At 72.5% G+C, this 111422-nt stretch carries 110 protein-coding genes, 3 tRNA genes and 1 rRNA gene (1 of these 114 running past the window's edge); 38 read left to right on the top strand and 76 right to left on the bottom strand.

The window, feature by feature from the left end:
• Both AC4H2S_RS15880 and tyrS read right to left on the bottom strand, forming a co-directional pair.
• Nucleotides 1-73 (bottom strand): 16S ribosomal RNA (locus tag AC4H2S_RS15880); the annotation flags it as partial.
• Nucleotides 74-682: 609 nt separating this feature from the next.
• Nucleotides 683-1948 (bottom strand): tyrosine--tRNA ligase, encoded by a 1266-nt coding sequence (gene tyrS / locus AC4H2S_RS15885; RefSeq protein WP_491497948.1) that lies wholly within the window; start codon nucleotides 1946-1948, stop codon nucleotides 683-685.
• Between the two features lie 73 nt (nucleotides 1949-2021).
• Between tyrS and AC4H2S_RS15890 the strand changes: the two genes are divergently transcribed.
• Nucleotides 2022-3407 (top strand): serine/threonine-protein kinase, encoded by a 1386-nt coding sequence (locus tag AC4H2S_RS15890; RefSeq protein ID WP_491497949.1) that lies wholly within the window; start codon nucleotides 2022-2024, stop codon nucleotides 3405-3407.
• On the opposite strand, the gene AC4H2S_RS15895 is transcribed toward AC4H2S_RS15890, so the two are convergent.
• The 3 genes from AC4H2S_RS15895 to AC4H2S_RS15905 are packed head-to-tail and all read right to left on the bottom strand — an operon-like array spanning nucleotide 3404 to nucleotide 5967.
• Nucleotides 3404-4078, bottom strand: coding sequence for a response regulator (locus tag AC4H2S_RS15895; RefSeq protein ID WP_491497950.1), 675 nt, complete (start codon nucleotides 4076-4078; stop codon nucleotides 3404-3406). The two genes, AC4H2S_RS15890 and AC4H2S_RS15895, sit on opposite strands and share 4 nt — an antisense overlap.
• Nucleotides 4075-5352, bottom strand: coding sequence for a sensor histidine kinase (locus AC4H2S_RS15900; protein ID WP_491497951.1), 1278 nt, complete (start codon nucleotides 5350-5352; stop codon nucleotides 4075-4077). Before AC4H2S_RS15900 ends, AC4H2S_RS15895 begins: the two co-directional genes overlap by 4 nt.
• A 21-nt stretch (nucleotides 5353-5373) precedes the next feature.
• Nucleotides 5374-5967 carry a hypothetical protein gene (locus AC4H2S_RS15905; RefSeq protein WP_491497952.1) on the bottom strand — a complete coding sequence of 198 codons (594 nt, stop codon included), beginning with the start codon at nucleotides 5965-5967 and terminating at the stop codon, nucleotides 5374-5376.
• Nucleotides 5968-6119: 152 nt separating this feature from the next.
• On the opposite strand from AC4H2S_RS15905, the gene AC4H2S_RS15910 reads away from it, so the two are divergent.
• Nucleotides 6120-7733: a serine/threonine-protein kinase gene (locus tag AC4H2S_RS15910; protein ID WP_491497953.1), complete on the top strand. Its 1614-nt coding sequence runs from the start codon at nucleotides 6120-6122 to the stop codon at nucleotides 7731-7733.
• 69 nt (nucleotides 7734-7802) lie between these two features.
• On the opposite strand, the gene AC4H2S_RS15915 is transcribed toward AC4H2S_RS15910, so the two are convergent.
• The 6 genes from AC4H2S_RS15915 to AC4H2S_RS15940 form a co-directional block, all read right to left on the bottom strand.
• On the bottom strand, nucleotides 7803-8555 hold the full coding sequence (locus AC4H2S_RS15915; RefSeq protein WP_491497954.1) for a Dph6-related ATP pyrophosphatase: 753 nt from the start codon (nucleotides 8553-8555) through the stop codon (nucleotides 7803-7805).
• 238 nt (nucleotides 8556-8793) lie between these two features.
• Nucleotides 8794-8867, bottom strand: a tRNA-Ile gene (locus AC4H2S_RS15920).
• A gap of 351 nt (nucleotides 8868-9218) precedes the next feature.
• A complete protein-coding gene (locus AC4H2S_RS15925) occupies nucleotides 9219-9437 on the bottom strand; it encodes a hypothetical protein (RefSeq protein ID WP_491497955.1) in 219 nt (72 codons plus the stop codon).
• Between the two features lie 239 nt (nucleotides 9438-9676).
• Nucleotides 9677-10801: a GmrSD restriction endonuclease domain-containing protein gene (locus AC4H2S_RS15930; RefSeq protein WP_491497956.1), complete on the bottom strand. Its 1125-nt coding sequence runs from the start codon at nucleotides 10799-10801 to the stop codon at nucleotides 9677-9679.
• Nucleotides 10802-10803: 2 nt separating this feature from the next.
• Nucleotides 10804-11613 (bottom strand): FRG domain-containing protein, encoded by an 810-nt coding sequence (locus AC4H2S_RS15935; RefSeq protein WP_491497957.1) that lies wholly within the window; start codon nucleotides 11611-11613, stop codon nucleotides 10804-10806.
• A gap of 246 nt (nucleotides 11614-11859) precedes the next feature.
• Complete coding sequence (locus AC4H2S_RS15940) at nucleotides 11860-12816, bottom strand: GNAT family N-acetyltransferase (RefSeq protein WP_491497958.1); 957 nt, start codon at nucleotides 12814-12816, stop codon at nucleotides 11860-11862.
• A 123-nt stretch (nucleotides 12817-12939) separates the two neighbouring features.
• On the opposite strand from AC4H2S_RS15940, the gene AC4H2S_RS15945 reads away from it, so the two are divergent.
• Together AC4H2S_RS15945 and AC4H2S_RS15950 are read left to right on the top strand one after the other, a co-directional pair.
• Nucleotides 12940-14388, top strand: a complete 1449-nt coding sequence (locus AC4H2S_RS15945) for a DUF1800 domain-containing protein (protein ID WP_491497959.1) — start codon at nucleotides 12940-12942, stop codon at nucleotides 14386-14388.
• A 1-nt stretch (nucleotide 14389) separates the two neighbouring features.
• Entirely contained in the window at nucleotides 14390-15700 is a 1311-nt protein-coding gene (locus AC4H2S_RS15950; protein ID WP_491497960.1) for a DUF1501 domain-containing protein, read from the top strand.
• 16 nt (nucleotides 15701-15716) lie between these two features.
• On the opposite strand, the gene AC4H2S_RS15955 is transcribed toward AC4H2S_RS15950, so the two are convergent.
• Entirely contained in the window at nucleotides 15717-16919 is a 1203-nt protein-coding gene (locus AC4H2S_RS15955) for a sulfite oxidase (protein ID WP_491497961.1), read from the bottom strand.
• 67 nt (nucleotides 16920-16986) lie between these two features.
• On the opposite strand from AC4H2S_RS15955, the gene AC4H2S_RS15960 reads away from it, so the two are divergent.
• The gene (locus AC4H2S_RS15960; RefSeq protein WP_491497962.1) at nucleotides 16987-17739 is read left to right on the top strand and encodes a PIG-L deacetylase family protein; all 753 of its coding nucleotides are present in this window, start codon (nucleotides 16987-16989) and stop codon (nucleotides 17737-17739) included.
• Here AC4H2S_RS15960 and AC4H2S_RS15965 read toward each other — a convergent pair.
• The 5 genes from AC4H2S_RS15965 to dnaG all read right to left on the bottom strand — a co-directional run bounded on the left by AC4H2S_RS15965 (nucleotide 17693) and on the right by dnaG (nucleotide 22007).
• The gene (locus AC4H2S_RS15965) at nucleotides 17693-18550 is read right to left on the bottom strand and encodes a hypothetical protein (RefSeq protein ID WP_491497963.1); all 858 of its coding nucleotides are present in this window, start codon (nucleotides 18548-18550) and stop codon (nucleotides 17693-17695) included. The genes AC4H2S_RS15960 and AC4H2S_RS15965 overlap by 47 nt on opposite strands.
• A 94-nt stretch (nucleotides 18551-18644) precedes the next feature.
• Nucleotides 18645-19337, bottom strand: coding sequence for a GAF and ANTAR domain-containing protein (locus AC4H2S_RS15970; RefSeq protein ID WP_491497964.1), 693 nt, complete (start codon nucleotides 19335-19337; stop codon nucleotides 18645-18647).
• Nucleotides 19338-19480: 143 nt separating this feature from the next.
• Nucleotides 19481-19553 (bottom strand) — tRNA-Asn (locus tag AC4H2S_RS15975).
• 52 nt (nucleotides 19554-19605) lie between these two features.
• Nucleotides 19606-20115 (bottom strand): hypothetical protein, encoded by a 510-nt coding sequence (locus AC4H2S_RS15980; RefSeq protein WP_491497965.1) that lies wholly within the window; start codon nucleotides 20113-20115, stop codon nucleotides 19606-19608.
• Nucleotides 20112-22007 (bottom strand): DNA primase, encoded by a 1896-nt coding sequence (gene dnaG, locus AC4H2S_RS15985; RefSeq protein WP_491497966.1) that lies wholly within the window; start codon nucleotides 22005-22007, stop codon nucleotides 20112-20114. The genes AC4H2S_RS15980 and dnaG overlap by 4 nt, the downstream gene beginning before the upstream one ends.
• Nucleotides 22008-22146: 139 nt before the next feature.
• Here dnaG and AC4H2S_RS15990 point away from each other — a divergent pair, with 139 nt between their 5' ends.
• The 3 genes from AC4H2S_RS15990 to AC4H2S_RS16000 are packed head-to-tail and all read left to right on the top strand — an operon-like array spanning nucleotide 22147 to nucleotide 23161.
• The gene (locus AC4H2S_RS15990) at nucleotides 22147-22554 is read left to right on the top strand and encodes a phage holin family protein (RefSeq protein ID WP_491497967.1); all 408 of its coding nucleotides are present in this window, start codon (nucleotides 22147-22149) and stop codon (nucleotides 22552-22554) included.
• Nucleotides 22547-22801: a DUF3618 domain-containing protein gene (locus AC4H2S_RS15995; protein ID WP_491497968.1), complete on the top strand. Its 255-nt coding sequence runs from the start codon at nucleotides 22547-22549 to the stop codon at nucleotides 22799-22801. The genes AC4H2S_RS15990 and AC4H2S_RS15995 overlap by 8 nt, the downstream gene beginning before the upstream one ends.
• 21 nt (nucleotides 22802-22822) lie before the next feature.
• Nucleotides 22823-23161: a YtxH domain-containing protein gene (locus tag AC4H2S_RS16000; RefSeq protein ID WP_491497969.1), complete on the top strand. Its 339-nt coding sequence runs from the start codon at nucleotides 22823-22825 to the stop codon at nucleotides 23159-23161.
• Between the two features lie 29 nt (nucleotides 23162-23190).
• Here AC4H2S_RS16000 and AC4H2S_RS16005 read toward each other — a convergent pair whose 3' ends face one another.
• A complete protein-coding gene (locus tag AC4H2S_RS16005) occupies nucleotides 23191-24459 on the bottom strand; it encodes a deoxyguanosinetriphosphate triphosphohydrolase (RefSeq protein WP_491497970.1) in 1269 nt (422 codons plus the stop codon).
• 129 nt (nucleotides 24460-24588) lie between these two features.
• On the opposite strand from AC4H2S_RS16005, the gene AC4H2S_RS16010 reads away from it, so the two are divergent.
• Complete coding sequence (locus AC4H2S_RS16010; protein WP_491497971.1) at nucleotides 24589-25086, top strand: DUF5994 family protein; 498 nt, start codon at nucleotides 24589-24591, stop codon at nucleotides 25084-25086.
• A 58-nt stretch (nucleotides 25087-25144) separates the two neighbouring features.
• Here AC4H2S_RS16010 and AC4H2S_RS16015 read toward each other — a convergent pair whose 3' ends face one another.
• From AC4H2S_RS16015 to AC4H2S_RS16035, 5 genes are all read right to left on the bottom strand, one after another.
• On the bottom strand, nucleotides 25145-26023 hold the full coding sequence (locus AC4H2S_RS16015) for a VldE C-terminal domain-containing protein (protein WP_491497972.1): 879 nt from the start codon (nucleotides 26021-26023) through the stop codon (nucleotides 25145-25147).
• A gap of 304 nt (nucleotides 26024-26327) precedes the next feature.
• Nucleotides 26328-27470 (bottom strand): tRNA dihydrouridine synthase DusB, encoded by a 1143-nt coding sequence (dusB, locus tag AC4H2S_RS16020; protein WP_491497973.1) that lies wholly within the window; start codon nucleotides 27468-27470, stop codon nucleotides 26328-26330.
• A gap of 55 nt (nucleotides 27471-27525) precedes the next feature.
• Entirely contained in the window at nucleotides 27526-28632 is a 1107-nt protein-coding gene (locus AC4H2S_RS16025) for a hypothetical protein (protein WP_491497974.1), read from the bottom strand.
• A 64-nt stretch (nucleotides 28633-28696) separates the two neighbouring features.
• Nucleotides 28697-30097, bottom strand: a complete 1401-nt coding sequence (locus AC4H2S_RS16030; RefSeq protein ID WP_491497975.1) for a glycine--tRNA ligase — start codon at nucleotides 30095-30097, stop codon at nucleotides 28697-28699.
• A gap of 64 nt (nucleotides 30098-30161) precedes the next feature.
• On the bottom strand, nucleotides 30162-30491 hold the full coding sequence (locus tag AC4H2S_RS16035) for an antibiotic biosynthesis monooxygenase family protein (protein WP_491497976.1): 330 nt from the start codon (nucleotides 30489-30491) through the stop codon (nucleotides 30162-30164).
• 62 nt (nucleotides 30492-30553) lie between these two features.
• Between AC4H2S_RS16035 and AC4H2S_RS16040 the strand changes: the two genes are divergently transcribed.
• Genes AC4H2S_RS16040 through AC4H2S_RS16055 form a run of 4 tightly spaced genes read left to right on the top strand, consistent with a single transcriptional unit; the run spans nucleotide 30554 to nucleotide 33708 of the window.
• Nucleotides 30554-31480: a metal ABC transporter solute-binding protein, Zn/Mn family gene (locus tag AC4H2S_RS16040; RefSeq protein WP_491497977.1), complete on the top strand. Its 927-nt coding sequence runs from the start codon at nucleotides 30554-30556 to the stop codon at nucleotides 31478-31480.
• Nucleotides 31471-32259, top strand: a complete 789-nt coding sequence (locus tag AC4H2S_RS16045; RefSeq protein ID WP_491497978.1) for a metal ABC transporter ATP-binding protein — start codon at nucleotides 31471-31473, stop codon at nucleotides 32257-32259. The genes AC4H2S_RS16040 and AC4H2S_RS16045 overlap by 10 nt, the downstream gene beginning before the upstream one ends.
• Nucleotides 32256-33263, top strand: coding sequence for a metal ABC transporter permease (locus AC4H2S_RS16050; protein ID WP_491497979.1), 1008 nt, complete (start codon nucleotides 32256-32258; stop codon nucleotides 33261-33263). Before AC4H2S_RS16045 ends, AC4H2S_RS16050 begins: the two co-directional genes overlap by 4 nt.
• Nucleotides 33250-33708, top strand: a complete 459-nt coding sequence (locus AC4H2S_RS16055; protein WP_491497980.1) for a Fur family transcriptional regulator — start codon at nucleotides 33250-33252, stop codon at nucleotides 33706-33708. The genes AC4H2S_RS16050 and AC4H2S_RS16055 overlap by 14 nt, the downstream gene beginning before the upstream one ends.
• Here the strand turns inward: AC4H2S_RS16055 and AC4H2S_RS16060 are convergent.
• The 5 genes from AC4H2S_RS16060 to AC4H2S_RS16080 all read right to left on the bottom strand — a co-directional run bounded on the left by AC4H2S_RS16060 (nucleotide 33705) and on the right by AC4H2S_RS16080 (nucleotide 39026).
• Nucleotides 33705-34490: an isoprenyl transferase gene (locus AC4H2S_RS16060; protein WP_491497981.1), complete on the bottom strand. Its 786-nt coding sequence runs from the start codon at nucleotides 34488-34490 to the stop codon at nucleotides 33705-33707. The genes AC4H2S_RS16055 and AC4H2S_RS16060 overlap by 4 nt on opposite strands.
• Before the next feature lie 159 nt (nucleotides 34491-34649).
• A complete protein-coding gene (gene recO / locus AC4H2S_RS16065; RefSeq protein ID WP_491497982.1) occupies nucleotides 34650-35378 on the bottom strand; it encodes a DNA repair protein RecO in 729 nt (242 codons plus the stop codon).
• A 54-nt stretch (nucleotides 35379-35432) separates the two neighbouring features.
• Nucleotides 35433-36299, bottom strand: a complete 867-nt coding sequence (locus AC4H2S_RS16070; protein ID WP_491497983.1) for an alpha/beta fold hydrolase — start codon at nucleotides 36297-36299, stop codon at nucleotides 35433-35435.
• 25 nt (nucleotides 36300-36324) lie between these two features.
• Nucleotides 36325-38091, bottom strand: coding sequence for a 2-isopropylmalate synthase (leuA, locus tag AC4H2S_RS16075; RefSeq protein ID WP_491497984.1), 1767 nt, complete (start codon nucleotides 38089-38091; stop codon nucleotides 36325-36327).
• A 176-nt stretch (nucleotides 38092-38267) separates the two neighbouring features.
• The gene (locus tag AC4H2S_RS16080) at nucleotides 38268-39026 is read right to left on the bottom strand and encodes a class I SAM-dependent methyltransferase (RefSeq protein WP_491497985.1); all 759 of its coding nucleotides are present in this window, start codon (nucleotides 39024-39026) and stop codon (nucleotides 38268-38270) included.
• A gap of 48 nt (nucleotides 39027-39074) precedes the next feature.
• Here AC4H2S_RS16080 and AC4H2S_RS16085 point away from each other — a divergent pair, with 48 nt between their 5' ends.
• Together AC4H2S_RS16085 and AC4H2S_RS16090 are read left to right on the top strand one after the other, a co-directional pair.
• Entirely contained in the window at nucleotides 39075-39560 is a 486-nt protein-coding gene (locus tag AC4H2S_RS16085) for an NAD(P)H-dependent oxidoreductase (protein WP_491497986.1), read from the top strand.
• Nucleotides 39557-40366, top strand: coding sequence for a septum formation family protein (locus AC4H2S_RS16090; RefSeq protein WP_491497987.1), 810 nt, complete (start codon nucleotides 39557-39559; stop codon nucleotides 40364-40366). The genes AC4H2S_RS16085 and AC4H2S_RS16090 overlap by 4 nt, the downstream gene beginning before the upstream one ends.
• 15 nt (nucleotides 40367-40381) lie before the next feature.
• On the opposite strand, the gene era is transcribed toward AC4H2S_RS16090, so the two are convergent.
• The 9 genes from era to AC4H2S_RS16135 form a co-directional block, all read right to left on the bottom strand.
• Nucleotides 40382-41371 (bottom strand): GTPase Era, encoded by a 990-nt coding sequence (gene era, locus AC4H2S_RS16095; RefSeq protein ID WP_491498226.1) that lies wholly within the window; start codon nucleotides 41369-41371, stop codon nucleotides 40382-40384.
• 58 nt (nucleotides 41372-41429) lie between these two features.
• The gene (locus AC4H2S_RS16100) at nucleotides 41430-42206 is read right to left on the bottom strand and encodes a siderophore-interacting protein (RefSeq protein WP_491497988.1); all 777 of its coding nucleotides are present in this window, start codon (nucleotides 42204-42206) and stop codon (nucleotides 41430-41432) included.
• Nucleotides 42207-42226: 20 nt separating this feature from the next.
• Nucleotides 42227-43528 carry a class I SAM-dependent methyltransferase gene (locus AC4H2S_RS16105; protein ID WP_491497989.1) on the bottom strand — a complete coding sequence of 434 codons (1302 nt, stop codon included), beginning with the start codon at nucleotides 43526-43528 and terminating at the stop codon, nucleotides 42227-42229.
• On the bottom strand, nucleotides 43525-44898 hold the full coding sequence (locus AC4H2S_RS16110) for an FAD-binding oxidoreductase (RefSeq protein WP_491497990.1): 1374 nt from the start codon (nucleotides 44896-44898) through the stop codon (nucleotides 43525-43527). The genes AC4H2S_RS16105 and AC4H2S_RS16110 overlap by 4 nt, the downstream gene beginning before the upstream one ends.
• A 62-nt stretch (nucleotides 44899-44960) precedes the next feature.
• Complete coding sequence (locus AC4H2S_RS16115) at nucleotides 44961-45317, bottom strand: cytidine deaminase (protein WP_491497991.1); 357 nt, start codon at nucleotides 45315-45317, stop codon at nucleotides 44961-44963.
• A gap of 9 nt (nucleotides 45318-45326) precedes the next feature.
• Nucleotides 45327-46655, bottom strand: a complete 1329-nt coding sequence (locus AC4H2S_RS16120) for a hemolysin family protein (protein ID WP_491497992.1) — start codon at nucleotides 46653-46655, stop codon at nucleotides 45327-45329.
• 1 nt (nucleotide 46656) lies between these two features.
• Complete coding sequence (gene ybeY / locus AC4H2S_RS16125; protein ID WP_491497993.1) at nucleotides 46657-47118, bottom strand: rRNA maturation RNase YbeY; 462 nt, start codon at nucleotides 47116-47118, stop codon at nucleotides 46657-46659.
• A complete protein-coding gene (locus tag AC4H2S_RS16130) occupies nucleotides 47115-48161 on the bottom strand; it encodes a PhoH family protein (RefSeq protein WP_491497994.1) in 1047 nt (348 codons plus the stop codon). The genes ybeY and AC4H2S_RS16130 overlap by 4 nt, the downstream gene beginning before the upstream one ends.
• Nucleotides 48162-48302: 141 nt before the next feature.
• Entirely contained in the window at nucleotides 48303-48656 is a 354-nt protein-coding gene (locus AC4H2S_RS16135) for an HIT domain-containing protein (protein WP_491497995.1), read from the bottom strand.
• A gap of 83 nt (nucleotides 48657-48739) precedes the next feature.
• Here AC4H2S_RS16135 and AC4H2S_RS16140 point away from each other — a divergent pair, with 83 nt between their 5' ends.
• Nucleotides 48740-49696, top strand: a complete 957-nt coding sequence (locus AC4H2S_RS16140) for a Gmad2 immunoglobulin-like domain-containing protein (RefSeq protein ID WP_491497996.1) — start codon at nucleotides 48740-48742, stop codon at nucleotides 49694-49696.
• Nucleotides 49697-49922: 226 nt separating this feature from the next.
• On the opposite strand, the gene AC4H2S_RS16145 is transcribed toward AC4H2S_RS16140, so the two are convergent.
• Genes AC4H2S_RS16145 through hrcA form a run of 3 tightly spaced genes read right to left on the bottom strand, consistent with a single transcriptional unit; the run spans nucleotide 49923 to nucleotide 52864 of the window.
• A complete protein-coding gene (locus AC4H2S_RS16145) occupies nucleotides 49923-50663 on the bottom strand; it encodes a 16S rRNA (uracil(1498)-N(3))-methyltransferase (protein ID WP_491497997.1) in 741 nt (246 codons plus the stop codon).
• 3 nt (nucleotides 50664-50666) lie between these two features.
• On the bottom strand, nucleotides 50667-51845 hold the full coding sequence (dnaJ, locus tag AC4H2S_RS16150) for a molecular chaperone DnaJ (RefSeq protein WP_491497998.1): 1179 nt from the start codon (nucleotides 51843-51845) through the stop codon (nucleotides 50667-50669).
• The gene (hrcA, locus tag AC4H2S_RS16155) at nucleotides 51842-52864 is read right to left on the bottom strand and encodes a heat-inducible transcriptional repressor HrcA (protein ID WP_491497999.1); all 1023 of its coding nucleotides are present in this window, start codon (nucleotides 52862-52864) and stop codon (nucleotides 51842-51844) included. Before hrcA ends, dnaJ begins: the two co-directional genes overlap by 4 nt.
• An 85-nt stretch (nucleotides 52865-52949) precedes the next feature.
• Here hrcA and AC4H2S_RS16160 point away from each other — a divergent pair, with 85 nt between their 5' ends.
• From AC4H2S_RS16160 to AC4H2S_RS16170, 3 genes are all read left to right on the top strand, one after another.
• A complete protein-coding gene (locus tag AC4H2S_RS16160) occupies nucleotides 52950-53813 on the top strand; it encodes an MBL fold metallo-hydrolase (protein WP_491498000.1) in 864 nt (287 codons plus the stop codon).
• 54 nt (nucleotides 53814-53867) lie between these two features.
• Entirely contained in the window at nucleotides 53868-54224 is a 357-nt protein-coding gene (locus tag AC4H2S_RS16165) for a hypothetical protein (RefSeq protein ID WP_491498001.1), read from the top strand.
• A gap of 185 nt (nucleotides 54225-54409) precedes the next feature.
• The gene (locus AC4H2S_RS16170) at nucleotides 54410-55258 is read left to right on the top strand and encodes a DUF3097 domain-containing protein (protein WP_491498002.1); all 849 of its coding nucleotides are present in this window, start codon (nucleotides 54410-54412) and stop codon (nucleotides 55256-55258) included.
• A 144-nt stretch (nucleotides 55259-55402) separates the two neighbouring features.
• On the opposite strand, the gene hemW is transcribed toward AC4H2S_RS16170, so the two are convergent.
• The 3 genes from hemW to AC4H2S_RS16185 form a co-directional block, all read right to left on the bottom strand.
• Nucleotides 55403-56620, bottom strand: a complete 1218-nt coding sequence (hemW, locus tag AC4H2S_RS16175) for a radical SAM family heme chaperone HemW (protein WP_491498003.1) — start codon at nucleotides 56618-56620, stop codon at nucleotides 55403-55405.
• Between the two features lie 107 nt (nucleotides 56621-56727).
• Nucleotides 56728-58548 (bottom strand): AMP-dependent synthetase/ligase, encoded by a 1821-nt coding sequence (locus AC4H2S_RS16180; protein WP_491498004.1) that lies wholly within the window; start codon nucleotides 58546-58548, stop codon nucleotides 56728-56730.
• Between the two features lie 260 nt (nucleotides 58549-58808).
• On the bottom strand, nucleotides 58809-59741 hold the full coding sequence (locus AC4H2S_RS16185) for an aminoglycoside phosphotransferase family protein (RefSeq protein ID WP_491498005.1): 933 nt from the start codon (nucleotides 59739-59741) through the stop codon (nucleotides 58809-58811).
• Between the two features lie 24 nt (nucleotides 59742-59765).
• Here AC4H2S_RS16185 and AC4H2S_RS16190 point away from each other — a divergent pair, with 24 nt between their 5' ends.
• A complete protein-coding gene (locus tag AC4H2S_RS16190) occupies nucleotides 59766-60218 on the top strand; it encodes an XdhC family protein (protein ID WP_491498006.1) in 453 nt (150 codons plus the stop codon).
• Nucleotide 60219: 1 nt separating this feature from the next.
• Nucleotides 60220-61311, top strand: a complete 1092-nt coding sequence (locus tag AC4H2S_RS16195; protein ID WP_491498007.1) for a winged helix DNA-binding domain-containing protein — start codon at nucleotides 60220-60222, stop codon at nucleotides 61309-61311.
• 30 nt (nucleotides 61312-61341) lie between these two features.
• On the opposite strand, the gene AC4H2S_RS16200 is transcribed toward AC4H2S_RS16195, so the two are convergent.
• A complete protein-coding gene (locus AC4H2S_RS16200) occupies nucleotides 61342-62034 on the bottom strand; it encodes a GntR family transcriptional regulator (RefSeq protein WP_491498008.1) in 693 nt (230 codons plus the stop codon).
• 153 nt (nucleotides 62035-62187) lie between these two features.
• On the opposite strand from AC4H2S_RS16200, the gene AC4H2S_RS16205 reads away from it, so the two are divergent.
• Genes AC4H2S_RS16205 through AC4H2S_RS16225 form a run of 5 tightly spaced genes read left to right on the top strand, consistent with a single transcriptional unit; the run spans nucleotide 62188 to nucleotide 68949 of the window.
• Nucleotides 62188-63393 carry a CaiB/BaiF CoA transferase family protein gene (locus tag AC4H2S_RS16205; protein WP_491498009.1) on the top strand — a complete coding sequence of 402 codons (1206 nt, stop codon included), beginning with the start codon at nucleotides 62188-62190 and terminating at the stop codon, nucleotides 63391-63393.
• A gap of 40 nt (nucleotides 63394-63433) precedes the next feature.
• The gene (locus AC4H2S_RS16210) at nucleotides 63434-65509 is read left to right on the top strand and encodes a hydantoinase/oxoprolinase family protein (RefSeq protein WP_491498010.1); all 2076 of its coding nucleotides are present in this window, start codon (nucleotides 63434-63436) and stop codon (nucleotides 65507-65509) included.
• A 3-nt stretch (nucleotides 65510-65512) separates the two neighbouring features.
• A complete protein-coding gene (locus AC4H2S_RS16215) occupies nucleotides 65513-67384 on the top strand; it encodes a hydantoinase B/oxoprolinase family protein (protein WP_491498011.1) in 1872 nt (623 codons plus the stop codon).
• A gap of 6 nt (nucleotides 67385-67390) precedes the next feature.
• On the top strand, nucleotides 67391-68038 hold the full coding sequence (locus AC4H2S_RS16220; RefSeq protein ID WP_491498012.1) for an isochorismatase family protein: 648 nt from the start codon (nucleotides 67391-67393) through the stop codon (nucleotides 68036-68038).
• The gene (locus AC4H2S_RS16225) at nucleotides 68035-68949 is read left to right on the top strand and encodes a hydroxymethylglutaryl-CoA lyase (RefSeq protein WP_491498013.1); all 915 of its coding nucleotides are present in this window, start codon (nucleotides 68035-68037) and stop codon (nucleotides 68947-68949) included. The genes AC4H2S_RS16220 and AC4H2S_RS16225 overlap by 4 nt, the downstream gene beginning before the upstream one ends.
• Nucleotides 68950-68963: 14 nt before the next feature.
• Here the strand turns inward: AC4H2S_RS16225 and AC4H2S_RS16230 are convergent, their stop codons facing one another.
• Genes AC4H2S_RS16230 through AC4H2S_RS16240 form a run of 3 tightly spaced genes read right to left on the bottom strand, consistent with a single transcriptional unit; the run spans nucleotide 68964 to nucleotide 70795 of the window.
• On the bottom strand, nucleotides 68964-69542 hold the full coding sequence (locus AC4H2S_RS16230) for a hypothetical protein (RefSeq protein WP_491498014.1): 579 nt from the start codon (nucleotides 69540-69542) through the stop codon (nucleotides 68964-68966).
• The gene (locus AC4H2S_RS16235; protein ID WP_491498015.1) at nucleotides 69535-69906 is read right to left on the bottom strand and encodes a hypothetical protein; all 372 of its coding nucleotides are present in this window, start codon (nucleotides 69904-69906) and stop codon (nucleotides 69535-69537) included. Before AC4H2S_RS16235 ends, AC4H2S_RS16230 begins: the two co-directional genes overlap by 8 nt.
• A gap of 31 nt (nucleotides 69907-69937) precedes the next feature.
• Nucleotides 69938-70795, bottom strand: coding sequence for a helix-turn-helix domain-containing protein (locus tag AC4H2S_RS16240; RefSeq protein WP_491498016.1), 858 nt, complete (start codon nucleotides 70793-70795; stop codon nucleotides 69938-69940).
• 51 nt (nucleotides 70796-70846) lie between these two features.
• Here AC4H2S_RS16240 and AC4H2S_RS16245 point away from each other — a divergent pair, with 51 nt between their 5' ends.
• Entirely contained in the window at nucleotides 70847-71455 is a 609-nt protein-coding gene (locus AC4H2S_RS16245) for a TIGR03086 family metal-binding protein (protein WP_491498017.1), read from the top strand.
• Here the strand turns inward: AC4H2S_RS16245 and AC4H2S_RS16250 are convergent.
• From AC4H2S_RS16250 to AC4H2S_RS16260, 3 genes are all read right to left on the bottom strand, one after another.
• Entirely contained in the window at nucleotides 71448-71954 is a 507-nt protein-coding gene (locus AC4H2S_RS16250) for a HutD/Ves family protein (RefSeq protein ID WP_491498018.1), read from the bottom strand. The two genes, AC4H2S_RS16245 and AC4H2S_RS16250, sit on opposite strands and share 8 nt — an antisense overlap.
• A 2-nt stretch (nucleotides 71955-71956) precedes the next feature.
• Nucleotides 71957-73831 carry a translation elongation factor 4 gene (lepA, locus tag AC4H2S_RS16255; protein WP_491498019.1) on the bottom strand — a complete coding sequence of 625 codons (1875 nt, stop codon included), beginning with the start codon at nucleotides 73829-73831 and terminating at the stop codon, nucleotides 71957-71959.
• A 104-nt stretch (nucleotides 73832-73935) separates the two neighbouring features.
• The gene (locus tag AC4H2S_RS16260; protein ID WP_491498020.1) at nucleotides 73936-74469 is read right to left on the bottom strand and encodes a GNAT family N-acetyltransferase; all 534 of its coding nucleotides are present in this window, start codon (nucleotides 74467-74469) and stop codon (nucleotides 73936-73938) included.
• Between the two features lie 83 nt (nucleotides 74470-74552).
• Here AC4H2S_RS16260 and AC4H2S_RS16265 point away from each other — a divergent pair, with 83 nt between their 5' ends.
• The 3 genes from AC4H2S_RS16265 to rpsT all read left to right on the top strand — a co-directional run bounded on the left by AC4H2S_RS16265 (nucleotide 74553) and on the right by rpsT (nucleotide 76874).
• Complete coding sequence (locus AC4H2S_RS16265) at nucleotides 74553-75515, top strand: phosphotransferase family protein (protein ID WP_491498021.1); 963 nt, start codon at nucleotides 74553-74555, stop codon at nucleotides 75513-75515.
• Nucleotides 75512-76456, top strand: coding sequence for an aminoglycoside phosphotransferase/kinase family protein (locus AC4H2S_RS16270; RefSeq protein ID WP_491498022.1), 945 nt, complete (start codon nucleotides 75512-75514; stop codon nucleotides 76454-76456). Before AC4H2S_RS16265 ends, AC4H2S_RS16270 begins: the two co-directional genes overlap by 4 nt.
• Nucleotides 76457-76613: 157 nt before the next feature.
• On the top strand, nucleotides 76614-76874 hold the full coding sequence (rpsT, locus tag AC4H2S_RS16275; protein WP_491498023.1) for a 30S ribosomal protein S20: 261 nt from the start codon (nucleotides 76614-76616) through the stop codon (nucleotides 76872-76874).
• Between the two features lie 73 nt (nucleotides 76875-76947).
• On the opposite strand, the gene holA is transcribed toward rpsT, so the two are convergent.
• The 4 genes from holA to AC4H2S_RS16295 form a co-directional block, all read right to left on the bottom strand.
• The gene (holA, locus tag AC4H2S_RS16280) at nucleotides 76948-77934 is read right to left on the bottom strand and encodes a DNA polymerase III subunit delta (RefSeq protein ID WP_491498024.1); all 987 of its coding nucleotides are present in this window, start codon (nucleotides 77932-77934) and stop codon (nucleotides 76948-76950) included.
• A gap of 12 nt (nucleotides 77935-77946) precedes the next feature.
• On the bottom strand, nucleotides 77947-80214 hold the full coding sequence (locus AC4H2S_RS16285; protein ID WP_491498025.1) for a ComEC/Rec2 family competence protein: 2268 nt from the start codon (nucleotides 80212-80214) through the stop codon (nucleotides 77947-77949).
• Between the two features lie 10 nt (nucleotides 80215-80224).
• Entirely contained in the window at nucleotides 80225-81130 is a 906-nt protein-coding gene (locus AC4H2S_RS16290) for a ComEA family DNA-binding protein (protein ID WP_491498026.1), read from the bottom strand.
• A gap of 108 nt (nucleotides 81131-81238) precedes the next feature.
• Nucleotides 81239-82102, bottom strand: a complete 864-nt coding sequence (locus tag AC4H2S_RS16295) for a DegV family protein (RefSeq protein ID WP_491498027.1) — start codon at nucleotides 82100-82102, stop codon at nucleotides 81239-81241.
• Nucleotides 82103-82222: 120 nt separating this feature from the next.
• Between AC4H2S_RS16295 and AC4H2S_RS16300 the strand changes: the two genes are divergently transcribed.
• Both AC4H2S_RS16300 and AC4H2S_RS16305 read left to right on the top strand, forming a co-directional pair.
• On the top strand, nucleotides 82223-83299 hold the full coding sequence (locus tag AC4H2S_RS16300; RefSeq protein ID WP_491498028.1) for a PIG-L deacetylase family protein: 1077 nt from the start codon (nucleotides 82223-82225) through the stop codon (nucleotides 83297-83299).
• Nucleotides 83299-84951 carry a sensor histidine kinase gene (locus tag AC4H2S_RS16305; protein ID WP_491498029.1) on the top strand — a complete coding sequence of 551 codons (1653 nt, stop codon included), beginning with the start codon at nucleotides 83299-83301 and terminating at the stop codon, nucleotides 84949-84951. Before AC4H2S_RS16300 ends, AC4H2S_RS16305 begins: the two co-directional genes overlap by 1 nt.
• On the opposite strand, the gene AC4H2S_RS16310 is transcribed toward AC4H2S_RS16305, so the two are convergent.
• Genes AC4H2S_RS16310 through leuS form a run of 4 tightly spaced genes read right to left on the bottom strand, consistent with a single transcriptional unit; the run spans nucleotide 84948 to nucleotide 90849 of the window.
• A complete protein-coding gene (locus AC4H2S_RS16310) occupies nucleotides 84948-86114 on the bottom strand; it encodes a hypothetical protein (RefSeq protein ID WP_491498030.1) in 1167 nt (388 codons plus the stop codon). The genes AC4H2S_RS16305 and AC4H2S_RS16310 overlap by 4 nt on opposite strands.
• A gap of 2 nt (nucleotides 86115-86116) precedes the next feature.
• On the bottom strand, nucleotides 86117-87394 hold the full coding sequence (locus tag AC4H2S_RS16315; RefSeq protein ID WP_491498031.1) for a glycosyltransferase family 2 protein: 1278 nt from the start codon (nucleotides 87392-87394) through the stop codon (nucleotides 86117-86119).
• 3 nt (nucleotides 87395-87397) lie between these two features.
• The gene (locus tag AC4H2S_RS16320; protein ID WP_491498032.1) at nucleotides 87398-88306 is read right to left on the bottom strand and encodes an ATP-grasp domain-containing protein; all 909 of its coding nucleotides are present in this window, start codon (nucleotides 88304-88306) and stop codon (nucleotides 87398-87400) included.
• A gap of 44 nt (nucleotides 88307-88350) precedes the next feature.
• The gene (gene leuS, locus AC4H2S_RS16325; RefSeq protein WP_491498033.1) at nucleotides 88351-90849 is read right to left on the bottom strand and encodes a leucine--tRNA ligase; all 2499 of its coding nucleotides are present in this window, start codon (nucleotides 90847-90849) and stop codon (nucleotides 88351-88353) included.
• Nucleotides 90850-90918: 69 nt separating this feature from the next.
• Here leuS and AC4H2S_RS16330 point away from each other — a divergent pair, with 69 nt between their 5' ends.
• Nucleotides 90919-91197 (top strand): hypothetical protein, encoded by a 279-nt coding sequence (locus AC4H2S_RS16330; RefSeq protein WP_491498034.1) that lies wholly within the window; start codon nucleotides 90919-90921, stop codon nucleotides 91195-91197.
• Here AC4H2S_RS16330 and AC4H2S_RS16335 read toward each other — a convergent pair.
• Complete coding sequence (locus AC4H2S_RS16335) at nucleotides 91175-91645, bottom strand: DUF4870 domain-containing protein (RefSeq protein ID WP_491498035.1); 471 nt, start codon at nucleotides 91643-91645, stop codon at nucleotides 91175-91177. The two genes, AC4H2S_RS16330 and AC4H2S_RS16335, sit on opposite strands and share 23 nt — an antisense overlap.
• A gap of 202 nt (nucleotides 91646-91847) precedes the next feature.
• Between AC4H2S_RS16335 and AC4H2S_RS16340 the strand changes: the two genes are divergently transcribed.
• Genes AC4H2S_RS16340 through AC4H2S_RS16350 form a run of 3 tightly spaced genes read left to right on the top strand, consistent with a single transcriptional unit; the run spans nucleotide 91848 to nucleotide 94414 of the window.
• Entirely contained in the window at nucleotides 91848-92399 is a 552-nt protein-coding gene (locus AC4H2S_RS16340) for an ArsR/SmtB family transcription factor (protein WP_491498036.1), read from the top strand.
• The gene (locus AC4H2S_RS16345; protein ID WP_491498037.1) at nucleotides 92396-93643 is read left to right on the top strand and encodes an MFS transporter; all 1248 of its coding nucleotides are present in this window, start codon (nucleotides 92396-92398) and stop codon (nucleotides 93641-93643) included. Before AC4H2S_RS16340 ends, AC4H2S_RS16345 begins: the two co-directional genes overlap by 4 nt.
• Nucleotides 93644-93652: 9 nt before the next feature.
• On the top strand, nucleotides 93653-94414 hold the full coding sequence (locus AC4H2S_RS16350; protein WP_491498038.1) for an SDR family NAD(P)-dependent oxidoreductase: 762 nt from the start codon (nucleotides 93653-93655) through the stop codon (nucleotides 94412-94414).
• A gap of 24 nt (nucleotides 94415-94438) precedes the next feature.
• Here AC4H2S_RS16350 and rocD read toward each other — a convergent pair whose 3' ends face one another.
• The 14 genes from rocD to AC4H2S_RS16420 all read right to left on the bottom strand — a co-directional run bounded on the left by rocD (nucleotide 94439) and on the right by AC4H2S_RS16420 (nucleotide 105693).
• On the bottom strand, nucleotides 94439-95692 hold the full coding sequence (gene rocD, locus AC4H2S_RS16355) for an ornithine--oxo-acid transaminase (protein ID WP_491498039.1): 1254 nt from the start codon (nucleotides 95690-95692) through the stop codon (nucleotides 94439-94441).
• Nucleotides 95693-95716: 24 nt separating this feature from the next.
• Nucleotides 95717-97369: an MFS transporter gene (locus AC4H2S_RS16360; protein ID WP_491498040.1), complete on the bottom strand. Its 1653-nt coding sequence runs from the start codon at nucleotides 97367-97369 to the stop codon at nucleotides 95717-95719.
• A 126-nt stretch (nucleotides 97370-97495) separates the two neighbouring features.
• Nucleotides 97496-97571, bottom strand: a tRNA-Ala gene (locus tag AC4H2S_RS16365).
• A gap of 55 nt (nucleotides 97572-97626) precedes the next feature.
• Nucleotides 97627-98097: a DUF4112 domain-containing protein gene (locus tag AC4H2S_RS16370; RefSeq protein ID WP_491498041.1), complete on the bottom strand. Its 471-nt coding sequence runs from the start codon at nucleotides 98095-98097 to the stop codon at nucleotides 97627-97629.
• Complete coding sequence (locus tag AC4H2S_RS16375) at nucleotides 98094-98720, bottom strand: histidine phosphatase family protein (RefSeq protein WP_491498042.1); 627 nt, start codon at nucleotides 98718-98720, stop codon at nucleotides 98094-98096. The genes AC4H2S_RS16370 and AC4H2S_RS16375 overlap by 4 nt, the downstream gene beginning before the upstream one ends.
• Nucleotides 98717-99076: a ribosome silencing factor gene (gene rsfS / locus AC4H2S_RS16380; RefSeq protein WP_491498043.1), complete on the bottom strand. Its 360-nt coding sequence runs from the start codon at nucleotides 99074-99076 to the stop codon at nucleotides 98717-98719. The genes AC4H2S_RS16375 and rsfS overlap by 4 nt, the downstream gene beginning before the upstream one ends.
• Complete coding sequence (gene nadD / locus AC4H2S_RS16385; protein WP_491498044.1) at nucleotides 99073-99762, bottom strand: nicotinate-nucleotide adenylyltransferase; 690 nt, start codon at nucleotides 99760-99762, stop codon at nucleotides 99073-99075. The genes rsfS and nadD overlap by 4 nt, the downstream gene beginning before the upstream one ends.
• A gap of 4 nt (nucleotides 99763-99766) precedes the next feature.
• Nucleotides 99767-99916: a hypothetical protein gene (locus tag AC4H2S_RS16390; protein ID WP_491498045.1), complete on the bottom strand. Its 150-nt coding sequence runs from the start codon at nucleotides 99914-99916 to the stop codon at nucleotides 99767-99769.
• 18 nt (nucleotides 99917-99934) lie between these two features.
• Nucleotides 99935-101185, bottom strand: coding sequence for a glutamate-5-semialdehyde dehydrogenase (locus AC4H2S_RS16395; protein ID WP_491498046.1), 1251 nt, complete (start codon nucleotides 101183-101185; stop codon nucleotides 99935-99937).
• Nucleotides 101186-101321: 136 nt separating this feature from the next.
• A complete protein-coding gene (locus AC4H2S_RS16400) occupies nucleotides 101322-102275 on the bottom strand; it encodes an electron transfer flavoprotein subunit alpha/FixB family protein (RefSeq protein WP_491498047.1) in 954 nt (317 codons plus the stop codon).
• Nucleotides 102276-102306: 31 nt separating this feature from the next.
• Complete coding sequence (locus tag AC4H2S_RS16405; protein ID WP_491498048.1) at nucleotides 102307-103089, bottom strand: electron transfer flavoprotein subunit beta/FixA family protein; 783 nt, start codon at nucleotides 103087-103089, stop codon at nucleotides 102307-102309.
• A 138-nt stretch (nucleotides 103090-103227) separates the two neighbouring features.
• Entirely contained in the window at nucleotides 103228-104328 is a 1101-nt protein-coding gene (locus AC4H2S_RS16410; protein ID WP_491498049.1) for a hypothetical protein, read from the bottom strand.
• A 239-nt stretch (nucleotides 104329-104567) separates the two neighbouring features.
• Nucleotides 104568-104870, bottom strand: coding sequence for a hypothetical protein (locus tag AC4H2S_RS16415; RefSeq protein WP_491498050.1), 303 nt, complete (start codon nucleotides 104868-104870; stop codon nucleotides 104568-104570).
• A gap of 46 nt (nucleotides 104871-104916) precedes the next feature.
• On the bottom strand, nucleotides 104917-105693 hold the full coding sequence (locus tag AC4H2S_RS16420; protein ID WP_491498051.1) for an enoyl-CoA hydratase/isomerase family protein: 777 nt from the start codon (nucleotides 105691-105693) through the stop codon (nucleotides 104917-104919).
• A gap of 82 nt (nucleotides 105694-105775) precedes the next feature.
• On the opposite strand from AC4H2S_RS16420, the gene glgX reads away from it, so the two are divergent.
• Nucleotides 105776-107953 (top strand): glycogen debranching protein GlgX, encoded by a 2178-nt coding sequence (glgX, locus tag AC4H2S_RS16425; protein ID WP_491498052.1) that lies wholly within the window; start codon nucleotides 105776-105778, stop codon nucleotides 107951-107953.
• Nucleotides 107954-108077: 124 nt separating this feature from the next.
• Here glgX and AC4H2S_RS16430 read toward each other — a convergent pair whose 3' ends face one another.
• Both AC4H2S_RS16430 and AC4H2S_RS16435 read right to left on the bottom strand, forming a co-directional pair.
• On the bottom strand, nucleotides 108078-108986 hold the full coding sequence (locus AC4H2S_RS16430) for a helix-turn-helix domain-containing protein (protein ID WP_491498053.1): 909 nt from the start codon (nucleotides 108984-108986) through the stop codon (nucleotides 108078-108080).
• A gap of 64 nt (nucleotides 108987-109050) precedes the next feature.
• Complete coding sequence (locus AC4H2S_RS16435) at nucleotides 109051-109518, bottom strand: MarR family winged helix-turn-helix transcriptional regulator (protein ID WP_491498054.1); 468 nt, start codon at nucleotides 109516-109518, stop codon at nucleotides 109051-109053.
• Between the two features lie 56 nt (nucleotides 109519-109574).
• On the opposite strand from AC4H2S_RS16435, the gene AC4H2S_RS16440 reads away from it, so the two are divergent.
• Nucleotides 109575-109943, top strand: coding sequence for a hypothetical protein (locus tag AC4H2S_RS16440; protein ID WP_491498055.1), 369 nt, complete (start codon nucleotides 109575-109577; stop codon nucleotides 109941-109943).
• Nucleotides 109944-109983: 40 nt separating this feature from the next.
• Here the strand turns inward: AC4H2S_RS16440 and glgP are convergent, their stop codons facing one another.
• Nucleotides 109984-111422, bottom strand: partial view of an alpha-glucan family phosphorylase gene (gene glgP, locus AC4H2S_RS16445; protein WP_491498056.1) — the 3' portion only. 1144 nt of this gene lie beyond the right edge of the window; the window shows 1439 of its 2583 coding nt (coding positions 1145-2583); its start codon lies beyond the right edge, outside the window — the gene reads right to left on this strand; its stop codon occupies nucleotides 109984-109986.

The raw sequence follows: 111422 nt of genomic DNA on the forward strand, positions 1-111422 counted from the left end.
CTTTCCGCTCGACTTGCATGTGTTAAGCACGCCGCCAGCGTTCGTCCTGAGCCAGGATCAAACTCTCCATCGAAAAACACGCACCCACACCCACCACCCAAAGGCAGCAGACACAGACACGACAATCAATAAGAGCCACATCCATGACAAAAAACGAAACTGACATGTTGTCAGAATCATCGTCAAAGAAACCGCGACACCACACCCAACCCACACCCCAAAGGAGCGCAAGCCAGAACATGACGTCAACGGGGCAAAACAAACTAATTCGTCGACTAATCAAACACACTGTTGAGTTCTCAAAAATCAGACGCACCCACATCGCGATCCGGTGAGGATCTCGGTTGCGTGAGGCAACTGGTCAAACTTAGCGAGCGACAATCTGTCGAAGCAAATCCTCGACTGTTTCGCTCTGACCCGGTGGTGTCACCGTGACCGATGACCGCTTCAGGTTGTCCTGCCCGGGGCCGGGAGCCCGACCTGACCGGTCTTGCTCCCCGCCGCTCCCTGGCGACAAAGAGAACATTATTCATTCCGCCCGGATCGCGCAAATCGAAACGGTGTGACCGCGCGCACACCTGCGTTTGTGCAGGTCAGAGGCCTGTTGGGGCCACTGGGGCGGGTGGGAGCGGCGTTCCGGGGCCGGTGGGACGGGCCCCGCGAGCACCCGCCCACCGCGTCCTCAGGACACCTCGACGCCGGCGAACTTCTTCTTGCCGCGCCTGAGCACCAGCCAGGATCCGGCGACCAGGTCGTCCTTCGTCGGCCGGAGCTCGGGGTCCTCCACGCGGACGTTGTTGAGGTAGGCGCCGCCCTCGGCGACGGTGCGACGGGCCTCCCCCTTGCTCTTGGCGAGGCCGGCGGCCACGAGCAGGTCGAGGATGCCGAGCAGGTCGCCGGCCGGGATCCGCGTGCCACCTGCCTCGCGCAGCGCGGCCGCGAGGGTGTCGGGCTTGATGCCGGCGAGGTCTCCCCCGCCGAACAGCGCCGCGGCGGCCGCCTTGGCGTGCTCGACCTCCTCCTCGGAGTGCACCAGCGCGGTGACCTCGTCGGCGAGCCGCTTCTGGCCCGCGCGCAGGAACGGCTTGTCGGCCGTCTGCTGCTCGAGGTCCTCGATCTCCTCGCGGGAGAGGAAGGTGAAGATGCGCAGCAGCTCACCGACCTTCTCGTCCTCGACGTTGAGCCAGAACTGGTGGAAGGCGTAGGGGGAGAGCATCTCGGGGTCGAGCCACAGGGCACCGCCCTCGGTCTTGCCGTACTTGGTGCCGTCGGTCTTGGTGATGAGCGGCGTCGCGAAGCCGTACGCGTTCTCCCCCGTGACCCGGCGGACCAGGTCGGCTCCCCCGGTGATGTTGCCCCACTGGTCCGAGCCCCCGAACTGCAGGCGCACACCGTGCTCGCGGAAGAGGTTGAGGTAGTCCATCGACTGGAGCAGGACGTAGGAGAACTCGGTGTAGCTGATGCCCGACTCGAGCCGGCGCCGCACGGTGTCACGGGCGAGCATCCGGTTGACCGGGAAGTGCTTGCCGATGTCGCGCAGGAAGTCGATGGTCGACAGAGACGCGGTCCAGTCGTAGTTGTTGACCGTGGTGGCGGCGTTGTCGCCCTCGAAGCTGACGAAGCGCGAGACCTGCCGGCGCACCCGCTCCGTCCACTCCTTCACCGTGTCGAGGGAGTTGAGGGTGCGCTCGCCGGAGTCGCGCGGGTCACCGATCATCCCGGTGGCCCCGCCGACCAGGATGTAGGGCGTGTGGCCGGCGTCCTGGAGGCGCCGCGCGGTGACCAGCTGGACCAGGTTGCCCATGTGGAGGCTGGGGGCTGTGGGGTCGAAGCCCACGTAGAACCTGATGCTCCCCTCGCCCAGCGCGGCGCGGAGCGCGTCGCGGTCGGTGGAGTGGGCGACGAGGCCGCGCCACTCCAGCTCGTCGAGGACATTGGGGGTCGTCACGGGGGATTCCTTCTGCTCGGGCGGACTCGGGTGCGGGCACTAGCCTAGGGCGACGACGCAGGAGGGACGGCACGTGATCGCAGGCAGGTACAGGCTCGACAGGCAGATCGGCCGCGGCGGCTCCGGCACGGTGCACCTGGCCCGCGACGAGGTGCTGGGCCGGCTGGTGGCGATCAAGCGGATCGGTGTGATCCCGGGCTCCGACAGCGCCGGGCTCGAGCGTGCCGAGCGCGAGGCGCGCCTCGCCGCGGCGCTCAACCACCCGCACGTCGTCTCGGTCTTCGACCTCGTCGACGACCAGGACGTGCGCTGGCTGGTCATGGAGTACGTCGACGGCGAGACGCTGAGCGAGCGCGTGGCGACGTCCGGACCGCTGGCCGCCGAGGAGGCCGCCGCCCTGCTCGCGCAGACCGCCGACGCGCTCGTCGAGGCCCACGCGCACGGCATCGTCCACCGCGACGTCAAGCCGAGCAACATCATGATCTCCGGCGGGTCGGCCAAGCTCAACGACTTCGGGATCGCGAGGTCGGAGGACGACCACTCGCTCACCCAGACCGGGCTGGTCACCGGCTCCCCCGCCTACCTGGCTCCCGAGGTGGCCTCCGGGGCGTCGGCCACCCCCGCGAGCGACGTGTGGTCGCTGGGCGCGACGCTCTACCACGCCGTGACCGGCACGCCTCCCTACGACGTCGGCGACAACCTCATCGGCGCGCTCTACAAGATCGTGCACGAGGACCCGCCGCGGCTGCCCGATGACCACCCGCTGGCCGGCCTGCTCACGGTGATGATGAACCGGGACCCCGACGCCCGCTGGCCGATGCCGCGGGTGCGTGACGAGCTGGCCCGCGTCGCGCGCGGACAGGCCTCCACCGTCGTCCCGGTGCCGGTCGCGACGACCACGGCGGGCCCCGAGCGCACCGGCGAGCTGCCGACCCTGCGCGAGCCGGCCACCGCCGCCGGTGCGCCACCGCGCCGGCGCGCCGGCCGCTGGGGGTGGCCGGTGGCCGCGGCCGTCCTGGCGGTCGCCGCGATCGCGGCGGCGTACGTCTGGGCCGGACGCGGCACGCCCGAGGCACTCCCCGAGGAGCGGCAGCCCACCTCGGCGGAGGCCTCGCAGACCCCGGCCAGCAGCGCTCCCCCGGCCACCGCGGAGGACACCCGCGAGCAGATGGACGCCTTCATCGGCTCCTACCTCTCCACCGTGACCAGCGACCCCCGGGCGGCCTTCGACCAGCTCACGCCGGAGTTCCAGGACACCAGCGGCGGCTTCAAGGGCTACATGGGGTGGTGGGGCCAGGTGCGCTCCACCTCGCTGGTCGAGGTCACCAGTGACCCCTCCGACCTCACGGTCGGCTACACCGTCGACTACGTGATGAAGTCCGGCGAGCGCAGCACCCAGCGCGTACGGCTCCAGCTCGAGCGGCGCGACGACCGCCTGCTCATCGCCGGCGAGGGCTAGGGGGCCGAGGGGACGGTCGGGGTCGACGGCCCGCCGAGGTCGTGGCGCTGCGCCCACAGGGCTGCCTGGGTCCGGTCGGCCACCCCGATGCGCTGGTAGGCCGAGGTGAGGTGGGCCTTGACCGTGCGCTCGGTGATGCCGAGGCGTTGGGCGATCTGCTTGTTGAGCAGCCCCTCGACCACGAGGCGCAGCACCTCCGACTCGCGCGGGGAGAGCCCCGCCCCGGCGCCGCCCTGGCCACCAGCACCGCCGGCCGCCGCGTGGCGCGACAGCACGCGCCTCGCGGCGCGAGGGTCGAGCGGGGACTCCCCGCGGGCCACCGCTCGGATGCCGTCGAGGAGGACGTCCGGCTCGGTGTCCTTGAGCAGGTAGCCCACGGCACCGGCCCCGATCGCCGCGTCGATGCGGGCGTGGTCGGAGAACGACGTCAGCACCAGGACCTCGGTGCCCCCGCCCCCGCCGACGATGGCGCGGGTCGCCTCGACACCGTCGAGGACGGGCATCTGCAGGTCCATCACCACCACGTCCGGGCCGTGCGCGCGCACCTGCTCGATCGCCTCGTGGCCGTCCCTGGCCACGCCGACGACCTCGAGGTCGTCGCACGACTCGATCAGGCCGGCCAGGCCGCGGCGCACGACGGCGTGGTCGTCGGCCACCACCACACGGATCATCCGACCGGCACCTCCACGCGCACCATCGTCCCCGAGCCGGGAGCCGACTCCACCTCCCAGGCGCCGCCGTGCTCGCGCACGAGGCTCTCGGCCGCCCGCAGGCCGAAGCGGTCGCCGTCGCCGCCGGCGCCCGGGTCGAACCCGACGCCGTCGTCGAGCACCTCCAGGACCAGGTGGTCGTCCTCCCTGCGCACGGTGAGCGACATCCGACCGGCGTGGGCGTGCCTGGCGACGTTGCGCACGCACTCCTGCGCCACCCGCCACACCAGGGCGAGCGCCGAGCGCGGTGCGCCGTCGGTGCCGCTCACGTCGACGTCCACCCGGGTGCCGGACGCGGCGAGCGGGGCGACCAGGTCGTCGATCGACGCGGCCAGGCCCGCGGTGTGCAGGTCGGGCGGGTAGATGTCGACCAACAGGGAGCGCAGCGAGCGCATGCTGACCCGCAGCGACCGGCCGACGTCCTCGAGCTCGCGCCGGTGCGGCTCGTCGGATCGCGCGGCCAGCGCCGAGAGCGCCATCGACGACCCGGAGAGGTCCTGGACGACGCCGTCGTGCAGGTCGCGGGCGATGCGCAGCCGCTCGGCGTCGGAGGCGCGTACGGCCGCCTCGAGGAGGCGCTCGCGCTCGCGCGCCGCGCGCGAGAGGCGCCGCGACAGCAGCAGGACCAGCGGGGTGCCGAGCGCCACCAGGGCGACGAGTGCGCCGATGGTGATCGGCAGGAAGCGGTCGAGGATCTGCGCGCGGCTGGCCCGGATGTCGTCGACGCCGAGGTAGGCCTCGAAGAGCAGCGGGTCGCCCTCGGGCGACCGGACGCGGGTGTAGACCTCGAGCAGGTCGCCGCCGAGGTCGCGCTCGTAGCGGTTCTCGGGGCGGGAGAGGTCGGAGAGCTCGGCATCGGTGCCGCCCTCGCGCAGCACCTCGAGCTCGTCGTCGCCGAGCGGGTAGACCGTGCCGATCAGCTCGGTGCGGTCGCTGTAGACCACCCTCCCGTCGGCGTCCCACAGCTTGATCCGCAGCACGTCGTCGACGAGCAGCCGGTCCAGCGCCGTGCGGTCCATCCGGTCGATGGCGGCGGCGTCGCCGTCGCGCAGCCCCGGCGGGATCGCCGGCTCGGCCACGGACGCGGCGAGCACGCGGGTCAGCGACCGGGCGTCGGCGACGGCCTCCTCGTCGGCGGCCGAGCGGCTCAGGGCGCTGGTCGCGACGACGACGACCACGAGCGTGGCGAATCCCGCGGCCAGGAACTGCACCACGGGACTCGTCAACCAGCGCATGCGGGCGTACCTCCGATGAGGTCAGTAGTTGACCACACCTCGGCACACCTGGCCGTCACGGACGGCTTCGAACACGAAGGTGTCGGTGCCGGCGAGGTCGACGACCTTGCGCTCGACCTCGAACGAGCCGCTGCGGGCGGTGGTGATGCCCACACCGCTGTCGGTGACCGAGCCGTTGTGGCTCAGCGTCCAGTCCCAGCGCTGGGCACCGACGTTGCTGTCGATCTCGCCCTCGACCTCGAGCCGGCCGTCGTCGGTCTTGACCTTCAGCTTCCAGTCGGCGCCGCCGCTGCACCGACCGGTGCGGATCACCCGGTCGTCGTCGCGGCCGCCGCTGTGGCCGCTCCCGCTGCCGCTGCCGTCGTGGTCGTCGTTGTCGCCGGAGCCGTGACCGCTGTGGCCGTCGTCGCCCGGTCCGTCGCCGCCCCCGCTGCGCGACGACGCGGGCTGGTCGGCCTGGGCAGCGTTGGCCCCGATCGCTCCGAAGGCGCCGAGCGACAGGCCGGCCAGGGCGACGACCACGGCGAGCGAGCGGGCGAGGTGGCTGATCGAGGTGGCGATGACGGAACGGGTGGAAGCAGTGCTGTTGGTGCCGGTGGTCGGGATGTGGGTCATGGGGTCCTCCTCAGTAGGTGGGACCCAGCCTTCGCGACCGTCAGGCTGCCGGCGAGATGGCCGATGGTGCTAGTACCCCGACTGGTCCCCACGGGTGAGGACGTGCGCGGCCTGCTCGTTAGCCTTGGACGTCAGCCACGGAAGGGGTTGACGTGATCGCAGGCAGGTATCGCCTGGAGAGGGAGATCGGCCGCGGTGGCGCGGGTGTGGTCCACCTCGCGCACGACGAGCTGCTCGACCGCCCGGTCGCGGTGAAGCGCATCGGCCTGCTGCCCGGCACGACCGACGACGATGTCGTGCGTGCCCAGCGCGAGGCGCGCCTGGCAGCCGGGATCAACCATCCCCACGTCGTGTCGATCTTCGACCTGGTCAAGGACGAGGACTGCTACTGGCTGGTGATGGAGCACGTCGACGGACGCACGCTGTCGGAGCTGGTCGCCAGCGAGGGCCCGCTCCCGGACCGCCGCGCCGCCGCGATCCTCGCCCAGGCCGCCGATGCGCTCCTGGAGGCCGGGTCCGCCGGGATCGTGCACCGCGACGTCAAGCCGAGCAACATCATCGTCAACGGCGCCGACCAGGCGAAGCTCGGTGACTTCGGCATCGCACGGTCCTCGAGCGACACCGCGCTGACGCAGACCGGGCTGATCACGGGATCGCCCGCCTACATCGCCCCCGAGGTCGCGTCGGGGCAGCCGGCCAGCGAGGCCAGCGACGTCTGGTCGCTCGGCGCGACGCTCTACCACGCCGTCGTCGGGAGGCCGCCCTACGACGTGGGCGACAACGTCCTCGGTGGCCTCTACCGGATCGTGAACGACGACCCGCCGCGGCTGCCCGCCGACCACCCCGTCGCGGGACTGCTCTCGGTGATGATGGTCAAGGACCCCGCGCAGCGCTGGCCCGTGGCGCGGGTGCGCGACGACCTGCGACGGATCGCGCGTGGCGAGGCGAGCACCGCCCCGCTGCCCGCGGTGCCGGTCCCCGCCGCCGAGCAGCCCGACCCGGAGGCGACCGTCGCGATGGCGGCTGCGACAGGGCCATCGGGCCCGGGATCCCCCCGGGACGCCACCACGTCGGCCTCCGCGACCACCCGGGCCACGCCGGCGCCTGCGGCCGCCGCATCGGCACCGCCCCAGCGGTCGACGCCCGACTCCCCGCGCACCCCCGCACCGACGCCCGCGCCTGCTCCGGCCCCGGCCTCCGCCGGCTCGCGGGGGCGGCCGGCCGGCTGGCTGGCGGCGGCACTCGCCCTGGTGCTGGTGGCGGGCCTCGGCGCGTGGCTGCTGTGGCCGCGCGACGACGAGCCGTCCGGAGCCACCGGCAGCGACGACGGGCCGAGCGCCTCGGCCGACCCGACCTCGGAGGAGCCGTCGGGCTCGGCGTCCGAGCCCACCTCCGAGCCCACCTCCGAGCCGACCGAGAGCCCGTCCGAGGAGACGACCACCGACCCCGGCGCGTCCGGGTCGACGCCGGCCGCCGCGCGGGCGTTCGTCCGCGACTACTTCTCGCGCGTCACCTCCGACCCCGAGTCGACGTTCGAGCTGCTGACGCCGCAGTTCCAGGCCGCGAGCGACGGCCTCGGGAGCTACACGGGGTTCTGGAGCACGATCGAGTCGGCGACTCCTCGCGCGATCCGCGTGGATCCGCAGACCCTCACGGCGTCCTACACGATCGACTTCGTCACCACCGACGGCCGCGAGACGACCGAGCAGGGCCGGTTGCAGCTCGAGCGGCAGGGCGACGGGTTCCTCATCGCCGGGGAGGGCTGAGCGCGTCCACTCGGCCGCGGGGCTTCTCGTGCGTCGGAAACGGGCGCGTCCACGACCGCCGGATGCTTCTCACGCGATGCCGTCGGACGCCCCGGACCGAGGCTGCGGGGTCGAGACCCAGTAGGCGAAGTCGGCGATCCCCTGTGTGGTGCCGATCGAGCGCTGCACGGAGCGCACCGGCGACAACGTGAAGCTGACAGGCGACGAGAACAGCGGCCCGTCGTGGACGAAGGAGTGGTACTCCCCGAGCTCCCCACACGGGTCGGGGCCTTCCGGCAGGCGATCGACGAAATCCCGGTCCAGAGGGACGCCGACATGGGAGGGACCGAGGACGCTGGCATCGACGACCACCGTCACCGCTCGGTGACCGGAGTCGAGGAACGCGTCCACGCACTCGCGTGAGCTCATCCCCTCCAGCGGCTCCACCACGTCCATGCCCAGGGGCCCGAACAGCTCCTCACGGTGGGCACGGCCTCCGGAGCAGTCGAGGTCACCGAACGCCATCGCGTCGACGCCCTCTCCTCGCATGGTCGCCACAGCGGCGCGCATCACCCCGGCGTACCCGTCCAGGTCCTCCCCCGGCATGGGGATGGTCTGCAGCGGCAGCCCCACGCACCGAGCCTGGGCGGCAAGCAGCTCGACAGGGATCTCATGCACAGTCGACTCGGAGTCCCTGGTGTCCGTCGTGGTCACCAGTCGATCCACCCGGAGGTCCCCGCGGCCGAGCAACCTGCTCAGGCCGAGCACAGAGTCCTTGCCGCCGCTCCACTGGAAGGCAACCGTCCTCACGGGCCGACAACCTAGTGGCTGACCCGACACCACAGCATGCTTCGCCGTAGGGCGGGTGGGGCTGCTGGGCGGCCGCGGTCAAGATCTTCTCACCGTTACGGACCACCGCCACCCCGGCCTGATACCGCTGCTCGATCACCTTCAACGCCCTCATCAAAGGGGGTGTCGTCATCACACCGGCGTAGCCCTCACCCATCACCCGATGATGTGTAACGCATCAGCCGAAGACCCGGAGCGTCACCCATCAGGCGAGGCACTACACATTTCGCCGTAGGGCGGGTGGGGCTCGAACCCACGACCCAAGGATTATGAGTCCTCTGCTCTGACCGACTGAGCTACCGCCCCCGCATGTCTGTTCTTGCAGGTCAGAGGCATTATTCGCCCGCCACAGGGGTCGTTCGACCACTCTCGCGGAGCTCACAGACCGCAACCAGACCGCACGAGACTGTAGCGCCCCCTCTCCGAGCCGATCGACGTAGGTGTGAGCGTCTCCCGGATAGAGGTGCCCGTAGCGTCCGAGGTGATGCTCACCGAGGCGTGACCAAGCATGTCGCTCAGCGCCTTCGCGGCGTCCCCTAATTGGTGAAGAGACGCGCATATGTGCCGCAGATCGTGACGCCGCACCATGTCGCCCGCAGCCTGCGTAGCGACTCCAGCAGCCCTCTCTGAACCGCGCTGGCGCGTCCGGAGACATTTCTAGTTTGAGACCCCGGCGATTGCTGGGGTTTGGTGGTGAGCGTCGTGAGCCCGTTCGGCATCGACGGGTGTGAGGTCGTCGCAGTGCTCGACCGGTCGGCGGGGATTGAACCAGTCGATCCGCTCGGCGGTGGCGATCTCGAGGTCGTCGAAGCCCTCCCCCGGCCGACGTGGCTTGACCAGCTCGGTCTTGTAGAGCCCGATCACCGACGCGGGCATGGCGTTGTCGTACGACGAACCTCACGGCACCGGTCGGGGGCTTGATCCCGGCGGCGGCCAGGTGCTTCGCCGCGTCCACAGTCGAGCGACTCGACTGCTCCTCAACCAGCGTCGCGTCCTCGGCCGCACGGCATCTTCCAGGCTAGCTCGGGCCTATCCCCGCACGATTACCGCTCGGCCGAACTTCTTCGTGGACAAGCCGAAGCCGGTACGCCGAAAAACGCCGCTCCATCGCTGCGTCACGGCTTGGCCAGAAGCTCGCGGCCCTTAGGCAGCATTAAGGCTAGGCGTTGCTCCGTAGCCTTGCCCGTAGCGAAACGAGTTGTCATGTCGGGCTGCGTCCACAGCTCTTGGGCAGCAACGAGCAAGTCGTCTCGAGCGGCCGATCCGTTCGCGATGTGGTAGCCCAACCCCATTGCGAGCACCTCGTATGCAGTGTTGAGGAACCCACCGAAGAACTTCTCTTTTGCTCCGTTCCACTTCCTGAAGATCCGGTCACTACCGGCATCCGCGAGTCGATCGAACGACTCGCAAAACACCCGCTCTAGCTCGTCCTTCCCCGCTTCGTGGTTCGTGGCCATCTCAAGGGCGTGTGTCTCGAGCTTCGACTGGAACTGGCTGAGTGAGGAGGTCGACACGACTTCCTTGTTGTGTAGCCAGAGGAATCGGAGCACAAGGTCTTCGTCGTACTTGGCCGCGACGTCCTTGTCAGGGAGGCTGGTGGTCTCGACGAACGAGTCGCGCTTAGCCAAGCCTTGAAGCCACTCGACGAAGTTGGGGTTGACGCCTACAAGCACGGCGTTCCGGATCTCCTGCGCCGAGAGCGGAGAGCCGAAGCTGTTGAGACGCTGGAACAGGTCGTACTTCGTCTCCTCGCTCGACTCTCGCTTGACGATCTTGACGTCGATCTTCGCGCGCTTGATGTCAAGTTTCTGCGCAGCGGTCAGCGCCGCGGCCTCCTCGCCGTCCCAAGTCTTTCCTTCCAAGTGCTTCAGGTACTTTGTCGCGTTTAGCTGCAACGCTGGGAACTCAGCTGCGTCGAGCAGACCTTGCAGTTGCAAGATGGTCGAGATGCGTTGCAGTCCATCGATCAGCTCCCACTTCCCATCTTGGTCTTGAGAGACAAAGATTGAAGGGAGAGGAATCCCAAGCAGAATGCTCTCGATCAGGAGTGACTTCTGGTCGTCCTCCCAGCGGAACAGCCGCTGGAAGGCGGGCCGGATTACTAGCTCCCCGTCCCGGTAGAGGTTTGTGAGCTCTCCAATACTCATCGGGTAGCTGTCGGTCGAGATTGTTCGGCGAACGGCTACGAGCTCCGACTCCAAGGTCGGCTTGACCACGCCAGACGTCTCGGTGTTGTTCATGTTCACAGGAGTCCTTCCAGGGCGGCGATCTCGCGACTGACTCCGACAAGATCGGGGAAAATCATGCTTTCGGCGAACCCCAAGGCCGCCAAGTCTCGGCGAAGTTGGACTCGATCAAAGTCGAGGACATACTTCCAGAGCGTGGTCGCAGCGTGCCCGCTCGCGAACGCCTCCATGTCATCAGTGCTATCGCCAGTCACCGTGAACGCCCCACGTTGGGCTGTGATGCGCGCGGAGTTGTAGGTGCCATAGATGGCGAGTGGCTGGGGATACCTCCGCGCCAGGTCACCCTCCTTGGAGAGCGGCGCGTAGGACTTCAAATCCTCGGAGTCGGTGGTGAGGACTGACACGTCAGGGAAGCCCTCGAGCTGCTTGGCTTGACGGTTCCATCCGATCGGATCGAACACCCAGAGGTTAGAAGCGCACGCCACCTCTTCGCTGGACTCGTCGGAGTGCTTGTGTTCCATCGAGGCGAAGTACAGGCCAACGAACAGGTTCTCGCTCCAATCGAGCAGACGCGTAGGCAGACCGTGATGTTGCATCGCGAAGAGCTGCTCCCAGTCGTTCTGCGGGAACCCGGAGGGCCAGTACGGCAAGCTGCGTTGCCTAAACCGCGTGATGAGACGCTTCTCTAGCTCCAACAGCTTCGCGCTGTCTGCGACCTTCCGTGGTAGCGAAGCGATCAGCTGGTGACCGTTGCAGGTGTGACCCCGATGCCAGAGCGGACGCCCTCCTTCAAGCGATGCGCCGATAGCGAGCACCGCTGCGACGAGTTGAGTCGTGGACTCAACATGAACCTCTTCGACTGCCATTCGTTCCCCCTAGATTGTGCGGCGGACGATATCTCAGGCCCGATTCAGACTGCGCGAGAGCGCGAAAAAGGTCCGAAACATCGGACAACACGATTACCTGCGAGGGACCGCTCCTGACCCAAGGTTTGGGCAGGTCAGAGCCTCTTCGCAGGTCAGGGGTTGAGTCGCAGAGGGCCTGAAACGCGGTCGAACGGATTATGAGTCCTCTGCTCTGACCGACTGAGCTACCGCCCCTCGGGGCGCACCCTAGGCGATGCGCGCCTCGACCTCGTACATGTGCTCCACCACCCGGAAGCCGAGGGCGGTGTTGGTGCGGTGCATCGCGGTGTTCGACGGGGCTGTCCAGGTGTGCACGAGCCGCACGTGCTCCGGCAGGGCGGCGTAGTTGGCGGCCTTGAGGGCCGCGCCGAGCCGGCGGCCGCGGTGCTCCGGCATCACCAGGGTGTCGTCCTGCCACCCGTAGTCGGTGCCGTGCGGGACGAAGAGCAACGAGTAGCCACCGAACGTGCCGTCCGATCGGCGGCGGGCCGCGGCCACGCGGACGTCGTACGCCCGCATGAGCCGCTCCTCCGACAACGCCAGCCGTTCGTCGTCGATGACCTCGGGGTCGAGCTCGAGCTCCCCGGTGGGAACGTCGGCGTTCATCTGGTTGCGCATGGCGAGGTAGGCCGCCCGGTGCTCGTCGGGGCACCGGCCGCTCCAGGTGACGAGGTCGTAGGCCGGGTCGACCGGCGACGCGGCCACGGGGAGGTCGGCGACGAGGTGGTCCTCGCGGTGCTTGTCGACCGCTCCCACGGCGGCGGCGAACGCGTGGGCCGCACCGGGTGCGGTGACGTCCAGCGTGGCCTCTCCCCCGAGCCGCGTACGACCGGCCGCCGTGGCCCGCTCCACCAGCGCCTCCCAGAGCGCGCGCCCGGTGCCGGCGCGGCGGTGCTCGGGGAGCACCTGCACCTCTCCCCAGGCGACGTCGGTGTTCTCCGTCAGCGGCAGCTCGAGCTCGGCGACGCCGATCACCTCGGAGCCCTCCACCGCTTGGAGCCAGGTGCGCGCGTGGTGGACGGTGGGCGAGGTGGCGCTCACCTCGAACGCCGCCAGCGTCGTGGTCAGCGCGTGCGGGCGGTCGGCCCGGACCGCGCGCTCCATGACGTCGTGCCACGCAGCCCTGGCCGCCGGGTCGGTCGGGTCGAGCTCGACGATCTCCATGGCCGCATCGGACCGCACCGGCCTGTCGTGACGCAAACGGGAATGCGGTTTCGGCTTCGCACGGGGCCCTCCGCATGGGACAGTGATCCGTCTCGGAAGCGGCTCCGGCACGGGAGGACCTCGGTGGCCAAGGATCGATCTGCACTGCTGCCACCGTCGCAGCGCCACCTCGTGACGCGCTTCGGCTACGGCGTCGACGCCACCCTCGCGCGCGACGTCCAGCGCGCAGGAGGGGCGTCGGCCTGGTTCGAGCAGCAGCTCACCCGGCCCGGCTCCTTCCCCGACGGGTCGGCCGACGCCGTGCGCCGATGGTGGCCCGACCTCGACCGCCCGCCCGCCGACCTGTGGAAGCGCCAGGTCCAGGAGGTCCGCGGCGGCTGGCAGGTGATGGAGGACTACGGGCGCTGGCTGCTGCTCAGGCGCATCCGCACGCGGCGCCCGGTGCTGGAGAAGATGACCGAGTTCTGGGAGGCGATGCTCCACGTCCCGGTGAGCGGTGACGCCCACTTCACGTGGCGCGTCGACTACGGCGACACGATCCGGCGCAACGCCCTCGGCCGCTTCGACCAGATGCTGCTCGAGACCACGACGCATCCGGCGATGCTGATCTTCCTCTCCGCCGCGACCTCCACCAAGCGCGCCCCCAACGAGAACCTCGGGCGCGAGCTGCTCGAGCTGCACACCCTCGGCGCGGGCAACTACGACGAGGACGACGTCAAGGCCTCCGCGCGGATCCTCACCGGCTGGCACGTGGACCTCTGGAAGACGTGGAAGCGGTCCTACGTCAAGGAGGACCACTGGACCGGGCGGGTCAAGGTGCGCGGCTTCCGCCACGACAACCGCAAGGCCGACGGCCGCGAGGTCACCCGCGAGTACCTCCGCTACCTCGCCCACCACCCGTCGACCGCCCAGCACGTCGCGACGCGGCTGGCGACCAAGTTCGTGCGCGACGACCCGCCGCCGGCGCTGGTCCGGCGGCTCGCGAAGGTCTACCTGCGCAACGACACCGCGATCGTCCCGGTGCTCCGCGCCCTCGTGGCGAGCAAGGAGTTCCGCAAGGCGGCCGGCGACAAGCTCCGCGACCCCGGCGAGGACGTCGTCGCGACCTACCGGGCCCTCGGCGTCGAGGTCGGGCGTCCGCGCCGCAACGACTCCGCCGCCAACGCGATCCTCTGGCAGGCCGGGAGCCTCGGGCTCACGCCCCACGCCTGGCCCCGGCCCGACGGCACCCCGGTCACCGACACGACCTGGGCGTCCCCGTCCCGTGCGCTCGGCTCGATGAGCATGCACTGGTCGATGGCGGGCGGCTGGTGGCCGTCCGAGGGCCTGCGCCACCGCACGCCGAAGGCCTGGGTGCCGGCGAAGAAGCCGATCCGGTTCGAGGACCTCGTCGACGCCGTGAGCCGCGACCTGCTGCACCGGCCGGCGACCGCGCGCCTCGTCCAGACCGCCTGCCTGGCCACCGGCTGCAAGGCCAGGGAGAAGATCGACCGCGAGCACGGCCTCTACGAATGGGGCTTCCCGCGGCTGCTGGCCGCTGTCCTCGACTCCCCCGACCACCTGGCGTGCTGACATGACTGATCCCCAGACCCCGTCCGGCGCCGTGCCCGGCGAGACCTCGTCCCGCTCGTGCGGGTGCCCCGACTACGACCAGGCCCGGATGGCGCTGAGCCGCCGCTCGCTCCTGGGCACCGCCCTCGCCGGAGGCGCTGTCGCGCTCGGTCCGTCGCTGTCCGGCGCGGGCCCCCGCGCGTACGCCGTCACCGGCCGGTCCGCGTCCTCGCTGGCCATGCCCGGCGGGTCCGTGCTGGTGCTGCTGTCGCTGCGCGGCGCCGCCGACGGGCTCTCGCTCGTCGTCCCGCACGGCGACCCCGTCTACTACGCTGCGCGCCCCCGGCTCGCCATCGCGGCCCCGTCGCTGCTGGCGGCCGACGCGATGTTCGGGCTGCACCCCGCGCTCGCCCCGCTGCTGCCGATGTGGGAGGCCGGCACGCTCGCGGCCGTGCACGCCACCGGCATGGCGACGCCCAACCGGTCGCACTTCGCGGCGATGGAGGCCATCGAGGACGCCGCCCCGGGATCGAGCGAGCGCACGGGCTGGCTCAACCGGCTCCTCGGCGAGCTGCCCGGCGCCACGCCCCTGCAGGGCACCGCGATCGGCAACCAGGTGCCGACGTCGCTGTTCGGCACCCAACCCGCGTTCGTGGTCAGCCGCGTCGACCAGGCCAAGGTCGCCGGCGCCGAGGCGGACGGGCGCCGGCTGGCCTCGCTGTCCCACGCCTGGAAGGGCGGTGGCCCCATGGGCCGGGCCGTGCGCGACGCGATCTCCGGGGCCCAGTCCTTCGGTGCGGCGCGCGAGACCACGGCCGGCACGCCCACCCCGGCGTTCCCGTCCAGCGGGCTCGGCAAGGCGCTCTCCGACGTCTCCCGGATCGTGCGCTCCGGCGTGGCCGCCGAGGTGATCACCGTCGACCAGGGCGACTGGGACATGCACACCGACGCCGGCACGCTCGAGTGGGGCGACATGCGGCGCAACGCCGGCGACCTGGCGAGCTCGATCGCGGCGTTCTTCGCCGACCTCGGCCCCGCCGCGGACCGGGTCACCCTCGTCACCCTCAGCGAGTTCGGCCGCCGGGTGAAGGAGAACGACGACTACGGCACCGACCACGGCTTCGGCAACGTCATGTTCGTCGCGGGCGCCGGCGTCCGCGGCGGGCAGTACTACGGCTCCTGGCCCGGCCTGCAGGACACCCTCGACGCCGACGTGCTCGTCACCACCGACTACCGCAGCGTCCTGGCGGAGGTGGTGACCAGGCGGTTCGGGGTCTCGGTCGCCCAGGTGTTCCCCGGCTTCGCCCCGCAGGCCGTCGGCGTCATGGCCTGACCCACGGGCGGCGGGCTCACACGACGCGTACGGGGTGGCGCACCACGGCGTCGAAGAAGTAGCCCTGCGTGTTGTGGGCGGCCACGAGGGGCTGCGTGCGTCCCCGGTCGTCTGTGGCACGCGCGAGCAGCTCGTGGCGCCCGGGCCGCGGCCGGGCCCAGCGCACCGACCACTGCGTCCAGCCGTCGTCCTGGCGCGAGCGCCGGTCGAGGACCGCGGGACGCCACCTGGCGCCGCCGTCCAGGCTCACCGAGACGCGGCTGATCCGGCCCGCACCGCTCCACGACCGCCCGGTCAGGGTGACCGGGCGCGACGGCAGCACCTGGTCGCGGGCGAGCTCCCACGCCGAGCGCACCGGGTTGACGGTCAGCGGCGGGGAGTCGGCCGGCCACTCGGGCCCGACCATCCGGTAGTACGTCGTGTTCCACGGCGACGTCAGCTCGGTCGTGGAGACCTCGAGCGAGCCGAGCCACTTGATGCTGGCGATGCCCACCCATCCCGGGAGCACGAGCCGGAGCGGATAGCCGTGGTCGGGCAGCAGGTCCTCGCCGTTCATCCCCCACGCCAGGAGGGCGTCGTCGAGGGCCTTCGCGACCGGGAACGGGCGCCGCACGCGGCCGTGGTCCGTGCCGCCCGAGACGAACGGGTCGTCGAGCCCGCTCGCCTGGATCGACACCGCGGCCGGGGACAGCCCGACCGCGGCCAGCACGTCGCGCAGGCGTACGCCGCTCCACCGCACCGTCCCGACGGCGCCCAGCCCCCACGAGGTGCCGGACACCGACTGCCCCTGCTGGTCGCGGAACAGGCTGCGGCCGTTGCCCGTGCACTCGAGGACGGCCGTCAGCTCGTGGTGCGGCAGCCGCCGGAGGTCGGCGTACGACAGGCTCAGCGCCTGCGCCTCGCTGCGCGGGGTGGCCAGGCCGTCGCCGTGCACCCGGAGCGCGTAGGTCGACCGGTCGATCACGGGCGTGCGCGTGTGGTTGCGCACGAAGAGCCGCGACTGGGGCGTGAGGTAGCGACGGGGGTCGACCGAGCTCCAGAGCATCTCGGCGTTGGTGCCGTAGTCGGCGAAGTAGGCCGGCGGCGTCGGCTTGAGCACGAAGGGTGCCGCCGCGAAGGCGGGGACGGTCCGCCACAGGCCCGACGGGGCGGCAGCGAGGCCGGCGGCCGCGGCGGCGGCGGCGAGGAAGCCACGACGGGTGGGCGTGATCGAGGTCATGGGCCGACCATATACGAGTAAGTTACCTGTTTGACTAGACATGACCTCCCGGTGCCATGCTCGCCCCATGACCGACACCCGACCCGAGTCCCCGTCCTACGAGCCCCTCCCCGAGGACTGGGAGACCGCGTTGTTCGTCGTGGCGCACCCCGACGACATCGAGTACGGCTCGGCGGCGGCGGTCGCCCGCTGGACCGGACAGGGCAAGAAGGTCGTCTACTGCATGGTGACCAGCGGGGAGGCCGGGATCGACGGACTGCACCCCGACGAGTGCAGGCCCCTGCGCGAGGCCGAGGAGATCGCGTCGGCCGCCACCGTCGGCGTCGACGAGGTCGTGTTCCTCCGGCTGCCCGACGGGATCCTGGAGTACGGCGTGGAGCTGCGGCGCGCGCTGGCGAAGGTGGTCCGCGAGCAGCGACCGGACGTCGCCCTGACCATCAACTTCCGCGACACCTTCGGCGGCACCCGTCTCAACCAGGCCGATCACATCGCCGTCGGCAAGGCGCTCCTCGACGCGGTGCGCGACGCGGGCAACCGCTGGGTGTTCCCCGAGCAGCTCGCCGACGGCCTCGAGCCCTGGGGCGGCGTCGGGGCGGTGTGGGTGGGCGGGTCGCCGCAGGCGACCCACGCCGTCGACGTCACCGACACGTTCGCCGCCGGGGTGGCGTCACTGAAGGAGCACAAGGCCTACATCGAGGGACTCGGGTGGGAGGGCTGGGACCCCGAGGAGTTCCTCGACGGCATCCTCCGCGCCGGCGGCCAGGGCCTGGGCGTCACGCACGCGTCGACCTTCGAGGTGTTTCCGTTGGGGTGGGGCTGAGCGAGCGGCGGCCGAACCGCCGGCGGGGCTTGCGGGGCTCGCGCGCCCCGGCTCCGGCGAACCGGGCGCCCACGAGGGGCGGCGGGCCGGACGTGACCGGCTCGGGCTCCTCCTCGGCGGGTGCGACCGCTTCGTCGTCCGGGACGACCGGCGTCGACGCCGTGGACAGGTCGTGGCCCGCGAGGACCGCGCGGACCTCGTCGATCATCGCCAGGAGCTCGTCGTCGTCGGTGCCGTCCGACTGGGCGACCAGGGCGTGCCGGCCGAGCGAGGCGCCCACCACGGCGCCCTGCGCGAAGCGCAGGCGCACGAAGCCGGCGGCACTCTGGTCCTCCAGCGAGCGCAGGATCGCGAGCATCCGGTTGCCCACCTCCGCGAGCTGGTCCGATCCGTCGTGGCCGGACACGGCGACGACCCGCGAGGCGGCCGTGACGACCGCGCTCCAGCGCACCCCGCCGACCGCCGTCACCCGCCCGACGCAGTGGGCCAGCGCCGACGACGTGTCGGAGGCCCCCACCACCGTGTAGGTCGGCACCTCGCGGGGCTCGGCGGGAGTGGCCACCGCGCGGTAGGTGCCCTCCCCGGCGGGGGTCCAGGTCACCCCGACGACGAGGCGGCGCAGGCCCGACGCCTCCATCGCGCGCAGGTCGCCCACCTCGAGCAGCTCCCCCGCGCGCCGCGCCAGCCGGCCGGTGTAGGGCAGTGCGGCCGCCACCGCGCCCGCGGCGCCGTCGTCGCCGACCAGCGTCCCGTCCGGGCGTACGACGAACTCGGCCCTCCCGTGCCCGGCCGGCACCCCGTCTGCGCTCATGCGGACCACCCTGACGCAGCCGCGGCCGGGTTGCGGGCGGCGTAACGCACAGTTCACACGGGGCGCCGAAAGCGTTACGCCCCGGCAACCGGGGCTAGGTGGTCGGGCCCGGCAAGGTGCCCGTCTCGACCACGTGCTGGGCGACGGCGAAGAGCTTGATGTTGTGCTGGGAGGAGAGCCGCTTGAGCACGGCGAACGCCTGGTCCGAGGTCAGCGAGAAGCGCTCGCGCAGGATGCCGGTGGCCTCGCCGATCAGCTGGCGGCTGGCGATCGCGGTGTGCATCTGGTCGTGCCGCACGGTGGCGCTCAGGGCCACCGCCGCGTGCGCCGCGGCGACGAGGCCGTCGAGCCGGTCGTCGTGGTCGAACGCGTCGGGCTCGTAGGCGTAGAGGTTGAGCATCCCGATGCTGTCGCGCTCGACGAACAGCCGGAAGCCGAGGTAGGAGCGGACACCGGTCCGCTCGACCACGCCTGCTGCCCAGCGCGGCCACGGCGCATCCTTGGCCAGGTCGGGCACGGCGACCACGTCGGCGGTCGGATCGTCGTCCATCGCCGGCCCCTCGGCGAGGTCGTGCTGCAGATCGTCCATGAGCTGGAGCGAGACGTGGGAGTGGCCGCAGGAGTCGTCGCGCGACGATCGCAGCACACAGACGCCGGCGACGTCGCAGTGGTCGATGAGATCCACGGCCATCTCGGCGATGCGTCGCACGGTGTCGCCGGGGTCCTGGGTGCCCGACATCCCCCTGGCGGCGTCGGCCAGGCGCCGACCGAACTCCTGACGATCCACTGCCGCCTTCTCTCCGGTCGCACGACCGAGAGACATCGTATAGGCGGACCGGGAACGCGGGCCCCGCCGCGCCCGGCCGCCCGGCCCGAGCACAGAACGAGAACCGCCTCCGACCTGTCGGAACAGGTCGGAGGCGGTGGACGCTCCCCCGGTTGGACTCGAACCAACAACCCTCCGGTTAACAGCCGAATGCTCTGCCAGTTGAGCTACAGGGGATCGCTTGTGCAGCGAGGCGAAACCTTAGCAAGCCCGGCCTGCGCGGGGGAAATCAGGGCATCCCGACGTCGCGCCGGGCCAGCTCGAGGGCGTCGCGGGCCGCGACGCGAACGAGCGGGTCGTCGGGATCGACGCCCTCGTCGTACTCGTAGACCCACTGCACGCCCCCCGCACCGGACGGGGCCCGCCGCGCGATCACCCGCAGGCTGCGCCGCCCGCCGAGCGCGACGTGGCGCTGCAGCACCACGCTCGCCGTGACGCGCTCGTGCACCAGCTCGAGGAGTCGCCCGGGCTCGTCGAGGACGGCGGTGTGGACGGGACGCTCCTCGCCCCAGCTGCCCACCTCGGAGAGCCGGAACGTCTCCGTGTCGCGGTCCCAGCCGGCGGCCTCGACCTGCTCCCACGGCACCCGGCGCGACTCGCCCGAGCCGTCCACGAGGTAGAACGCGTCGCGGGTGCCGGCGAGCACCGTGCCGTCGGTCGCGGTGGCCGTGGCGAGCACCCGCTCCCCCGGGGCGACCTCGACGGACGCGGCCGGTCCGCGTCGGCGCCACCTGCTCACGACTGTGCTCCCGTCTGGCCCACGGCGCCCTCGCGGAGCCGGCGGCGGTGCTGCTCGAGCACCACGAGCTCGCCGAACATGCGGTTGTAGTCGAGCGCCTGCTCGACCGGGTTGGTGCGCTGGAGGCGGGCCTTGACGTCGGCGATGCGGCGGGACGTGGTGAGCTCCTGGAGTCGGTAGACGTAGGCCACGGCGAACGTCGGGGTGGGGTCGGAGGTGCCGCGGACCGGCTCGACGCCGAGCTCGGTGACCGCGGCGATCACGGCGGGGTCGGTGGCCGCCGCGCGCACCCGGGCCGCCCACCCCGGGTCGTCGCCCGCACTGGCGGGGCCGCCCGCGGCGGTGACGGCGGCCCACACGCCCTGGAACGTGGGGTGGGTGAAGTCGTCGGTGGTCACGTGGGCGGTGGTGCGCCCCACCCCGGCAGGGTGCTGGATGACCAGCTTGAGCATCTCGCGCTCGATCAGGAACCGCGGATCGGACAAGCTCGGCAGGGCGGGCCGGGCCGGCTCGGCCGGCGCCTCCGGGGCGCGGGACGGGCGCCGGTCGTCGGTGCGCGCGGGGCGACTGGCGGCCCGGCGGACCTCCGCGCGCACCTCGTCGACGTCCATGCCGACCATGTGGGCGAGCTCGCGGGAGAAGGAGTCGACCTTGGTCCGGTCGCGGATGCTGGCGACCAGCCCGGCCGCGTCGCGCAGCGCGTCGACCCGGCCGTCGGCGCGGTCGAGGTCGTAGCGGGCGAGGATGTTGCCGAGCGCGAAGCGGTAGAGGGGCTGCCGCTTGGCGACCAGCTCGCGCACCGCCTCGTCGCCCTCCCGCAGCCGCAGGTCGCAGGGGTCCATCCCCTCGGGCGCGACGGCGACGTAGGTCTGCGAGGCGAAGACCTGGTCGCTCTCGAGCACCTTCATCGCGGCCTTCTGCCCGGCGGAGTCGCCGTCGAAGGTGAAGATCACCTCACCGCCGGTGGAGCTGTGGTCGCCGAGGAACCGGCGCAGCACGCGGGCATGGTCCTGGCCGAACGCCGTGCCGCACGAGGCCACCGCCGTCGTGACGCCCGCGAGGTGGCACGCCATCACGTCGGTGTAGCCCTCGACGACGACCGCCTGCTGGCTGTCCTTCATCGCGGTGCGGGCCAGGTCGATGCCGTAGAGCACCTGGCTCTTCTTGTAGATCGCGGTCTCGGAGGTGTTGAGGTACTTCGCCTCGATGCGGTCGTCGTCGAAGATCCGGCGGGCGCCGAAGCCGATCGTGTCGCCGTTGGCCTCGCGGATCGGCCACACCAGCCGCCCGCGGAAGCGGTCGTAGTGGGAGCGGCCGTGTGCGACGAGCCCCGCCGCGACCGACTCCTCGTCGGTGATCCGACGCCCGCGCAGGTGGCGCAGCAGCGCCTCGCCGTCGCGGGGGGCGAAGCCGACGCCGAACATCTCCGCCGCGGCCTGGTCGAAGCCGCGCTCGTGGAGGAACTGGCGCGCGACCACCGCGTCGCGGCCGGCGAGCTGCTCGGCGTAGAACTCCTGGGCGACCTTGTGCGCCTCGATCAGCCGCCCGCGTGCCGGGCCGCGGGGACGGGCGGGCTCGTCGTCGCCGTCCTCGCGGCGGAGCTGCACGCCGTACTTCTCCGCGAGCCGCTCGACCGACTCGGTGAAGGTGAGCCCGTCGACCTTCATCAGGAAGGAGATGACGTCGCCACCCTCGCCGCAGCCGAAGCAATGGAAGAACTGCCGGGCCGGGTTGACGTTGAACGACGGGGTCTTCTCGTCGTGGAACGGGCACAGACCCTTGAGCGAGCCGCCCCCGGCACGCTTGAGCGTGACGTAGCCGGACACCACGTCGTCGATCCGCGCCTTCTCGCGCACCTCGGCGATGTCGTCGTCGCGAATCCGGCCTGCCACGCCGGGGAGTCTACGGGCGGGCTCCCACCGCCACCGCGGGGTCTCCACAACGCCCCGGGCGGGGTCGGCACGACGGACCGGCCACCCCTTGGGGCGTACGGCGCTGGTGCGGGCTGGGCGGGTCTGCCAAGGTCGAAGCATGACTGCTCAGCACGGAGCGCCAGAGAGTCAGACTCTCGGTGCACTCGTCCACCAGCTGTCCGAGCAGATCCCCGATCTGGTCCGCTCGGAGATCCGCCTCGCGCAGGCCGAGGTCGCGCAGAAGGGCAAACGGGCCGGTGTCGGGATCGGCATGTTCAGCGTCGCCGGGCTGCTCGCCTTCTTCGCCATCGGCTCGCTCGTCGCCACGGCGATCCTCGGCCTCGCCGAGGTCGTCGACGCCTGGCTCGCCGCCCTCATCGTGGCGATCGTCCTGCTCGCGGCCGCTGCCGTGGCAGGGCTGGTGGGGAGGAAGAAGGTGGCCGAGGCAGGGCCACCAGCCCCCGAGAAGGCGATCCAGGGCGTCAAGGAGGACATCGCGACCGTGAAGGGTGAGCACCGTGGATGACCAGCAGAAGACGCCCGAGGAGCTCGAGGCCGAGATCGCGCTGCAGCGCGAGCAGCTCGCGCACACCGTCGACGAGCTGACGGCCAAGCTCGACGTGAAGTCGCAGGCGCGCCAGAAGGTCGCCGCGCTGAAGGACTCCGCCACCACCGAGACCGGCGAGCCGCGCACCGAGGTGCTCGCGGCCGCCGCGTCGCTCGTGGCGATGGCCGTGGTGCTGCTGATCTGGCGTCGCCGCGCCGCCCACTGACCACCAGGGAAGGGAGAAACCATGAAGAAGCTCATGCTGCTCGTCGCCGGAGGCGTCGGCTACGTGCTCGGCACCCGCGCCGGCAGGGAACGCTACGAACAGATCAAGAAGGCGGCGACCCGGTTCAAGGAGGACCCGCGGGTGCAGGAGAAGGCGCACCAAGCGGCAGACCTCGCCAAGGACAAGGCTCCGGTGGTGAAGGACAAGGTCACCTCGGCCGCCGGCACCGCAGCCGACAAGGTCACCGACAAGGTCACCTCGTCGAGCAACGGCGGACACCGCTCGGACCTCGAGGACCAGCTCCACCCCGAGAGCACCGCCCGGCAGGACGACCCGTACCCGCAGGGCGACCTGCCGTAGCCGGTCCCCCGACCCGCCGCGCGCGCCGCTCAGCCGAGCGCCGCGTGGCGGGTCACGGCGCTGGCGTCGGTCAGCGACGCGACCTGGTCGATGACCACGCGTCGCCGGCCGGCGTCGTCGCCGGCCAGGAGCCAGTCCTCGACGAAGACCGGGTCGAGCGCGGCGGCGCCTCGCACCCAGATCCGCTCGACGAGCTCGGCGACGAGCTCGCGCTGGCGCTCCATCAGCGCCACCCGGTCGTCGGCCTGCATGACGTAGAGGGACGCGATGCCCTTGAGCACCCCGATCTCGACCGCGGTCGCCTCCGGGACGACGAGGTCGGCGCGGTGGCGCACCGGCGGCTCGCCGTCGGTCGCGGCGAACGTCGCCTGCTGGACGCTGCCGCAGAAGCGCCCGATGAGGTCGCTGGTGAGGTTCTTGATGGCCGCGAGGCTGCGTCGGCTGCCGTCGTAGGAGGACCGCGGCCAGCTCCCGACGGCACGCAGGCCCGCGAGCGCCGCGTCGAGCGCCGCGTCGTCCGCGCCGGGGAGGTACCACGAGCGCACGGTCTCCCACAGCGCCTCCCGGTCGAGCCGGGTGAGGTCGAGGCGGCCGGCCACGATGCCGTCCTCCACGTCGTGGACCGAGTAGGCGACGTCGTCGGCGAGGTCCATCACCTGCGCCTCCAGGCAGAGTCGCCGGCCGGTGACGCCGGCGCGCAGCCAGTCGAAGACCGGCCGGTCGTCGTCGTAGACGCCGAACTTCACGACCACCCGCGGGGTGCCGTCGGCGTGCACGCCGTGCGGACCGGTCGCCTCCGTGCGGGTCCAGGGGTACTTGGTGCAGGCGTCGAGGGTGGCCCGGGTCAGGTTGAGGCCGACCGAGCGGCCGTCGGCGTCGAAGGTCTTCGACTCCAGCCGGGTCAGCAGCCGCAGGGTCTGGGCGTTGCCCTCGAACCCGCCGCACTCGCCGCTCAGCTCGGCGAGCACCCGCTCGCCGTTGTGGCCGAACGGGGGGTGGCCCAGGTCGTGGGCCAGCGCAGCCGTCTCGGTGATGTCGGGGTGGGTGCCGATGGCCCGGGCGAGGTCGCGGGCGATCTGGGCCACCTCGAGGCTGTGGGTGAGCCGGTTGCGGACGAAGTCGTCGGTCTGCGGGCCGACCACCTGGGTCTTGGCCGCCAGGCGCCGCGACGCCGCGGCGTGCACCACGCGCGCCCGGTCGCGCTCGAACGCCAGGCGCACGGGCGCGTCGACCCGCTTGGGCGGCTCGGCGACGATGCGCTCCCGCGCGGCGTCGTCGTAGGGATCCTCGATGCTCATCGGCCGGCCAGCCTAGCGACGCGTGCCGACGTGCGCCCACACCGCGGGTCGCGACCGCGTAGGCTGGCGGAGAAGGACCGGTGACCCGGCTGCCGCCAGGCAGGCCTTCCCGGTCGAGAGGCGGACGTCATGACGACGCCGGACAGTTCCCAGTACACGCGCGACACCCTGGACGAGGTGATGGGCGACGCGACCGAGGCACCAGTGCGGCTGCGGCTGGCGCAGCACCTGGGACGCAACGCGCTCGACGGCGGCTGGTGGCCGCGCACCCGCGACCTCGGCAGCGAGCTGCGCCAGCTCGTCGACCAGTTCCCGGTCGACCTGGGCCGCATCACCCAGGTGCGCGTCTCGCCCTCCGACTGGGGGACGCGACCGCGCACCGTCCAGGTCGCCCGCGGCCTGGTGCGAGTCGGCTCGTTCACCACCGACGACAGCCACGTCGCCCACCTCAGCACCTCCAACCGCACGTTGCTGCGCGTGCTGGTGGTGCCGGCCGAGCTCACCGACTACCAGGGCGAGGAGGCACTCCTCGCGGCCGCGACGGCGGGCAACGCCCACTCGGCGCTCGAGCTGATCCGCACGGTCACCGACAGCCCGGACGTGGACCCGCGCGACCGCTGGACCTGATCCCGGGCCGACCTCGCGGCCGGGGCCCGGGTGCCGGGATCCGTCAGTAGCGGGTCCGTCAGTAGACCGTGACGTGCACGTGGTCGTAGTGGTTGGCGGTGACCGACCCGCGGTCGGACATCGCGCGCCAGCCCTCGCCGGAGCGCTCCACCGACCAGATCTTCTGGGCGTAGATGATGTACTCGATGCCCAGCGCGCTGTAGTTGGCGCGCAGGAAGTCGGCGATCGACCAACCGGTGGCACCGCTGACCATGATGTCGATCGCGCGGCCCTGGCCGTGCTCGCCGTCGCCGCGCCACGTGCCGTAGCTGGCGATCGAGGGCCAGTTGGCGCAGACCACGTCGTGGATCTCGTAGAGCGACGCGCGCCCGGCCTCGATGGAGGAGCCGTTGGCACACGAGCCGCCGAGGCTCGGGCCGGCCGCGGCCTGCTTGGCCTCGACCGTCGCGGGCTTCTCGGGCTTCGGCTTCTTCTGGCTCAGGTAGGCGGAGGTGACCCAGCGCGACTGGCCGTCGATGACGACCTGGGTGCGGCCGAGCTGCGTGCGACCAGTGACGGAGACCTGCTTCAGCGCCGGGACCAGGCCGAGCTTGTCGGACCCCTTGGACGGTCCCGCCCAGAGGTTGAGGGGGGCGGTGGTCCACACCTTGTCGTCCAGCTTCTTCGCCAGCCGACGGGCCGTGCGGTCCACGCTCAGGTCCTCGCGGACGGCCGCCTCGGCCTTCGCCGCCTTGCGGAGCGCCGAGCGGGAGACGGTGGTCGTGGCCCGGCGGCTCAGCGCCGTGTCGTCGGCCGCGTCGGGGGCCGCGCCGTCGGCGGTGGCCGCCGAGGTGCCGGACGAGGCGAGCAGGTTGTCGTCGGTGCTCGCCGGCTCGGCGGCGAGGACGCCCATGGTCACCGCGGAGAGCGTCGCCACCACGGCGAGCGGCGCGGACACCAGGACGGAACGGGGGACTCGGGAGGGACGGGGGGTGGTAGCAGGGGCTTCCCGCTTGTGGCGATGCTGAGCCACAGCGCTGATCCTTTGCACTTGCTGACGGGGGGACGAGCGCCGATCCACGAGCCCGGGGATCCGGGGGGAAAGCTCATGCCCACGTCGACGCGATCACCGAGTGAAGCACAGGATTCTCGGCCTGTCCCAATCTCCCCCGGTAAATTTCGGCGTGTTCCGACTCACCCGCCCGGATGCCGCACCCGCTCCGGCACCGCGCGGCGGGCCCGGCACGACGGCTCGGGGGCGCTCAGCCGCCCGTGGCCTCGTCGGCGTCCTCGCGCAGCTGCTCCCCGCGCCCGTCCGTGTCGTCGAGCCACCCCTCCGGGAGCACCACCTTCTTGCGGGGCGCGCCCTGGCGTCCGCGCGGCGTGCCGAGCTCGTGCGCAGGGAACGGCGCGTCGTCGTCGAGACCGTCGAGCAGCACGTCGAGCGAGGCCAGCGAGTCGACCAGCGCGAGCTGGTGGCGCAGCTCGCCGCCGGCCGGGAAGCCCTTGAGGTACCAGGCGATGTGCTTGCGAAACTCCTTGCAGCCCCGCTCCTGGCCCATGTGCTCGGAGAGCAGCTCCGCGTGGCGGCGCATCATCGCCTTGACCTCGCCGAGGGTCGGGAGGGTCGCGACGGCCTCGCCGTGGAAGGCGGCGGCCAGGTCGCGGAAGAGCCAGGGACGCCCGAGGCAGCCGCGGCCCACGACGACGCCCGCGGCGCCGGTGTGCTCGACCATGCGCAGCGCGTCGGCCGCCTCCCAGATGTCGCCGTTGCCCAGCACGGGGATGTCGACGTGGTCGACGAGCGCGGCGATGGCGTCCCAGTCGGCCTGGCCGGAGTAGGCCTGCTGCACGGTGCGCCCGTGCAGGGCGATGGCGGCGACCCCGGTCTCCTGGGCGATGCGACCGGCGTCGAGGTAGGTCAGGTGGTCGTCGTCGAGGCCCTTGCGGGTCTTCATCGTCACCGGGACGTCGTAGGGCGTGGCCGCGGCGACCGCGTGCTCGAGGATCTCGCCGAGGAGGCCGCGCTTCCACGGCAGCGCTCCCCCGCCGCCCTTGCGGGTCACCTTGGGCACCGGGCAGCCGAAGTTGAGGTCGACGTGCGCGACCCCGTGGTCGGCGCAGAGGATCTCCACGGCCTTGCCGATGTAGACGGGGTCGGTGCCGTAGAGCTGGACCGAGCGGGTCGACTCGAGGTCGTCGAAGACGAGCATCTTCCTCGTCGTCTCGTCACCCTCGACGAGGCCGCGACTGGTGATCATCTCGCTGACGTAGAGCCCGGCGCCCTGCTCGGCGCACAGGCGGCGGTAGGCGGCGTTGGTGATGCCCGCCATCGGCGCCAGCACGACCGGCGTCGCGACGCGCAGCGGCCCGAGGACGAGCTCGGTCGGCAGCGGCGCGGTCATGGGCCCCATTGTCCGGTGGCGTCGGCGGGCGCCCCAAATCTGCGGTCCGCGGCGCTCACCACCACATGAACGTCTCGTACGGCGTGGTGATCCTGCCGCCGTAGTCCGAGGCGCGCTGGCACCCGCCCTCGAGCCGACACCTGACCAGGACCGAACCGCGCGGGGTGCGCAGCTCGAGGACGAGGCGCCGCGCGGACTCCCACCGCACCGTCTGCTCGTGGGCGGAGGTGATCGACCAGTTGTCCATCGTGATCCGCGGGCCGAACGCGATGGAGTCGAGCAGCGTCCCGTCGTCCATCCGGCGGACGTCGAGGATCGCCGGGTCGTCGAACCCGCGTCCGATCCGGAGCCCCGCGACCGTCTTCCCGTCCGGCGAGACCGCGAGCGGGGCGATCGGCTCCGCCCACGCCGGGGTCGACGGCGCCGAGACCGTCGTCGGGCCGAAGAGCCGGCCGGTCGTCTGCGCGAAGACGAGGTCGTCGCGCAGCGACACGTAGCTGGCGTTCTTGACGATCTCGGTGCGCGAGGTCCTCGGGAGCCAGTCGATGACGCGCAGCCGGTAGTGCTCGTTGTCGGCGTAGATCACCACGTGACCCGCGTCGGCGTCGAACGGGGTGGCGTAGGCCTCGTTGTAGTCGCTGCCGACCCAGGTGGCGTCCATGCTCAGGACGTCGTGGGTGCTGCCACCTCGGTCGAAGATCGTCGAGACCAGCAGCTCGCCGTCGCGCGAGAGCAGCCAGCCGACCGCGGCGTCGCCCTGGCCGTACGTCGTGTTGCGCGTGCGGCGCACCTCGGCGGGACGGCGTCCGGGGCGGATGGCCACGATCCGGCTCAGGTAGCCCTTGCGGACCGCGACCAGCCACCCGAGCCGGCTCTTGCCCAGCAGCTGGCGCTGCTCGCCGTTGGCCGGCGTGCGGAGGCGGAGCGTGCGGCCGCCCGCGGTGTGGATGACGCCGTCCTGCATGAAGTCGATCTCGGCGTCGCGACCGCGCGGGAGGCGGGCCGGCACGATGGTGCGCGTGTCGACAGCCGGCGCGGTGCGCTCCGCCGGCCGGTCGGGCTCCGGGGCGATCCGCGCACTGCCGGGCGGGACGACCGCCATCGCCAGCGCGAGCGAGACGCCCGCCGTACCGACCCTGACGAACCGTCGCGACAGCGCCATGAGATCCCCCGATGTGTGTGAGTGAGCCACCCCCACCGTGCCACACCTCAGGGGCGCGGGGACCTCAGCAGCCGAGCAGCTTGTCCGCGAACCAGCGGCTGATGCCGTCCAGGCTGACGCGCTCCTGCGCCATGGTGTCGCGCTCGCGGACGGTGACCGCGTCGTCGTCGAGGGTCTCGAAGTCGACGGTCACGCAGAACGGGGTGCCGATCTCGTCCTGGCGGCGGTAGCGCCGGCCGATGGCGCCGGAGTCGTCGAACTCGACGTTCCAGTTCTGCCGCAGCTCGGCGGCGAGTGCCTTCGCCTTGGGCGAGAGGTCGGAGTTGCGGCTCAGCGGCAGCACCGCGACCTTCACCGGCGCGAGGCGCGGGTCGAGCCGCAGCACGACGCGCTTGTCGACGCCGCCCTTGGTGTTGGGGGCCTCGTCCTCGGTGTAGGCGTCGATGAGGAACGCCATCAGCGACCGGGTCAGGCCTGCGGCGGGCTCGATGACGTACGGCACGTAGCGCTCGTCGGCGGCCTGGTCGTAGTAGGACAGGTCCTTGCCGGAGAACTGGCTGTGCTGCTTGAGGTCGAAGTCGGTGCGGTTGGCGATGCCCTCGAGCTCCTCGAAGTCACGGCCCGAGAACCCGAAGCGGTACTCGATGTCGGTCGTGCCCTTGGAGTAGTGCGACAGCTTCTCCTTCGGGTGCTCGAAGTGGCGCAGGTTGGCGGGGTCGATGCCGAGGTCGACGTACCAGCGGGTGCGCTCCTCGATCCAGTAGCGGAACCACTCGTCGTCCTCGCCGGGCTTGACGAAGAACTCCATCTCCATCTGCTCGAACTCGCGGGTGCGGAAGATGAAGTTGCCGGGCGTGATCTCGTTGCGGAAGCTCTTGCCCATCTGGGCGATGCCGAAGGGCGGCTTCTGCCGGCTCGAGGTCACGACGTTGGCGAAGTTGAGGAAGATGCCCTGAGCGGTCTCGGGCCGCAGGTAGTGCAGGCCGGACTCGTCCTCGATCACGCCGAGGTAGGTCTTGAGCATCATGTTGAAGTTGCGCGGCTCGGTCCACGCGTTGCGGGTGCCGCAGTTGGGACAGGCGACCGACTCGTTGATGTCGACGGTGTCGGGGTCGTCGATGCCCTTCTTGGCGGCGTAGTCCTCCTGCAGGTGGTCCTCGCGGAACCTCTTGTGGCACGACTGGCACTCCACGAGGGGGTCGCTGAACGTGCTCAGGTGGCCGGAGGCCTCCCAGGTGCGCGTGGGCAGGATGACGCTGGAGTCGAGGCCGACGACGTCGTCGCGACGCGTGACCATCGCCTTCCACCACTGGCGCTTGATGTTCTCCTTGAGCTCCACGCCGAGCGGGCCGTAGTCCCAGGCCGACTTGGTGCCGCCGTAGATCTCACCGCACGGGTAGACGAAACCTCGGCGCTTGGCGAGGGAGACGACGTTGTCCAGGGCGGTCGGGGCGGGCTTGGCCACGGTGGAGTTCCTTGGGATGGGAGCAGGTCGGGCCGGCTGGCTGCCGGCTCGCACGAACGAGCGCTCAGCCTATCGAGCGCGGCTGCGCCTCGTTGAGGTCGGTCCCCTCCTCGACCACCTCGTAGGCGCTGGGCTCGTCGACCGCGTGCACCATCAGCGGCTGGATGTGCATCTTGCCCTCGTAGGACCCGAGCGCCCGCCGGTAGGAGCCGACGTTCTCCCAGCGGGTGGTGAGCACCCACAGCGCCGGGTCGTCGACGTTGCGTCCCACCTCGCCGCCGATCCAGCCGGGCTTGGCGGCGAGGATGTCGCGCGCGCGGAGCAGGCCCGTGCGCAGCTCGGCCTCGGCGGCGGGGTCGGGACGGGGGACGCGGAGGCGGGTGACGACGAGCACGGCACCAGCCTAGGGCGCAGACGTTTTGACAACCGTTCTCAATCGGGGTGAGAATCGTTCTCATGTCGTCCCGGCCCCTTGCCCTCGCTGCCGCCCTCGCCTCGACCGCCCTGCTCGCCGCCTGCGGCTCGGACGACACCGGTGGGACGGACGAGAGCGAGCACTCCGCCGTCGCCGCGTTCTACCCGCTGGCGTGGGTGACCGAGGAGGTCGCCGGCGACGACTGGGAGGTCACCAACCTCACCGCCCCGGGCTCGGAGCCGCACGACCTCTCGCTCGACATCCAGCAGACCGCGGCCGTGGCGGAGGCCGACCTCGTCGTCCTCGAGCACGACTTCCAGCCCGCCGTCGACGCGACGGTCGAGGCGAACGCCGGCGATGCCGCGGTGCTCGACGCCGCCGACGTGCTCGAGCTCATGCCGACCTCCGACCACGAGCACGCCCACGACGAGGCGGGCCACGACCACGGCGAGCTCGACCCGCACTTCTGGCTCGACCCCCTCCTGATGGCCGACCTCGGCGACGCCGTGGCCGAGCAGCTGGCCGAGATCGACCCCGACCAGGCGGCGACCTACCGGGCCAACGCGGCGGCGCTGCGCGAGGAGCTCGAGGCCCTCGACCAGCAGTACGCCGACGGCCTGGCCGAGTGCGAGCGCACCACCACCGTCGTCAGCCACGAGGCGTTCTCCTACCTCTCGCGCTACGGCCTGCAGTTCGAGGCGATCGCGGGCCTCTCCCCCGACGCCGAGCCGACCCCCGCCGACCTGGCCCGGCTCCAGGAGCTGATCCGCGAGGACGGCATCACCACCGTGTTCTCCGAGCGCCTCGCCAGCAGCAAGATGGCCGACTCCCTCGCCGGCGACCTCGGCCTCGAGACCGCCGTGCTCGACCCGATCGAAGGCCTCTCCGACGACACGGCCGACGACGACTACCTTTCCCTCATGGGCCAGAACCTCGACGCACTCCGCAAGGCCAACGGATGCCGGTGAGCGCAGCGGCCCCTCCGGTCGCGGTCCACGACGGCTCGGTCGCCATCGGCGGCCGCCCGATCCTGCGCGGGATCGAGCTCACCGTCGAGCCCGGTGAGTTCGTGGCGCTGATGGGCGCCAACGGCTCCGGCAAGTCGACGCTCGTACGCGCGATCACCGGCCTGCTGCCGATGACCGGCGGCGCCGTCGACCTCTTCGGCACGCCGTTCGCCGACTTCCACGACTGGCACCGCGTCGGCTACGTGCCGCAGCGGCCGTCAGCCGCGAGCGGGGTGCCCGCCACCGTGTGGGAGGTGGTCGCGTCCGGACGCATCACCCGCCGCCGGCTCTTCCGCCCGCTCTCGCGCGCGGACCGGCAGGCCGTCGCCGACGCGATCGACGTCGTCGGCCTCGCCGATCGGGCAGGCGTCGGCATCTCCCAGCTCAGCGGCGGGCAGCAGCAGCGGGTCCTCATCGCCCGCGCGCTCGCCGGGCAGCCCGACCTGCTCGTGCTCGACGAGCCGACCGCGGGGGTCGACCTGGAGAACCAGCGCGCCCTCGCCGACGCGCTCGCCACCTTCAAGGCCCGGGGCGCCACGATCGTGTTGGTCGCCCACGAGCTCGGCCCGATGGCGCCACTGATCGACCGCGCGGTGGTGATGCGCGACGGCCGCATCGCCTACGACGGCCCCGCCCTCGACGAGGAGGACGCGCACGGCCACCACCACCCCGTGGACGCCACCCACGACCACGTCCCCCACGTGGGCTCACCACTCGACGAGCTGGGCGGCGGACGATGAGCGAATTCCTGGACCTGTTCTCCCTGCCCTTCATGCAGCGCGCGCTGCTCGCCGCGCTGCTCACCGGCCTGGCCGCCCCCGCGATCGGCACGTTCCTGGTCCAGCGCCGCCTCGCCCTCCTCGGTGACGGCATCGGCCACGTGGCCGTGACCGGAGTTGCCATCGGCCTGCTCACCAACACCTCCCCGACCTGGACCGCCGTGCTGGTCGCCGTCCTCGGCGCAGTGCTCATCGAGGTCATCCGCGAGCGCGGCCACACCAACGGCGACGTCGCCCTGGCACTGCTCTTCTACGGCGGCCTGGCGGGCGGCGTGCTGATCACCGGCCTCGCCGGGCAGGGCGCCGCCCGGCTGCAGGAGTTCCTCTTCGGGTCGCTGACCAGCATCACCGCCGCCGACGTGTGGTTCACCCTCGGCCTCACCGTGGTGCTGCTCGTGGCGACCCTGGGCCTGCTCCCCCAGCTCTTCGCCGTCGCGAGCGACCCCGACTTCGCCCGGGTCGCCGGCCTGCGGGTGCGCTTCTACAACCTGCTGATCGCCGTGCTCGCCGCGGTGACGGTCACCGTCGCGATGCGCACGGTCGGCCTGCTGCTCGTCTCGGCCCTCATGGTGGTGCCGGTCGCGACCGCCCAGCAGCTCGCCCGCTCGTTCCGCACGACGATCGCCGGGGCGATGGTGGTCGGCGTCCTGGCGGCCCTCGGCGGGCTGCTGCTGAGCGCCGCGCTGTCGTTCCGGGCGACGGTGGCCCCGGGGCCCACCATCGTGCTGCTCGCCCTCGTGATGTTCACCTCGACCTGGCCGATCGGCGTGTGGCTGCGGCGCCGGCGCCGGCTCCACTCCCCGTTCCCCAGCGTGCCGGTCGCCGCCCACACCGTCACCGACGAGCACCCGCACGAGCACGGCACGGACTGCGGCCATCCCGCGGTGCCGCACGCCGACCACGTCGACTACGTCCACGACGGCCACCGCCACGCCGCCCACGGAGAGCACTATGACGAGCACTGACCCGAGGCCCCGGCAGGCCGCCGAGCCGCCCGCGTCCCCGGCCGCGTCCCAGCCGTCGTCGCGGACGCCGGTCCGGCCCACGCGCCAGCGCCGCGCGGTCGCCGCCGCCCTCGCCGCGTTCGACGACTTCCGCAGCGCGCAGGAGATCCACGACCTGATCTCGCAGCAGGGCGACTCCGTCGGCCTCGCGACCGTCTACCGCACCCTGGCCGCCCTCGCGGACGCCGGCGAGGTCGACATGCTGCGCAACGAGGACGGCGAGGCGATCTGGCGCAGCTGCTCCGACACGCACCACCACCACCTCGTGTGCCGCACCTGCGGGGCGACCGTGGAGGTTGAGGGCCCGGCCGTGGAGCGCTGGACGAGCAGCATCGCGACCGAGCACGGCTACGCCGACATCAGCCACACGCTGGAGATCTTCGGGACCTGCCCGGCCTGCCGCTAGCTGCCACCCTCGTTGGGCAGCGCGCCGCCGTAGCGCCGGTCCCGGCTGGCGTAGGTCTCGATGGCCGACCACAGGTGGCGTCGGTCGACGTCGGGCCACAGCACGTTGGTGAAGACCATCTCGCTGTAGGCCGCCTGCCAGAGCATGAAGTTGGACAGCCGCTGCTCCCCCGACGTGCGCCAGACGAGGTCGGCGTCGGGCAGCTCGGGGACGTAGAGGTGGCGGGCGAACGTCTTCTCGTCGATCTTGTCGGGGTTCAGCCGTCCGGCGGCGACCTCGCGGCCGATCGAGCGGGCGGCGTCGGCGAGCTCGGCGCGCCCGCCGTAGTTGACGCACATCGTGAGGGTGAGGACGTCGTTGTCCTTCGTCATCTCCTCGGCGACCTGGAGCTCCCTGATGACCGACTTCCACAGTCGCGGGGAGCGGCCGGCCCAGCGCACGCGCACGCCGAGCTCGTGCATCTCGTCGCGGCGGCGCCGGATCACGTCGCGGTTGAACCCCATCAGGAAGCGCACCTCGTCGGGCGAGCGCGACCAGTTCTCGGTGGAGAAGGCGTACGCGGAGATCGCCTTGACGCCGATCTCGATGGCACCCTCGACGACGTCGAACAGCGTGTGCTCGCCCTGCTCGTGACCCCTGGTGCGGGGCAGCCCCCGCTCCTTCGCCCACCGGCCGTTGCCGTCCATGATGATCGCGACGTGCTCGGGCACGAGGTCACGCGGGACCGACGGCGGGGTCGCACCGCTGGGGTGCGGGGTCGGCGGCCTCACCTCTCGCTTCACGCTGGAGAGCCTAGAACCCCCGCCGATCCGACGGGCGGGCCGGCGGCACTGGACCGTGAGTCGCTGGGAGACTCAAGGGCCAGCGCCACGCGGACGTCATGAGATCTCGCGGTTCGCACCGCCGATTTCCATGACGTCAGCCCACGCTGGCTTCGGCGGTCACCGCTCGACGTACGCCATGGAGCGCAGGCCGCGCTCGAGGTGCCAGGCGAGGTAGGCCGAGACGAGGTTGCTGGCCTCGCGCAGGTGGCGCGGGTCGGCGGCGTGGACGACCGGCCAGTCGCCGACGAGGAGTGCGCCGAGCACGCCGACGGTCTCGGCGGCGGGCGTGGCCGAGCCCGGCAGCCGGTCGGAGGCGCACAGCACGCCGCCCGCGGAGGGGTTGAAGAAGCGGTGCGGACCCTCGACGCCGCACTGGACGCAGTGGTCGAACGACGGCGCGTAGCCGGCGACCGACAGCGAGCGCAGGAGGTAGGAGTCGAGCACCTGCTTGGCCGGATGCTCGCCCCCGGCCATCGCGCGGAGGCCGCCGACGAGCAGCAGGAACTGCTGCACGGCCGGCTCCTTCTCCTCGGTGACGAGCCGCTCGGCGGTCTCGAGCATCACGGTGCCGGCGGTGTAGCGGTCGTAGTCGAGCCCGAGCCGCGCGTGGAACGGGTCGAGCGTCTCGGCCTGGGTGATCACGTCGAGGCTGCGCCCCTCGGCGAGCTGGAGGTCGACGTGGGTGAAGGGCTCGAGGCGCGAGCCCCAGCGCGACGTCGTGCGCCGCACGCCCTTGGCGACCGCGCGGACCCGCCCGTGCTGACGCGTCAGCAGGGTGATGATGCGGTCGGCCTCACCCAGCTTGTGGGTGCGGAGCACGACGGCCTCGTCGCGGTAGAGGGGCACCCGCCCATTGTCCCCCACCGGCCCCGCCCGGGGCCGCCCGACCTGCGTGCCGCGTCAGCCTTTCCGGGACCGCGCGCCGCTCGGCGCGGGTCGCTCGCGCCAGCACTCCAGCGCGAAGTCGGCCGCAGCGGCGGAGAGCCGCTCGGGGCGCAGGCGCCACTCGAGGATGGAGGACGCCTGCTCGAGGCGTACGTCGGGCAGCTCGGCGGCCAGCATGTCGGCGTCGATGAAGGGGTGGATCGGGCCGATCGGGTGGCCGACGAGGAGCACCGGCGCCTGGATCCGCCGACGCTGGCTCGACGACGGGGCGAGGCGACCGAAGATGACCCCGTGCAGCACCGAGGCGACGGACTCGGCGCGGTGGTCGAGGGTGTCGAGGCCGATCCCGGCCCAGAACGGGACGATGCCCCGAGGCACCGACCGCGCCAGCCGCTGCACCGTGTTGGCGGTGACCGGGAGGTAGCGCGCGGCCAGCATGATCGGGACGAACGCGAGGATGCCGGCCACCAGCGCGTTGTTGAGCACCGGCATCTCCACGAGGAGCCCGCGGACACGCTCGGGCGCGATGACCGCCACCTCGAGCGAGACGTTGGCCCCCAGCGACGTGCCGCCGATGACCGCCTGGTCGGCGCCGAGGTGGTCGAGCAGCGCCACCACCTGCTCCCCGAACGACGTCATCGAGTAGACCAGCGGGTCGGCCGGCTGGTCCGAGCGGCCGTGGCCCAGCAGGTCGAGCGTCACGACGTGCAGTCCCTGCGCGGCCATCGCCCGGGCCAGCGGCTGCTGCATCCGGCGCGGCATCAGCAGCCCGTGCAGCAGCACCACCCAGTCGTCGCCCGAGCCGTACTCGGTGTACTCCAGTCGGTCGCGCCCGCCGTCGGACTCGACGAAGAGCTGGCCGATCCGCTCGCTGACCACCATGGCGCGAATCTAGCGCCGCCGGCGCTCAGGCGCGGTTGACCGCGCTGATGACGGCCTTGAGCGAGGCGGTGACGATGTTGGCGTCGAGCCCCACGCCCCAGAGCACCTTGTCGCCGACCGCGCACTCCACGTAGGCCGCGGCGGTGGCGTCGCCACCGGCCGACAGCGCGTGCTCGGCGTAGTCGAGGACGCGTACGTCGCCGCGGCCGGCGTAGGCCGGGTTGCCGGCCGCCTGCTCGGCCTCGACGAGCTCGTTGAGCGCGTTGGTGAAGGCGTTGATGGGACCGTTGCCGGAGCCGGTGAGCTCGCGGCGCACACCGTCGACGTAGACATGGACGGTGAGCTGGTCGCTCTCCCCCGCTGCGCTGGAGGTGTGGACCGAGTCGAGCTTGAGCGGCGCCTCGCGGTCGAGGTACTCGCTGCGGAAGGCGGCCCAGATCGCTGCCGGGGCGACCTCGCCGCCCTCGGCGTCGGTGCGCTGCTGGATGACCCGGCTGAACTCGATCTGCGCGCGACGCGGCAGGTCGAGCTTGTGCTCGTGCTTGAGGATGTAGGCCACGCCGCCCTTGCCCGACTGGCTGTTGACGCGGATGACCGCCTCGTAGCTGCGACCGACGTCCTTGGGGTCGATGGGCAGGTAGGGCACGGCCCACTCGTGGTCGTCGACGGGGACGCCGGCGCGCTGCGCGTCGGCCTCGAGCGCCTCGAACCCCTTCTTGATGGCGTCCTGGTGGGAGCCGGAGAAGGCGGTGTAGACGAGGTCGCCGCCGTAGGGGTGGCGCTCGTGCACGGGCAGCTGGTTGCAGTACTCGACGGTGCGGCGGATCTCGTCGATGTCGGAGAAGTCGATCTCGGGGTCGATGCCCTGGGTCAGCAGGTTGAGCCCCAGCGTGACGAGGCAGACGTTGCCGGTGCGCTCGCCGTTGCCGAACAGGCACCCCTCGATCCGGTCGGCGCCGGCCAGGTAGCCGAGCTCGGCCGCCGCGACCGCCGTGCCGCGGTCGTTGTGCGGGTGGAGGGACAGCACGACGTGCTCGCGGTGGTGCAGGTGCCGGCTCATCCACTCGATCGAGTCCGCGTAGACGTTGGGCGTGGCCATCTCGACGGTCGCGGGCAGGTTGATGATCACCGGCCGCTCGGCGGTGGGCTCGAACACGTCGAGGACGGCGTTGCACACGCGCACGGCGAACTCGAGCTCGGTGCCGGTGTAGGACTCGGGCGAGTACTCGTAGAAGACCTCGGTGCCGGGGACGAGCTCCTCGTACTTCTTGCAGATCTCCGCACCGCGCACCGCGATGTCCTGGATGCCGTCCTCGTCGAGGCCGAAGACCACCCGGCGCTGGAGGGTCGAGGTCGAGTTGTAGAGGTGGACGATCGCCTGCTTGGCGCCGCGCAGCGACTCGTAGGTGCGCTCGATGAGCTCCTCGCGGGCCTGCGTGAGCACCTGGATGACGACGTCGTCGGGGATCAGGTCCTCCTCGATGAGCATCCGCACGAAGTCGAAGTCGGTCTGCGACGCGGCCGGGAAGCCGACCTCGATCTCCTTGTAGCCCATCTTCACCAGGAGCTCGAACATCTCCCGCTTGCGGGCCGGGCTCATCGGGTCGATGAGCGCCTGGTTGCCGTCACGCAGGTCGACCGCACACCAGCGCGGCGCCTGGGTCATCCGCTTGGTGGGCCAGGTGCGGTCGGCCAGGTCGATCGGGATGAACGGGACGTAGCGCTCGGGCTTCATGCCGCTGGGCCGCTGGGGGTTCCGCTCGTGGGGCGGGGTGTTGCTCATGGTGGTCATGACTCTTCCTCGGTCTGCTCGAAGGGGCGACCGGCACGCGCCACACTCCGCAACGAGGGGGCCGGGTCAGGCCTCGCTGCGGCGGCGAAGGAGAAGGCTGCGCATCATGACGGGAGACATGCTAGCCCTCCTCCGCGGTGGGGCCCGCCCGGCTCCCGGGTCGTGAGACGCCGGGGTCAGACCCGCCCGCGGGCGCCGTGCGCCACGGCGGTGATCTCGAACGGCCCCACGCCGAGGTGACGGCGCAGCACCTCCTCGAGGTCGCGGCGCCCGCCGGGCCCCAGCGCGGCGACCGCCTCCCCCGCCGGGCCGACGCCGTGGAGGTAGGGCTCCCACCACTCCTCGAAGCTCGGGTGGGTGACGCTCACGGCGAGCTCGACCGACTCGACGTCGCGCAGCCCGGCGTCGGCCAGGATCGCCACGAGGGCCTCGCGCGAGCTGCCGGGCATGTCGCGCTCGCCCGGGTGGTCCGGCGCGAGCTCGGCCACCGCCTGCCACAGCGGCCACATCGGCGCGCGCGAGCCGGCCAGGTCCCACACGGTGGCACCGACCCGACCGCCGGGCCGGGTCACCCGCGCCATCTCGGCGACGCCGGCGACAGGGTCGGTCATGAAGTGCACGACCAGGCAGGCAGCGGTGACGTCGCAGGTGTCGTCGTCGAAGGGCAGCGACTCGGCCGTCCCCAGACGCACGTCGACGCCGGGGAAGCGCTCGCGGCACGCCGCGACGAACGGCTCGGACGGGTCGATCGCGCGGACCTGCTCGGCCCCCAGGCGGTCGACCAGCACGCCGGTCAGCGCCCCCGGGCCGCAGCCGACGTCGACGGCCTGCTGGCCGGCCGACACCTCGAGCCAGTCGGCCAGGCGGACCGCCAGCAGCCGCGAGTAGCGGCCCATGAAGCGGTCGTAGGTGTCGCCTGCCACGTCGAACGTCACGGATCGACGGTACGCCCGCACACAGGCTGGGTGAGTAGCCTCAGCCCCGTGCCGCGCCTGCTCATCGTCCACCACTCCCCGACGCCGTCCGTCGCGGCGCTGGCCGAGGCCGTCGTGGCCGGCGCCTCGGACGAGGCGATCGAGGGCGTCGACGTGGTCGTGCGGCCCGCGCTCGAGGCCGATGCCGACGACGTGCTCGCCGCCGACGGGTACGTGCTCGGCACCCCCGCCAACTTCGGCTACATGAGCGGCGCGCTCAAGCACTTCTTCGACTCCATCTTCCTGCAGGCGGGTGGTGCCGTCACCGACGACGGCTCGGCCGCGACGGCCGACGGCGGCCCGAAGCCGTTCGGCCTGTACGTCCACGGCCGCTACGACACGACCGGGGCGGTGCGCTCGGTGCAGTCGATCGTGGGCGCGCTCGGCTGGCGGCAGAGCGCACCGGTCCTCGAGGTGCTCGGCGACGTCGGCGAGCCCGAGCAGGCGGCGGCCTACGAGCTCGGCGGCACGATCGCCGCCCTTGTGATGGGATGAGACGCCTGCTCGCGGCGGCCGCCGCCGCCCTCGTGCTGTCGGGCTGCACCTCGGGACCGACGACTCCTGCCGACGACCCGACGCCCTCGGGGGAGTCGCCGACCTCCGCCGAGGGCGAGCCCCGTGCGGATCCCGGCCCCCGGCCGAAGGTCGGCGAGTGCCACGCACTCACCTTCCGCCAGGCGGTCGCCGTGGTCGGACGCACCGCACCGGTCGCGTGCCGCAAGCCGCACACCGCCCAGACCTACTTCGTCGGCCGGCTCGACCTCACCACGAAGTCCGGCTTCACCCGGCGCGTGGACTCCCGGGCCGCCCAGCGGCAGATGAGCCGTGCCTGCACCCGCCGGCTCCCCGGCCACCTCGGGAGCACGCCCCGCGAGCTGCGACTGCGGATGGTCCGCGCGGTCTGGTTCAGCCCGAGCCAGGCGCGCGCCGAGGCGGGCGCCGACTGGTTCCGGTGCGACGTCGTCGCGGTCGCCTCACCCCGGCGGCTGCTGCGCCTGCCGCGCCGGACCAAGGGGTGGGCCGGCCCGGCGATGTGCGCCACGGCGCCACCCGGCACCCCGCGCTTCGAGCGCGTGGCCTGCAGCGCGAAGCACGCGTGGCGTGCGGTCGCCACCGTCGACATCCCCGGCAAGCGCCTGCCCGGGCCTGCCGCGATCGCCGACCGCATGGAGCCGGCGTGCCGCAGCGCCGCCGCTGACAGCACCGACGACCCGCTCGACCTCACCTGGTCGCAGGAGAGCCCGACCCGCGCGCAGTGGTCCGCCGGCCAGCACTACGGGATCTGCTGGGTGCCCGCCTGAGTCCGGGCGAGCGGGTCAGAAGCCGAGCTTGCGCAGCTGGCGCGGGTCGCGCTGCCAGTCCTTGGCGATCTTGACCTGGAGGTCGAGGTAGACCGGGGTGCCCAGCAGCGCCTCGATCTGCTTGCGGGCGGCCGTGCCGACCGCGCGCAGGCGCGAGCCCTTGTGGCCGATCATGATGCCCTTCTGGGAGTCGCGCTCGACGTAGAGGTTGGCGACGATGTCGAGCAGCGGCTTGTCGTCGGGGCGCCCCTCGCGCAGGCCCATCTCCTCCACCACCACGGCGATGGAGTGCGGCAGCTCGTCGCGTACGCCCTCCAGCGCCGCCTCGCGGATCAGGTCGGCGGCCAGCGCCTCCTCGGGCGCGTCGGTGAGGTCGCCGTCGGGATAGAGCGGCGGGCCCTCCGGCAGCAGCTTGACGAGCAGGTCGGCGAGCAGGTCGACCTGGTCGCCGGCGACCGCTGACACCGGGACGATCTCGGCCCACTCGGTCTTCGTCTCCTCGCCGAGCGCGGCGATGTCCATCAGGTGGTTGGCGAGCTGCTCGGGGGTCACCAGGTCGGTCTTGGTGGCGACCGCGATGCGCACGGTGCGGCGCACCTTGGCCAGCTCGGTGACCAGGAACCGGTCGCCGGGCCCGATCTTCTCGTTGGCCGGGAAGCACACCGCGACCACGTCGACCTCGGCCCAGGTCGTGCGGACGAGGTCGTTGAGCCGCTCGCCCAGCAGGGTGCGCGGGCGGTGCAGGCCGGGGGTGTCGACGAGGATCAGCTGGGCGTCCTCGCGGTGCACGATGCCGCGCACCACGTTGCGGGTGGTCTGCGGCTTGGAGGAGGTGATGACGATCTTCTGGCCCACCAGCGCGTTGGTCAGTGTCGACTTCCCCGCGTTGGGGCGACCGACGAAGCTCGCGAAGCCGCTGCGGTAGCCCTCGGGCGCCTCGTAGAACGCGCCGGCAGGGGCGACCCCGGAGAGATCGAAGTCGTCGTCGAGCTCGTCGTCGTCCAGCTCGTCCTCCGGCTGATCGTCCGGCTGGTCCTCGGGCTGGTCGTGCGGCTCGTCGTGGTCAGCCATCGGTCGTCTCCCTGGCAGCGTCGTAGTCGGCCCAGATCTGCTCATCAGTCTTGCCCGCGGCCTTGCCGGCGCGCCAGATCGGGCCGGGGTCGACGGCCCGGGGCTGGCGCCCGGCCGTGGCGCGCCAGTAGCCCATCACGTCGTAGTGGCTGGTCGGCAGCCCGACCTCGCGCATCAGGTGCTTGCGGATCGCGCGCATCTGCGCCGACTCCCCCGCCATCCAGAAGTAGCCCTCGCCGTCGGGCCAGTCGATGCCCTCGACGACCTTCGCGAGCGCGCTCTGGCCGGGGGCGGGCGGCGTGAGCCAGGTGACGTCGACGTCGGCGGGCAGGTAGCCGGCGAGGTCGTCGGGCACCTCCGCCAGGACGCGGGTCGGCAGGTCGGGGTGGGTCTCGGTGATGCGGGCCATCGCGGGCATCGCGGTCAGGTCGCCGACGAGCAGCAGCCACCGCGCACCCGGGGGCGGGGCGAACGACGCCTTGGGCTCGGTGATCGTGACCGTGTCGCCGACGCAGTCGCGCATCGCCCACTCGGTGACCAGTCCGACGTCGTGGACGACCACGTCGAGGGTCAGCTCGCCGTCCGCGAAGGAGCGCACGGTGTAGTAGCGGCTCTGGAACTGCCCGGGCACCACGAGGCCGACCCACTCGTCGGGGACGCCCGTCGAGACGAACCCGTCGAGGCCGTCGAGCACGAGGCGCACGAGGTGGTCCGACAGCGATTCGCGGCGACGCACGGTCGCCTGGAACTGCGCTGCGCGGGTGCTCACCCGAGGAGGCTATCGGTGGCTCACCAGTGGGGACGCATCGGGAAGTCGGAGCGACCGTCGTCGTGGTTGCGGGTGGCGAGGACCTGGTGCAGCTCGATCTCGTCGCGCTCGAACCCGAGCCGCGAGCCGGCGATGTAGAGGCCCCACACGCGGGCCGTTCCCTCGCCGACCTCGGCCACGCACTCGTCCCAGTGCTCGACGAGGTTGCGGTTCCAGTCGCGGAGGGTGGAGGCGTAGTGCGGGCGCAGGTTCTCGCTGTGCTGCACCTCGAGGTCCTGGTTCTGGGCGGCCGCGATGATGGTGCCCGAGCCGATGAGCTCGCCGTCCGGGAACACGTAGCGGTCGATGAACGGGCCGGTGTCCTGTCGGGTGTTGTGGCGGCGCGTGATGCAGTGGTTGAGCAGCCGGCCGCCTGGCCGGAGCCGGTCGCGGAGGTGGCGGAAGTAGCTCGGGTAGTTGCGCACGCCGATGTGCTCGGTGAGACCGATCGAGCTGATGGCGTCGAACCCGGTCTCCACCACGTCGCGGTAGTCGAGGTGGCGCACCTCGGCGAGGTCGCCGAGCCCCTCGCGGTCGATGGCCTCCTTGGCCCACTGGGCCTGCTCGAGCGACAGGGTGACCCCCAGGGCGCGTACGCCGTGCTCGCGGGCCGCGTGGCGCACCATCGCCCCCCAGCCGCAGCCGACGTCGAGCAGGCGCTGGCCGGGACGCAGGTCGAGCTTGCGGCAGACCAGCTCGAACTTCGCCGCCTGCGCCTCCTCGAGCGTCGCGTCGGGCGTCTCGTAGAGGGCGCACGTGTAGGCCATCGAGGGCCCGAGCACCATCTCGTAGAAGCGGTTGGACACGTCGTAGTGGTGCGCGATGACCTCGGCGTCGCGGGTCATCGAGTGCCGCAGCCCCTCGACCGCGCGCCGCCACCGCGGCAGGTGCTCCTGCGGCGGCGGGGCCGGTGGGCGCAGGTGGGACAGTCCGAGGCTGCGGGCGATGTGCAGCGCCTCGGCCGGGGTGGGCACCCGGAACTTCGTGCGGTCCTTGAGCAGCGCGAGCGCGTCGTAGGGGTCGCCGGGGTGGACGCCCGACAGGTCGAGGTCGCCGCTGACGTAGGCGCGGGCCATGCCGAGGTCGCCGGGCGCGGTCACCACGTAGGCGAGCCCGCGCTCGCTGCGCAGGTGCATCCCCACGCCGGCGTCGGGCGGGCCGGCGGCGCTGCCGTCGTAGGCCGTGAAGCGCAGCGGCAGGCCGCCCCGCACGAGCCGGTCGATGGCGTCGCCGATGGACATCCGTCCACGCGCGCCCGAGTCGAGGTCGGAGCCCAGGGTCATCGTCGTTCCACCACCTTGTCGTAGAGGGAGGTCAGCCGGTCGTCGGGATCGTGGACGGCCTTCACGCGGGCCAGCTGCGCGCCGCCGTAGAGGCGGTCGAACTCCTCGGGCGGGTAGAAGGCCTCGGAGTAGAGGCTCTTGTGGCCGCCGAGCTCGGAGACCTTCGCCTCGATGGCGCGGTTGCGCGGCGACGAGGGGGCGTTGGGCCCGACGTTGACGATGCCCCAGAAGCCCACGTTGACGTAGGTCGTGCCGGCGCTCAGCGGGTAGCCCGGCCAGGGGCGGTCGCCGGCTGCCTCCCCCGCGCGGCGCAGCCGCAGCGGGCACAGCCACACCGGCCGCATCCCGACCTCCCGGTCGAACCAGTCGAGGAACTCCGCGAGCCGCTCGACGGGCACCTCGACGTCCTGCACGACCCGCTCGCCCTGCGGCCGGCCCGCACGCCGGTCGAGCCGGTCGGCGACGCCGAGGCGGCGGTCGAGGGCGACGAGCTTCCAGTAGACGTCGGAGCGCCGCAGCCGGCGCGGCCACACCCGGCGCACCACCGGGTGCTGGGCACCGAACGCCCGCGAGCACCAGAACCAGTCGGTGTCCCAGCGCCAGAGGTAGTCGTGGACCGTGAGCCGGTCGGTGGTGCGCTGCTGCAACGAGCGGTAGAAGACCTGCTGACCGGTGTAGTCGCTCGTCGGGTCGGCGGCGTCGGTCCACCGGGCGAGGGTCAGGTAGAGCTCGTCGGGCGCGAACGCGACCCCGTCGAGGGCGTCGACCTGCTCGCCGTCCCACGCCCGGTCGCGGACGACCTGGGTGACGGCGTCGGCGAGCGCGGCGGGGTCGTCGAAGCGCACGTGGCGCAGCGCGACGTAGGAGGGGACCGGCTCGAGCTCGATGCGCAGCCGGGTGGCGTAGCCGAGCGAGCCGTAGGAGTTGGGGAAGGCGTCGAACAGCTCGTCGCCGGGCTTGGTCGTGACGATCTCGCCTGCCCCGGTGAGCACGTCCATCTCCAGGACCGACTCGTGGGGCAGTCCGCTGCGGAAGCTCGTCGCCTCGATCCCGAGCCCGGTGACCGCGCCGCCGAGCGTGATGGTGCGCAGCTGCGGGACCACGAGCGGGATGCGGCCGTGTGCCAGCGTCACCTCGACGAGGTGCTCGTAGGTGCACATCCCCTGCACCTCGGCGACGTCGCCGTCCACCTCGATGACGCCGGTGAGCCCGGAGACGTCGAGCCCCGGCCCGGCCCCGGCCCGGCCGCGGAAGAGGTTGCTCGTCCGCTTGGCCAGGCGGACCGGGGCCCCGGGCGGCACGGAGGCGTACGACTCGACGAGCCTCGCCGTCCCAGCGGCGTGCTCGGCCCATCCGACCGGGGTGCGCACGCGCCCACGCTAGCGAGAGGAGGCGACGTCCGCGAGGCTCACGGGCAGATCGGCAGGGGTCCTCAGGTGGCGAGGGTGCGGGCGAGGGCCCCGCGGGCGTCGCCCACGTGGACGGGCACGCCGGTGCCGGCGAGGTCGCGGACCGCGTCGAGGCCGGGGTCGCCGTCGAGGAGCACCACCGCCGCCTCGAGGCCGGTCGCCCCCGACGAGATCGCCATCGCCACGCACACCTCCAGCGCGGAGAGCGAGAGGTGCTCGAGCCGAACGCTGGCGGCGGCGTAGGTGCGGCCGTCGAGGTCGCGGACCGCGGCCCCCTCGTCGGCGCGGGCCCTCGCCCGGGTCGCCCGGGCGAGGGTCACCAGCTTGGCGTCCTCGGCGCTCAGCGCCTCCCGGGAGCCGGCAGGCAGGTCGTTGCTCATGCCAGCACCCTAGTGAGCGCCCGAGCGGCCCGCCGAGGTGACCGGGTGGTCGTCGTCGGCGCCCTCCGCCTCGTCGGCGAGCACCGTGACCAGGACGGTCTCGATCTTGTTGCGGCGGCCGGTGGCGCGCTCGGCCTCCAGCCGCAGGCCGTGGCACTCCACGACCGACCCGGGGATCGGGACCTTGCCGAGGTGCTTGGCCATCAGGCCGCCGACGCTGTCGACGTCGTCGTCCTCGACCGAGAAGCCGACCAGCTCGTCGAGGTCGTCGACCGGGTAGCGGGAGGACACCCGGATGGCGCCGCCCTCGAGCCGCTCGACCTCGACCTCGTCGGGGTCGTACTCGTCGGTGATCTCGCCGACGATCTCCTCCAGGACGTCCTCGATGGTGATCAGCCCGGCCGTGCCGCCGTACTCGTCGACCACGACGGCGATGTGCTGGCGCCGGGCCTGCAGCTCGCGCAGCAGGGCGTCGACCGGCTTGGAGTCCGGGACGTAGTGCACCGGGCGCATCACCTCGTCGACGCGCTGGGTGAACTCCACGTCAGGCGCCTCGAAGTCACGGCGGACCAGGTCCTTGAGGTAGGCCATGCCGACGATGTCGTCGAGGTTGTCGCCGATCACCGGGATGCGGGAGTAGCCGCTGCGCAGGAACAGCGACAGCGTCTGGCGCAGGTTCTTGTGGCGCTCGATGTAGACCACGTCGGGACGCGGCACCATCACCTCGCGGGTGATCGTGTCGCCGAGCTCGAACACCGAGTGGATCATCCGCCGCTCGCCGGACTCGATGATCGCGCCGGCCTCGGCGAGGTCGACGAGCTCGCGCAGCTCGGTCTCGGTCGAGAACGGTCCCTCGCTGAACCCCTTGCCGGGCGTGATCGCGTTGCCGAGCAGGATCAGCAGCGCCGGGATCGGGCCGAGGATCGTCGTGACGAGGGAGAGCGGGCCCGCCGAGGCGAGCGCCACGCGTACGTCGTGCTGGCGGCCGACGGTGCGCGGCGCGACGCCGATGACGACGAACGAGACGACCAGCATCACGCCGATCGTGGTGAGGAACGTCGGGACGGGCGATCCCTGGTAGGCGTCGCGCGCCCACGTGGCCACCAGCACGATGGCGCTGATCTCGCACAGCAGGCGCATCAGCAGCGCCGTGTTGAGGTAGCGCGCGGGGTCGTCGAGCAGCTTGACCAGGCGCACCGCACCGGGGCGGCCCTCGGCCTTCAGCTCCTCGGCGCGCGCCCGGGAGAACGCGCCCAGCGCCGCGTCGGCCGCGGAGAACAGGCCCGCGAGGACGACGAGCAGGGCGGCCGAGCCGAGCTGCCAGATGTCAGCGGTCATGTCAGGCGGGGTCGGCGGTTGAGCGCCACTTCTCGAGCAGCTCGCCCTGCAGCCCGAACATCACCGCGTGCTCCTCGGGCTCGGCGTGGTCGTAGCCGAGGAGGTGCAGGATGCCGTGCACGGTCAGCAGGTCGATCTCCGCCTCGCGGCCGTGGCCGGCCTCCTCGCCCTGCCGGCCGGCGACCGCCGGTGCCAGCACGAGGTCGCCGAGCACGCCCTCCTCGGGCTCCTCGTTGACCTTGCCGGGGCGCAGCTCGTCCATGGGGAAGGCGAGCACGTCGGTCGGCCCCTCCTTCTCCATCCACTGGCCGTTGAGCTCGGCGATGGTGTCCTCGTCGACGGCCTTGATGCACAGCTCGGCCTGGGGGTGCACCCGCATCTGGTCCATCACGAAGCGCGCCAGCTGCGAGAGGCGGCGTACGTCGAGGTCCTGGCCGGACTCGTTGAGGACCTCGATGCTCATCGCTGGCTCCGCGGGCCGGACTTCGGGCCGGACTTCGGGCCGGGGCGGGCCTCCTCGCGCTCGGCGTCGAAGACCTCGTAGGCCTCCACGATGCGTCCCACCAGCCGGTGGCGCACGACGTCGGTGCCGGTGAGGCGGCAGAAGGTGATGTCGTCGACGCCGTCGAGGATGCCCTCCACGACGCGCAGGCCCGACTGCGTGCCCGAGGGCAGGTCGACCTGGCTGGTGTCGCCGGTGACGACGATGCGCGAGCCGAAGCCGAGCCGGGTCAGGAACATCTTCATCTGCTCGGGCGTGGTGTTCTGCGCCTCGTCGAGGATGATGAACGAGTCGTTGAGCGACCGGCCACGCAGGAACGCCAGCGGGGCGACCTCGATGGTGCCGGCGGCCAGCAGCTTGGGGATCGTCTCGGGGTCGACCATGTCGTGCAGCGCGTCGTAGAGCGGGCGCAGGTAGGGGTCGATCTTCTCGCTGAGCGTGCCGGGCAGGAACCCGAGCCGCTCCCCCGCCTCGACGGCCGGCCGGCTCAGGATGATCCGGTTGACCTCCTTGGCCTGCAGGGCCTGCACGGCCTTGGCCATGGCGAGGTAGGTCTTGCCGGTGCCGGCGGGGCCGATGCCGAACGTGACGGTGCTCTTGTCGATCGCCTCGACGTAGCGCTTCTGGTTGAGCGTCTTGGGCCGGATCGTGCGTCCGCGGTTGGACAGGATGTTGAGGCTCAGCACGTCGGCCGGCCGCTCCTGCGTCTCGGCGCGCAGCATCTGGATGATCCGCTCGACCGTCTCGCCGGTGACGCCCTGGCCGGTGCGCACCAGCGTGACGATCTCGTCGAGGAGCCGCTCGGCCGTCGCGACCTCGGCGGACTCGCCCGCGAGCGTGATGCGGTTGCCGCGCACGTGCACGGTGGCCTCGAAGGCCCGCTCGATCAGCCGGAGGTGCTCGTCACCGGGACCCAGGACGGAGACCATGTCGATGCTGTTGGGGACGACCACGGTGTGGGTGGGTCGATCCTGTGGGGTTCCTGGTTGGTTCGTCGCAGTCATGGATGCCCGTGTCGGGCGGCCTTCCGGGTCGATGGCAGAGCCCTCCCATGCTACCGACCGGAACGCGTCCGGCCCACCTCGTTGTGCCCCGCCCCGCGACGGCCGCGCCGCGGCCGCTGCCGCGTTGGGTGGACGCGGGCGTCAGACGAGGGACTCGGAGGGGCGCGAGGTGCCGCCCAGCACGTGGAGGTGGGTGTGGAAGACCGTCTGGCCGGCGCCCGCGCCGGTGTTGGCGATCAGGCGGTAGTCGTCGTTGCCCGACGCCCGCGCCACCTCGTCGGCGAGGGACACCAGCCGGCCGACGACGGCCGGGTCGGCGGCCGCGGAGGCGGCGGCGTTCTCGTGGTGCTCCACCGGGAGCACCAGCACGTGGAAGGGCGCCTGCGGGTTGAGGTCCCTGATGGCGATGGCGTGGTCGTTGCGGGCGAGGACCTCGGCGGGGATCTCCCCGGCGACGATCCGGCAGAAGACGCAGTCGTCGGACGTGGTGCTCATCGCCCCAGCCTAGGGTCTGCCCGCGGCCGGTGGGCGGCGTGTGACCCGTGGCCCGAGCCCCGCGCCCCACTACCGTGAGCGTCATGACCTCCCCCGGACCCGTACGACGCTGGGCCGGCGCCGTCGCCGTCGTCGTGGTGAGCACCCTGGCGCTGGCCGCGTGCAGCGACGACCCCGCGCCGGTCTCCAGCGAGGCGGGCGAGCCCACCGCGACCGACGACGCGCAGCCGACGGAGTCCTCCCCGGGGTCGCCGACCGGGTCCCCCACGTCGTCGCAGTCGCCGTCCGAGCCGTCGTCGGGGTCGTCCGCTGCCGGCACCGCCGTCCCGGTCTACTTCGCCGGCGACGGACCGGGCGGGCGCACCGTGCTGTTCCGCGAGTTCCACCGGGTGCAGGGCGAGGCGCTGACCGAGGCCGCCCGGCTCGTCGCGGGCGGCGGCCAGCCCGACGACCCCGACTACCGCACGCTCTGGCCGGAGGTGGAGATCTCCTCGGTGCAGGCGACCGACGGCGTGCTGCTCGTCGAGGTCCCCGCCGACGGGTTCACCGACCGTCCTGACGGGATGTCGCGGCGCGACGCCCGGCTCGCGCTCCAGCAGCTCGTCTACACGCTGCAGGGCGTGCAGCAGGAGCGGGTGCCGGTGGTCGTCCGGCGCCCGGACACCGAGCCGCTGCTCTTCGGGCTCCCCACCGACCGCGAGCTCACCGCGGCCAACGCCCTGCGCACGCTCAACCTGGTCAGCATCACCTCGCCCGCAGAGGGCGACACCGTCACCGGCAGCACCCTGTCGATCACGGGCGTGGCCAACTCCTTCGAGGCGTCCGGGCCGTGCCGGCTCCTGCGCGGCGAGGAGGAGGTCGCCACCGGCGGCTACCAGGCGGAGGCCTGGATGGGCAAGCGGCTCTTCCCGTTCGAGGCCGAGCTCCCCCTCGAGGGGGTCTCCGGTGAGGTCGTCGTGCGCTGCGAGACCGACGACCCCTCCGGCGGGACCGAGGGCCCCGGGCCCGCGGTCGACACCAAGACCATCACGGTGAAGTAGCCGCGGCTCGCGCGACGTCCCGCGCGTGTCGGACAGAACGAAGTCCTCCGCGCCCTGACGTCGTACGCGCAAGCGGCCTCCGCCAGCCGACTTCCTCCTGTCCGACACGCCCCCGGCGGCCCGGGCCCGCGCCCCGGCGTGTCGAACAGGAGGAAGTCGCTGAGGTCGTACGCCGGGAGGCGCGGTCGTACGCCCGGCTGGCGGGTTGGTCCTGTCCGACGCGCCGTCAGGCCCAGCGGTGGGTGCGGGCGAGCACCGCGGCCACGGCGACGACCCCGGCGGTGGAGGTACGCAGCACCTCGGCGCCGAGCCGGACGACCCGGGCGCCGGCGTCGGTCAGGACGGCGAGCTCGTCGGGGGTGATGCCGCCCTCCGGTCCCACCACCACGACGAGACGACCGGAGGCGGGCACGTCGACAGCGCTGAGCGGCGCGGTCGCGTCCTCGTGGAGGACCACGGCGAGGTCCGCCTCGGCGACGACGGCCGCCAGGTCGGCGGTGACGGCCAGCGGCGTGACGGTGGGAAGCCACGACCGGCGCGACTGCTTGGCGGCCTCGCGGGCCGTCGCGCACCACTTCGCGTGCGACTTCGCCGCCCGCTCGCCCTTCCACACCGCCACCGAGCGCGACGCCGCCCACGGCACGATGCGGTCGACGCCGACCTCGGTGAGCACCTCGACGGCGAGCTCACCCCGCTCGCCCTTCGGCAGCGCCTGGACGACTGTAATCGCGGGCTCGGGGCGCTCCTCGTGGGAGACGTCCTCAACGGTCACGGCGAAGACCCGCTTGCCGGTCGACGTCACCGAACCCGTGGCGGCGGTGCCGCAGCCGTCGGTCAGCACCACCCGCTCCCCCTCGCGGAGGCGTCGTACGGCGACGGCGTGGTGCGCCTCGTCACCGGTGACCTCGACGACCGAGCCGGCCGCCACCCCGTCGAGGGACTCGGCCAGGTGGACCGGGAGCGACACCGCTCAGCCCTGGAAGGCGTCGCGGAGCCGGCCGAACATCGACTTGTGGGGGGCCTCGTTCTTGCCGTCGGGCTGCTCCTCGCCGCGGATGGCGGCCAGCTCGCGCAGCAGCTCCTCCTGGCGCGGGTCGAGCCGCGTCGGCGTCTCCACGGCGATGCTGATGACGAGGTCGCCGCGGCCGCCGCGCAGGCTGGGCACGCCGAAGCCGCGGATCACCTGCTCGCTGCCCGACTGGGTGCCCGGTCGCACCTCGAGGTCGTAGGTGGTGGCCGGCCTCGAGTCCGGGTCGGTCTCGCTGTCGGGCGGAACGGGGAGGTCGGCCTCGAGCAGCGGCAGCGTGAGCTGCGTGCCGAGCGCGGCCGCCGTCATCGGCAGCGAGATCGTGGTGTGCAGGTCGTTGCCGTGACGGGTGAAGGTCGGGTGCGGCTCGACGTGGATCTCGACGTAGAGGTCGCCCGCGGGGCCACCGCCGGGACCGACCTCGCCCTGACCGGTGAGCTGCACGCGCGTGCCGTGGTCGACCCCGGCCGGGATCTTGACCGTCAGCGTGCGCCGGGAGCGGACCCGGCCGTCGCCGGAGCACTCACGGCACGGGTCGGGGATGATCGAGCCGTAGCCGCGGCAGGCGGCGCAGGGGCGCAGGGTGCGGATCTCGCCGAGGAACGAGCGCTGCACGACCGCGACCTCGCCCTGGCCGTGGCAGGTCTCGCAGGTGACCGGCTTGGTGCCGGGCGCGGTGCCCTCGCCGTGGCAGGCCTCGCAGCGCAGCGCGGTGTCGACCTTGAGGTCGCGGGTCACGCCGAACGCGGCCTCCGCGAGCTCGACGTCGAGCCGGATCAGCGCGTCCTGGCCGCGCCGGGCGCGCGAGCGCGGACCGCGGGTCTGCGCGCCGCCTGCGGCGCCGCCGCCGAAGAACGCGTCCATGATGTCGGTGAAGCTGAAGCCCTGCCCGGCGCCGAACCCCTGGCTGAACGCGTCGCCGCCGCGGTCGTACGCGGCCCGCTTGCCGGGGTCGCTCAGCACCTCGTAGGCGCGCGAGACGTCCTTGAAGCGCTCCTGCGTGGCCGGGTCGGGGTTGACGTCGGGGTGGAGCTGCCGGGCGAGCTTGCGGTAGGCCTTCTTGATGTCGTCGGCGCTCGCGTCGCGCGAGACGCCGAGGATGTCGTAGGGATCCTGGGTCACTGGTTTCCTTCATCGAGGATCCGCGAGACGTAGCGCGCGACCGCGCGCACGGCTGCCATGGATCCGGGGTAGTCCATGCGGGTGGGGCCGACCACGCCGAGGGAGCCGAGGTGCAGCTCCTGCGGGCCGTAGCCGGTGGCCACGACGCTCGTGGCCGCGAGCTCGGAGTAGGGGCCCTCGTGGCCGATGCGCACCGTCAGCGCGTCGACGCCCGACTCCCCGAGCAGCTTGAGCAGGACGACGTGCTCCTCGAGCGCCTCGAGGAGCGGCCGGACGGCGGTGTCGAAGTCGCCGTAGCGGGCGAGGTTGGCGGTGCCACCCACGGCGACCCGCTCGTCGCTGCGGTGGTCGGACATCGCCTCGGTGAGCACGCCCACGATCGCCCGGGCCGAGTGGGCCTGCTCGGGGCGCAGGCCGTCCGGGAGGTCGGCGAGCGCGGCGGCGGCCGCCGCGATCTGCACGCCCGAGCTGGCCTGGTTGACCGCGACGCGGAGCTCGGCGAGGTCGCCGTCGACCGTGGGCTCGTCGAGCTCGACGAGACGCTGCTCGACCCGGCCGGTGCTCAGGATGAGGATCACCATCACCCGGGTCGGGGTCAGCGACACCAGCTCGATGTGGCGCACGGTCGAGCGCGAGAGGGTGGGGTACTGGACGATGGCGACCTGCCGGGTCAGCTGGCTGAGCAGCCGCACCGAGCGCTGCACCACGTCGTCGAGGTCGACCGCCCCGTCGAGGAGGGTGGCGATCGCGCGCCGCTCGGCCGCGCTCATCGGCTTGAGCGTGGCGAGCTTGTCGACGAAGAGCCGGTAACCCTTGTCGGTGGGCACGCGCCCGGCGCTGGTGTGGGGCTGGTGGATGTAGCCCTCCTCCTCCAGCGCCGCCATGTCGTTGCGCACCGTGGCCGGCGAGACGCCCAGTCCGTGGCGCTCGACCAGCGCCTTGGACCCGACCGGCTCCTCGGTGGCGACGTAGTCCTCCACGATCGCGCGGAGCACGTCGAGCTTGCGGTCGTCGACCATCGGCTCTCCTCCCACGTCGGATCCGGTTTCTGGCACTCGTTCGCCCTGAGTGCCAAGACTACTCGCACTCCGTAGGCTCGCGCTCATGCCCGACGACACCCCGCGCTTCACCGAGGTCGCCCCCCGCGTCTGGGTCGCCCACTACGACTGGATGCACGTCAACATCACCCTCGTCGGCGGCTCCGACGGCCTGCTCATGGTGGACACCCACGGGTCGGGCGCGGAGGCGCGCGTGGTCGCCGACGACGTACGCCGACTCGGTGCCGGACCGCTCACCGGGCTGGTCAACACCCACGAGCACTGGGACCACCACTTCGGCAACGCGACCATGGTCGAGCAGTTCGGCGACCTGCCCATCCACGCCACCGACTGGGCGGCCGAGCACATGGAGGAGTCGGCGGCCCGCACCTTCAAGACGTTCGAGCAGGACGCCGACGACCCGCGGCGCGAGGAGGTGCTGGCGACCACCCTCCGGCTGCCCACCCACACCTTCTCCTCCGCCGTGCAGCTCGACCTCGGCGACCGGGCGGTCGAGCTGATCCACCCCGGGCGCGGGCACACCGCCGGCGACCTCGTCGTCCGCGTGCCCGACGCCGACGTGCTGCTGGCCGGCGACCTGGCCGAGGAGTCCGACCCGCCGTTCATCGGCGACGACTCCTGGCCACTGGAGTGGCCGCTCACGCTCGACCTGGTCCTGGGCCTGATGACCGACGCGACCGTCGTCGTGCCCGGGCACGGCGCGGTGGTGGACAAGGCGTTCGTGCAGGACCAGCGACTCGAGCTCGGCGTGATCGCCGAGACCATCCGCGACCTCGCCGGCCGCGGCGTGCCGCAGTCCGAGGCCCTGGCCGCCGGGGAGTGGCCGTGGGACCCGGAGCGGCTGGTGAGCGCGGTCCGGTTGGGCTACGAGCACCTGCCCCGCAGCCAGAAGCGGCTGCCCCTCATCTGAGCCCCCACCCCGCGGGGGCTGGTCTCGGCGCCACCGGGCCAGTAGGACTGGTGCATGAGCGAGAACAGCGAGTCCCAGACCGACAACACCGAGTCGACCGACACGCCGAAGGCGGGCAGCGGCACCAGCCCGGCCGACTCCGACCACTCCGGCGGCACCGCGTCGCCCGACGAGGCCACCCTCGGCGGCATCTCCGACGACCAGCTCCCCGACGACCTCCAGCCGGGCGAGGACAACCCGCTGGCCGAGCCGCTCGACCCCGACGACGAGGCGACCAAGAGCCAAGACGAGCTCGAGATGGACGCCACCCAGGAGGACCTGGGCAACAGCGACAGCGGGGACGGCGGGGAGACCGGCGACGACGCCAACAGCGGCGACGGCGCCCAGGGCGGCGGCATCGCCGGGGGCTGAGCCCCGACCCTGCCCGTCAGCGGGTCAGCGGCCTGTCACCACGGCCGAGCTCCTCGGAGACGAAGCCGCTGCGGCCGCCGAGGGCCCGGGCGATGTCCGTGTGCTGCGTCGTCCTCGTAGGTCGTCCCGGGTGTCCCCCGGCGTGCCACCCCGTCCTCGAGCCGCCCGACGCCTACCGTAGTCCGGTGCCTCAGGATCGCTACGGAACCGACGTCCTCTCCGGTGACTGGCGCGTGCCCCGCAACGGTCGCGCCACCGAGGTGCCGACCGAGCTCGGCATGGTCGTCGAGGAGGTCACCACCGACTGGTGCGGCGAGGTCGTGGCCGTCGACCGCGACATCGACACCCTCACGCTGGAGGACCGCCGCGGCAAGCGGCGCACCTTCCCCCTCGGCCCCGGCTTCCTGCTCGAGGGCAGGCCCGTGATCCTCACCCGGCCCGTGCGCGGCGGCGCACCCGCCGCACCCACGCGTACGGCGTCGGGCTCGGTCGCGGTGCCCAACGCGCGGGCCCGCGTGGCGCGGGCGAGCCGGATCTTCGTCGAGGGCCGCCACGACGCCGAGCTGGTCGAGAAGGTCTGGGGCGACGACCTGCGCATCGAGGGCGTGGTCGTGGAGTACCTCGGCGGCGTCGACGACCTCGCCGAGCACCTGCGCGACTTCCGGCCCGGCCCCCAGCGCCGCGTCGGCGTGCTGGTCGACCACCTCGTGCCCGGCTCGAAGGAGGCGCGGATCGCCCAGGGCATCGCCCGCTCCCCCATCGGCAAGCACGTCCTGGTGGTCGGGCACCCCTTCATCGACATCTGGCAGGCGGTCAAGCCCGACCGGCTCGGCATCCCGGCGTGGCCCCACATCCCCCGCGGCATCGACTGGAAGACCGGCACGTGCCAGCAGCTCGGCTGGCCGCACCGCGACCAGGCCGACATCGCCCGCGCCTGGAAGCACATCCTCGGCCGGGTCAGCTCCTACGCCGACCTCGAGCCGGCCCTCCTCGGCCGGGTCGAGCAGCTCATCGACTTCACGACGGCCCCCTAACGGCACGTCCCGCGACGACGGTTCATCAAGGTATGCAGGCGAACCCGCACTTCCCGGCGTGAACTCATCGTGGGAAGTGCCGGTTGGGCTGCATACCTTGATGAACCGTCGGCGGGCGGGCGGGCCGGCGGGTCGGCGGGCGGGTCAGTCGACCAGGTCGCGGACGATCGCGTCCGCGAGCAGCCGGCCGCGCTGGGTGAGGACGAGGCGCTCGGTCGCCAGCTCGACGAGGCCGTCGGCGACGAGCCTGGCCACGTGCGAGCGGCCGGTGGCCTCGAGCGCGGTGACCGGCAGTCCCTCGACGAGGCGGATCTCCAGCAGGATCCGCTCGACCCGCTGGTCGTGGTAGCCGAGGACCTCGCGGGCGAGGGCGGGCGAGACGCCGCGGGCCAGCCGCGCGGCGTACGCCGCGGGGTGCTTGACGTTCCACCAGCGGACGCCGCCGACGTGCGAGTGCGCCCCGGGCCCGACTCCCCACCAGTGGCCGCCGGTCCAGTAGAGGAGGTTGTGGCGGCACCAGTGGTCGGGCGAGGTCGCCCAGTTGGACACCTCGTACCAGCTCATCCCGGCGGCCGAGAGCTTCTCGTCGACGAGGTGGTACTTGTCGGCGAGGTCGTCCTCGTCGGGCATCGGCAGCTCGCCGCGCGCGACCTGGCGGCCCATCGCCGTGCCGTCCTCGACGATGAGCGAGTACGCCGACACGTGGTCGGGACGGCAGGCGAGGGCGGCGTCGACGGAGGTCTCCCAGTCGGCCAGCGACTCCCCCGGGGTGCCGTAGATGAGGTCGAGGCTGATGTCGTCGAACCCCGCCTGGCGCGCCCACTCCACGACCGCGGGCACCCGCATCGGGTCGTGGGTGCGGTCCAGGGTGCGCAGCACGTGGTCGACGGCCGACTGCATGCCGAAGGAGATCCGGTTGAAGCCGGCGGTGCGCAGCTCCTCGAGGTCCCAGGCGGCGACGCTGTCGGGGTTGGCCTCGGTCGTGATCTCGATGCCGTCGGACAGGCCGAACTCGGCGGCCGCGCTGGCCACGACGGCGCCCAGGTCGGCCGGCTTCAGCAGGGTCGGCGTGCCGCCGCCGAAGAAGATGGTGTCGATCTTGACGTCGCGGTGGCCGAGCACCTGGCGGGCGAACCGGATCTCGCGGATGGCGGCCTCGGCGTAGGACGAGCGGCCGGCGCCGACCTCGTCACCGAGCTCCTCGGCGGTGTAGGTGTTGAAGTCGCAGTAGCCGCAGCGCACCGAGCAGAACGGGACGTGGACGTAGAGGCCGAACGGCTTGGTGCCGAACTGGGCCCACGCCTCGTCGGGCAGCAGGCCGTCCTCGGGGGCGACGTCGCCGTCGGGCTGGGCGGGGGGCACGCCGGTATCCAACCACGTGGGTCACGAGCGAACGGGTGCCAGTGGTCTCCCACCGGCACCCGTCCGCCCGTGCGCGCGTGCACCCGCGACCGGGCGCGCCGGACCTGCTAGGCGTACATCTCCTCGATGAGCGCGCGGTGGTTGTCCTGCACCACGTTGCGCTTGACCTTCATCGAGGGGGTCAGCTCGCCCGACTCGATGGTGAGGTCGTGGTCGAGGAGCTTCCACTTCTTGATGGTCTCCCAGCGGTTGAGGTGGCTGTTGAGCTCCTCGACGTAGTCGCCGACCATCTTCTGCACCGCGTCGGAGGTGACGATCTCGGTGTACGACGCGCCGCTCATGCCGTTCTCCTCGGCCCAGCCGGCCATGGCGTCCGGGTCGAGGGTGACGAGCGCGACGCAGTAGTTGCGCTCGTCGCCGAACACCATGAACTGACTGGCGTAGGGGCACACGGCCTTGAACTTCGACTCGATCGCCGGCGGGGCGATGTACTTGCCACCGGAGGTCTTGAACAGCTCCTTGATCCGCCCGGTGATCACCAGGTGGCCGTCCTCGTCGATGGCGCCCTTGTCGCCGGTGTGCAGCCAGCCGTCGGAGGTCAGCGTCTTCGCGGTCTCCTCGGGCAGGTTGTGGTAGCCGTCCATCACGCCGGGGCCCTTGATCATGACCTCGTCGTTCTCGCCGAGCTTGACCTCGCTGCCCGGGAAGACCGAGCCGACCGTGCCGAACTTGTTGTCGTCGGGGTGGTTGACGAAGGAGCCGGCCGAGGTCTCGGTGAGGCCGTAGCCCTCCAGGATGGTGATGCCGGCGGCGCCGAACCACTCGGCGATGTCGCGGTTGAGCGCCGCTGCGCCGGAGATGAAGAAGCGGACGTTTCCGCCGAAGCGGTCACGGATCTTGCTGAACACCAGCTTGTCGAACAGCCCGTGCTGCACCTTGAGGCCCAGCGGCACCGGCTTGCCCTCGCGCTTGCGGCGCTCCACGTCGAGGCCGACCTCGAAGGCCTTCTTGAAGATCTTCTCCTTGGCACCGCCCTCGGCGGCCTGCATGGTGACGATCCGGCCGTGGGCCTTCTCGAAGATGCGCGGCGCGGCACCCATGAACGTCGGCTTCACCACACCCAGGTTCTCGACGATCTTGTCGACGCGACCGTCGATGGCCGCCGCGAAGCCGCACGCCATCTGCGTCGACATCAGCACCTTGCCGAACGAGTGCGCCATCGGCAGCCAGCGGAACTCGAGGTCGTCGGGGCCGAGGATGCCCTGCGCGCGGATCGCCTCGCCCTCGTAGACCCACGACGAGTGCCGCAGCCGCACGCCCTTGGGGCGGCCGGTCGTGCCGGAGGTGTAGATGAGGGTGGCGAGCTGGTCGGGACGGATGGCCTGCGACGTCGTACGCACCACGTCGGGCTCGGCGGCGAGCCTCTCCGCGCCGAGCGCGGCGAGGTCGTCGAGGGAGATGATCCAGTCGCCGTCGGTGGCGCCGTCGAAGACGACGACCTTGCTGACGTGGGGCAGCTCGCCGCGGTGCGCGGTGAGCTTGGCGACCTGCTCGTCGTCCTCGGCGAAGACCACCCGGCTCTCGGAGTCGGCCAGGATGTAGACGGTGTCCTCGGCGTTGGTCGTCGGGTAGACCGTGGTGGTCGCGCCGGCCGCGCACATGACGGCGAGGTCGGCCAGGATCCACTCGTAGCGCGTGCCGGAGGCGATGCCGACGCGCTGCTCGGGCTCCACGCCGATCGCGATCAGGCCGGCGGCGAGCGCCTCGACCCTGTCGCCCGCCTGCTTCCACGTCACGGACTCCCACGCCTCCCCCCGCGGGAAGCGGAACGCCTCGGCGTCGGGAGTGGCACTCACCCGGTCGAAGAACTGGACGGCGACGTTGGGCGGCATGTGGTCGAGGAAGGCCAGGTCGATGGTGGTCGGCATGTGTTACCTACTCATTCGTCGGGGCGTGGCGGCGGGCGCCACCGGGGATGCTGAGGGGGATGCTGGGGAGATGCTGGAGACGTGGTGGGCTGTAACCTAGATCACTTGGTTTACCGAGCGGTAGCAAATGGGGGGAATGTCCAGTCCTGCCGCTGACTTTCCGACTTTGGACCGATGCCGCGGGGGTGGCGGGACACGTCCGTAGACCGTGCGTCGAGGCTCGTCGGGCGGTCCGGGACGCCGGTGCGGCGGCGCCGTGGTCAGTCCTGCACGGCCTTGGTGACCGCGATGCAGCGGGTGATCCAGTCCCGTTCGTCGCTCGTCAGCCGGCGGCCGGCGGCCTGTGCGTCCTGCACCGTCCAGCCGGCGTTGACGACCATGCGGACCACGACCCAGTCGCGGGCGCGCGCCTCGTCGAGGCCGCCCGCGTCGACCAGCGCATGGAAGCGCCGGCGCAGCCCGTCGCGCACCGACCCGACCGCCAGCGGGCCGCTGAGCTCCTCAATCCGGTTCCAGAGCATCGGCGCCGGCTCGTAGTGGGGGTCGCCGGCCATCGGCTTGGGGTCGATCGCACGCCACTCCCCCGCCTCGTCGCCCATCACGTTGGTGTAGTGCAGGTCGCCGTGGACGACGACCGCAGGCGTGTCGGTGGCGAGCAGGTCGGGGCCGAGGGACAGGGCCTGCTCGACGTAGCGGCGCGGCACCGGGATGTCGCGCCCCAGCGCGTCGAGCTCGCGCAGCCACCGCTCGACGTACGACCCGACGCTCGCCAGCTGCGGCAGGGCGGGGATGTGCAGCCGGGAGTAGAGCGCGCCCACCACCTCGCACGCCTCGACGTCCCACGCGTCGGTGAGGTCCGGCCCCGACAGCCAGTCGAGCAGCAGCGCGCGCCTGCGCGGGTCGGCCGTGCGCAGCCGGACGGCACCGTTCCCGCCCCAGTGCTGCAGCGCCAGCCCTTCGTGGAGGGACTCCTCGTCGCCGTCGAAGCTGATCTTGAGCGCCCCGGCGAGGCCGTCGGCGTCGCGCACGGGGACGACCAGCGAGCACCAGCCGTGGAGCGGCTCCCCGGCCGGTCGCAGCCCCCAGTCGGCGAGCAGCTCGCTCGTCAGCCTCGGGAGCCGGTCGAGCCAGCGCGCCCAGTCCTCCCCGAGCGCACGGCGCGACTGCAGCCCTGAAGGGATGGTGACCGGCATGCCTGCGAGCCTAGGGTGGCCACCATGGGTGAGCGCCAGCAGCCGTGGTCCGACGACAGGGCCGAGCAGGGTCGCATCCTGGTGCTGAGCGACAACCCGATCTCGCGGGCAATCGCCGCGATCGCCTCCACGGCCGGTCGCAACGTCGTGGTGGAGGCCCTCGACGACGGCGGTCCCGGCCTCGACCCGCGCCCCGGCGACGCCGTGGTGCTGTGCGACCACGACGCGCCCGACGCCCCCGCTGTGCTGCGCGCCGCCCTGGCCTCGGACGCCTCCTACGTCGCGATGATGGCCAGCCGCGCCCGTGCCGCCGGCCTGCTCGACGAGCTCGCCGCGGAGGGCGTCGACGCCTCCACCCTGCACGTCCCGGCGGGCCACGACCTCGGCGGCAAGGGGCCGGGCGAGATCGCGCTCTCGGTGGTCGCGGAGATCGTCGCCGAGTCCTACGGCCGCCCCGGCGGTCCGATGCGCGGCTGAGGTGGCGCTCGGCTGGGAGGACCTCGCCGCCGCCTCGCTCGCCCGGCAGTTCCCCGACGACCCCGGCATCGTCGCGGAGCAGGTGCGCGCCATCGGCGACATGCAGACCCAGACCGCGCGGTCGGCGTTCATCGGCCTCGGCGCGCGGTTCCCCGGCGTGAGCCACGCGGCGATCACCGAGGCCTACGACCGCGGCGAGATCGTCCGCGGAAGCACCATCCGCGGCACCGTCCACACCGCGACACCGGAGGCCTACACCGTGCTCGCCGAGGCCACCCGCGTCGGACAGCACCAGCGCTGGGCGCGGATGCTCGGCATCACCGACGAGCAGATCGCCGCCCTGTGGTCGTCGGTCGAGGACCACGCCCGCGAGTGGCGCAGCCCCGACGACCTGCGCGAGCACGTGCGCCGCTGGCTCGGCGAGCACGCCCCCGGGTCGGCGGGTGCGGTCGACGACGGGCCAGCCCGCTACCTGGCGATCGCCCACGGCGGCCTGGTGCGGCGCCCCGCCTCGGGCGAGCGGTGGGAGGGGCAGGGCAAGCCGGTCTACGGCACCTTCCACCGCACGGGTTCGGCCACGCTGGCCGACGTCGTCGCGCTGCACCTGCGCGCGCACGGCCCCTCGTCGCGCCAGGACGTCGGGTGGTGGGCGGGGCTGCCGCTGAAGGCGGTCGAGGAGGGCCTCGCCGGGCTCGAGGTGGTCGAGACCGAGGGACCCGGCGGGCGGGCGTACGTCGACCTGCCGCAGGCGCCGCCCCCGCGCGACCTCCCCGGCGTGCGCCTGCTGCCGGAGTTCGACGCGCTGCTCTGCGGCTACGACTCCAAGGCGCGCGACCGGTTCGTGACCCCGGAGCACCACCGGCGGCTGTGGAACGAGTCCAACGGGATGCTGCTGCCCCCGCTGCTCGTCGACGGCCGGATCACCGGCTACTGGCGTGCCGGCGGGACCGCGCGGCGCCGCCCGCTCGAGGTCACGTGGTTCGCCCGCACCCGCCGTCCGCGTCGCGCCGAGCTCGAGCAACCGGTGGCCGCGCTCGAGACCGCGCTCGGCATCACGGTGACCGAGGTGGCCATCACCCGCGAGGCGGTCTGAGCCCGCGCCCGGTCCGGGGACCGGGGACGACTAGGGGCCAGCGGGCTGGCCGGACGGAGGCTCGCCGCCGCGCTCCTCGCGCAGGGTGACCCAGGCCGCCCGGACGTGGGAGCGCATCACCGACTCCGCCCACGCGGCATCGCCCGCCCGCAGCGCCTGCACGATCTCGTGGTGGTGGGCCAGGCTGCGCTGCATGGCCTCGGCCGAGTAGTGCGAGAACGTGCGCCACACCAGCGGCACCTCCACCACCGACGACACCAGCCCGACCAGGCGGGTGTTGCCCGAGGCCTCCAGGACCGCGCGGTGGAAGCGGTTGTTGAGCTCGGTGATGGCGTCGAGGTCGGGCGGCTCGCCCCGGGCCTCGCGGTCCATGCTGTCGGCGAGCCCGGCGAGCAGCTCGAGGTCGGCCCGTCCGGTGACCGCGGCGAGGCCGCACCCCCAGGGCTCGAGCTGCGAGCGGAGGCTGAAGATCTCGTCGAGGTCATCCACCCCCCAGTCCTCGACCTGCACGCCCCGGTTGGGCTCGTGCCTGACCAGCCCCTCCGCGGCCAGCCGGCGCAGCGCCTCGCGCACCGGCGTACGGCTCACCCCGATCACCGCGGCGAGGTCGCCCTCGCGCAGCCACTCGCCGCCGGCCCGCTCGCCGCTGAGGATCTGGCGGCGGATGGTCAGGTAGGTGACCTCGGCGGCCTTGCCTGCGTCCGAGCCCGCGTCGAGGGTCATGGTCGCGAACCCTAGCAGCGTCATCTCCTCAGGATTGTATGCAACTTCGTCGGCGACCGTTGACGTGTTGCGGGCGTCAACGCTAGCGTCGCCGCATCGCGGTATGACCTACCTCACACCGTGCGTCGTGTTTGCATACGAAAGGCCGCCGCCGTGCCGGATCCGCGCCCCCTGCCGCTCGACGACCTGCGGGTGGTGGAGCTCGGCCAGCTGCTGGCCGGGCCCTTCTGCGGCCAGCTACTCGGCGACTTCGGCGCCGAGGTGATCAAGGTCGAGGACCCCGCCCACGGCGACCCGATGCGCCAGTGGGGCCGGGAGAAGCCCTACGGCCAGTCGCTGTGGTGGCCGGTGGTGGCCCGCAACAAGCAGTCGGTCACCGCCGACCTGCGCACCGAGCGCGGCCAGGACCTCGTGCGGCGCCTGGTCGAGAAGGCCGACGTGCTCATCGAGAACTTCCGCCCCGGCACCCTCGAACGCTGGGGCCTGGCCCCCGAGACGCTGTGGGAGACCAACCCGGGCCTGGTCGTCACCCGGGTCACCGGCTTCGGCCAGACCGGCCCCTACGCCGCGCGGGCCGGATACGGCTCGATCGGGGAGGCGATGGGCGGCATCCGCTACGTGACCGGCGACCCCGACCGCCCCCCGGCCCGCGCCGGCGTCTCCCTCGGCGACTCGCTCGCCGCCACCTTCGCCTGCCTGGGCACCCTCGTCGCCCTGCACCAGCGCGGGCGCACGGGCCGCGGTCAGGTGGTCGACTCGGCGATCTACGAGGCGGTGCTGGCGATGATGGAGTCGCTCGTGCCCGAGTGGCAGGTGGCCGGCTACCAGCGCGAGCGCACCGGCACGACCCTGCCCAACGTCTCGCCGAGCAACGTCTACCCGACCGCCGACGGCGAGATGGTGCTCATCGCGGCCAACCAGGACACGGTCTTCCGCCGCCTCGCCGAGGTGATGGGTCGGCCCGGGCTCGCGAGCGACGAGCGCTACGCCACCCACGGCGCCCGCGGCAGGCACATGGACGAGCTCGACGGGCTGATCGCGGAGTGGAGCAGCACGATCGCCGCCGACGACCTCCTCGAGCGGCTGCACGCCGGCGGCGTCCCGGCGGGCCGGATCTTCCGCGCCAGGGACATGCTGGCCGACGAGCACTTCGCCGCCCGCGAGGCCATCGTCCGGCTGGCGCACCCCGACCTGGGCGAGTTCGCGATGCACAACGTCGCCCCCAAGCTCTCGGAGAGCCCCGGATCGGTCCGGCACGTCGGACCCGCCCTGGGCGAGCACAACGACGCCGTCTACCGCGGCCTCCTCGGGATCGGTGACGACGAGCTGTCGTCCCTGCGCGCCGCGGGCGTCATCTGACCGCACACCTCCCCCCACCGACCACCAAGGAGAGCACCCCATGACCTATCGGCTCGGAGTCGACGTGGGCGGCACGTTCACCGACATCCTGCTCATCGACGAGGACTCCGGCGCGGCGTTCCGCGCGAAGACCTCCTCCACGCCCGAGGACCAGTCCGTGGGCGTCCTGCGCGGCATCGACCAGGCCTGCGTCGCCGCCGGCGTCGAACGCTCGGCCGTCGGCGACGTCTTCCACGGGACGACCGTGGCGACCAACGCCATCCTGGAGGGAAAGGGGGCCCGGGTGGGACTGGTGACCACCCACGGCTTCCGCCAGGTGCTGCAGATCGGCCGGTCGTTCGTCCCGGGCGGCCTGGCCGGCTGGATCATCTGGCCCAAGCCCGAGCCCCTCGCCGCGCTCGAGGACACGGTCGAGGTCCGCGGCCGCATCGCCAGCGACGGCAGTGTCGTCACCGAGCTCGACGAGGACGACGTCCGCGCCCAGCTCCGCACGCTGGCCGGGCGCGGGATCGAGGCGTTGAGCATCAGCCTGATCAACTCCTACGCCAACCCCGCGCACGAACAGCGGGTGGGCGAGATCGCCGCCGAGGAGCTGCCCGGCCTCCCGGTGTCGCTCTCCTTCTCGGTGCTGCCCGAGCTGCGGGAGTACGAGCGCACGATCACGACCGTGGCCAACGCGGCCGTGCAACCCCAGGTCAGGAGGTACGTCGCCAACCTCGCGGGGCAGTTGCTCGGCTCCGGGGTCGACGGCTCGCTCTCGATCCTGCGCAGCGACGGCGGCCTGGTGTCCGCGGGCGGGGCCGCGGACAACCCCGTCAACCTGCTGTTGTCCGGTCCGGCCGGCGGGGTGACGGGCGCCGCCTGGGTGGCCGCGCTGACCGGCCACCGCGACTTCCTCACCTTCGACATGGGCGGCACCTCGACCGACGTGGCGCTGGTGGAGGACCTCACCCCGCGCGTGGGCCGTGAGACCACCGTCGGCAACCTCAAGGTCCGCGCGACCTCGGTCGACGTCCGCTCGGTAGGTGCCGGTGGCGGGTCCATCGCGCACGTCCCCGCGCTCACCCAGGCCCTGCGGGTCGGCCCGCAGTCGGCGGGCGCGGCGCCAGGCCCGGCCGCGTACGGCGCCGGGGGCACCGAGCCGACCGTGACCGACGCCAACGTCGTCCTCGGCCACCTGCCGACCGCGCTGGCGGGCGGCGAGGTCACCCTCGACCCCGCGGCTGCCCGGGCCGCGGTGCAGACGATCGCCGACGCGACGGGCCTGGAGTCGGCCGAGGCCGCGGCGGCCGGGATCGTCGACATCGTCAACGAGAACATGTTCGGGGCGCTGCGGCTGGTCTCGGTGCAGCAGGGCTACGACCCGCGCGACTTCGCCCTCGTCGCCTTCGGTGGCGCCGGACCGCTGCACGCCAACGCCCTGGGCAGGCTCACCGGATCGTGGCCCGTCATCATCCCGCCCTCCCCGGGCGTGCTCTGCGCCTACGGCGACGCCACCACCAGCCTGCGCGACGAGTCGGTCCGCACCCTGGTGCGCCGCTTCTCCGAGCTCACCGACGACGCCCTCCACGCCATCCTGGACGACCTCGCGACAGCGGCCCGCGCAACCCTCGTCGCCCAGGGCGTCACCGAGGAGGACCTGCGGGTCACCTACGTCGCGGACCTGCGCTACCACGGGCAGGGCTTCGAGATCCCGGTGACCGTCGACTTCGACGGCTTCGACGGCCGCGGGGGCGGGCTGGAGGCGCTCGGCAAGTCCTTCGACACCGAGCACGACCGGCTCTTCTCCTTCGTGCTCGACACCGAGCACGAGCTGGTGACCCTCCGCGCGACGGCCCACGCTCCCCGGCCCGACGTGGGCGCGGTCGTGCTGGCCGAGGGCGGCACCGACCCGGCGGCCGCGCGGGTGCAGCAGCACCGGATCTGGTCGGACGGCGCGATGGTCGACGCGGACGTCTACGACCGCGCGCTGCTCGAGGCGGGCAACGTCGTCGTCGGGCCCGCCGTCATCACCGAGATGGACTCCACCACCCTCGTGCTGCGCGACCACGCCGCCACCGTGCATCCCAGTGGCAGCCTCCTCATCCGACCCGTCGACCAGGCCCTGGAGGGCTGAGCCGTGGCACACCTCATCGAGACCAACACCTCTCCCCTGCAGCAGGTCGACGTCGACCTCGTCACCCTCGACCTCGTCGAGAACGCGCTGCGCAACGCGCGCTACGAGATGGACGAGGTGCTGTTCCGCACCGCCCTGTCCCCCGGCATCCGCGAGCAGCACGACGAGTTCCCCCTCATCGCCAACCGCGAGGGGAAGATGATGGTCGGCCAGTTCGGCCTGTCCATCCCCGACTTCCTCGACAACTTCGACGGCACTATCGAGGAGGGCGACGTCCTCCTGACGTCCGACCCCTACTCGTGCGGCGCCGCGATCAGCCACGCCAACGACTGGCTCGTGGTGATGCCGGTCTTCTTCGACGGCCGCATCGTGGGGTGGACGTCGATGTTCGGCCACATGACCGACGTCGGGGGCAAGACCCCGGCATCGATGCCGACGGACGCCCGCACCATCTTCGAGGAGGGCGTCGTCATCCCGCCCTTCCGCCTCTACAAGCAGGGCGTCCTCGACGACGACGCGCTGCGGATCATCCTCAACCAGGTCCGCAAGCCCGACTGGAACCGCGCGGACCTCAACGGGATCGTGGCCGCCTGCCGGACCGCGGCGCGTCGGGTCCAGGAGCTGTGCGCCCGCTTCGGCGTCGACACCTACAACTCCGCGCTGGACGCACTGCTCGACCGCAACCACCGGGCCATGAAGACCCTGCTGGCGATGGTGTTCGAGGAGGGCAGGACCCTGTCGTTCACCGACTACATCTGCGACGACGGCCTCGGCTACGGCCCCTACGAGCTGAGGCTGAGCCTGACCCGCACCGGCGACAAGGTGCTGCTCGACTTCACCGGCAGCAGCCCCCAGGCCCAGGGCCCGATCAACTACTACATCAACGAGAACCTCGTGCGGATGTTCTTCGGGATCTACATGATCACCGTCGCCGACCCGCAGATCCTGTGGAACGACGGCTTCTACCCGCTCGTCGACGTCGAGATCCCCGACGACTCGTTCTGGAAGCCGCGGTACCCCGCCGCGCTCAACGCCCGCAACCACGGCATCGGGCGGGTCTTCGACCTGTTCGGCGGCCTGCTCGGACAGACCAACCCCGACCTGCTCAACGCCGCCGGCTTCTCCTCCTCCCCCCACTTCATGTACTCCGGCACCTACGGGGAGGGCGACCGGAAGGGCGAGTGGTTCCAGCTCTACTCCATCGGCTTCGGCGGCATCCCGGGCCGCCCGATCGGCGACGGCCCGGACGGCCACTCGCTGTGGCCCTCGTTCGTCAACATCCCCTGCGAGTACCTCGAGTCCTACTACCCGCTCCGGATCGAGCGCTGGGAGACCGTCACCGACACCGGCGGCGCCGGCCTGCACCGCGGCGGCAACGGCGTCGACGTGACCTACCGGTTCCTCGAGGCGGGCACCATCGCGATCCACGACGACCGGTGGCTGACCTATCCGTGGGGAGTCAACGGCGGCGAGCCGGGCGCACGCGGGCGCAAGTGGCTCGACCGCGCCGACGGCACCACCGAGGTCCTGCCCAGCAAGGTGCACGACGTCGCCGTCGGTCCCGGCGACCTGCTGCACTTCGTCACCTGGGGCGGAGGCGGGTGGGGCGACCCGCTCGCGCGAGACCCCGAGCTGGTCGGGCTGGAGGTCAGGCGCGGCCTGGTGAGCACCGAGGGCGCCCGCAGGTACGGCGTGGTGTGCGACGCGTCGGGCACCGTCGACGCCGGCGGCACCGAGTCGCTGCGCGCCGACCTCGACGCCGTGCGAACGCATCCGCTGCCGACCTTCGACATGGGCCCGCCCCTCGAGACGATCCTGGAACGGGCGCTCGAGGAGACCGGGCTGCCCGCCCCGCGGCCTCCGGTCCCGCGGTGACTCGACGTGGCTGACCCCGACCCGCACCGCCGGACGCCGCAGCCCTTCGGGGGCTCGCTCCGTCCCGGCGCGTTCCCGGCCGTCCTCGCCGTCGACATGATGCGCGCCTACTTCGACCCCGCGAGCGCGCTGTGCCTGCCCTCCGACGAGTGCCTGCACGCTGCCGCGAGGGTGCTGGCGCGCGCCCGGGAGCACGGGGTGCCGGTGGTGCACACCCGCGTCCGCTACGCCGCCGACGGCGCCGACGGGGGCGTGTTCTTCCGCAAGGTGCCCGCGCTGCGGGACCTGGTCGGCGACGGACCGATGGGCGAGCTGGTGCCGCAGGTGGCGCCGAGCGGCGACGAGCTGGTGGTGGTCAAGCAGTACGCCAGCGCGTTCTTCGGCACCTCGCTCGCCTCGACGCTGCACGCCTGGGGCGTCGACACGGTCGTCGTGGTCGGCGTCAGCACCAGCGGCTGCATCCGGGCGAGCGCCGTGGACGCGGTCCAGCACGGCTTCGTGCCGCTGGTGGTCTCCGACGCCGTCGGCGATCGCGAGCCCGGACCCCACCACGCCAACCTGCACGACCTGGCGACCAAGTACGCCGAGGTGGTCGACGAGGCGACGGCGCTCGCCTACCTCGCCGAGCGCCCCGCCCCGGGAGCACGCGCGTGAGCGACGCCGGCTCGGTAACCCTCCTCGAGGTGGCACCGCGCGACGGGCTCCAGAACGAGGACACGATCCTCTCCACCGAGGACAAGGTCGAGCTCGTCGAGCGCGCCGTGCGCGCCGGGTCGAGACGCATCGAGGTCACCAGCTTCGTCAACCCCGCCCGCGTGCCGCAGATGGCCGACGCCGACGAGGTGATGGCTGCCCTGCCGCGCCCCGACGGCGTCAGCTATGCCGGGCTGGTGATGAACGAGCGCGGCCTTGATCGCGCCCTCGCCGCCGGTGTCGACGAGGTCGACGTGGTGGTGGTGGCGACCGACACGTTCTGCCGCCGCAACCAGGGGGTCACCACGGCCGAGGCGTGCGGGCAGGCAGCCGCGATCGTGGCGCGGGCCCGCGATGCGGGGGTCCTCACGACGGTCACGATCGGCGCGGCGTTCGGGTGCCCGTTCGAGGGGGAGGTCCCCCAGGAGCGGCTGCGCGAGGTGCTGCGCCGGGTCGCGGACGCCGGCCCCGACGAGCTGGCGCTCGCCGACACGATCGGCGTCGCGGTGCCCAGCGACGTCTCGGCCCGGGTGGCCCTGGCCGCCGTGGTCGCCGGTCTCGGGATGCCCCTGCGCCTGCACCTGCACGACACCCGCCACACCGGGGTGGCCAACGCGGTGGCCGCGCTCGACGCGGGCGTGAGGACCCTCGACACCAGCATCGGCGGCACCGGCGGGTGTCCCTTCGCCCCCCACGCGACCGGCAACGTCGCCACCGAGGACCTCGTCTACCTCTTCGACCGGATGGGCGTGGCCACCGGCATCGACCTGGCCGAGACCACCGCGACGACGGCCTGGCTGGAGGAGCGGCTGCACAAGCGCCTGCCGGGGGCCCTGCTCAGGGCGGGCGGCTTCCCCGACCCGGGGCGCTAGGCCGTCGCGGGCGGTCAGAACGGCAGGCCGGAGGTGCCGGGGGGCACGACGAGCAGGCCGAGCAGCCGCCCGCCCGCGTCCCACGCCACGCGCCCCTGCCACTCGCCCGCCTCGCACACGAGGGTCGTGGCGCCGACGACCGTGCCCAGCAGGTCGCCCTCCGGCGCGGTCTCGCCACCCGGCAGCTCCACGACCGTGCCCTCACACCGGACCAGGTGTCCGGTGTCGGCGACGGCGCGGGACCAGACGCCGAGCACCGCCTCGCGGGTCAGCACCCGGGCGACGTCGTCGGGCATCAGCGCGCGCAGGTCGTCGTAGCGACCTGCGTCGACCAGCGAGAACACCCGGTCGGTGGCCGCGGCGACCCCGGAACGGCCGGAGCGGGGCAGGCTCTCGCCCGTGAGCGGGTCGCGCGGGCTGCCGAAGCGCTTGAAGACCGCCTGCCGCGAGGTCCCCAGGACGGAGCCGACGGCCGCCCAGCTCTGCCCCGAGGCCCGCGCCTCGCGGACCGCGTCCGCCAGCGCCCGCTCCGCCAGGTGGAGCGCGGTGGCCGCCGAACGCACCCGGTCGAGCGGTCCCTCCCGGCTAGGCACCGTCCCCGGCCGACGTCTTCCGGGCGCCGATGGCGGCGGGAGTCAGCACGCCGGCGAAGACGAACCCGACCGACCAGAACGCCGCGTTGCCGTCGCCGACCAGGTACATCACGTAGCCCAGCGCCAGGGCGAAGGCGGCCGAGACGGCGTACTGGCGCAGCTCCACGCGCCCCGCCCCCTCGTCGGCCGGACGGCCGAAGGAGCCGAAGAAGCCGAAGAAGCCGAAGAAGCCGAAGAAGAGCATCATCCAGAGGGCCAGCGCGAGGACCGCGCCCACCAGGAAGTGCCAGCCGCCGCCGGAGACACCGCCGACGACGAGCGTGACGGCGAGCGCGACGGCGACGTGTCCGAGGAGGGTGCGCATGCCCCCACCGTGCCCACGAGGGCGCCGTCTGTCAACCCTTGGTTGACGTTGGAGCCGGTTGGTCGCGGAGGTACTCCCCCGGCGTCATCCCGGTGACCGTGCGGAAGTCGTGGGTGAAGTGCGCCTGGTCGGTGTAGCCCAGCTCGGCCGCCATGTCGGCGAGCGCCCCGGCGCCGGTCTTGAGCGCCAGCACGGCGTCGTGCAGCCTCCGGCGCTGCACCAGCCACTTGGGGGAGAGTCCGAGCCGCTGCTCGGCGAGCCGCTGCAGGCTGCGCTCGGAGAGGCCGGCCTCACGGGCGATGTCGCCCACCCGCGTGACCTCCGGGTGCTCGCGCAGCCAGGCCACCAGCCGGTTGACCAGCAGGCCCTGCTCGTCGACCGGCAGGTGGGTGGCGAGCCAGTCCTCGGTGGCCGCGATCGCGGCCGCGTGCGACCTCGGGTCACCGGGGGCCTCGCTCATGGCCGCACGCACCCGGTCGACCAGACCGCGGTGGTCGGGCGGCAGCACCTCCGACAGCTCGATCCACCGGTCGCTCACCTCGGCCACCGACCGCCCCAGCACGAGCCGGCCGGCGGCCGGGCTGAGCATCGTGCCGACCGCCCAGCCGTCGCCCTCCAGCGTCACGCTCGACCGCCCGCGGGCGACGCCGTAGAAGCGGGCGTAGGTGTTGCTGACCACCACCAGGCAGACCGGGTGCTGGAGCGTGCTCTGGGTCGAGGGCTCCGACAGCGACCAGACGGGGATCCAGTAGCGGTCGACGAGGTCGGCCAGGTGCTCGCTCGGGGCATAGCGGTGGATCGGCGGCGAGGGGCGGCTCGCGCTCGTCAGGTGGGCGCGGTCGACGGGGTCGACCCGGCGCGGGCCGGCGGCACCCCTCCGGTCGGTCATGTGTCGGATTATCACAATCGCCGCCGACACCGGCACACCGAGAGTGGGCGCATGACGCACACGACCACCTCCACCACCGACCACCACCTCTCCCTCTTCCAGCAGCGCGCCGACCGGTTCACGCAGGTCCTCGACGCGGTCGCGGCGTCGGGCGGCGACTGGGACGTGCCCTCCCCGTGCGCGGGCTGGAGCGCCCGCGACGTCGTGCGGCACGTGCTCGAGACCCAGAACGACTTCCTCCAGCGCCAGGGCCTCGGAGCCGGCCCGGAGCCCGACCTCGATGATCCCGTCGCCGCCTGGCGGCGCCAGCATGCGCACCTCACCTCGGTGCTCGACGCCGACGGCGTGGCGGCCCGCGAGTACGACGGCTACTTCGGGCCCACGACCATCGCGGCCACGATCGCCGACTTCTACGGCTGGGACCTCGTGGTGCACGGCTCCGACGTCGCCCGCGCCACCGGCCAGGAGTGGACCGTCAGCGACGAGGAGGCCGCCGCGCTGCACGCCACGGCCGACGGCTGGGGCGACTCGCTGCACATGGACGGCATCTGCGCCCCGGCGGTCGAGGTGGGACCCGACGCCTCGGTCACCGACCGACTGCTCGCGCGCCTCGGGCGCGACCCCGGGTGGCGGCCGCCGTCAGTCGAACGCGTCAGCTGACCTGCTCGAGGGTCACGACCGCGACGGTGCAGCGACCGGCGACCTCCCCGGGGCCGAGCACCAGCGTGCCCGTCGCGAGCGCGTCGCGGCTGCCCGAGACGACGTACGCCGCCTGGTCGTCGGCCAGCGGCAGCGTCGAGGTGCGGCCGAGCTCGAGCACCGTGACGTACGCGGTCACCCCAGGACCGGTGATGACGTTGAGCACCCGCACCGGTCCCTCCGGCACCGTCGCGACGACCTCCGCGTCACCGGCGAAGGCGAACGGGCGGCGCGGCTCGACCACGTGGGGCGCGCCGTCCACCTCCAGACCGAGCACCGGGCCGTCGACCACGGTCAGCAGCCGCGCCTTCCCGGGGAAGGCGGAGAACGGGCCGCCGCGGTCCACGTCGGCGAGGCTGATCCGCCACGAGTCCGCGGCGCGCGCGAGCTCACGGGTGACGCCGCCCCCGTTGGGCCACGGCTCCGCCCGGACCTCGTCGCTGCGGACGACGCGTGCCACGCCTACTTCTTGCCCGGCTTCTCCGCCGGCTGCGTCGTGGACAACGCGGCGACGAACGCCTCGGGCGGCACCTCGACGGAACCGATGTTCTTCATCCGCTTCTTGCCGGCCTTCTGCTTCTCCAGCAGCTTGCGCTTGCGGCTGATGTCGCCGCCGTAGCACTTGGCGAGCACGTCCTTGCGGATCGCGCGGATGGTCTCACGGGCGATGACCCGGGCGCCGATGGCCGCCTGGATCGGCACCTCGAACTGCTGGCGCGGGATGAGCTCCTTGAGCTTGCCGGCCATCATCACGCCGTAGGAGTAGGCGGCGTCGCGGTGCACGATCGCGCTGAACGCGTCGACGGGCTCGCCCTGGAGCAGGATGTCGACCTTGACCAGGTCGGCGGCCTGCTCGCCGGAGCGCTCGTAGTCGAGGGACGCGTAGCCCTTGGTGCGCGACTTGAGCTGGTCGAAGAAGTCGAAGACGATCTCGCCCATCGGCAGGGTGTAGCGCATCTCGACGCGGTCCTCGGAGAGGTAGTCCATCCCCTGCAGGTTGCCGCGCTTGAGCTGGCACAGCTCCATGATCGTGCCGATGTAGTCGGAGGGCGCGAGGATGGTCGCCTTCACGACCGGCTCCCGCACCTCGGCGACCTTGCCGTCGGGGTACTCGCTCGGGTTGGTCACCTCGACCTCGGTGCCGTCGTCCAGGACGACCTCGTAGACGACGTTGGGGGCCGTCGAGATGAGGTCGAGGTCGAACTCGCGCTCGAGCCGGTCGCGGGTGATCTCCATGTGGAGCAGGCCGAGGAACCCGCAGCGGAAGCCGAAGCCCAGCGCGCCCGAGGTCTCCGGCTCGTAGGTCAGCGCCGCGTCGTTGAGCTGGAGCTTCTCCAGGGCGTCGCGCAGCGTCGGGTAGTCGTCGCCGTCGATCGGGTAGAGACCGGCGTAGACCATCGGGTTGGGGTGCTTGTAGCCGCCGAGCGACTCGGTGGCCCCGTGGTGCTGGGAGGTGACGGTGTCACCGACGCGCGACTGGCGCACGTCCTTCACGCCGGTGATCAGGTAGCCGACCTCGCCGACGCCGATCTCGCGGGCCTTGACGGGCTCGGGGCTGATCACGCCGACCTCGAGCATCTCGTGCACGGCGTTGGTCGACATCATCTTGATCCGGTCGCGGTGGCTGAGCTTGCCGTCGACGACCCGGACGTAGGTCACCACGCCGCGGTAGGTGTCGTAGACGGAGTCGAAGATCAGCGCGCGGGCCGGGGCGTCCGCGTCGCCCACCGGTGCCGGGGTCTGCGTCACGATCTCGTTGAGGAGCGCCTCGACGCCGACGCCGGTCTTGGCACTGGTGAGCAGCACCTCCTCGGGCTCGCAGCCGACCAGGCCGGCCAGCTCGGCGGCGTACTTCTCGACGTTGGCGCTCGGCAGGTCGATCTTGTTGAGCACCGGGATGATGTGGAGGTCGGCGCCCATCGCGAGGTAGAGGTTGGCCAGGGTCTGCGCCTCGATGCCCTGCGCGGCGTCGACGAGAAGGACGGCCGCCTCGCAGGCCTCGAGGCTGCGGGAGACCTCGTAGGTGAAGTCGACGTGCCCCGGGGTGTCGATCATGTTGAGGACGTACGTGCCGGGCTCGGCGCCCTCGGCGTTGCCGGCCGGCACCGTCCACGGCATCCGCACGGCCTGCGACTTGATGGTGATGCCGCGCTCGCGCTCGATGTCCATCCGGTCGAGGTACTGCGCGCGCGAGGCCCGCTCGTCGACGACCCCGGTCAGCTGCAGCATCCGGTCGGCCAGCGTCGACTTGCCGTGGTCGATGTGCGCGATGATGCAGAAGTTGCGGATGATCGACGGGTCGGTCGAGCCAGGCTGCGGCGCGTTGGTGAGGCTCACGGACTGCTTTCGGGGGTACGACGGCTGGGTCGGGTCATTCTTCCACGCGCGCCGTGGCCCGCCGAACCGACGACGCGGCCGCGGGCACCCGGTCGGGCACCGGGCTAGGGCCCCGTCGTCGCCACCCAGTAGCGCCGCTTGACTCCGCGCACGTCCTCCAGCACGCCTCCCGCGGCCTCGATGACCCCGATCGAGCCGAGGTTGTCGGTGTCGCAGGTGACCAGCGCCGGGTCGATGCCGAGCCCGCGCGCCCACGGCAGCGCGTGCATCAGCATGGCCGTCGCGTGCCCCTGGCGCCGCCGGGTGGGACGCACGTCGTAGCCGATGTGCCCGCCCACCTCCAGCAGGAAGTCGTTGAGCCGGTGCCGCACGGCGATCCGGCCGAGGTACTCCTCCCCGTCGACCCACCACAGCGTCGTGCACGGCACGTGCGCCCGCGGACGCGGCGTCTCCTCCAGCGCGTCGGCGCGCACCGCCTCGACGAAGGCCGCGAACACGCCGGGGTCGGTCCAGCCCGGAGCGTGGCGCGCGATCCACGCCGCCGTCTGGCTGTCCTCGGCGCCCTCGGCGACGAACTCGTCCATCGCCTCGAGGAAGGACTCACGGACGCGGGTGGTCGGCAGCACGAGCTCGGGCATGAGGCCAGTCTGGTCCGGACGCCGCCGGCCCTCCACCCGATATCCCGTCGTCGCGCGGACAGGGGGTGGTGGAGGATGCCGCCATGGCCCGCTCCTCCTCGATCGCCCCCTACCCCGCGCCGCACGGCAGGACCGCGCGTCGCCTCGAGTGGGCGTTCCTCCCACCCGGTCTGCGGGCCTGGATCCAGCGCAAGTGCGGCTCGCCGGTCGTGTCGGCGATCTCGCAGACCAGCGGGTTCACGCCCGGGTTCGCGTCCGTGCTGGTGTGCGAGGACGGCTCGCGCCACTTCGTGAAGGCGGCGTCGGTGAAGGCCCAGCGGACGTTCGCCGACTCCTACCGCGAGGAGGCCCGCAAGCTCGCCGCGCTGCCCGCGGAGGTACCGGCCCCGAGGCTGCTGTGGCACCTCGACGACGACTGGGTCGTGCTCGGCATCGAGTACGTCGCGGGCCGGGCGCCCCAGCGGCCGTGGCGGGCCGACGAGCTCGACGCCGTGCTCGACGCGCTCGAGCAGGTGGCCGACGCGCTGACCCCGCCGCCCGCGGGGCTCGACCTCGACCCGGCCGAGGCCGACTTCGCGCCGCTGCTCGAGGGATGGCCCACGCTGCGCGCACGGCGTACGGACCTCGGGTCGGAGCGGCTGGAGGAGGCCGAGGCGCTCGCGCGCCGCTACGCCGGGGTGGTCGGCGGCGACACCGTGGTCCACACCGACATCCGCTCCGACAACGTCCTCGTCGACGCCGACGGCCGCGCGCTGGTCTGCGACTGGAACTGGCCGGTGCGCGGGGCGGCGTGGTTCGACTCCCTCGCCGCCCTCATCGGCCCGCGCGGCGAGGGCATCGACGTCGAGTCGGTCATCGCCCGGCGCCCCCTGCTGGCCGAGGTCGACCCCGAGACGATCGACATCGCCCTGGCGCTCTACGTCGGCTACTTCTTCACCCAGTGCGAGCTGCCGGTGCCACCGACGTCGCCACACCTCCGCGACCACCAGCGCTGGCAGGGCGAGGTGTGCTGGGACTGGCTCGGCGAGCGCCGGGGCTGGTGGTGACCGCTCCGCGCGCCGTCGGCGTCCGCCTGGCCTACGACGCCGTCCCCGCCGCGGTCCGCGCCTGGGTCGAGGACACCCTCGGCTCCCCCGTCGTGTCGACCGCCGAGCAGGTCGGCGGCATGTCGCCGGGCTGCGCGACCCGGCTGACCTGCGCCGACGGCACCCGCGCGTTCGTCAAGGCCGTCGGCGCGGAGCGCAACCCCGACACCCCCGGACTGTTCCGCCGCGAGGCCGGAGTGCTCGCCCACCTCGGCGAGCACGAGCTCTGGGCGCGGCTCCTGGCGTCGTACGACGACGGCGCGTGGGTGGCGCTGCTGATCGAGGACGTCGAGGGGCGCCACCCCGACTTCGGCGATCCTGCCGAGCTCGAGGCGGTCCTCACCGGGGTCGACCGGCTGGGTGAGGTGCTGCGGCGGCGCGACGTGCCGGACTCGGTCGACCTCGTCGACGTCGGTCGCGCGCTCGGCACGTGGGCCGACACCCTCGCCTCCCTCGCCGACGCCCCGGCCGCTGCTCCCGTGCCGGACTGGCTGCGCGACGACCCGTACGGCTGGGCCGACGTGCTCCGCCACCACGCCGCCGCCCCGATGCCGCACGTCGTCCACTGGGACATCCGCGTCGACAACCTGCTGCGCCGCCCGAGCGGCGACGTCGTCTTCGTCGACTGGGGCACGGCGGCCCGCGGCCCCGCCTGGGCCGACCCTCTCCTCGCCCGGCTCGAGCGCGTCGACGAGGCGTGGTTCGACGCCTCCGTCCTCGCCTCGCCCGCCCTGTGCGCGATCGGCGACGACACCGTCACGGCGGTACTCGCCGGGTTCGGCGCGCACCTCGCCGTCCGCTCGGTCGTCGCGGTGGACGTCAACCTGCCGACGCTCAACGATTTCCGGATCCGCGAGTCGGGGCGGATGCTGGGGGCCGTCGCGCGCCGCACGCGCCGGTGAGCACCGGCCAGGGGCGGCGGGCGATTTGGGCGCCCGCGGAGGGTGACGGTAGAGTTCACCTCTGCGTGTCCGGCGCCCGACCCTGTCCAGGGTTGCCAGGCAGCCGACAGCACCAGACTTCTCATCCTGACCAGTTCGAGCATTCGAGGATCCACACGTGGCGAACATCAAGTCCCAGATCAAGCGCAACAAGCAGAACGAGAAGGCGCGCCAGCGCAACCAGGCCGTCAAGTCGCGCCTGAAGACCGCCGTGCGCAAGTTCCGCGAGCTGTCCGAGGCCGGTGACAAGGACGCCGCCGTCGCTGCAGGTCGTGACGCCATGAAGGCCCTCGACAAGGCCGCCTCGAAGGGCGTCATCCACGCCAACCAGGCTGCCAACCGCAAGTCCTCGATCGCCAAGAAGGCCGCGACGCTCTGACGTCTCGCCTTCCCCGTCGACACCCGCCCTCGTGGCGGGTGTCGTGCATTTCGGGGGACGTGCCGGACGCGGCTCAGCGCCCGTCGCGCAGGCCCGCCACGGTGAGCACCAGCCGCTCGAGCGTGTAGGACGCGTCGTGGGCCCGCCCCTTGATGTCGGCGTCGGCCAGGGCGACCGCGCGCACCGCGGCCGCGATGCCCTCGTCGCTCCACGATCGCGACTGGTCGCGCACCGTGCGCACCTTCCACGGCGGCACGCCGAGGTCGCGGGCCAGGTCGCCGTCGCGGGCGCCACGGGGGGCGCCGAGATAGCGCGCCAGGCTGCGCGCGGACGCCGCCATCGCGGAGGTGACCAGCACCGGCGACGTGCCGGAGTCGAGCGCCCAGCGCAGCTCCTCCAGAGCGGCCGCCCGCCGGCCCGCGAACGCCGCGTCGGCGACGGTGAACGACTTGGCCTCGGCGCGGCCGCCGAAGTAGCGCTGGACCTTGTCGACGGTGAGCTGCTCGCCGTGGAAGTCGTTGGTGAGCTGGTCGGCGGCGGCGGCCAGCGAGCGCAGATCGGTGCCGACGGCCTGCACGAGGAAGGCCGCCGCGTCGGCGTCGATGCGGGCGCCGTGGGAGGCGACCTCGGAGGTCACGAAGCCCGGCATGTCGCTGGCCCTGACCTCCTCCGACTTCACCTCGGTGACGCGCGGCAGCTTGCGCAGCTTGGTCAGCACGCCGCTGCCCTTCGGCCCGCCGGAGTGCACGAGCACGAGCGCCACGTCGTCGGCCGGAGCGGCGCAGTAGGCCAGCAGGCCGTCGACCGACTCGTCGGGCAGGTCCTCCAGGCCGCGCACGACGACGCACCGGATCGAGGAGAACAGCGACGGCGCCGACATCTCGCCCAGCGACGCGAGCGTGAGGTCGGCCGCCGGTGACTCGGCCATCTCCGCCTCGGGGTCGTGGGCCCGGACGGCGTCGCGGACCGAGACGACGGTGCGTGCGGAGAGGTATTCCTCCTTGCCCGTCACCAGGACGACGTGGCCGAGGACCTGCGCGGCGGAGGGGGTGCGAGCCATGGTGGCCCCACCCTATCCGCGGGCGACGACACCGGGCGTCCCGTCCTCGACCACCACGACCACGTCGCCGGCCAGGTCCGTGCGGCGTACGTCGGCGCCGGCCGCCGCGAGCGCCTGCAGCAGGTCGGGGGCGGGGTGCCCGTAGTCGTTGTCCTCCCCCACCGACACCAGCGCCAGGCGGGCGCCCAGCGACGTCAGCCAGCCGACGTCCTGGTGCCGGCTGCCGTGATGCGGCACCTTGAGCACGTCGACCTGCACGCCTGCGAGGTCACGGGCGAGCGCGGCCTGGGCCGACGGCTCGAGGTCGCCGGTGAGCAGGATCCGGACGCCGGCCACCTCGGCGAGCAGCACGACGCTGGCGTTGTTGGCCGCGCTCTCCCCCACGTCGCCCGCGGCGACGCCGGGGCGGGGCCACACGGCCTGCAGCGTGACCTGTCCGACCCGGCGGGTGAGGCCGTACGCCGCCGGCACGGCCGGGCGCCCGGTCACCTCCTCGACCGACCTCGCACCGGTCTCGGGTTCGCGCAGGGCCGTGCCCTCGACTGCGTCGATGCGGCGCCCGTCGGCCACCCCGGCGACTCCGCCCACGTGGTCGGCGTGGAAGTGGGTCAGCACGAGCAGCGGCACCGACTCGACGTCGAGGCGGTCGAGGCAGGCGTCCGTCGCCGCCGGCTCGGGTCCCGCGTCGACGACGACCGCGCTGCGCTCACCGGCCCGCAGCACCAGGGCGTCACCCTGGCCGACGTCGCACATGGCGAGCACCCAGCCCCCCGGCGGCCAGCCGGGTGAGGGAGGGCGCACGAGCATGATCACGACGAGCAGGCCGGTGCAGGCGAGGGTCGTGCCCGCCCGGCCGAGCACCCGCGGGGCGAGGGGCACCGCCAGCACGCACAGGAGCGTGAGCATGCCCAGCGACACCGGGCCGGTGCTCCAGTCGACCGCCGCCGTCGGCACGCCCGCGCCCCACCGGGCGACCGCGATGATCCACGCCGCCGACCACGCCGCCGGGGCGGCGACCACCGCGCCGAGCGGACCCCACGCCAGCCCGAGGAGTCCCCCGGCGAGCCCGAGCACCGTCGCAGGGGCGACCGCCGGCGCCGCCAGCAGGTTGGCGCCCACGGCCACGAGGCTGACCTGGCCCGAGAGGGCCGCCACGACGGGCGTGCAGGCGACCTGCGCGGCCAGGGGCACCGACACCGCCTCCGCCACCCACCGGGGCGTCCAGCGCATCAGCGCGTCGCGCCACACCGGCGCCAGCAGCAGGATGCCGGCGGTCGCCAGCGCGGACAGCGCGAACCCGGGCGTGACCGCCAGGCGGGGCCACACCAGCAGCAGCGCCAGCACGGCCACGCCCAGTCCCCGCACGCCCCGCGAGAGGCCGTTGCGGCCCATCCCGACCAGCGCGACCGTGCCCATCGCGGCGGCGCGCACGACGCTGGGCTCGGCGCGCGCGGTCAGCACGAAGCCGGCGATGCCGAGCACGCCGAGGGCGTAGAGCCAGGGTCCACGCACCCCGACCCACCGCCCGAGCACCAGCAGCGAGCCGACGACGAGCGTGAGGTTGGTGCCGCTCACCGCGAGCAGGTGGGTGAGCCCGGTGGTGCGGAAGTCGTCGGCCAGGCCGGGGTCCAGGCCCCCGTCGTCCCCGACCACGAGCGCCGGCACCAGCTCGCGGGCGTCGGCGTCGCGCCCGGAGACCGCGTCGCGCACCGACCGCCGTACGGCTGCCGCGGCGTCCCACCACGGACCGGGCCGGTCGAGCACCCTCGGCTCGCCCGTCGGCCGCACCAGTGCGGCCACGTCGTCGTCCGCGGCGACCAGCCGCGCCGTCGTCTCGAGCGTGGTGCCGAGCGGCAGCCGGGGCCAGTCGGCGTCGGCCATCACCACGACCGGCGCGTCCAGGGTCCACGCCGTCCCTCGGCCCTCCACGCGGGTGGCGTCGGCCCGCACCAGCTGCAGGTCGCCGTACGTCCCGCTCACCACGCGCGCGTCGGAGGTCAGCTCCAGTCGCACCGAGACGACCGCGCCGTCGGCGGCCAGCGCCGTCAGCGGCGAGGTGGCGACCAGGGCATGGTGCAGCGCGGCGACGCCCGCGACCGCGACCAGCGCCGCCAGCGGTCCGAGCCACGCCGGCGACCACCACCGGCGCAGCACGCCGGCGACGAGCACGCCGGCCACCAGCACGACCGCGCCCAGGGCGGGTCGGGCCGGCAGGACCAGCACGAGGAGCGCCCCCGCCCAGGCACCCACGCCGAGCGCGACCGCGCGCAGGTCGGGCACGGAGCGCCGCTCAGAGGGTGACGAGAGGGGCGAGGTCGGCGAGCGTCGCCTCGCCGATGCCGTCGACCTCGAGCAGCTCCTCGACCGAGGTGAAGGCGCCGTTGGCCTCGCGCCAGGCCAGGATGGCGCCGGCGGTCACCGGGCCGACGCCGGGCAGCGTGTCGAGCACCGCCTCGTCGGCGGTGTTGAGGTTGACCAGCGACGTCCCGGCCGGGACCTGCGAGTCGATCGTGCCGGCCACCCCGACCGCCGCGGCGACCCCGACCAGGATCTGCTCTCCGTCGACCACCGGTCGGGCCAGGTTGAGGGCGGTGAGGTCGACACCTCGCCTCGCCCCACCGGCCGCCTCCAGGGCGTCGACGACGCGCGAGCCGGCGGGCAGGACGGCGATGCCCGGGCGCCGCACCTTGCCGGCGACGTCGACGACCAGGTCGGCGCCGTCCTCCCCCGCGGTGCTCGCCCCGGCGGCGCCGGTCGACGCGACCGGCGCCAGGGGGGCGGCCTCTCCGGAGGGACCGCCCGAGGGGGCCTCGCCGGTGGCGGCCGGCGCGAGCGGCACCACCCGCGCCTGGTCGCGCACCACCCACCAGGCCGCGAGGCCCACGGCGAGGGCCGCGACCACGGCCACCACGGCGAGGTGCACCGGTCCGAGCCGGAGCGCTCCGACCCGCAGCCGCCGCGAGGCGTGGCGGCCCGGGAGAGGTGGGACGAGTGGTGCGGGCGTCCCTGCCCGGTCGGTGGGGTCGTGGCCCGCGGAGGCCCGGTCGGTGGCCGGGTCCGGGCGCCCGCGCACGCGGGTGTGGCCCTCGACGGGACCGGACGGCTCGTGGCGCACGGCGGCGAGCTCGGCGCTGAGCGTCGCCAGTCGCCGCGACACCGCCTCGGCGTGCTCGGAGGACGACGGGGATCGGCGCATGCCTCCACGCTAGGAACGCCGAGGCGCGGCCGACAGGTGGTGCCGGCAATCTGTGGAGAGCCCGGGGCCCGACCCGAGCAGGGACAGGAGCAGGACGGGCCGGGGAGCTCAGTCGACGGGTCGCGGTGCGACGCACACGGCCACCATGCCGGGCCCGACGTGCGCCCCGAGCACCGCGCCGAGCTCGCCGCACATCACCTCGCGGCCCTCGAGCCCGTCGGCCAACCGCTCGCGCAGCACCTCGGCGAGCTCCTCGGCGCGAGCGGCGCTGGCCAGGTGCGACACGCAGACGTCGACGGGCCGGTCGCCGGCGGACTCGATCGCCAGCTCGGCGAGCCGGGCCAGGGCGCGGGAGGCCGTCCGGACGCGCTCGCGCGGTGCCACGCGACCCTCGGCGATCTCCAGCAGGGGCTTCACCGACAGCGCACTGCCGACGATCGCCGCCGCGGCACCGATGCGCCCGCCGCGCCTCAGGTGCTCCAGCGTGTCGACGTAGAACAGCGAGGAGGCCGCGTGGCCGCGGGCGAGCGCCGCCCGGGCCGCCCGCTCCGCGGTGCCGCCGGAGTCGAGGACGTCAGCGGCGGTGAGCGCGGCGTAGCCCGTGGCGATGCCGACCTGGCCGGAGTCGACGACGTGCACCGGCAGGTCGACCTCGAGCGCCGCCAGCTGCGCGGACTCGAAGGTGCCGCTCATCTCGCGCGAGAGGTGGACCGAGACGACCTCGTCGGCCCCCTCGGCCGCGAGCGAGCGGTAGAGCTCGGCGAGCAGCGCCGGCGCCGGGCGCGAGGTGCTCACCGGCACGAAGTCGCGCAGCGCCTGCGCCACCACGTCGGGGGTGGCGCCGTCGGGGCCCTCGTCGAGCACCTGCGCCCCGATCACCACCTGGAGCGGGACGACCCTGATGCCGCGTGCCTGCGCCAGCTCGGCGGGCAGGCTCGCGGTCGAGTCGGTCACCACCACCACACGGGACATGGGCGAGACCCTAGCCTCCCGGGGCCCCCGGGCGAGCCACGCTCCTCCCCCGTCCGCGTCGCTGGGCGGGCGCGCCCGGACGCCGTACCGTGGGGGCACGCGCCGCTCTCGAGGGGGACCATGTCTGAGGCAGGAATCCGAGTGCTCGTGATCGAGGACGACCGTGACGCCGCCCACTTCATGCGGGCCAGCCTGAGCAGGCTCGGCGGCATGGAGGTCGACCTCGCGGGCACGGCCGACGAGGCGGTCGCGGCGATGCGACGCCAGCGCTACGACGTGCTCGTGACCGACATCCGGCTCCCGGGCCGCTCCGGGCTCCAGGCGCTGCCGGAGTTCCGGGCGATCGACGCGACCGTGGCGGTCCTCGTGCTCACTGCCTACCCGACGTTCGACCACGCCGTGGGGGCGCTGCGCGAGGACGTGGACGACTTCCTCGTCAAGCCGGTCGGCGCCGAGGAGCTGGTCAGCCGCGTCGAGGAGCTCGCCGACCTGGCCCGCCGTCGTCGCGCGCCGTCCCGGCTGCGGGTGCTCGCCGTCGGTGCGCACCCCGACGACGTCGAGCTCGGGGTCGGGGCGACGCTGGCGGCCCACGCGGCGGCCGGCGACGAGATCACCACCCTCGTGCTGTCCGGGGGCGCGGTCGGCGGCAGCACGGACGTGCGCCACGGGGAGGCCCTGCAGGCGGCCGCGCTGGTGGGCGCCCGCCTCATCCACCTCGACTTCGCCGACACCCACATGTCGCCGGCCGACGGCCTGATCACGGCGGTCGAGCGGGCCGTCGCCGAGGTCGCCCCCGACCGCATCTACACCCACGGCATCCACGACCGCCACCAGGACCACCGCGCCGTGCACGAGGCCGTCGAGATCGGCGCCCGTTCGGTCGACGACCTCTGGTGCTTCCAGAGCCCGTCGTCGACCGTCGACTTCCGGCCCAACCGGTTCGTCACAGTCGACGGCTTCGTCGACACCAAGCTCGAGATGCTCGCCGCCTTCGCGTCCCAGGCGCACCGCGACTACATGCAGCCCGACGCCGTGCGGGCGAGCGCGCGCTACTGGGCGCGTTTCACCACGGCCCGGGAGGTCGAGCCGCTCGAGACCGTCCGGGTGACCCAGACGGTGCGCGTCGCGACCAGCGTGCAGGCGCCGCAGGCCGTCGACCACACGGCGGCCGACACCGCGCACGGCGGCAGCGGCTGATGGTGCGCACCTCGGTCGGCGCCCGGGCGCGCGAGCTGTCCAACCGGATGATGATCGCCTGGCCGACCCCGGACGCCTCGGGCTGGCGCCACCTCCCGTTCACGGTGCTGGTGCTGGTGGTCGCCTACATCCTCTACGAGATCCCGCTGCACAGCCGACCCCCGCTGCTCGTCGCCGGAGTGACCGTCGCGCTGGCGGTCGAGGCAGCCGCGAGCCTGGGCAGACCGGCCCGGTGGTCCCCCGACTGGCGCCTGGCGCTGCCGCTCGGCCAGATGCTGGCGGTCGGCCTGCTCGACCTCGGGAGCGGCGATCCGATGGGGTCGGTCATCATGCTGCTGTTCGTGCCCGGGGTGAGCCTGGCGCTCGCGCCCGGGGGCCGCCCGCTGCTGCTCGGACTGCTCGGCGTGGCGGTGGTGTCCCTCGTCCCGGTGATCTTCACGACCGGCCGTCTCTACCCGGGACTGCACAGCGCGATCAACGCCGTGCTCATCGGCGCGCTCATGCTCCATGTCCACGCGATCATGGAGACCACGCGGCACCAGGAGCGCCAGCTCCTCGCGGCCTACGACCTGATGCGCAGCATCATGCTCGCCGCCACCGAGCAGGCGATCATGGCCACCGACGAGACGGGCCGTCTGCTCACGGCGAGCAGCGGCGCCGAGCGGCTCTTCGAGGTCCCGAGGGACCAGCTGATCGGCACGGACCTGACCGAGCTGGTCGACGGCCCCTCGCTGGGCGAGCTGGTCGGGGCGGCTGCCGACGGCGGCTCGCACGTGTCCCTGTGGCGCCGCTCCGTCGGCGCCTCACCGCGCATGGTCGAGTACGTCGTGACGTCCCGCCCGTCCATCGGGCCCGCGGACGAGCCCGACCCGATGCGCGGCTACCTCGTCGTCGCCACCGACGTCACCGACCGTGAGGAGGAGCTGCGGCGCCAGGAGCAGCTCATCGGCCTGGTCAGCCACGAGCTGCGCACCCCGTTGGTGTCGATCCTCGGCTACGTCGACCTGCTCCGGCTGGATCCCGGGGGGCTCACCGACGAGCAGCGCGAGTACGTCGACGTGCTGACGCGCAACGCCCGCCGCCTGCGGTCCCTCGTCGACGAGCTGCTGCTGAGCGCCCGCGTCGTCGCCGGCGACCCGATGTCGCCCGAGGAGGTCGACGCCGTGCAGGTCGCGCGCGCCGCGATCGCGAGCGTGCGGCCGATGGCCGAGGCCGCGGACGTGAGGGTGGCCCTCTCCGGCGACGAGGTCGTGCCGCTCGTCTCCGACCCACAACGGCTCGGGCAGGTCGTCGACAACCTGCTCACCAACGCGATCAAGTACAGCCACGCCGGGGGCGAGGTCCGCGTCGAGGTCGTGGCCGAGCCCTCGCCCGGGGGGCAGCGGGGGGTGCGGATCCGGGTCGCCGACGACGGCACCGGCATCACCGCCGACGAGCTGCGCCGGATCACCGAGCCGTTCTACCGCACGCGCGACACCCGGCGACGCCACATCGCCGGGGTCGGCCTCGGCCTCACGCTCGTCCAGGCACTGGTCTCCGACCACCGGGGCACGCTCGTCATCGACAGCGAGCCCGGGCGTGGCACCGAGGTGACCGTCCGGCTGCCCGACGTGCCCCTCGCCGCAGACCCCGAGGCCGCCCCTCCCCGCTAGCTACCGTCGGGGTTCCACACCGAGGCGAGGGCCTCCCAGTACGACTCCGAGAGCAGCGACAGGGGCGTGACGTTGACAGAGGTGATGCCGTGGGTCTCCGCCGCGCGCAGGGCGGCGACGAAGGGCGCGACGTCGATCGGCCCGACCGGCGGTCCGGGCGGACGCTCCCACAGCCCCACCGACACCGTGAGCCGCGACGTGTCGAGCCCCTCCGCCTCCAGGCGCCCCAGCACGCGCTCGACGTCCTCCGGTCTCCGGGTGCGATAGAGGTAGGCCCACAGGACCAGGCGCTCGACCTCGCCGAGCAGGACGTCGTACTCGTGCCCGCTGGCCAGGTCGCCGCGGGCCGGGTACTTCCAGTTGATCCGTACGTCCATCGCGAGGTCGACGCGTGCCCCCTCGCCGCCCCGGGCCGCGTCCATCCGCTCCCGCATCCGCGCGAGCAGGTCGGCGATCACCTCCGCCCGCCAGGCCTTGATGCTGGACGCGTCCTCCTCGATCGACCCGTCGCTGGTGCGGGGCCAGTCGGGCAGGCCGGTCATCCGCCGGAAGAGCCGCAGGTCGTCGTCGCCGAACGTGAAGTCGCTGAGGAACAGCTCGGTGATCGAGATCTGGCTCGGGTCGTAGCGCTCGCACAGCGTGCCGACGAGGTCCACCAGACGCCTGCCCACCTCGCCGTCGACGAGCTCGCTCGCCGAGGCCTGGTAGACCGCCCGCCGGCCGTCGGCGGCGACCCCGGCAGCCTCCGGGTGGTCGGCCAGCCAGTTCGGGGCCATCGCGTCGACGATGAGACCGACCTGGCGGTTCGAGCCGTCCGCCGCCCGGTGCAGCGCCCGGGCCGCGCGGGTGAGGTGGTCGGTGCCCGGCTCCGCGGCCGCGTCGGGGTGCGCCTCCCAGTCGAAGGCGGTGAACTCGATGCGGCCCGCGTTCAGCTCGACCGCGTTGGCCCCCGCCTCGTCGAGGCGGGCATTGACCGCCGCCCAGTCGGTGTCCCGGTCGACGACGCTCGCGAAGTCGATGCTCACCGACCTGGTCCGGTCGGGGAGCTGCGCGGGGCGCATCGTCGGCGGCGTCTCAGCCGTGGGCGTGCCCGACTCCCCCGACTGCCACGGCCGGGAGATCGCCAGCGCGGCCACCAGCGAGGTGACCACGATGCCGGCCACGATCAGGAGCCAGGGCCATCGTCGTCGCTCAGGCCACGCACCGACACCGTCCCGGTCCGCTCCAGCTTGTTCCATCGGTTCTCCGCATTCCCGAGCTCGAGCCGGACGGCATCGAGCACGACGAAGGTCATCAGGGTCGAGTAGAGCGGCCACAACGGGACCGTCCAGAGGTGGCGCACGTCTTCGGGGGCCCGGTCGAGCGCGAGGGCGAGCGCCAGCAGCGCCAGCGACGCCGGCACCCCCAGCAGCACCACCCATGACCACCAGGTGCCGGGCAGCCAGCCGGTGCCGTCCACGGAGACCAGCCACACCAGGTCCACCGCCGCCGCGAGCTGGAGGAACGGGGCGATCACCTGCGTGAGGGTGTTGAAGAGCAGGAAGACCCCGAAGGCGCCGTAGCGCGGGTTGCCGACCATCGGCCAGTGCATCTCCGTCGCCTGGAGCAGCCCGCGCGCCCAGCGGACCCGCTGTCGCCACAGGCCGCGGAGGGTGGAGGGCGACTCGGCGTAGACGAGGGCGTCGGGGGCGAACGCCACCTGGAAGCCCGCCTCGTGGACCCGCCAGGTGAGCTCCAGGTCCTCGCCGAGCGTGTCCGTGCGCAGCGGACCCACCCGCTCGAGCACGTCACGGCGGAAGGCGCCGATGTTGCCGGAGACGACCGGCAGGCAGCCGAGCACGTCGAGCGCGCGACGCATGAGGCCGGTGCCGACGTGGCTGATGAGGGAGAGCAGGCGGGTGAGCGTCCGGTCGAGGTTGACGGGCCTGTCGTTGCCGCACACCGCGCCGATCCGCGGGGTGCGGAAGCCCCGGAGCAGGTGGGTCAGCGTGTCGGGGCGGAAGACCCCGTCGGCGTCGACGAGCACGAGGACCTCGCCACGGGAGGCGGCGATGCCGGTGTTGAGGGCGGCGCCCTTGCCGGCGTTGTCCTGGCGCAGCGCCCGCACCAGCCCGGGGTGCGCGGCGGCCAGCTGCTGCATCCGCGCGAAGGTGTCGTCGCTGGAGCCGTCGTCGACGCACACGATCTCCAGGCGCGGGTGGTCGCTGCGGACGATCGAGCGCACGCACTGCTCGATGACGCGCCCCTCCTCGAAGGCAGGCACCACCACGCTGAGGAAGGGCGGCTCGGCGAACATCGGGCCGCAGCCGGCGGGCCCGGGGCGGCTGCACCGGGACCGGACCTCGAAGACCAGTGCGAACGGCACCATCCCCAGGCGCACGACCCCGGCGACCGCGAGGGGCAGGAGCAGCACGAGGGCCAGCGCCGCCATGAACGCGACCACGGATCACCCCGCCCAGTCGGCGAGCACGTCGGCGAGGACCTCCGGGGCCTGTGCGGAGAGCGCGCCGAACCTGCTGTTGATCTCGAGTACCACGGGTGTCCCGTCGCTCGACCGGCGCACGTCCATGTCGATCGGGCCCACCAGGTCCAGCGCCTCGACGGCGCGCACTGCCAGCGCCGCGACGTCGGGCTCGGCACCGTCGGCCACGCGCTCGACCGCCGCGGCGTTGCCCACCCTGCCCTGCTTCAGCTCGGTCTTGCGGAGCACCACGACCCGGCACCGGCCGGTGTGCGGCGACCGGTAGACCTGGGGGCTGTACTCCACGCCCGGCGCGTAGCCCTGGACCAGCCACGTCGCGTCGAGCGAGTCCCACAGCGGGTCGCGGGGGTCCTCTACGACGTGCACGCCCCGGCCGCCGCGGCTCACCCGCGGCTTCACCACGACCGGCCCGCGGCCCCAGGCCACAGCCTCTGCCGCCGTGCCGGCCTCCGCGACCGTGGCGTGCCCGGGCACCGCGACGCCGCGCTCCGCGAGGGCCCACATCGTCAACAGCTTGTCGGCGGCGACCGCCACCGGGCCCGGCGCCGAGAGGACCAACCGGTCGCGCATCCCGGCAACCAGGCCGAGCACGGCGAGCCGCGGCAGCTCCTCGGCCACCGTGGGGACGACGAGGTCGGGGTCCAGCCGCGACACGAGGTCGCGCATGGCCTGGTCGTACGCCGGGTCGAGCGCGCCGACCACGGGCAGCACGGCGTCGTAGCCGGGGACCTCCCTCGGGGCCAGGTCGACCCCCACCAGGCGCGGGGCCGCGCCCGGATCGGCCAGGCACGCCACCTGGGCGCCGAGGGCCCGCCCCGCCGGCCCGGCAGCGCCGGTGACGAGGATGGTCGTGCGCTCCGAGGCGGCGCTCATCCACCGAGTCTAGGCATCCCGCCCGGCTCGGGGCCGCGGCGCGCTCAGACCACGATGTTGACGAGCTTGGGCGCGCGCACGATCACCTTCCGCACGGCCGCCCCCTCGATCGTCCGCTGGACGGCCTCGTCGGCCATCGCGGCGGCCTCGAGGTCGGCCTCGGAGATGTCGGGCGACACCTCCAGGCGTGCCTTGACCTTGCCCTTGACCTGGACGACCGCCGTGACGGTGTCCTCGACCAGCAGTGCCTCGTCGACCTCGGGCCAGCCGACGCGCGCGACGGTGGGCTCGTGGCCCAGCCGCTCCCACATCTCCTCGGCCGTGTAGGGCGCGACCAGCGACAGCAGCACCGCCACCGCCTCGGTCGCCTCGCGCACCGCCGGGTCGGCGGGACCGCATCCGGAGTCGATGGCCTTGCGGGTGGCGTTGACCAGCTCCATCACCCGGGCGACCATCACGTTGAAGCGGTAGGTCTCGACCAGCTCGGCGGCGTCGTGCACGGTGCGCGCGGTCGTACGCCGCAGCGCGAGGTCGCCGGTGGTCACGTCGGCGCCGGGCGCCGAGGTGACGTCGCCCGACAGCCGCCAGGCGCGCTGCAGGAAGCGCAGCGACCCCTCGGGCGACATGTTGGCCCAGTCGATGTCGTCCTCGGGCGGACCGGCGAACACCAGGGTCAGCCGCACCGCGTCGACGCCGAAGGCCGACAGCTGCTCGCCCAGGTTGACGCCGTTGCCCAGCGACTTGCTCATCTTCTTGCCCTGGTTGATCACGAAGCCCTGGTTGAGCTGCGCCGACCACGGCTCGCGGAAGTCGACCATGCCCATGTCGTTGAGGACCTTGGTGAAGAAGCGGCCGTAGAGCAGGTGCAGCACCGCGTGCTCGACGCCGCCGACGTAGAGGTTGCACGGCATCCACGCGTTGACCTTCGCGCTGTCGAACGGCGCCTCGGTCTCGTGCGGGGAGCAGTAGCGGAACATGTACCACGACGAGTCGACGAAGGTGTCCATCGTGTCGGTGTCACGGGTGGCCGGGCCGCCGCAGGTCGGGCAGGTCGTGTTGACCCACTCGGTCGCCCCGCCCAGCGGCGAGGTGCCCTTGGGCTTGAGGTCCGCGCCCTTGAGCATCGGTAGCGTGACCGGCAGCTGGTCCTCGGGCACGGGGACCTCGCCGTCCACGGGGCAGTGGACGATCGGGATCGGCGCGCCCCAGTAGCGCTGGCGGCTCAGCAGCCAGTCGCGCAGGCGGAAGTTGACCGCGCCGGAGCCGCGGCCCTCGGCCTCGAGCCGCTCGATGATCGTGCGGATGCCCGACGCCTTGTCGCCCAGCCCGTCCAGGGGCCCGGAGTTGACGTAGGTGCCGTCGCCGGAGGTCGCCACCCCGGACTCCGCCGGGTCGTCCTGCCCCGGCACGTCGATGACGCGCCGCACCGGCAGGCCCATCGCCCGGGCGAAGTCGAGGTCGCGCTGGTCGTGGGCGGGCACGGCCATGATCGCGCCGGTGCCGTAGTCGGCCAGCACGTAGTCGCTGGCCCAGACCGGGATCTCCTCCCCGGACACCGGGTTGGTGGCGGTGATGCCCAGGTCGACGCCCGTCTTGGGCCGGTCGGTGGCCAGCCGGTCGATGTCGGAGGCCTTGCGGACCTCGACCAGGTAGTCCTGCAGCGCCTGTGCGCGGTCGGGGTGCACGATCTCCGCGGCCAGCGCGGCGTCGGCGGCCACCACCATGAACGTCGCGCCGTACAGCGTGTCGGGACGCGTGGTGTAGACCTCGATGTCGCGCTCACCGTCGGCGGTGTGCAGCGTGAAGGTGACGTGAGCGCCCTCGGACCGGCCGATCCAGTTGCGCTGCGCGGTGACGACGCGGTCGGGCCAGGTGTCCTCCAGCTCGTCCAGGCCGTCGAGCAGCTCCTGGGCGTAGTCGGTGATCTTGAAGTACCACTGGGTCAGCTCCTTCTTGGTCACCTCCGCCCCGCAGCGCTCGCAGACGCCGCCGACGACCTGCTCGTTGGCCAGCACGGTCTGGTCGACGGGGCACCAGTTGACCGGGCTGTTCTTGCGGTAGGCCAGCCCGCGCTCGTAGAACTTCAGGAACAGCCACTGCGTCCAGCGGTAGTAGTCGGGGTCACTGGTGTTGAACGTGCGCGACCAGTCGAACGACGCGGCGTAGGTGCGGCACGACTCGATCGAGCGCGCGATGTTGGCGCGCGTGTAGGTGTCGGGGTGCTCGTCGTTGCGGATCGCGGCGTTCTCCGCCGGCAGGCCGAACGAGTCGAAGCCCATCGGGTTGAGCACCTCGTAGCCGCGCTGCCACCAGTAGCGCGCGACCACGTCGTGCAGCGCGAACACCTCGGCGTGGCCCATGTGGAGGTCGCCACTGGGGTAGGGGAACATCGTCAGCGCGTAGCGCTTCTCACGAGGGCTGTCGTCGTCGGCCCGGAAGGGCTCGAGCTCCTCCCAGACCCGCTGCCACTTCGTCTCGGTGGCCTCGATGTCGTACGTCGCGCGCGCCTCGCTCGCGTCGTGGGCTCCGGTATCGGTCGTCATGGCGTGTCCTCGTGCTGGCTGTCGCTGGGGTCGGGCATGAAAAAACCCCTCGCATGGAGGGGTGGCCGCGTGTCGGTCTCCGTGGGTGGGAGGACCCGATCAGCGCGGCTCGGCAAGAAGGAGCTGCTCGTGCACGGCACCAGCATACTCGTCGCCATGCCGAGCGACCTGAGCAGGTACGACGACTGCCTGGAGCTGCCGGTCGACCACGTGTGGGAGCTGCCCGCCGGGACGGCCGAGCGGGTCGAGGCGCTGCTGCCCGGGCCGGACCTGGCGGACCGGGCCCGGGCGGCGTTCGCGTGGCAGGACGAGCTCCTGCGCGGGCTCAGCGCACGAAACGCGGGGTGAACGGCGGGTTCCACCACTCGCCGTTGTAGGCCTTGACGGCGCCGATGACGTGCAGGATGCCGGCCACGACCAGCGGCACGAGGAACACCGGCAGGAAGACCACGAAGCCGATGCCCAGGGTGACGACGCCGAGGACGACGTAGAGCACGCCCGCGACGACGAGCCAGATGAACATCGAGATCTGCACGTTGAGCGAGTTCGCGGCGTGCGCCCGCACGAACGGCCCGCGGTCCTTGTGGATCACGTAGACCGCGATGGACGCGAGGAACCCGAGGAATCCCGCGGAGCAGATCATCGCGACGACGGCGCCGGCGTGGCTGATCGCTCCCCACGTGCGCTCGTCCTGCGGCGACATGGTCGTGGGGGTCGGGCGGTAGGCGCCCGGCGACGGCTGGCCGTAGCCGCCCTGCTGGTAGTCGTGCTGCTGGCTCGGGTACTGGTCGGACATCGTTCACTCACTCCTCGACGGGCCGGGCGCCCGTGCTTGTCGAGGTCAACCCAAGCAGGTCCGCGCCGCCGTTTCACGCGGTTCCGGGGTCGAGTCAGGGTCGGGTCAGGGACGGTTCCGGGCACGCCCGCCCACCGGCGGTTGACACCGCCCCGCCCGGCCACCCAGACTCACCCCCCAACGACCATTGGAGGGTGAGCACGTGGCGGACGACCTGACCGATCCCAAGGCGGTGTCGGCGCTGCGCGCGGTGGCGCACCCGGCGCGGCTGCGGATCCTGTCGCTGCTGACCGCGGAGGCGATGAGCGCCGCCGAGGTGGCCCGAGAGCTCGGCCTCACGCACGCCAACGCCTCCTACCACCTCCGGGTGCTGCACGAGGCGGGCGAGCTCGTGGTCGAGAGCGAGGAGCGCATCCGCGGCGGCGTCGCGAAGCGCTACCGCTACGTCGTGGTCGACGACGCGTCGGCCCCGCCCCCCTCGCCGGCGAGCAACGACGACCGCGTCGCCTACGTGCGCGCCACCGCCCGGGAGATCACCCGGCGCCAGCAGTCGCACCGGCGCGGGAACGGGCAGATGTCCGACATCGAGACGTGGGTCGACCCCGAGACCTGGTCCCGGGCCGTGGACCTGCTGCGCGAGGCCAGCGACCTCCTGCACGCCGAGGCCCGACCGCCCCGCTCCCCCGGCACGACCCACGTCAGCGCGTCCTTCTTCGCCTTCGAGATGTCCGACGAGGCCGAGGAGACGTCGTGACCTGGTCGCACGCGCTGGCTCCCCTGCGCAACCGCAACTTCGCGTGGTACTTCGCCTCCCGCACCACCAACACCCTCGGCACCATGATGGCCAACATCGCGCTGACCTTCGCGGTGCTCGACATCGACGGCCGGGCGGTCGCCATCGGCCAGGTGCTGGCTGCGCACACCATCCCGATGATCCTGCTCCTGCTGTGGGGCGGCGTGCTCTCCGACCGCTTCCCGCGGGCGATCGTGCTGCAGGCCTCCAACATCGCCTCCGCCCTCACCCAGGGCCTGATCGCCCTGCTCGTCCTCACCGGCACCGCCGAGCTGTGGATGGTCATCGTGCTGAGCGCCGTGCACGGTGCGGTGTCGGCGATCTCGATGCCGGCGATGGCCGGCATGGTCCCCCAGCTGGTCGCGCGCGAGCAGCTGCAGCCGGCCAACGCACTGCTGTCGCTGACGCGCAACGGCCTCACCGTCCTCGGCCCGACCATCGGCGCCCTGCTGGTCGTCACGGCCGGGGCCGGGTGGGCCCTCGCGATCGACGCGCTCGCCTGGGCGCTGGCCGCGCTCTGCCTGACCCGGGTCCGGATCCCACCCCTGGAGCGGGCCGCGTCCGACAGCACCATCGCCGAGCTCCGCGAGGGCTGGACGTTCTTCCGCCAGACCACCTGGCTGTGGGTGGTCGTGCTCGGCTTCGGCGGGCTCAACGCCATCCACACCGGCGCGATCTTCACGCTCGGGCCCGTGGTCGCCGAGGACACCATCGGCCGGCAGGGGTGGGGCTACGTGCTGTCCGCCGAGGCGCTCGGCCTGCTGGTGATGACGGTGATCCTGCTGCGGGTACGCCTCGAGCGGCCGCTGCTGTGGGGCATGCTGGCCTGCTCGGCCATGTCGCTGCCGATGCTCATGCTGGGGCTCGACCCGGTGCTCGTCGCCCTGGTCGTCGCCGCCTTCGTCGGCGGCATGGGCCTCGAGGTCTTCGGCATGGGGTGGAACCTGGCGATGCAGGAGAACATCGACGACCACCTGCTGTCGCGGGCCTACTCCTACGACATGCTCGGCTCCTTCATCGCCATGCCGATCGGCCAGCTGGCCTGGGGCCCCCTCGGCGAGGTGTTCGGCAACGACCGCGTGCTCGTGGCGTCCGGGATCGCCTACGCCGTGATCTGCGGGCTCGTGCTGTGCTCGCGGTCGGTGCGCACCCTGCCGCGCGCGCCCGTCGCCCCGACGGCGACGGCGAGCGGCGCGGCGCCGTAAGGTCTCGACATGACCGTCATGGACCTCTTCCGTCTCGACGACAAGGTCGTCATCGTCACCGGCGCGTCGAGCGGGCTGGGCGTGGCGTTCGCCCACTGCTTCGCCGAGGCCGGAGCCGACGTGGTGCTCGGCGCGCGCCGCGCCGACCGGCTCGAGCGGGTCGCCGACTCCGTACGCTCGACGGGCCGCCGCGTGCACACCGTCGTGACCGACGTGGCCGACCCCGAGCAGTGCCAGCGCCTCGTCGACGAGGCGATGGCGAAGTTCGGCCGGGTCGACGTGCTGGTCAACAACGCCGGAGTCGGCACCGCCGTGCCCGCCACGCGGGAGACGCCCGAGCAGTTCCGCTCCGTGATCGACGTCAACCTCAACGGCTGCTACTGGATGGCACAGGCGTGCGGGCGGGTGATGTGGCCCGGATCGAGCATCATCAACATCTCCTCCGTCCTCGGCATCACCACGGGCGGCCTCCCGCAGGCGGCCTACTCCGCGTCCAAGGCGGGGCTCGGCGGCCTCACCCGTGACCTCGCCCAGCAGTGGACCGGCCGCAAGGGGATCCGGGTCAACGCGCTCGCGCCCGGGTTCTTCGCCACCGAGATGACCGACACCTACCCCGACGGCTACCTCGACCTCGCCGTGCAGCGCGTGCCGGCCGGCCGCAAGGGCGACCCGCGCGAGCTCGCCGCGACCGCCGTGTGGCTGGCCTCCGACGCCGCCGCCTACGTCACCGGGCAGATGATCCCGGTCGACGGCGGGCTCACGATCGCCTGACGTCCGCGGCCGGCACCCGCCGGGTCAGGAACGGGCGTCGGTGAGGACCTCGGTGACGGCCGCGATGAGACCGGCGATGTCCTCGTCGCTGGCGACCAGCGGCGGCGCGAAGCGCACGGTGGAGCCGTGGGTGTCCTTGGCGAGGACGCCTCGCGTCATCAGCGCCTCGGACATCTGCCGCCCGGTCATGAGCGTCGGGTCGATGTCGATGCCCGCCCAGGCGCCGCGGACGCGGACCTCCGAGAGGCCCTTGCCGACCAGCGGAGCGAAGCCGGCCTCGAGCAGCTCGCCGATCTCGGTCGAGCGCTGCTGGAAGGTGCCCTCCTCGAGCATCGCGACGACCTCGGTGCCGATGGCGGCGGCGAGCGGGTTGCCGCCGAAGGTCGAGCCGTGCGAGCCCGGGGTGATCACGTCCATCACCTCGCGGTCGGCCGCGATCGCGGAGACCGGGTAGAGGCCGCCGCCGAGCGCCTTGCCCATCACGTAGATGTCGGGCACGACATCCTCGTGGTCGCAGGCGAACGTCCTGCCCGAGCGGGCGAGCCCCGACTGGATCTCGTCGGCCACCATCAGCACGTTGCGCTCGGTGCAGAGCGCGCGGAGGTCGCGCAGGAAGCCCTCGGGCGGCATGACCACGCCGCCCTCGCCCTGGATGGGCTCGAAGAGGACGGCGACCGTGGTCTCGTCGATGGCCGACGCGACCGCCTCGATGTCGCCGTACTTCACGCCGCGGAAGCCGGTCGTGAACGGGGCGTAGCCCGAGGTCGCGACGTCGTCGTCCGAGAAGCTGACGATCGTGGTGGTGCGGCCGTGGAAGTTGCCCTCCATCGTGATGATCGTGGCCTGCCCGGCCGGCACGCCCTTGACCTCGTAGCCCCACTTGCGGCTGACCTTGATCGCGGTCTCGACGGCCTCGGCGCCGGAGTTCATCGGCAGGATCATGTCCTTGCCGGTCAGCCGGCACAGGGCCTCGGCGAAGTCGCCCAGCTTGTCGTTGAAGAACGCGCGGCTGGTGAGCGTCAGCCGCCCGAGCTGCTCGCGCGCGACCGCCACGAGGCGCTCGTTGGAGTGCCCGAAGTTGAGCGCGGAGTAGCCCGCGAGGCAGTCGAGGTAGCGCTTGCCGTCGACGTCGACGACCCACGCGCCCTCACCCTCTGCGAGGACGACGGGGAGCGGGTGGTAGTTGTGCGCGGCATAGCGCTCCGTGGCCTCGATGTGGGCCCGGGTGCGCTCGGAGACGGCGGGGGTGGTGCCGTGGGGAACGTCGGTCGCGGTCATGGGCACATCGTGCCACCGGGTGTTTCAGTTCGCCGACTCGGTGGCCCGGTGCTCCGGTGTCGCTGGTTGCTCCGGTCGCGACCGGCCCAGCGACAGGCTCGCGAGCAGGCCCAGGATCAAGAACCCGGCCGCGGCGGCCGCCGAGATGCGGGTCGCGTCGGTGAACGCCTCGCGCGCGTCCTGCGCCGCCGTCGCGGTGGACGGGTTCTTCGCCAGCTCCGGGATCGCGGCGCCGGCGCTGCCCTTGACCGCCTCGGTGATCCGGGTGCGCTCCTGGTCGGGCACGTCCTGATCGGCGAGGTGGGCGTCGAGCCGGGCGCCCAGCACCGTGAAGAGGATGGTGCCCAGGATCGCGATGCCGAACGCCGAGCCCACCTGCCGGGCGGTGCTCTGCGTGCCGGAGCCCTGGCCGCTGAGCTCGACCGGCACGTCGACCAGCACGACGCCGGTGAGCTGGGCGGTGGCGAAGCCCACGCCGAGGCCGTAGAGGAACAGCAGCGGCGCCGTGACCCACCACTCCGAGTCGGTGCGCAGCAGCAGCGCGATGCCCGCGATGCCCGTGATCTCCAGCGAGATGCCCAGCCGGACGATGAAGACCGGCGAGTGGTTGCGCCCGATGACCGTGCCGAGCCCGCTCGCGGCGAAGCTGCCGACGGCGAGCGCGAGGAGCACCAGGCCGGTCTGGAACGCGGTGTAGCCCAGCACGTTCTGGAACCACAGCGGGAGCGCGAACAGCAGCCCGAACTCGCCCAGGCTGACGATCAGCGCGGCGATGTTGCCGTTGCGGAACGAGGTGATCCGGAACAGCGACAGGTCGAGCATCGCGACCTTGCCGGCCGCGTTGCGCCGCCGCTGGACCGCGAGGAACACGCCCAGCAGGACGAGGCCGATGACGAACGAGATGGGGATCGGCGAGATCTCCCACTGCCAGCGGCGGCCGAAGAGGGACAGGGTCTCCTCGGTGCGCAGCCAGCCGTAGGTGCGCCCCTCGATGAGGGCGAAGACCACCGCGCCGAAGCCGAGCGTCACCAGGATCGCGCCGATCCAGTCGAGGCCCTTCTGGGTGCTGGGCTCGCGCGACTCGCTGACCAGGAAGTAGAGGCCGGTGATGACGATGATCGTGAACGGCACGTTGAGCCCGAACGCCCACCGCCACGAGAAGTCGGTGGTGAGCCACCCGCCGAGGAGCGGTCCGAGGGCCGCCGTGCCGCCGATCGTCGCGCCCCACACACCGAACGCGATCCCGCGCTCCCGGCCCCGGAAGGTGGCGTTGAGCAGCGACAACGACGTCGGCAGCACCATCGCGCCGCCGACGCCCTGCAGCGCGCGGGCACCGATCAGCCACTCGCCGCTCTCGGCGACGGCGGCGAGGATGCTGGAGAGCCCGAAGACCAGCGCACCCAGGGCGAACAGGCGCCGTCGCCCCCAGTGGTCGGACAGGCGGCCGAAGACGAGCAGCAGCGCCGCGAAGACCAGCGTGTAGACCTCCTGCACCCACTGCGCCTGCGTGGAGGTGATGCCGAGGTCGTCGATGATGGACGGCACCGCGACGTTGACGATCGTCGAGTCGACGATGATCAGCGAGACGCCCAGGCTGATGACGACCAGTCCGTACCATCGCCGCCGGTCGGGCGGGGCGGCCGCGACGTCGGGCTGGGCGGTCGGGTCGGTGGCCATGCCATCCACGCTAGACCCGCTCACGGGCGGCCACGGCGCGTCGCCGCGCCGACGTACGGGGCCGGCGCCCCCGGAAGGACGAGAGGCCGGGCCCCATGGGCCCGGCCTCTCGTGTCGATCTCCTACTGGTGGAGCTGAGGGGACTCGAACCCCTGACCCTCTGCATGCCATGCAGATGCGCTACCAGCTGCGCCACAGCCCCAACAGCCGGAAACACTAGCCGACACCCGACGACAGGTGAAATCCGGGGGTCACCCTCAGGTCAGCCAGCGCCAGAGCAACCAGATCCCGAGCACCGTCGCCACCACCCCGGCCAGCACCGGCACCAGCATCAGCGCCACGGCGCCGGCCACGTAGGCCCTGCTCGGTGGCTCGCGCAGCGGCTGGCGCTCGATCTCGCGCACCAGCAGGCGGACGTTCTTCCGGTTGGCGCGGTGGGCGACGTCGAGCAGGTCGCCGACGCCCGGGACCAGGCCGAGCAGCGCGTCGACGAGGAGGTTGAGGCCCATCCACGCCAGCACCGGCATCGGCACCCGGGCGCGGATGGCGTCGCGGACGATGATCCCGGAGAGCGCGCTGCCCACGGCGTCGCCGATGCCGGGCACGAGCCCGATGACGGCGTCGAGGCCGACACCGATGTCGGTGCCCGGCACCGTCACCGCGTCGTCCATCACCCGCGCGAGCTGACGGCTCAGGGTGATGTCGACCTCGCGGGCCCGCTCGCTCACGACGCGACGCGGTTCCACGCCGCGAGCCGCCAGCGCACGCTGCCGCCCGTCCAGGTGGAGGCCGAGTGGACGAGCTCGACCCACCCGCAGTTGGCCAGCACGCCCAGCCCGTCGCCGGCGTCGTCGCCCCAGCCGAGGAACGCGGGCACCGCGGTGCGCAGGGCGGCCCCGTGCGAGACGACGAGGCCGGTCTCGCCCTCCCCCAGCCCGTCGGCGTACGACGTCAGGGCGGGGAGGAGCCGGGCCAGCACGTCGGCGCGGCTCTCCCGGCCCGGGACCGCCGCCACGTCGCCCGCCAGAAGGGCGGCGTGCTCGTCGGGGTGGGCGGCGGCGTACTGCTCGTCGGTGAGCCCGACGCGGTTGCGGCCCACGGCGTACTCGCGCAGCCGTGGGTCGAGCACGGGCTCCAGCCCTGCCTCCGCGGCCACGACGTCCGCGGTCGCGGCCGCACGGGCGAGGTCGGAGGACCACACCGCGACGGGCCGGAGGGCGGCCAGGACCGGCGCGACCGCCTTGGCCTGCGCCTCCCCGACCTCGTCGAGGTGGACGTCGGCGTGGCCCTGCGCGCGCCCGGTGTCGTTCCACTCCGTACGGCCGTGGCGGAGCAGGACGAGGCGTCTCACGTCAAGGTCAGCGGGATGAGCGGGCAGTCGCTCCACAGGCGCTCGAGGGCGTAGAAGGTGCGCTCCTCCTCGTGCTGCACGTGCACGACGATGTCGCCGTAGTCGAGCAGCACCCACCGCCCCTCCTTGTGGCCCTCGCGCCGGATGGGCTTGGCGCCCACCTCGCGGAGCTTGTCCTCCACCTCGTCGACGATGGCGCCGACCGCGCGCTCGTTGTTGGCGCTGGCCAGCACGAAGGCGTCGGTGATCGCGAGCTGGTCGCTGACGTCGAACGCCAGGACCTGGTCGGCCTTCTTGTCGTGGGCGGCCTGGGCCGCGACGGCGACGAGGTCGAGGGCGTGGTCGGTGGCAGTCATGCAGTGTCCTTGCTGGTGGAAGTGGTGCTACGGGTGACGCGCGCGTCCCCGCGGCCCGGGCGGCCGGGAACCGACGCGCCGTCGGTGTAGAGGCCGTGCTTGGCGATGTACTGCACCACACCGTCCGGCACGAGGTACCACACGGGTTCGCCGCGACGCTTGCGCTCGCGGCAGTCGGTCGAGGAGATCGCCAGGGCCGGGATCTCGACCATCGTCACCCTGTCGGCCGGGATCTTGGCCAGCGCGCTGGGGTCCATCTCGTAGCCGGGCCGGGTGCAGCCCACGAAGTTGGCGAGCTCGAAGAGCTCGTCGACGTCGCGCCAGGTGAAGATGTCGGCGAGCGCGTCCGCGCCGGTGATGAAGAACAGCTCGGCGTCGGGCATCTCCGCCTTGAGGTCGCGGAGCGTGTCGATCGTGTAGGTCTTGCCCGCGCGGTCGATGTCGACGCGGGAGACGTTGAAGCGCGGGTTGGCGGCCGTGGCAACGACGGTCATCAGGTAGCGGTGCTCGGCCCCCGCGACCTCGCGGTCGCTCTTCTGCCAGGGGTCGCCGGTGGGCACGAAGACGACCTCGTCGAGGTCGAACCAGGACTGCACCTCGGACGCCGCGACCAGGTGGCCGTGGTGGATGGGGTCGAAGGTGCCGCCCATCACCCCGACGCGACGCTGCGCCACCGGACCGGTCACGGGCTCAGCTGTGCTCGCGACCGCCACCGAAGGAGACCACGGCGAACAGCAGGACGAGCAGCAGGCCCAGGGCGATCGCCCCCACGGCGTAGGGGTGGATCGCGGGCGAGTGCTCGCCGGTCTCGGCGGCAAGCGTGATGACGGTGCTCAGCATGTGCTCACCCTACCGGCATCACCGGACGTGGCCCTCGCCGACCACGACGTACTTGCTCGACGTCATCTCCGGGAGCCCCATCGGGCCGCGGGCGTGGAGCTTCTGGGTAGAGATGCCGATCTCGGCGCCGAAGCCGAGCTCGCCGCCGTCGGTGAACCGGGTGGAGGCGTTGACCATCACCGCCGCCGAGTCGACCGCGGCGACGAAGCGGCGGATCGTGGCCTGGTCGCGTGCCACGATCGCCTCGGTGTGGCCCGACGACCAGCGCCGGATGTGCGCGATCGCGCCCTCGACGTCGGCGACGACGGCCGCGGAGATCTCGGGTCCGAGGAACTCCGTGGCGTGGTCCTCGTCGGTCACCGGCACCACGTCGTCGTACTCCGCGAACGAGGCGTCACCGTGGATCAGCACCCCGGCGTCCTGCAGCGCCTCGACCACGGTCGGCAGGAACTCGTCGGCGACGTCCTCGTGGACGAGGAGCGACTCGGCCGCGTTGCACACGCTGGTGCGGTGGGTCTTGGAGTTGAGCACGATCGCGAGCGCCTGCTCGAGGTCGGCCGAGGCGTCGACGTAGACGTGGCAGTTGCCCACCCCCGTCTCGATGACGGGCACGGTCGACTCCTCGACGACGCTGCGGATCAGCCCGGCACCGCCGCGCGGGATCAGCACGTCGACGAGGCCGCGTGCGCGCATCAGCGCCTTGACGCTGTCGTGGGAGTCCCCCGGCACGAGCTGGACGACGTCCTCCGGCACGCCGCTGCCGGCCAGCGCGCCGCGCATCGCAGCGACGATCGCGGCGTTGCTCGACCGGGCGCTGGAGGAGCCCCGCAGCAGCACCGCGTTGCCGGCCTTGAGGCAGATCCCGGCCGCGTCGGCGGTGACGTTTGGCCGCGCCTCGTAGATCATCCCGACGACCCCGAACGGCACCCGCACCTGGCGCAGCTCCAGGCCGTTGGCGAGGGTGCTGCCGCGCAGCACCTCACCGACGGGGTCGGGCAGCGCGGCGACGTCGCGCAGGCCCTGCGCCATCGCCTCGAGGCGGGAGTCGTCGAGCCGCAGCCGGTCGACGATGTTGGCGGGCGTGCCGGCGGTCTCGGCCCGGGCGACGTCCTCGGCGTTGGCGGCCAGGATCTCCGGGCCCGAGGCGACGAGGGCGTCGGCCATCGCGCGGAGGGCGGCGTCCTTCGTCGCGCGTGTCGCCGTGGCCAGGTCGTGGCTGGCGGTGCGGGCACGCTGGGCCGCCTGCCGGACGTCGTCCTCGCTGCTCATGCGCACGAGGGTAGGCCGAGCCGGCCCGTCCGTGGGCGGTGTCTCGCCCACCGACGGCGCGCGTCATGGCCCGGACGCGCAGCGACCCGGCAGGAGTCCTGCCGGGTCGCTGGGAACGGTCGGGCGTGCGGGTCGCTCAGCCCTTGCGCTCGGCGATCTTGTCGGTCGCGGCGGGCAGGACGGTGTGGAGGTCGCCCACCACGCCGAAGTCGACGAGCTCGAAGATCGGGGCCTCGGGGTCCTTGTTGACCGCGACGATGGTCTTCGAGGTCTGCATGCCGGCGCGGTGCTGGATCGCACCCGAGATGCCGTTGGCCACGTAGAGCTGCGGCGAGACGGTCTTGCCGGTCTGGCCGACCTGGAACGCGTGTGGCATCCAGCCGGAGTCGACCGCGGCACGCGAGGCGCCCACCGCGGCACCGAGCGAGTCGGCGAAGCCCTCGATGGGCTCGAAGTTGCCGCCGGTGCCACGACCACCCGAGACCACGATCGCGGCCTCGGTCAGCTCGGGACGACCGGTGGACTGACGCGGCTGGGTGGCCACGACCTGCGCACCCTTCGCGGCGTCGGACACGGTCGCGGCGAACGCCTCGACCACACCCGCACCCTCGGCCTCCTCGGGGGCAGCCGAGTTGGGCTTGACGGTGATGATCGGCGTGCCGGTGGTGACCTTGGCCCGCACGGTGTAGTTGCCCGCGAACACGCTCTGCGTCGTCGTGCCGTCCTCGGCCACGTCGACGGCGTCGGTGATCAGCCCGGAGCCGATCTTGATCGCCAGCCGCGCGGCGACCTCCTTGTTCTCGAACGTCGAGGGCAGCAGGATCGCCGCCGGGCTGCTCTTCTCGACCAGCTGCTGCAGCGCCTCGGCCTTCGGGGCGACCAGGAAGCCCTTGATCTGGGCGTCGTCGATCACGTAGACCTTCGCAGCGCCGTACTTCTTGACCTTCTCCGCCACGGCCTCGCCCTGCTCGGGCGAGCCGAAGAACACCGCGGACGGCTCACCGAGGCGACGCGCGATGGTGAGCAGCTCGTAGGTCGGCTTCTTGACCTCGCCGGCGGCGTGGTCGATGACAACAAGAACCTCAGACATGTGGTGACTCTCTCCAGTCTCGGCAGCCGGCTCAGATGAACTTCTTGGACGCGAGGAAGTCGACCAGCGCGCCGGCGCCCGAGCCGTCCTCGTCGGTGACGATCTCACCGGCGGTGCGCGGCGGGCGCGCGGTGGTGTCCTCGACCTGGCTGTAGGCCACCGACAGCCCGACCTGGTCGGCGTCGAGGCCGAGGTCGCTCAGCGACCACGTCTCCAGCGGCTTCTTCTTCGCCGCCATGATGCCCTTGAACGACGGGTAGCGAGCCTCGCCGGACTGGTCGGTCACGCTCAGCACGATCGGCAGCGTCGCACCGATGACCTCGGTCGAGCCCTCGTTGTCACGCTTGATGCGCACCTGGTCGCCCTGCGACTCCACCACCGAGGCCAGCGTCACCTGCGGCAGGCCCAGGCGCTCGGCCAGCATCGCCGGCACCACCGATCCCGCGGCGTCGGTCGAGGCCATCCCGCAGATCACCAGGTCGGCGCCGGTGTCGGCCTTGACCTTCTCGATCGCCTTGGCCAGCACCAGCGAGGTGCCGAGGTAGTCGGAGCCGGCGATCGCGTCGTCGACCACGTGGACACCGGCGTCGGCGCCCATCTGCAGCGCCTTGCGGACCGCATCGACGGCCTTCTCCGGCCCCACGGTCAGCGCGGTCACGGTGATCTCCTCACCCTCGCGCTTCTCGCGGAACTGCAGCGCCTGCTCAACGGCGTACTCGTCCAGCTCGGACAACAGCCCGTCGACGCCGACGCGGTCGACCGTGAAGTCGTCCTCGAACTTGCGGTCGGCCGTCGCGTCCGGCACGTACTTCACACAGACAACAATGTTCATGGTGGTGTGTGGCCTCGCGGCCCCTCCTGTGCACTCGGATGTGTGTGTGAGGCTACTAGTCGGTCATCACCGACCGGAATGGTCGTACGGGTGCGGTGGCTCACAGTGACGCTGTCACGGTCAGCGACGGACGCGGAAGGTGCGCACCATCCTGCTGCCGAGGTGGTTGTCGTCGCCGCGGTACTTCACGACGACCTTGTACCGGCCGCGCGGCAGCTTGCCGAAGCCCGCCACGGCTCGTGAGTTGCTGCCGAGGGTCCTGGTCGCCGACCAGCGCTTCTTCGCGCCGAGCCTGCGCAGGTTGACCTTGACCTTGCCGGTGGCGGTGCTGTCGAACTCCGGGGCGACCCGCACGCGGACCTTCGTCCGTCGGTCGGCGTCCTTGCCCTTGACGCGCACGCGGGGCTTGGTGGTCACGAAGCCCACGCCGACGTAGACCGGGTTCTGGTAGTTCGTGCCGCCGGGCGGGTGGGCGCGAGGGCCTCCGCCGTAGAAGACCGGGTCCGCCGGGACGAAGACGGCACCGACCTGGTGGGCTCCGGAGCGGGAGGCAAAGCCGGCGAGCTCCGCGACGGCGCTACCGTCTGCACCCACGGCGACCCGCTGCCTGGCGCCGTCGCTGGTGGTGAAGTCGACCCATCCGGCCGGCACGTTCGTGCCGTTGGCGCTGACCCGCGCGCGCACCGGGATCGGTTGCCCGACCCCGAAGGTGCGCACGTCCCAGGCGAGGTCCCAGTCGTCGGTGCCGACGAGCAGGTCGAGGTAGGTCACCGAGCTGACCCACACCGTGTCCGACACCGGGGCGGCGGGGGTCGCACAAGTCAGGTCGGCCGGCGGCCCGACGACCGAGCCTGCGGAGTCGCGGAACGTGAGAGTGACGGCGAGGTCACCGGCGCGCAGGTCGTTGACGCCCGGCTGGAGCAGCTGGTGGGTGCCGCGTCCGGTGACGGACGCCGCGGTCGCCACGGTCTGGTCTCCCAGCGGCACAGCCTGCTGGGTCGACAAGGTGCTCGTGCGCCAGGTGGCCGGGCCACTGGGGTAGGCGTCGGAGAAGGCGGTTCGCACCGTGACGTCCACGCTGGTGGCCCCATCGTCAGCGGCTGCCTTCGCGACCTCGCCCGGCACGGTCGACTCCATCTGCATGTTCATGAACTGCGGGCTGGAGAAGAGGGTGAGCGTTGCCGGAGGCTCCGGCGCCTCGGCCTCGAACCCGAACTCCATCTGAACGGGCGTGGAGCCCGCACGAGTGCAGGTGTAGGCAGTTGTCGCGTCAGCCGACGCCCCCGCCGCAGGGGCCGCGGGCGCAACGGCGACGACCGCCGCGAGGCTCGCCGCGGCGGCGACCCCCGCCGCCAGGACGGTGTGAGCAGGAGTGGTCCAGCACATGTTTCCCCCGAAACGTCGATCGCGTCCTGGGTGACGCTCGAACGGAGCCTAGCCGAGGCGACGGTCGACGTGTGTCAGGGCCGGACGACGCGCTCGAGGACCCGGCCGGCGACGAGCCACGCCACCGCGCCGAGGCCCCAGTTGAGCAGCGCGTTCTTGACCTCAGCGCCCTGCCCGCGGAAGTCCTTGATCCCGTCGTGGCGGGAGAACACCTCGAGGTCGGCGTAGTCGGCGGCCCGGAGCACGGCCTCGACGAGGGCGTTGGACCTGTTGGCGTCGAGGGCGATCAGCAGCGCCCCGACCGCCAGCAGCAGTGCCGCCAGCGCGCACACCAGCCAGACGAGCTGGGCGAGCGTCGCCCGGATCTTGGTTGTCACAGCGCAGTGTCCCCCAGTGTCTTCCCCAGTGTCTTCCCGGCGTCGTTCAGCGGCCCACGAAGGTGGCCTTGCCCGGCCCGTTCTCGACGAACGAGGTCATGCCGCGGGTGCGGTCCTCTGTCCCGAAGATGGCGGCGAACTGCTGGCGCTCGATCTCCAGCCCGGTCTCGAGGTCGACCTCGCTCCCCCGGTCGATGCACTCCTTGGCGGCGCGGATCGCCAGCGCCGCGGCGCCGCTGAACTGCGCGGCGTAGGCCACCGACTCCTCCAGCACCTTGTCGGCGGGGACCACCCGGTCGACCAGGCCGATGCGGAGCGCCTCGTCGGCCTTGACGAACCGGCCGGTGAAGACGATGTCCTTGGCCTTCGCCGTCCCGACCAGGCGGGTCAGCCGCTGCGTGCCGCCGGCGCCGGGGATGATGCCGAGCAGCACCTCGGGCTGGCCGAAGACCGCGTCCTCCGCCGCGAAGCGCAGGTCGGCGGCCAGGGCCAGCTCGCAGCCGCCGCCCAGGGCGTAGCCGTTGACGGCGGCGATGACGGGCTTGGGGATCCGGGCGATCGCGGTCGTGGCCGAGCTGACCGACGCGGAGAGCTTGACCATCTCGGCGTGGCTCATGTCGGCCATCTCCTTGACGTCGTTGCCCGCCGCGAAGACCCGCTCGCCGCCCCACAGCACCACGGCCCGCACGTCGTCGCGCTCGGTGACCTCGGCGGCTGCCGCGCGCAGGTCGGCCTGCACCTGGACGCTGATCGCGTTCATCTTCGGACGGTCCAGCCGCAGCACCGCGACCCCGTCGGTCACGTCGATCGAGACGAACTCCATGGTGGCTCCTTGTCGAGTGGTTGGCGAGGGCCGTGCGTGGCGCATTGTGCCGTGCCGCGGCGATGCCACCACAATGGCCCGCGTGACACCGCCCCCGGAGACGACGACCGTGTGGAACCACGACGGCGAGACCAGATCGGTCTGGCCGGGCCGCAACCACCCGCTCGGAGCGACGTGGTCGGAGGAGTCGACCAACTTCGCCGTCTACGCCCCGGAGGCGATCGCGATGTGGGTGTGCCTGTTCGACGAGGACGGCTCCGAGACCCGCCACCCGCTCACCGAGCACTCGCTGGGCGTGTGGCACGGCGCGCTCCCCGACGTCGCGCCGGGCACTCGCTACGGCTACCGGGCCGACGGGCCGTGGAACCCCGACGCCGGGCTGAGGTTCAACCCCGACAAGCTGCTGCTCGACCCCTACGCCCGGGCCGTCTCGGGCGAGCTGGTCGTCGACGACGCGATCTTCGGCTACGTCAAGGACGAGCCGGCCAGGCGCAGCGAGCTCGACTCGGCGCCCTACGTCCCGCGCAGCGTCGTGGTGCACGACGACTTCGACTGGGGCGACGACCGGTCGCCGGACCTGCGGTGGCGCGACACCGTCATCTACGAGCTGCACGTCAAGGGCATGACCGAACTGCACGACCGCGTGCCCGAGCACCTGCGCGGCACCTACGCCGGCCTCGCCACCCCCGCGGTGACCGACTACCTCAAGGACCTCGGCGTGACCGCGGTCGAGCTGCTGCCGGTCCACCAGTTCTTCTCCGAGCCCGCCCTCGCCGAGCGCGGACTGGTCAACTACTGGGGATACAACTCGCTGTGCTTCTTCGCCCCGCACAACGCGTACTCCTCCGCGGGCGACCGCGGCCAGCAGGTCACCGAGTTCAAGCAGATGGTCAAGGACCTCCACGCCGCCGGGCTCGAGGTCATCCTCGACGTGGTCTACAACCACACCGCCGAGGCGGGTCCCGAGGGGCCGACGCTCAGCTTCCGCGGCCTCGACGACCGCGGCTACTACCAGCACGTCGTGCCACGCGAGCCCGCGCCCGGCAAGGCGCCGGAGCCCGTGCGCTACTGGGACGTGACCGGGTGCGGCAACACCGTCGACGCCACCCACACCCAGAGCCTGCGACTGATCCTCGACTCCCTGCGCTACTGGGTCGGCGAGATGCACGTCGACGGGTTCCGGTTCGACCTGATGAGCGCGCTGTCACGCACCGACCAGGTCGTCGACATGGGCTCGCACCTGCTCACCACCATCGGCCAGGACCCGGTGCTGCGGCACGTGAAGCTGATCGCCGAGCCGTGGGACGCCTCGATGGACGGCTACCGCGTCGGGCAGTTCCCGCCGCCGTGGATCGAGTGGAACGACCAGTTCCGCGACACGGTGCGCGACTTCTGGCGCGGCCACTCCGGCGGCGTACGCACGGTGGCGACGCGGCTGGCCGGGTCGAGCGACCTGTACGCCGACGACGGCCGCTCGCCCTACGCGTCGGTCAACTTCGTCACCGCCCACGACGGCTTCACCCTGCGCGACCTGGTGTCGTACGACGTCAAGCACAACGAGGCCAACGGCGAGGACAACCGCGACGGCACCGACAACAACCGGTCGTGGAACTGCGGCGTCGAGGGCGAGACCGACGACCCCGCCATCCTCGCGCTGCGTCGCCGCCAGGCGGCCAACCTGATGGCCACGCTCTGCTTCTCCAGCGGCGTGCCGATGCTGACCGCCGGCGACGAGCGCGGGCGCACCCAGCGCGGCAACAACAACGCCTACGGCCAGGACAACGAGGTGTCGTGGATCGACTGGCGCCCCGACGACGCCTGGCTCGACGTCTACGAGATCACCAAGACCGCGCTGCGGCTGCGCCGCGAGCACCCGGTGCTGCGCCAGCGGCACTGGTTCGCGGGCCGCCCCACCATCAAGGGCGGGATCAAGGACCTCGTCTGGGTGCACCCGAGCGGACGCGAGATGACCGTCGCGGACTGGAACGACGACTCCATCCGCACGATCGGGATGTTCCTCAACGGCGCCCCGCTCCGCTCCCCGGGCGCACGCGGGGAGCAGGTGCGGGACCGCTCGTTCATGATCTGGCTCAACTCCGGGGTCGACGACGTCGAGCTGGTCCTGCCCGACAACACGTGGGTCCACCACGGCGAGGTGGTGCTGTCGACCAACGCCGACGTCGCGGTCGGCACGCCGGTCGTGGCGGGCGGGACGCTCGGGCTGCAGGCCCGCTCGGTCCTGGTGCTGCGCGAGACCTGACGCCCCGGCCCTCGGTCCGCGCCGACGGTTCATCAAGGTATGCAGACGAACCGGCACTTCCCTCGGTCAGTTCACGCCGGGAAGTGCGGGTTCGTCTGCATACCTTGATGAACCAGCAGGGCGTCTAGGCGGGAGCGCCCACCCACTCCATCGGGTCGCCGGCGTCGAGGTCGGTGATCCCCAGCTTCTCGAGCGCGCCGAGCACGACGAGGCGTCGTACGGCGGCGAAGGTCAGCACGTGCGCGACCATCCCGCCGTAGGTGAAGACCCGGGGGGTCTCACAGGTGACGTCGACGAAGGTGTCGTCGAGACGACCCTCCTCGACGGTCGAGCGCACCTGGCTCAGGAAGGTCGGGCCCTCCTCGGCGAGCTCGCGGCGCAGGGTGCTGGGCGACTTGCCCCGCTCCTGGGCCCAGTCGTAGGAGCGCTGGGCGACGGCCGCGTTCCACTGGGCCAGCTGGCCGACCAGGCGCCCGAGCACCGACCGGATCGTCATGTCGTCGTCGATGGTGCCGATGGGCACCTCGATCGGGGCGTCGAGCTGCTCGTCGCCCAGGCGCGAGGCCCGCTCGATCATCTCGCCGGTCAGCCAGATGTGGTGCTCGATCATGCGTGTCACCAGGTCCATCGGTGTCACCTTTCGTGAGGTCGGCAGCCGCAGGCTGCCGGGCGGGTGGAAGTGCACGCCGCTCGCACCCTCGATCTGGGTGCGGGTGGGGTGCCGACGCCAGCGGCTCGGCGCGGTGCCGTACTCCCGAGCGAACGCCCGGGTGAACGCCTCGTGGGAGCCGAAGCCGGCCTCGAACGCGATGTCGACCACCTGCTGGTCGCTGCTGATCAGGTGGTACGCCGCTCGCTCGAGCAGCAGCCGGCGGCGCATCCGCTCCGGAGGCTCCCCACCCGCCGCCGACACCACCCTCGTCAGGTGGAACCGGGACAGGTGGAGCCGGCGGGCCCGCTCCTCGCCACCGAGGTCGAGGGTCTCGGCCAGGGCGTCGAGGAAGGCCGCGAAGGTGTCGGCCGCTGTCGTCATGACCACCACCTTCGTCCGGGGCGGGACGGGGCGCTTGATCGCACGTGCGCAGTCTGCACCCGTGTCAGGCGGGCTGGACCTCCGTCGCGGCCTTGGCCGCGCCGATGACCTCGGTCAGCCGGTCGCGCAGGTCGACCAGGTCGGCCAGGTCCATCCCCAGCCGGCGCAGGATGGTGCCGGGCACCTCGAGCGCCTGCGTCCGCAGGTCGCGGCCCGTCTCCGTCAGCGCCACCGCGAGGCTGCGCTCGTCCGCCGGGTTGCGGTCGCGCCGGACCAGGTCGGCGGCCTCCAGCCGCTTGAGCAGCCGCGACAATGTGCCGGGGTCGAGCTCGAGGCGGCGGCTGAGCTCGGTCACCGACAACGGCTCCTCGCCCCACAGCGCGAGCATCACGAGGTACTGCGGGTGGGTCAGCCCCATCGGCTCGAGCACCGGCCGGTAGACCGAGATCACCGTGCGGGACGCCACCGCGAGCGCGAAGCAGACCTGCTGCTCGAGGGCGAGGGGGTCCTCGATTGGGCCGGGCGTGGACATCTTGTTAGCCTAGCAATCGTTGTCGCAACAACCGATTCGGCGAGAGAGGCACCCAGATGGCTGGCAGCGTCCCCGCGCGACGTACCGAGAAGGGCCGGGGCCACCTGCTGGACCTCAACGCGCCGCGCCGGGTGGTCGCCGACCCCGAGAAGGACGCCCGCGACCTCGCCCGCGTGCAGCGGTGGGTGATGTCCACCCTCGCCGTCAGCACGATCCTGCACCTCGTCGTGGGCCTCGTCGCCGCCGCCGTGATGCTCGACGACGTCCCCGACTCCTCCAAGATCGGGCTCAACATCATCGCGGGCATCTTCGGCGCCTTCGCGGTCGCGGCCGGCCTGGCGATCCACGGCCGGCGCATCGTGTCGCCGTGGCTGCTGCTGGGGCTCATCCCCACCGGCATCGGGCTCTGGCTCACCTTCTTCTGAGCGCCGCGGGGCCCCGCCCCGCGACGCCCCTCGGCCCGGGTCAGGCCGGCTCGGCCACCAGGCCGAGCTCGGCCACGGAGGCCAGCGACGCGTTGCGCGGCACCACGCGGACGGTGTAGCCGAACGGCCCGGAGACCGCGAGCGGCACCGCGGCGTCGAAGCGGTGGCGGTTGCCGTCGTAGGACTCCCCCACCTGCATCGGCGTGATCGTGGTCGAGGTCAGCACGTCGTCGGCGCCGGCGCGGCCGTGCACGACCTGCACCTCGACGTCGTCCGGGGAGAGCGAGCCGAGCGCGACGTAGGCGCGCACGCCGAGCGTGGCACCCACCACGGCCTGGTCGTCGACGCCCTCGGAGTCGACGTGCTCGACGCGGACGCCGGGCCACGCGGCGCGCACCTCGGCCTTCCAGTGCGACAGCGAGCGGGCGCCGGCGTAGTCGGAGTTGAGGGTGCGCGCGGTGTGCGCGGCCGGGGCGTACAGCTCACGGACGTAGTCGCGCACCTGGCGGGTGGCGAGCACCTTGGGGCCGAGCGACTTGAGCGTGTGGCGCACCATCTCCAGCCACCGCGGCGGCACGCCCTCGTCGTTGGTCTCGTAGAAGCGCGGGACGACCTCGATCTCGATGAGGTCGTAGAGCGCGGCCGCCTCGAGGTCGTCGCGCCGGTCGGGGTCGACGATGCCGTCGGCGGACGGGATCGCCCAGCCGTTGTCGCCGTCGTACCACTCGTCCCACCAGCCGTCGAGGATGGAGAGGTTGAGACCGCCGTTGAGCGCGGCCTTCATGCCGGAGGTGCCGCAGGCCTCGTAGGGCCGCAGCGGGTTGTTGAGCCACACGTCGCAGCCGGGGTAGAGCGGCTGCGCCATCGCGATGTCGTAGTTGGGCAGGAACGCGATGCGGTGGCGGACCTCGGGGTCGTCGGCGAAGCGCACCATCTCCTGGATCAGCCGCTTGCCGGTCTCGTCGGCCGGGTGGGCCTTGCCGGCGATGACCAGCTGGACGGGACGCTCGGGGTCGAGCAGCAGCCTCTTCAGGCGCGCGGGGTCGCGCAGCATGAGCGTGAGCCGCTTGTAGGTCGGCACGCGCCGCGCGAAGCCGATGGTCAGCACGTCGGGGTCGAGCGCGCTGTCGATCCAGGTCGTCTCGGCGGGGGCGAAGCCCCGCTTGGCCGCCGAGCGCCGCATCCGGTCGCGGGCGTCGTCGACGAAGCGGGTGCGCAGCTGGCGCTTGAGCTCCCAGATCTCGCGGTCCGCGACCTGGTCGACCAGCGGCCACAGCGCGTCGGTGTCGTCGCCGTCGATGTCGGCGCCGCGGCTCGCGGCGAGCTCGACGACCTCACGCGCGATCCACGTCGGTCCGTGGACGCCGTTGGTGATGGAGGTGATCGGCACCTCCGCCTCGTCGAACGCCGGCCACAGGCCGTTGAACATGCCTCGCGAGACGTGCCCGTGCAGCTCCGAGACCCCGTTCGCGCGCTGGG

Source organism: Nocardioides sp. Z13_37 (genome assembly GCF_058355585.1).

Excerpts from the sequence above, each read along its gene's own strand:
- AC4H2S_RS15950 (WP_491497960.1), top strand. The coding sequence starts at position 14,390 with ATGACTGATCCCCAGACCCCGTCCGGCGCCGTGCCCGGCGAGACCTCG.
- AC4H2S_RS16435 (WP_491498054.1), bottom strand. The coding sequence starts at position 109,518 with ATGTCCACGCCCGGCCCAATCGAGGACCCCCTCGCCCTCGAGCAGCAG.
- AC4H2S_RS16190 (WP_491498006.1), top strand. The coding sequence starts at position 59,766 with ATGGGTGAGCGCCAGCAGCCGTGGTCCGACGACAGGGCCGAGCAGGGT.
- AC4H2S_RS16235 (WP_491498015.1), bottom strand. The coding sequence starts at position 69,906 with ATGCGCACCCTCCTCGGACACGTCGCCGTCGCGCTCGCCGTCACGCTC.
- AC4H2S_RS15905 (WP_491497952.1), bottom strand. The coding sequence starts at position 5,967 with ATGACCCACATCCCGACCACCGGCACCAACAGCACTGCTTCCACCCGT.
- hrcA (WP_491497999.1), bottom strand. The coding sequence starts at position 52,864 with ATGGTCGACGACCGCAAGCTCGACGTGCTCCGCGCGATCGTGGAGGAC.
- AC4H2S_RS16040 (WP_491497977.1), top strand. The coding sequence starts at position 30,554 with ATGTCGTCCCGGCCCCTTGCCCTCGCTGCCGCCCTCGCCTCGACCGCC.
- AC4H2S_RS16050 (WP_491497979.1), top strand. The coding sequence starts at position 32,256 with ATGAGCGAATTCCTGGACCTGTTCTCCCTGCCCTTCATGCAGCGCGCG.
- AC4H2S_RS16335 (WP_491498035.1), bottom strand. The coding sequence starts at position 91,645 with ATGTCCGACCAGTACCCGAGCCAGCAGCACGACTACCAGCAGGGCGGC.
- AC4H2S_RS16430 (WP_491498053.1), bottom strand. The coding sequence starts at position 108,986 with ATGACGACAGCGGCCGACACCTTCGCGGCCTTCCTCGACGCCCTGGCC.
- AC4H2S_RS16395 (WP_491498046.1), bottom strand. The coding sequence starts at position 101,185 with ATGAGCAGCGAGGACGACGTCCGGCAGGCGGCCCAGCGTGCCCGCACC.
- AC4H2S_RS16300 (WP_491498028.1), top strand. The coding sequence starts at position 82,223 with ATGTCTGAGGCAGGAATCCGAGTGCTCGTGATCGAGGACGACCGTGAC.
- AC4H2S_RS16180 (WP_491498004.1), bottom strand. The coding sequence starts at position 58,548 with ATGCCGACCACCATCGACCTGGCCTTCCTCGACCACATGCCGCCCAAC.
- AC4H2S_RS15900 (WP_491497951.1), bottom strand. The coding sequence starts at position 5,352 with ATGCGCTGGTTGACGAGTCCCGTGGTGCAGTTCCTGGCCGCGGGATTC.
- AC4H2S_RS16045 (WP_491497978.1), top strand. The coding sequence starts at position 31,471 with ATGCCGGTGAGCGCAGCGGCCCCTCCGGTCGCGGTCCACGACGGCTCG.
- AC4H2S_RS15935 (WP_491497957.1), bottom strand. The coding sequence starts at position 11,613 with ATGGCAGTCGAAGAGGTTCATGTTGAGTCCACGACTCAACTCGTCGCA.
- AC4H2S_RS16295 (WP_491498027.1), bottom strand. The coding sequence starts at position 82,102 with ATGTCCCGTGTGGTGGTGGTGACCGACTCGACCGCGAGCCTGCCCGCC.
- leuS (WP_491498033.1), bottom strand. The coding sequence starts at position 90,849 with ATGACGACCGATACCGGAGCCCACGACGCGAGCGAGGCGCGCGCGACG.
- AC4H2S_RS16200 (WP_491498008.1), bottom strand. The coding sequence starts at position 62,034 with ATGACCCTCGACGCGGGCTCGGACGCAGGCAAGGCCGCCGAGGTCACC.
- AC4H2S_RS16105 (WP_491497989.1), bottom strand. The coding sequence starts at position 43,528 with ATGACCCTGGGCTCCGACCTCGACTCGGGCGCGCGTGGACGGATGTCC.
- AC4H2S_RS16185 (WP_491498005.1), bottom strand. The coding sequence starts at position 59,741 with ATGCCGGTCACCATCCCTTCAGGGCTGCAGTCGCGCCGTGCGCTCGGG.
- AC4H2S_RS15990 (WP_491497967.1), top strand. The coding sequence starts at position 22,147 with ATGACTGCTCAGCACGGAGCGCCAGAGAGTCAGACTCTCGGTGCACTC.
- rocD (WP_491498039.1), bottom strand. The coding sequence starts at position 95,692 with ATGACCGCGACCGACGTTCCCCACGGCACCACCCCCGCCGTCTCCGAG.
- AC4H2S_RS16240 (WP_491498016.1), bottom strand. The coding sequence starts at position 70,795 with ATGACCGACCGGAGGGGTGCCGCCGGCCCGCGCCGGGTCGACCCCGTC.
- AC4H2S_RS16115 (WP_491497991.1), bottom strand. The coding sequence starts at position 45,317 with ATGAGCAACGACCTGCCTGCCGGCTCCCGGGAGGCGCTGAGCGCCGAG.
- AC4H2S_RS16440 (WP_491498055.1), top strand. The coding sequence starts at position 109,575 with ATGGCTGGCAGCGTCCCCGCGCGACGTACCGAGAAGGGCCGGGGCCAC.
- AC4H2S_RS15965 (WP_491497963.1), bottom strand. The coding sequence starts at position 18,550 with ATGAGCGCAGACGGGGTGCCGGCCGGGCACGGGAGGGCCGAGTTCGTC.
- AC4H2S_RS16070 (WP_491497983.1), bottom strand. The coding sequence starts at position 36,299 with ATGGTGGTCAGCGAGCGGATCGGCCAGCTCTTCGTCGAGTCCGACGGC.
- AC4H2S_RS16120 (WP_491497992.1), bottom strand. The coding sequence starts at position 46,655 with ATGACCGCTGACATCTGGCAGCTCGGCTCGGCCGCCCTGCTCGTCGTC.
- AC4H2S_RS16130 (WP_491497994.1), bottom strand. The coding sequence starts at position 48,161 with ATGACTGCGACGAACCAACCAGGAACCCCACAGGATCGACCCACCCAC.
- AC4H2S_RS16320 (WP_491498032.1), bottom strand. The coding sequence starts at position 88,306 with ATGAGCGCCGCCTCGGAGCGCACGACCATCCTCGTCACCGGCGCTGCC.
- AC4H2S_RS16400 (WP_491498047.1), bottom strand. The coding sequence starts at position 102,275 with ATGTCTGAGGTTCTTGTTGTCATCGACCACGCCGCCGGCGAGGTCAAG.
- AC4H2S_RS16390 (WP_491498045.1), bottom strand. The coding sequence starts at position 99,916 with ATGCTGAGCACCGTCATCACGCTTGCCGCCGAGACCGGCGAGCACTCG.
- AC4H2S_RS16290 (WP_491498026.1), bottom strand. The coding sequence starts at position 81,130 with ATGCGCCGATCCCCGTCGTCCTCCGAGCACGCCGAGGCGGTGTCGCGG.
- AC4H2S_RS16420 (WP_491498051.1), bottom strand. The coding sequence starts at position 105,693 with ATGGAGTTCGTCTCGATCGACGTGACCGACGGGGTCGCGGTGCTGCGG.
- AC4H2S_RS16055 (WP_491497980.1), top strand. The coding sequence starts at position 33,250 with ATGACGAGCACTGACCCGAGGCCCCGGCAGGCCGCCGAGCCGCCCGCG.
- AC4H2S_RS16160 (WP_491498000.1), top strand. The coding sequence starts at position 52,950 with ATGCCCGACGACACCCCGCGCTTCACCGAGGTCGCCCCCCGCGTCTGG.
- AC4H2S_RS15960 (WP_491497962.1), top strand. The coding sequence starts at position 16,987 with ATGACCGACACCCGACCCGAGTCCCCGTCCTACGAGCCCCTCCCCGAG.
- AC4H2S_RS16165 (WP_491498001.1), top strand. The coding sequence starts at position 53,868 with ATGAGCGAGAACAGCGAGTCCCAGACCGACAACACCGAGTCGACCGAC.
- AC4H2S_RS16140 (WP_491497996.1), top strand. The coding sequence starts at position 48,740 with ATGACCTCCCCCGGACCCGTACGACGCTGGGCCGGCGCCGTCGCCGTC.
- AC4H2S_RS16135 (WP_491497995.1), bottom strand. The coding sequence starts at position 48,656 with ATGAGCACCACGTCCGACGACTGCGTCTTCTGCCGGATCGTCGCCGGG.
- AC4H2S_RS16010 (WP_491497971.1), top strand. The coding sequence starts at position 24,589 with ATGACGACGCCGGACAGTTCCCAGTACACGCGCGACACCCTGGACGAG.
- AC4H2S_RS16360 (WP_491498040.1), bottom strand. The coding sequence starts at position 97,369 with ATGGCCACCGACCCGACCGCCCAGCCCGACGTCGCGGCCGCCCCGCCC.
- AC4H2S_RS16410 (WP_491498049.1), bottom strand. The coding sequence starts at position 104,328 with ATGGAGTTCGGGTTCGAGGCCGAGGCGCCGGAGCCTCCGGCAACGCTC.
- dusB (WP_491497973.1), bottom strand. The coding sequence starts at position 27,470 with ATGACCGCGCCGCTGCCGACCGAGCTCGTCCTCGGGCCGCTGCGCGTC.
- holA (WP_491498024.1), bottom strand. The coding sequence starts at position 77,934 with ATGGCTCGCACCCCCTCCGCCGCGCAGGTCCTCGGCCACGTCGTCCTG.
- AC4H2S_RS16265 (WP_491498021.1), top strand. The coding sequence starts at position 74,553 with ATGGCCCGCTCCTCCTCGATCGCCCCCTACCCCGCGCCGCACGGCAGG.
- AC4H2S_RS16305 (WP_491498029.1), top strand. The coding sequence starts at position 83,299 with ATGGTGCGCACCTCGGTCGGCGCCCGGGCGCGCGAGCTGTCCAACCGG.
- AC4H2S_RS16005 (WP_491497970.1), bottom strand. The coding sequence starts at position 24,459 with ATGAGCATCGAGGATCCCTACGACGACGCCGCGCGGGAGCGCATCGTC.
- AC4H2S_RS16350 (WP_491498038.1), top strand. The coding sequence starts at position 93,653 with ATGACCGTCATGGACCTCTTCCGTCTCGACGACAAGGTCGTCATCGTC.
- AC4H2S_RS15940 (WP_491497958.1), bottom strand. The coding sequence starts at position 12,816 with ATGGAGATCGTCGAGCTCGACCCGACCGACCCGGCGGCCAGGGCTGCG.
- AC4H2S_RS15925 (WP_491497955.1), bottom strand. The coding sequence starts at position 9,437 with ATGCCCGCGTCGGTGATCGGGCTCTACAAGACCGAGCTGGTCAAGCCA.
- ybeY (WP_491497993.1), bottom strand. The coding sequence starts at position 47,118 with ATGAGCATCGAGGTCCTCAACGAGTCCGGCCAGGACCTCGACGTACGC.
- rsfS (WP_491498043.1), bottom strand. The coding sequence starts at position 99,076 with ATGACTGCCACCGACCACGCCCTCGACCTCGTCGCCGTCGCGGCCCAG.
- AC4H2S_RS15955 (WP_491497961.1), bottom strand. The coding sequence starts at position 16,919 with ATGACCTCGATCACGCCCACCCGTCGTGGCTTCCTCGCCGCCGCCGCC.
- AC4H2S_RS16245 (WP_491498017.1), top strand. The coding sequence starts at position 70,847 with ATGACGCACACGACCACCTCCACCACCGACCACCACCTCTCCCTCTTC.
- AC4H2S_RS15930 (WP_491497956.1), bottom strand. The coding sequence starts at position 10,801 with ATGAACAACACCGAGACGTCTGGCGTGGTCAAGCCGACCTTGGAGTCG.
- AC4H2S_RS16260 (WP_491498020.1), bottom strand. The coding sequence starts at position 74,469 with ATGCCCGAGCTCGTGCTGCCGACCACCCGCGTCCGTGAGTCCTTCCTC.
- AC4H2S_RS16000 (WP_491497969.1), top strand. The coding sequence starts at position 22,823 with ATGAAGAAGCTCATGCTGCTCGTCGCCGGAGGCGTCGGCTACGTGCTC.
- leuA (WP_491497984.1), bottom strand. The coding sequence starts at position 38,091 with ATGACCACCATGAGCAACACCCCGCCCCACGAGCGGAACCCCCAGCGG.
- AC4H2S_RS15895 (WP_491497950.1), bottom strand. The coding sequence starts at position 4,078 with ATGATCCGTGTGGTGGTGGCCGACGACCACGCCGTCGTGCGCCGCGGC.
- AC4H2S_RS16090 (WP_491497987.1), top strand. The coding sequence starts at position 39,557 with ATGAGACGCCTGCTCGCGGCGGCCGCCGCCGCCCTCGTGCTGTCGGGC.
- AC4H2S_RS16210 (WP_491498010.1), top strand. The coding sequence starts at position 63,434 with ATGACCTATCGGCTCGGAGTCGACGTGGGCGGCACGTTCACCGACATC.
- AC4H2S_RS16025 (WP_491497974.1), bottom strand. The coding sequence starts at position 28,632 with ATGGCGCTGTCGCGACGGTTCGTCAGGGTCGGTACGGCGGGCGTCTCG.